This is a genomic window from Paraburkholderia sp. J63, from assembly GCF_905220245.1.
GTDB lineage: Bacteria > Pseudomonadota > Gammaproteobacteria > Burkholderiales > Burkholderiaceae > Paraburkholderia.
In genome coordinates this window covers 1-113,641 of the sequence record NZ_CAJMZF010000001.1, presented here as the reverse complement: position 1 = coordinate 113,641, position 113,641 = coordinate 1, and the positions used below count along the sequence as shown (strand labels likewise).

Annotated in this window: 103 protein-coding genes and 1 pseudogene (1 of these 104 cut by a window edge); 61 read left to right on the top strand and 43 right to left on the bottom strand. The window is 65.3% G+C overall.

Annotation, left to right across the window (positions count from 1 at the left end; translation table 11 throughout):
- Window positions 1–385, bottom strand: partial view of an aromatic ring-hydroxylating dioxygenase subunit alpha gene (locus U5775_RS00515; protein ID WP_322056161.1) — the 5' end (the start) only. It extends 875 nt beyond the left edge of the window; only the first 385 of its 1,260 coding nucleotides appear in the window; its start codon is at window positions 383–385; its stop codon lies beyond the left edge, outside the window.
- A 234-nt stretch (window positions 386–619) separates the two neighbouring features.
- On the opposite strand from U5775_RS00515, the gene U5775_RS00510 reads away from it, so the two are divergent.
- Together U5775_RS00510 and U5775_RS00505 are read left to right on the top strand one after the other, a co-directional pair.
- Window positions 620–1,579, top strand: a complete 960-nt coding sequence (locus tag U5775_RS00510) for a PDR/VanB family oxidoreductase (RefSeq protein ID WP_322056160.1) — start codon at window positions 620–622, stop codon at window positions 1,577–1,579.
- 175 nt (window positions 1,580–1,754) lie between these two features.
- Window positions 1,755–2,501, top strand: coding sequence for a FadR/GntR family transcriptional regulator (locus U5775_RS00505; RefSeq protein ID WP_322056159.1), 747 nt, complete (start codon window positions 1,755–1,757; stop codon window positions 2,499–2,501).
- 49 nt (window positions 2,502–2,550) lie between these two features.
- Here U5775_RS00505 and U5775_RS00500 read toward each other — a convergent pair whose 3' ends face one another.
- The 5 genes from U5775_RS00500 to U5775_RS00480 are packed head-to-tail and all read right to left on the bottom strand — an operon-like array spanning window position 2,551 to window position 7,079.
- The gene (locus tag U5775_RS00500; protein WP_322056158.1) at window positions 2,551–3,243 is read right to left on the bottom strand and encodes a DUF2848 domain-containing protein; all 693 of its coding nucleotides are present in this window, start codon (window positions 3,241–3,243) and stop codon (window positions 2,551–2,553) included.
- Window positions 3,244–3,258: 15 nt separating this feature from the next.
- Entirely contained in the window at window positions 3,259–4,605 is a 1,347-nt protein-coding gene (locus U5775_RS00495) for an amidase (RefSeq protein ID WP_322056157.1), read from the bottom strand.
- A gap of 2 nt (window positions 4,606–4,607) precedes the next feature.
- Entirely contained in the window at window positions 4,608–4,994 is a 387-nt protein-coding gene (locus tag U5775_RS00490; protein ID WP_322056156.1) for a cupin, read from the bottom strand.
- Between the two features lie 41 nt (window positions 4,995–5,035).
- The gene (locus tag U5775_RS00485) at window positions 5,036–6,517 is read right to left on the bottom strand and encodes a 4-hydroxyphenylacetate 3-hydroxylase family protein (protein WP_322056155.1); all 1,482 of its coding nucleotides are present in this window, start codon (window positions 6,515–6,517) and stop codon (window positions 5,036–5,038) included.
- 31 nt (window positions 6,518–6,548) lie between these two features.
- The gene (locus tag U5775_RS00480; protein ID WP_322056154.1) at window positions 6,549–7,079 is read right to left on the bottom strand and encodes a flavin reductase family protein; all 531 of its coding nucleotides are present in this window, start codon (window positions 7,077–7,079) and stop codon (window positions 6,549–6,551) included.
- A 259-nt stretch (window positions 7,080–7,338) separates the two neighbouring features.
- Here U5775_RS00480 and U5775_RS00475 point away from each other — a divergent pair, with 259 nt between their 5' ends.
- On the top strand, window positions 7,339–8,562 hold the full coding sequence (locus tag U5775_RS00475; RefSeq protein ID WP_322056153.1) for an IscS subfamily cysteine desulfurase: 1,224 nt from the start codon (window positions 7,339–7,341) through the stop codon (window positions 8,560–8,562).
- A gap of 71 nt (window positions 8,563–8,633) precedes the next feature.
- On the opposite strand, the gene U5775_RS00470 is transcribed toward U5775_RS00475, so the two are convergent.
- Window positions 8,634–9,173: a MarR family winged helix-turn-helix transcriptional regulator gene (locus U5775_RS00470; RefSeq protein ID WP_322056152.1), complete on the bottom strand. Its 540-nt coding sequence runs from the start codon at window positions 9,171–9,173 to the stop codon at window positions 8,634–8,636.
- Window positions 9,174–9,289: 116 nt separating this feature from the next.
- On the opposite strand from U5775_RS00470, the gene U5775_RS00465 reads away from it, so the two are divergent.
- Window positions 9,290–9,886: a hypothetical protein gene (locus tag U5775_RS00465; RefSeq protein WP_322056151.1), complete on the top strand. Its 597-nt coding sequence runs from the start codon at window positions 9,290–9,292 to the stop codon at window positions 9,884–9,886.
- A 22-nt stretch (window positions 9,887–9,908) separates the two neighbouring features.
- Here U5775_RS00465 and U5775_RS00460 read toward each other — a convergent pair whose 3' ends face one another.
- Together U5775_RS00460 and U5775_RS00455 are read right to left on the bottom strand one after the other, a co-directional pair.
- Window positions 9,909–11,084, bottom strand: a complete 1,176-nt coding sequence (locus tag U5775_RS00460; RefSeq protein WP_322056150.1) for an MFS transporter — start codon at window positions 11,082–11,084, stop codon at window positions 9,909–9,911.
- Between the two features lie 67 nt (window positions 11,085–11,151).
- On the bottom strand, window positions 11,152–12,867 hold the full coding sequence (locus U5775_RS00455) for an amidohydrolase (protein ID WP_322056149.1): 1,716 nt from the start codon (window positions 12,865–12,867) through the stop codon (window positions 11,152–11,154).
- A 201-nt stretch (window positions 12,868–13,068) separates the two neighbouring features.
- Between U5775_RS00455 and U5775_RS00450 the strand changes: the two genes are divergently transcribed.
- The 6 genes from U5775_RS00450 to U5775_RS00425 all read left to right on the top strand — a co-directional run bounded on the left by U5775_RS00450 (window position 13,069) and on the right by U5775_RS00425 (window position 19,645).
- Entirely contained in the window at window positions 13,069–13,902 is an 834-nt protein-coding gene (locus tag U5775_RS00450) for a helix-turn-helix transcriptional regulator (protein ID WP_322056148.1), read from the top strand.
- A 71-nt stretch (window positions 13,903–13,973) separates the two neighbouring features.
- Entirely contained in the window at window positions 13,974–14,270 is a 297-nt protein-coding gene (locus tag U5775_RS00445) for a YciI family protein (protein ID WP_322056147.1), read from the top strand.
- A gap of 48 nt (window positions 14,271–14,318) precedes the next feature.
- On the top strand, window positions 14,319–15,215 hold the full coding sequence (locus tag U5775_RS00440) for a LysR family transcriptional regulator (protein WP_322056146.1): 897 nt from the start codon (window positions 14,319–14,321) through the stop codon (window positions 15,213–15,215).
- A gap of 173 nt (window positions 15,216–15,388) precedes the next feature.
- A complete protein-coding gene (locus tag U5775_RS00435) occupies window positions 15,389–16,897 on the top strand; it encodes a D-aminoacylase (protein ID WP_322056145.1) in 1,509 nt (502 codons plus the stop codon).
- A gap of 31 nt (window positions 16,898–16,928) precedes the next feature.
- Window positions 16,929–18,269 (top strand): MFS transporter, encoded by a 1,341-nt coding sequence (locus U5775_RS00430; RefSeq protein ID WP_415913483.1) that lies wholly within the window; start codon window positions 16,929–16,931, stop codon window positions 18,267–18,269.
- Entirely contained in the window at window positions 18,266–19,645 is a 1,380-nt protein-coding gene (locus tag U5775_RS00425; protein ID WP_322056144.1) for an amidase family protein, read from the top strand. Before U5775_RS00430 ends, U5775_RS00425 begins: the two co-directional genes overlap by 4 nt.
- A 41-nt stretch (window positions 19,646–19,686) precedes the next feature.
- Here the strand turns inward: U5775_RS00425 and U5775_RS00420 are convergent, their stop codons facing one another.
- Both U5775_RS00420 and U5775_RS00415 read right to left on the bottom strand, forming a co-directional pair.
- Window positions 19,687–20,475: an FRG domain-containing protein gene (locus U5775_RS00420; RefSeq protein WP_322056143.1), complete on the bottom strand. Its 789-nt coding sequence runs from the start codon at window positions 20,473–20,475 to the stop codon at window positions 19,687–19,689.
- Between the two features lie 191 nt (window positions 20,476–20,666).
- Complete coding sequence (locus tag U5775_RS00415; protein ID WP_322056142.1) at window positions 20,667–21,635, bottom strand: response regulator; 969 nt, start codon at window positions 21,633–21,635, stop codon at window positions 20,667–20,669.
- Window positions 21,636–22,015: 380 nt separating this feature from the next.
- Between U5775_RS00415 and U5775_RS00410 the strand changes: the two genes are divergently transcribed.
- Window positions 22,016–22,513 (top strand): acyl-CoA thioesterase, encoded by a 498-nt coding sequence (locus tag U5775_RS00410; RefSeq protein ID WP_322056141.1) that lies wholly within the window; start codon window positions 22,016–22,018, stop codon window positions 22,511–22,513.
- Window positions 22,514–22,576: 63 nt separating this feature from the next.
- Here the strand turns inward: U5775_RS00410 and U5775_RS00405 are convergent, their stop codons facing one another.
- Both U5775_RS00405 and U5775_RS00400 read right to left on the bottom strand, forming a co-directional pair.
- Window positions 22,577–24,034: an ATP-binding protein gene (locus U5775_RS00405; RefSeq protein WP_322056140.1), complete on the bottom strand. Its 1,458-nt coding sequence runs from the start codon at window positions 24,032–24,034 to the stop codon at window positions 22,577–22,579.
- 399 nt (window positions 24,035–24,433) lie between these two features.
- A complete protein-coding gene (locus U5775_RS00400) occupies window positions 24,434–25,426 on the bottom strand; it encodes a GlxA family transcriptional regulator (RefSeq protein WP_322056139.1) in 993 nt (330 codons plus the stop codon).
- Between the two features lie 174 nt (window positions 25,427–25,600).
- Between U5775_RS00400 and U5775_RS00395 the strand changes: the two genes are divergently transcribed.
- The 3 genes from U5775_RS00395 to U5775_RS00385 all read left to right on the top strand — a co-directional run bounded on the left by U5775_RS00395 (window position 25,601) and on the right by U5775_RS00385 (window position 29,863).
- Window positions 25,601–26,242 carry an HD domain-containing protein gene (locus U5775_RS00395; RefSeq protein WP_322056138.1) on the top strand — a complete coding sequence of 214 codons (642 nt, stop codon included), beginning with the start codon at window positions 25,601–25,603 and terminating at the stop codon, window positions 26,240–26,242.
- A gap of 142 nt (window positions 26,243–26,384) precedes the next feature.
- Window positions 26,385–28,151: a diguanylate cyclase gene (locus tag U5775_RS00390; RefSeq protein ID WP_322056137.1), complete on the top strand. Its 1,767-nt coding sequence runs from the start codon at window positions 26,385–26,387 to the stop codon at window positions 28,149–28,151.
- Between the two features lie 137 nt (window positions 28,152–28,288).
- Window positions 28,289–29,863: an EAL domain-containing protein gene (locus U5775_RS00385; RefSeq protein ID WP_322056136.1), complete on the top strand. Its 1,575-nt coding sequence runs from the start codon at window positions 28,289–28,291 to the stop codon at window positions 29,861–29,863.
- Between the two features lie 32 nt (window positions 29,864–29,895).
- On the opposite strand, the gene U5775_RS00380 is transcribed toward U5775_RS00385, so the two are convergent.
- Complete coding sequence (locus tag U5775_RS00380) at window positions 29,896–30,330, bottom strand: GNAT family N-acetyltransferase (RefSeq protein ID WP_415913482.1); 435 nt, start codon at window positions 30,328–30,330, stop codon at window positions 29,896–29,898.
- On the opposite strand from U5775_RS00380, the gene U5775_RS00375 reads away from it, so the two are divergent.
- Complete coding sequence (locus U5775_RS00375) at window positions 30,329–30,496, top strand: hypothetical protein (protein ID WP_322056135.1); 168 nt, start codon at window positions 30,329–30,331, stop codon at window positions 30,494–30,496. The two genes, U5775_RS00380 and U5775_RS00375, sit on opposite strands and share 2 nt — an antisense overlap.
- Before the next feature lie 31 nt (window positions 30,497–30,527).
- The gene (locus tag U5775_RS00370; protein ID WP_322056134.1) at window positions 30,528–31,010 is read left to right on the top strand and encodes an OsmC family protein; all 483 of its coding nucleotides are present in this window, start codon (window positions 30,528–30,530) and stop codon (window positions 31,008–31,010) included.
- Between the two features lie 67 nt (window positions 31,011–31,077).
- On the opposite strand, the gene U5775_RS00365 is transcribed toward U5775_RS00370, so the two are convergent.
- The 9 genes from U5775_RS00365 to U5775_RS00325 form a co-directional block, all read right to left on the bottom strand.
- A complete protein-coding gene (locus tag U5775_RS00365) occupies window positions 31,078–32,334 on the bottom strand; it encodes an aromatic ring-hydroxylating dioxygenase subunit alpha (RefSeq protein ID WP_322056133.1) in 1,257 nt (418 codons plus the stop codon).
- A gap of 108 nt (window positions 32,335–32,442) precedes the next feature.
- A complete protein-coding gene (locus U5775_RS00360) occupies window positions 32,443–33,426 on the bottom strand; it encodes a LysR substrate-binding domain-containing protein (RefSeq protein WP_322056132.1) in 984 nt (327 codons plus the stop codon).
- A gap of 63 nt (window positions 33,427–33,489) precedes the next feature.
- Window positions 33,490–34,491, bottom strand: coding sequence for a glycine betaine ABC transporter substrate-binding protein (locus tag U5775_RS00355; protein ID WP_322056131.1), 1,002 nt, complete (start codon window positions 34,489–34,491; stop codon window positions 33,490–33,492).
- 140 nt (window positions 34,492–34,631) lie between these two features.
- Entirely contained in the window at window positions 34,632–35,750 is a 1,119-nt protein-coding gene (locus U5775_RS00350; RefSeq protein WP_322056130.1) for a glycine betaine/L-proline ABC transporter ATP-binding protein, read from the bottom strand.
- The gene (locus tag U5775_RS00345) at window positions 35,707–36,594 is read right to left on the bottom strand and encodes a proline/glycine betaine ABC transporter permease (RefSeq protein WP_322056129.1); all 888 of its coding nucleotides are present in this window, start codon (window positions 36,592–36,594) and stop codon (window positions 35,707–35,709) included. The genes U5775_RS00350 and U5775_RS00345 overlap by 44 nt, the downstream gene beginning before the upstream one ends.
- A gap of 67 nt (window positions 36,595–36,661) precedes the next feature.
- The gene (locus tag U5775_RS00340) at window positions 36,662–37,987 is read right to left on the bottom strand and encodes an FAD-binding oxidoreductase (RefSeq protein WP_322056128.1); all 1,326 of its coding nucleotides are present in this window, start codon (window positions 37,985–37,987) and stop codon (window positions 36,662–36,664) included.
- Between the two features lie 21 nt (window positions 37,988–38,008).
- The gene (locus tag U5775_RS00335) at window positions 38,009–38,902 is read right to left on the bottom strand and encodes a dihydrodipicolinate synthase family protein (RefSeq protein ID WP_322056127.1); all 894 of its coding nucleotides are present in this window, start codon (window positions 38,900–38,902) and stop codon (window positions 38,009–38,011) included.
- Window positions 38,903–38,932: 30 nt separating this feature from the next.
- Window positions 38,933–39,061 carry a hypothetical protein gene (locus U5775_RS00330; RefSeq protein ID WP_322056126.1) on the bottom strand — a complete coding sequence of 43 codons (129 nt, stop codon included), beginning with the start codon at window positions 39,059–39,061 and terminating at the stop codon, window positions 38,933–38,935.
- Between the two features lie 63 nt (window positions 39,062–39,124).
- Complete coding sequence (locus tag U5775_RS00325; protein WP_322056125.1) at window positions 39,125–39,850, bottom strand: GntR family transcriptional regulator; 726 nt, start codon at window positions 39,848–39,850, stop codon at window positions 39,125–39,127.
- A gap of 435 nt (window positions 39,851–40,285) precedes the next feature.
- Here U5775_RS00325 and U5775_RS00320 point away from each other — a divergent pair, with 435 nt between their 5' ends.
- From U5775_RS00320 to U5775_RS00310, 3 genes are all read left to right on the top strand, one after another.
- Window positions 40,286–41,416 carry a hybrid-cluster NAD(P)-dependent oxidoreductase gene (locus tag U5775_RS00320; RefSeq protein ID WP_322056124.1) on the top strand — a complete coding sequence of 377 codons (1,131 nt, stop codon included), beginning with the start codon at window positions 40,286–40,288 and terminating at the stop codon, window positions 41,414–41,416.
- 31 nt (window positions 41,417–41,447) lie between these two features.
- Entirely contained in the window at window positions 41,448–42,674 is a 1,227-nt protein-coding gene (locus U5775_RS00315; protein ID WP_322056123.1) for a Xaa-Pro peptidase family protein, read from the top strand.
- 105 nt (window positions 42,675–42,779) lie between these two features.
- The gene (locus U5775_RS00310) at window positions 42,780–43,925 is read left to right on the top strand and encodes a porin (RefSeq protein WP_322056122.1); all 1,146 of its coding nucleotides are present in this window, start codon (window positions 42,780–42,782) and stop codon (window positions 43,923–43,925) included.
- Window positions 43,926–43,952: 27 nt separating this feature from the next.
- On the opposite strand, the gene U5775_RS00305 is transcribed toward U5775_RS00310, so the two are convergent.
- Complete coding sequence (locus U5775_RS00305; protein WP_322056121.1) at window positions 43,953–44,882, bottom strand: LysR family transcriptional regulator; 930 nt, start codon at window positions 44,880–44,882, stop codon at window positions 43,953–43,955.
- Window positions 44,883–44,992: 110 nt separating this feature from the next.
- Here U5775_RS00305 and U5775_RS00300 point away from each other — a divergent pair, with 110 nt between their 5' ends.
- Window positions 44,993–46,036, top strand: a complete 1,044-nt coding sequence (locus tag U5775_RS00300) for an NAD-dependent epimerase/dehydratase family protein (protein ID WP_322056120.1) — start codon at window positions 44,993–44,995, stop codon at window positions 46,034–46,036.
- A gap of 148 nt (window positions 46,037–46,184) precedes the next feature.
- Window positions 46,185–47,381 carry an enoyl-ACP reductase FabV gene (gene fabV, locus U5775_RS00295; RefSeq protein WP_322056119.1) on the top strand — a complete coding sequence of 399 codons (1,197 nt, stop codon included), beginning with the start codon at window positions 46,185–46,187 and terminating at the stop codon, window positions 47,379–47,381.
- An 80-nt stretch (window positions 47,382–47,461) separates the two neighbouring features.
- Here the strand turns inward: fabV and U5775_RS00290 are convergent, their stop codons facing one another.
- Both U5775_RS00290 and U5775_RS00285 read right to left on the bottom strand, forming a co-directional pair.
- The gene (locus U5775_RS00290) at window positions 47,462–48,202 is read right to left on the bottom strand and encodes a class I SAM-dependent methyltransferase (RefSeq protein WP_322056118.1); all 741 of its coding nucleotides are present in this window, start codon (window positions 48,200–48,202) and stop codon (window positions 47,462–47,464) included.
- A 44-nt stretch (window positions 48,203–48,246) separates the two neighbouring features.
- Window positions 48,247–49,989: an IlvD/Edd family dehydratase gene (locus tag U5775_RS00285; protein ID WP_322056117.1), complete on the bottom strand. Its 1,743-nt coding sequence runs from the start codon at window positions 49,987–49,989 to the stop codon at window positions 48,247–48,249.
- 496 nt (window positions 49,990–50,485) lie between these two features.
- On the opposite strand from U5775_RS00285, the gene U5775_RS00280 reads away from it, so the two are divergent.
- The 4 genes from U5775_RS00280 to U5775_RS00265 all read left to right on the top strand — a co-directional run bounded on the left by U5775_RS00280 (window position 50,486) and on the right by U5775_RS00265 (window position 54,257).
- Window positions 50,486–51,595: a sugar ABC transporter substrate-binding protein gene (locus U5775_RS00280; RefSeq protein ID WP_322056116.1), complete on the top strand. Its 1,110-nt coding sequence runs from the start codon at window positions 50,486–50,488 to the stop codon at window positions 51,593–51,595.
- Window positions 51,595–52,620 (top strand): ABC transporter permease, encoded by a 1,026-nt coding sequence (locus U5775_RS00275; protein WP_322056115.1) that lies wholly within the window; start codon window positions 51,595–51,597, stop codon window positions 52,618–52,620. The genes U5775_RS00280 and U5775_RS00275 overlap by 1 nt, the downstream gene beginning before the upstream one ends.
- The gene (locus U5775_RS00270; RefSeq protein WP_322056114.1) at window positions 52,620–53,450 is read left to right on the top strand and encodes an ATP-binding cassette domain-containing protein; all 831 of its coding nucleotides are present in this window, start codon (window positions 52,620–52,622) and stop codon (window positions 53,448–53,450) included. Before U5775_RS00275 ends, U5775_RS00270 begins: the two co-directional genes overlap by 1 nt.
- Window positions 53,451–53,531: 81 nt before the next feature.
- On the top strand, window positions 53,532–54,257 hold the full coding sequence (locus tag U5775_RS00265; protein WP_322056113.1) for a FadR/GntR family transcriptional regulator: 726 nt from the start codon (window positions 53,532–53,534) through the stop codon (window positions 54,255–54,257).
- Window positions 54,258–54,314: 57 nt separating this feature from the next.
- Here U5775_RS00265 and U5775_RS00260 read toward each other — a convergent pair whose 3' ends face one another.
- Both U5775_RS00260 and U5775_RS00255 read right to left on the bottom strand, forming a co-directional pair.
- Complete coding sequence (locus tag U5775_RS00260; RefSeq protein WP_322056112.1) at window positions 54,315–55,253, bottom strand: Gfo/Idh/MocA family oxidoreductase; 939 nt, start codon at window positions 55,251–55,253, stop codon at window positions 54,315–54,317.
- A 66-nt stretch (window positions 55,254–55,319) separates the two neighbouring features.
- Window positions 55,320–56,273, bottom strand: coding sequence for a dihydrodipicolinate synthase family protein (locus tag U5775_RS00255; protein WP_415913481.1), 954 nt, complete (start codon window positions 56,271–56,273; stop codon window positions 55,320–55,322).
- Window positions 56,274–56,515: 242 nt separating this feature from the next.
- Between U5775_RS00255 and U5775_RS00250 the strand changes: the two genes are divergently transcribed.
- The 4 genes from U5775_RS00250 to U5775_RS00235 all read left to right on the top strand — a co-directional run bounded on the left by U5775_RS00250 (window position 56,516) and on the right by U5775_RS00235 (window position 59,113).
- On the top strand, window positions 56,516–57,373 hold the full coding sequence (locus U5775_RS00250; RefSeq protein WP_322056111.1) for a class I SAM-dependent methyltransferase: 858 nt from the start codon (window positions 56,516–56,518) through the stop codon (window positions 57,371–57,373).
- Between the two features lie 107 nt (window positions 57,374–57,480).
- Entirely contained in the window at window positions 57,481–58,062 is a 582-nt protein-coding gene (locus U5775_RS00245; protein WP_322056110.1) for an RNA polymerase sigma factor, read from the top strand.
- 12 nt (window positions 58,063–58,074) lie between these two features.
- Entirely contained in the window at window positions 58,075–58,383 is a 309-nt protein-coding gene (locus U5775_RS00240; protein WP_322056109.1) for a hypothetical protein, read from the top strand.
- Window positions 58,384–58,396: 13 nt separating this feature from the next.
- Entirely contained in the window at window positions 58,397–59,113 is a 717-nt protein-coding gene (locus U5775_RS00235; RefSeq protein WP_322056108.1) for an O-methyltransferase, read from the top strand.
- 23 nt (window positions 59,114–59,136) lie between these two features.
- Here the strand turns inward: U5775_RS00235 and U5775_RS00230 are convergent, their stop codons facing one another.
- Window positions 59,137–59,496: a glyoxalase superfamily protein gene (locus tag U5775_RS00230; protein WP_322056107.1), complete on the bottom strand. Its 360-nt coding sequence runs from the start codon at window positions 59,494–59,496 to the stop codon at window positions 59,137–59,139.
- Between the two features lie 180 nt (window positions 59,497–59,676).
- Between U5775_RS00230 and U5775_RS00225 the strand changes: the two genes are divergently transcribed.
- Window positions 59,677–60,921 carry a tyrosine-type recombinase/integrase gene (locus U5775_RS00225; protein ID WP_322056106.1) on the top strand — a complete coding sequence of 415 codons (1,245 nt, stop codon included), beginning with the start codon at window positions 59,677–59,679 and terminating at the stop codon, window positions 60,919–60,921.
- A gap of 34 nt (window positions 60,922–60,955) precedes the next feature.
- Here the strand turns inward: U5775_RS00225 and U5775_RS00220 are convergent, their stop codons facing one another.
- Window positions 60,956–61,828, bottom strand: a complete 873-nt coding sequence (locus U5775_RS00220) for a LysR family transcriptional regulator (RefSeq protein ID WP_322056501.1) — start codon at window positions 61,826–61,828, stop codon at window positions 60,956–60,958.
- A gap of 157 nt (window positions 61,829–61,985) precedes the next feature.
- Here U5775_RS00220 and U5775_RS00215 point away from each other — a divergent pair, with 157 nt between their 5' ends.
- The 4 genes from U5775_RS00215 (at window position 61,986) to U5775_RS00200 (ending at window position 65,355) form a co-directional block, all read left to right on the top strand.
- Complete coding sequence (locus U5775_RS00215; RefSeq protein ID WP_322056105.1) at window positions 61,986–63,521, top strand: MFS transporter; 1,536 nt, start codon at window positions 61,986–61,988, stop codon at window positions 63,519–63,521.
- A 286-nt stretch (window positions 63,522–63,807) separates the two neighbouring features.
- Window positions 63,808–64,281 (top strand): type VI secretion system tube protein Hcp, encoded by a 474-nt coding sequence (locus tag U5775_RS00210; protein WP_322056104.1) that lies wholly within the window; start codon window positions 63,808–63,810, stop codon window positions 64,279–64,281.
- Window positions 64,271–64,666: a DUF3592 domain-containing protein gene (locus U5775_RS00205; RefSeq protein ID WP_322056103.1), complete on the top strand. Its 396-nt coding sequence runs from the start codon at window positions 64,271–64,273 to the stop codon at window positions 64,664–64,666. Before U5775_RS00210 ends, U5775_RS00205 begins: the two co-directional genes overlap by 11 nt.
- A gap of 2 nt (window positions 64,667–64,668) precedes the next feature.
- Complete coding sequence (locus tag U5775_RS00200; RefSeq protein WP_322056102.1) at window positions 64,669–65,355, top strand: hypothetical protein; 687 nt, start codon at window positions 64,669–64,671, stop codon at window positions 65,353–65,355.
- A 49-nt stretch (window positions 65,356–65,404) separates the two neighbouring features.
- On the opposite strand, the gene U5775_RS00195 is transcribed toward U5775_RS00200, so the two are convergent.
- On the bottom strand, window positions 65,405–66,241 hold the full coding sequence (locus tag U5775_RS00195; RefSeq protein ID WP_322056101.1) for a helix-turn-helix transcriptional regulator: 837 nt from the start codon (window positions 66,239–66,241) through the stop codon (window positions 65,405–65,407).
- A 95-nt stretch (window positions 66,242–66,336) separates the two neighbouring features.
- Here U5775_RS00195 and U5775_RS00190 point away from each other — a divergent pair, with 95 nt between their 5' ends.
- Together U5775_RS00190 and U5775_RS00185 are read left to right on the top strand one after the other, a co-directional pair.
- Window positions 66,337–67,236: an SDR family oxidoreductase gene (locus tag U5775_RS00190; RefSeq protein ID WP_322056100.1), complete on the top strand. Its 900-nt coding sequence runs from the start codon at window positions 66,337–66,339 to the stop codon at window positions 67,234–67,236.
- A gap of 73 nt (window positions 67,237–67,309) precedes the next feature.
- Window positions 67,310–68,035 (top strand): SDR family oxidoreductase, encoded by a 726-nt coding sequence (locus tag U5775_RS00185; RefSeq protein WP_322056099.1) that lies wholly within the window; start codon window positions 67,310–67,312, stop codon window positions 68,033–68,035.
- Between the two features lie 311 nt (window positions 68,036–68,346).
- Here the strand turns inward: U5775_RS00185 and U5775_RS00180 are convergent, their stop codons facing one another.
- The 3 genes from U5775_RS00180 to U5775_RS00170 all read right to left on the bottom strand — a co-directional run bounded on the left by U5775_RS00180 (window position 68,347) and on the right by U5775_RS00170 (window position 71,557).
- Complete coding sequence (locus U5775_RS00180) at window positions 68,347–68,601, bottom strand: hypothetical protein (RefSeq protein ID WP_322056098.1); 255 nt, start codon at window positions 68,599–68,601, stop codon at window positions 68,347–68,349.
- A 99-nt stretch (window positions 68,602–68,700) separates the two neighbouring features.
- Window positions 68,701–70,686 carry an AI-2E family transporter gene (locus U5775_RS00175; RefSeq protein ID WP_322056097.1) on the bottom strand — a complete coding sequence of 662 codons (1,986 nt, stop codon included), beginning with the start codon at window positions 70,684–70,686 and terminating at the stop codon, window positions 68,701–68,703.
- A 232-nt stretch (window positions 70,687–70,918) separates the two neighbouring features.
- Window positions 70,919–71,557 (bottom strand): ABC transporter substrate-binding protein, encoded by a 639-nt coding sequence (locus tag U5775_RS00170; protein WP_322056096.1) that lies wholly within the window; start codon window positions 71,555–71,557, stop codon window positions 70,919–70,921.
- 296 nt (window positions 71,558–71,853) lie between these two features.
- Here U5775_RS00170 and U5775_RS00165 point away from each other — a divergent pair, with 296 nt between their 5' ends.
- From U5775_RS00165 to U5775_RS00140, 6 genes are all read left to right on the top strand, one after another.
- Complete coding sequence (locus U5775_RS00165; RefSeq protein WP_322056095.1) at window positions 71,854–72,312, top strand: GNAT family N-acetyltransferase; 459 nt, start codon at window positions 71,854–71,856, stop codon at window positions 72,310–72,312.
- Window positions 72,313–72,543: 231 nt separating this feature from the next.
- Window positions 72,544–73,701 carry an HPP family protein gene (locus U5775_RS00160; RefSeq protein ID WP_322056094.1) on the top strand — a complete coding sequence of 386 codons (1,158 nt, stop codon included), beginning with the start codon at window positions 72,544–72,546 and terminating at the stop codon, window positions 73,699–73,701.
- 114 nt (window positions 73,702–73,815) lie between these two features.
- The gene (locus U5775_RS00155) at window positions 73,816–74,229 is read left to right on the top strand and encodes a MarR family winged helix-turn-helix transcriptional regulator (protein WP_322056093.1); all 414 of its coding nucleotides are present in this window, start codon (window positions 73,816–73,818) and stop codon (window positions 74,227–74,229) included.
- A 5-nt stretch (window positions 74,230–74,234) separates the two neighbouring features.
- Window positions 74,235–76,037, top strand: a complete 1,803-nt coding sequence (locus tag U5775_RS00150; RefSeq protein WP_322056092.1) for a chloride channel protein — start codon at window positions 74,235–74,237, stop codon at window positions 76,035–76,037.
- A gap of 463 nt (window positions 76,038–76,500) precedes the next feature.
- Window positions 76,501–77,085, top strand: coding sequence for an ANTAR domain-containing response regulator (locus tag U5775_RS00145; RefSeq protein ID WP_322056091.1), 585 nt, complete (start codon window positions 76,501–76,503; stop codon window positions 77,083–77,085).
- Between the two features lie 108 nt (window positions 77,086–77,193).
- On the top strand, window positions 77,194–78,321 hold the full coding sequence (locus tag U5775_RS00140; protein WP_322056090.1) for a CmpA/NrtA family ABC transporter substrate-binding protein: 1,128 nt from the start codon (window positions 77,194–77,196) through the stop codon (window positions 78,319–78,321).
- A gap of 25 nt (window positions 78,322–78,346) precedes the next feature.
- Here U5775_RS00140 and U5775_RS00135 read toward each other — a convergent pair whose 3' ends face one another.
- The 6 genes from U5775_RS00135 to U5775_RS00110 all read right to left on the bottom strand — a co-directional run bounded on the left by U5775_RS00135 (window position 78,347) and on the right by U5775_RS00110 (window position 82,554).
- On the bottom strand, window positions 78,347–78,748 hold the full coding sequence (locus U5775_RS00135; RefSeq protein WP_322056089.1) for a type II toxin-antitoxin system VapC family toxin: 402 nt from the start codon (window positions 78,746–78,748) through the stop codon (window positions 78,347–78,349).
- Window positions 78,748–78,984, bottom strand: coding sequence for a type II toxin-antitoxin system VapB family antitoxin (gene vapB / locus U5775_RS00130; RefSeq protein WP_322056500.1), 237 nt, complete (start codon window positions 78,982–78,984; stop codon window positions 78,748–78,750). Before vapB ends, U5775_RS00135 begins: the two co-directional genes overlap by 1 nt.
- Before the next feature lie 112 nt (window positions 78,985–79,096).
- Complete coding sequence (locus tag U5775_RS00125) at window positions 79,097–79,390, bottom strand: antibiotic biosynthesis monooxygenase (RefSeq protein ID WP_322056499.1); 294 nt, start codon at window positions 79,388–79,390, stop codon at window positions 79,097–79,099.
- A 68-nt stretch (window positions 79,391–79,458) separates the two neighbouring features.
- Window positions 79,459–80,574, bottom strand: coding sequence for an NAD(P)/FAD-dependent oxidoreductase (locus tag U5775_RS00120; RefSeq protein WP_322056088.1), 1,116 nt, complete (start codon window positions 80,572–80,574; stop codon window positions 79,459–79,461).
- A gap of 56 nt (window positions 80,575–80,630) precedes the next feature.
- Window positions 80,631–81,653, bottom strand: coding sequence for a lysozyme inhibitor LprI family protein (locus tag U5775_RS00115; protein ID WP_322056087.1), 1,023 nt, complete (start codon window positions 81,651–81,653; stop codon window positions 80,631–80,633).
- Window positions 81,654–81,732: 79 nt separating this feature from the next.
- On the bottom strand, window positions 81,733–82,554 hold the full coding sequence (locus U5775_RS00110; RefSeq protein WP_322056498.1) for a multidrug ABC transporter ATPase: 822 nt from the start codon (window positions 82,552–82,554) through the stop codon (window positions 81,733–81,735).
- Between the two features lie 515 nt (window positions 82,555–83,069).
- On the opposite strand from U5775_RS00110, the gene U5775_RS00105 reads away from it, so the two are divergent.
- From U5775_RS00105 to bcsR, 10 genes are all read left to right on the top strand, one after another.
- Window positions 83,070–84,341, top strand: a complete 1,272-nt coding sequence (locus U5775_RS00105) for a LysR family transcriptional regulator (protein WP_322056086.1) — start codon at window positions 83,070–83,072, stop codon at window positions 84,339–84,341.
- A gap of 289 nt (window positions 84,342–84,630) precedes the next feature.
- The gene (gene bcsB / locus U5775_RS00100) at window positions 84,631–87,084 is read left to right on the top strand and encodes a cellulose biosynthesis cyclic di-GMP-binding regulatory protein BcsB (protein WP_415913480.1); all 2,454 of its coding nucleotides are present in this window, start codon (window positions 84,631–84,633) and stop codon (window positions 87,082–87,084) included.
- Window positions 87,085–87,197: 113 nt separating this feature from the next.
- Window positions 87,198–88,439, top strand: coding sequence for a cellulose synthase complex periplasmic endoglucanase BcsZ (gene bcsZ / locus U5775_RS00095; protein WP_322056496.1), 1,242 nt, complete (start codon window positions 87,198–87,200; stop codon window positions 88,437–88,439).
- Window positions 88,409–92,458: a cellulose synthase subunit BcsC-related outer membrane protein gene (locus U5775_RS00090; protein ID WP_322056085.1), complete on the top strand. Its 4,050-nt coding sequence runs from the start codon at window positions 88,409–88,411 to the stop codon at window positions 92,456–92,458. Before bcsZ ends, U5775_RS00090 begins: the two co-directional genes overlap by 31 nt.
- Window positions 92,459–92,507: 49 nt before the next feature.
- Entirely contained in the window at window positions 92,508–94,505 is a 1,998-nt protein-coding gene (gene bcsE, locus U5775_RS00085) for a cellulose biosynthesis protein BcsE (RefSeq protein ID WP_322056084.1), read from the top strand.
- Window position 94,506: 1 nt separating this feature from the next.
- Window positions 94,507–94,773, top strand: a complete 267-nt coding sequence (locus tag U5775_RS00080) for a hypothetical protein (RefSeq protein WP_322056083.1) — start codon at window positions 94,507–94,509, stop codon at window positions 94,771–94,773.
- A complete protein-coding gene (gene bcsQ / locus U5775_RS00075) occupies window positions 94,770–95,594 on the top strand; it encodes a cellulose biosynthesis protein BcsQ (RefSeq protein WP_322056082.1) in 825 nt (274 codons plus the stop codon). Before U5775_RS00080 ends, bcsQ begins: the two co-directional genes overlap by 4 nt.
- A complete protein-coding gene (bcsA, locus tag U5775_RS00070) occupies window positions 95,591–98,194 on the top strand; it encodes a UDP-forming cellulose synthase catalytic subunit (protein ID WP_322056081.1) in 2,604 nt (867 codons plus the stop codon). Before bcsQ ends, bcsA begins: the two co-directional genes overlap by 4 nt.
- A 112-nt stretch (window positions 98,195–98,306) precedes the next feature.
- Window positions 98,307–99,905, top strand: coding sequence for a cellulose biosynthesis protein BcsG (gene bcsG, locus U5775_RS00065; protein ID WP_322056080.1), 1,599 nt, complete (start codon window positions 98,307–98,309; stop codon window positions 99,903–99,905).
- Window positions 99,906–100,112 (top strand): BcsR/BcsP family cellulose biosynthesis protein, encoded by a 207-nt coding sequence (bcsR, locus tag U5775_RS00060; RefSeq protein ID WP_322056079.1) that lies wholly within the window; start codon window positions 99,906–99,908, stop codon window positions 100,110–100,112.
- 42 nt (window positions 100,113–100,154) lie between these two features.
- Here the strand turns inward: bcsR and U5775_RS00055 are convergent, their stop codons facing one another.
- From U5775_RS00055 to U5775_RS00045, 3 genes and pseudogenes are all read right to left on the bottom strand, one after another.
- A complete protein-coding gene (locus U5775_RS00055) occupies window positions 100,155–101,021 on the bottom strand; it encodes an SAM-dependent methyltransferase (RefSeq protein WP_322056078.1) in 867 nt (288 codons plus the stop codon).
- A 57-nt stretch (window positions 101,022–101,078) separates the two neighbouring features.
- Window positions 101,079–101,363, bottom strand: a complete 285-nt coding sequence (locus tag U5775_RS00050) for a hypothetical protein (RefSeq protein WP_322056077.1) — start codon at window positions 101,361–101,363, stop codon at window positions 101,079–101,081.
- Between the two features lie 148 nt (window positions 101,364–101,511).
- Window positions 101,512–102,441 (bottom strand): annotated as a pseudogene (locus tag U5775_RS00045) (hypothetical protein); the annotation flags it as partial.
- A gap of 79 nt (window positions 102,442–102,520) precedes the next feature.
- Here U5775_RS00045 and U5775_RS00040 point away from each other — a divergent pair.
- The 9 genes from U5775_RS00040 to U5775_RS39395 all read left to right on the top strand — a co-directional run bounded on the left by U5775_RS00040 (window position 102,521) and on the right by U5775_RS39395 (window position 113,566).
- Window positions 102,521–102,856, top strand: a complete 336-nt coding sequence (locus U5775_RS00040; RefSeq protein WP_322056076.1) for an XRE family transcriptional regulator — start codon at window positions 102,521–102,523, stop codon at window positions 102,854–102,856.
- A 317-nt stretch (window positions 102,857–103,173) separates the two neighbouring features.
- Entirely contained in the window at window positions 103,174–103,602 is a 429-nt protein-coding gene (locus U5775_RS00035) for a GFA family protein (RefSeq protein ID WP_322056075.1), read from the top strand.
- 482 nt (window positions 103,603–104,084) lie between these two features.
- Window positions 104,085–106,061 (top strand): RNA polymerase sigma factor RpoD, encoded by a 1,977-nt coding sequence (gene rpoD, locus U5775_RS00030; protein WP_322056074.1) that lies wholly within the window; start codon window positions 104,085–104,087, stop codon window positions 106,059–106,061.
- A 146-nt stretch (window positions 106,062–106,207) separates the two neighbouring features.
- Window positions 106,208–106,639 (top strand): YtcA family lipoprotein, encoded by a 432-nt coding sequence (locus U5775_RS00025; protein ID WP_322056073.1) that lies wholly within the window; start codon window positions 106,208–106,210, stop codon window positions 106,637–106,639.
- A 29-nt stretch (window positions 106,640–106,668) separates the two neighbouring features.
- Entirely contained in the window at window positions 106,669–107,733 is a 1,065-nt protein-coding gene (gene mdtN, locus U5775_RS00020; protein WP_322056072.1) for a multidrug transporter subunit MdtN, read from the top strand.
- An 8-nt stretch (window positions 107,734–107,741) separates the two neighbouring features.
- Entirely contained in the window at window positions 107,742–109,841 is a 2,100-nt protein-coding gene (locus U5775_RS00015) for an FUSC family protein (protein ID WP_322056071.1), read from the top strand.
- Window positions 109,807–111,348: an MdtP family multidrug efflux transporter outer membrane subunit gene (locus U5775_RS00010; RefSeq protein WP_322056070.1), complete on the top strand. Its 1,542-nt coding sequence runs from the start codon at window positions 109,807–109,809 to the stop codon at window positions 111,346–111,348. Before U5775_RS00015 ends, U5775_RS00010 begins: the two co-directional genes overlap by 35 nt.
- Window positions 111,349–111,439: 91 nt before the next feature.
- A complete protein-coding gene (locus U5775_RS00005; protein WP_322056069.1) occupies window positions 111,440–112,927 on the top strand; it encodes a DUF1254 domain-containing protein in 1,488 nt (495 codons plus the stop codon).
- A gap of 501 nt (window positions 112,928–113,428) precedes the next feature.
- Entirely contained in the window at window positions 113,429–113,566 is a 138-nt protein-coding gene (locus tag U5775_RS39395; protein WP_415913494.1) for an integrase core domain-containing protein, read from the top strand.
- The last annotated feature ends 75 nt before the right edge of the window (window positions 113,567–113,641 follow it).

Sequence of the window (113,641 nt, the reverse complement as noted above, 5' to 3'; positions counted from 1 at the left end):
TCTCGGCCACCGGATACGCCTTGAGCTTCACGCGCTCCTTGAGCTTCACCTGCGGATTGGCGACGTCTTCATACGGTTGCTCGGTGCATTTGCCCGCCTGGTCGTAGAGCCAGCCGTGATAGTTGCAGCGCAGGCCGCATTTTTCGACGAAGCCATAGGCGAGATCCGCGCGCCGGTGCGGGCACTGGCGGTCGACGAGACCGTAGTTGCCGCTCAGGTCCTTGTACAGCACGAGGTCTTCGCCGAGCAGACGCACCGGCTTCACGGCGACTTCGTCGAACTCGCTCACCCCGGCGATCGGCATCCAGTAGCGGCGCAGCAGTTCGCCCATGGGCTCGCCGGGACCGACCTTCGTCAACAGCTCGTTCTTCTCTTGGGACAGCATGATTTCAAGTCTCCATTGTTTCGGGCGCGGCCGAGGGCGTATGTCGAAGGCCTGGCTCCTGCCTTTCTGATCGACCTAATGATAATACATATTGAACATTAGAGAAGGATCTTTCTCGCTGGAACGATCCCCCGCGTGCTTGCCGATGTCGTTTTAGTTAATATATATTATAGTTATACCGAAACGCAACAAGAACTCGCGTCGGCGACGGCGGACATTCCAGGGAACAGCACGATGAAGCAGGTCAGGCAAACGCTAGCGGTACGGCTTCGGACCATCCGTCACGAGGCGGCGGCCACCAATACGTACGAATTCGAGGCGGTCGATGGCGCGGCGCTGCCGCCCTTCACGGCGGGCTCGCACATCGACCTGCATCTGCCCAACGGGCTCGTGCGCAGCTACTCGCTCTGCAACGACGCGAGCGAGACGCAGCGCTATGTCGTGGGCGTGAATCGCGACCCCGCCAGCCGCGGCGGATCGAGTTGCGTGCACGACGCGCTGCGGGTGGGCATGACGCTGACGATCGGCGCGCCGCAGAACAACTTCCCGCTCTTCGAGGCGGCGCCGCATACCATCTTCATCGCGGGCGGGATCGGCATCACGCCGATCATGAGCATGATCCGGCGGCTCGAGGCGCTCGGGCGTTCGTGGGAACTGCACTACTGCACGCGCGCGCCCGACGTCACGGCGTTTGCGGGCACGTTGTGCGAATACGGCGCGCGCGTGCAGTTTCATCACGACGGCGTGCCCGGCGGCGAGCGCCTCGACCTGGCGGCGCTGCTGCGCCGGCACGACGCCGCCACGCACTTCTATTGCTGCGGGCCCGGCGTCATGCTGGACGCGTTCGAAGCCGCCGCCGCGCCGCTCGACAATCCCGAGCGCTTTCACGTCGAATACTTCGCGGCGAAAGAAACGCCGGCCGCGAGCGGCGGCTTCACGGTGCGCCTCGCGCGCACCGATCGCACCATCGCCGTGGAGGCGGGCAAGACCATTCTGGATGCGCTGCTCGCAGCGGGCGTGGACGTGACCTACTCGTGCTCGCAAGGCGTCTGCGGCGCGTGCGAAACGCGCGTCCTGGAGGGCGTGCCCGAACATCGCGACATGGTGCTCACGAAAGCCGAACGCGAGGCCAACCGCTCGATGATGGTCTGCTGCTCGGGCAGCAAAAGCGCCTGCCTCGTGCTCGATTTATGACCCGCCGCCACGCGCCGCTCGCCGGCGGCCACGGCATCGGCAATGCAAACTGTATAAACGTATGATCGTTTAAAGCTTGTGCTAACATCGCGCTTGCTATTCCGGCCCCGTGCGCGCTCATCGGCGCTGGCGGCGTCCGGTCATCGTCATAACGTAGAGGCCGTGGAGATTCGAATTGAAAAAAGGCAACGTCGAGGGGGCGCCGCTGTGGGAGCCGGTGCAGACGGAAACCTTGTCATGGCGCATCGTCTCGCAGGTGCGGGCGGCCGTGTTTTCCGGCCAGCTCAAGGCCGGCGATTTTCTCGGTAGCGAGACGTCGCTGTCCACGCAATTCAATGTGAGCCGCATGGCCGCGCGCGACGCGCTGCGCACGCTCGAAGCGGTGGGCATCGTGCAGATCCGCATGGGTGCGAAGGGCGGCGCGTGGATCGCGCAGGGCAATCCCGAGCGCTTTGCCGATGCCCTCGCGATCCAGCTCCATCTGATCGGCGTGAGCGGGGAAGAGATCTTCGATGCGCAAATGGCCATCGAGGTGACGTCCGCCGAGCTGGCGGCGCAAAACGCCACCGATGAAGATTTCGCCAAGCTGCGCGGCATCCTGGCCGAGCTCGACAAGCTGCGCGACGACCCGCAGGGTTTCACGAATGCCTCGCTGCGCTTTCACGAGGCCATTGTCGAGGCCTCGCACAACCGCGTGCTGCTCGCGCAGTTCCGCGCGCTGCGTTTCGTGCTGCAGCCGCTGCTCGCGCCGAACACGACCAACACCATCGCCACACGCGTGATCCGCTCGCACAAGCAGGTGCTGAACGCGGTCGAGGCGCGCGACGGCGAAAAGGCGCGCGAGATCATGCAGCAACGCGTCAAGGTGATTCGCACCCGCGTGCTTTCGGGCACCGCGCAGCAGACTGAAGACGAGGAGTGAGGGGGGAAAGCGCGGCGGAGCTTTTAAAACGCCGCCGCCGCGCCGTTCTTCAGCCGACTACCGGCAGCGTCTCGACCGAATACGCATGCCGCAGCGTTCTCCCCAGCACGGGGTCTTCGAGCACGATTTCAAACGCCTGCGCCGCGCGTATTCCACCAATCGCCGCCAGCGTGCCGCACAGCATCGCCGTGCCATTGCCTAATTGCCCGCCGTGGCTTGCGAACTGTGCGAGCAGATCTTCAGGACTGCGCATCGCCGTGACGTTGCCTTCCTGGTAGAGCACGCGCTCGCCGTCTATCGTCGCGTACGAGCGCAGCAGCAGCGCGTCCCAGTGGCCGGCCACGTCGCTCAAGCGCCAGAGCGTATCCGCGCAGGGCTTTTCGCACATCTGCTTGGAGACCGTGATCCCGTAGGTCTCCACCTGGCGATCGGTGTGATCGGAGGCAATGCCCACGAAGGTCTCGCCGCCGTCCTTCACCAGCAAGAACTCCGCCTCGCCGCTGCTTTCCTCGCCGCTCACCTGAATGGACGGCGCCGTGCCGATGCGATCCGCCGCCACGCGGTAGAAGACCGGCGTATAAGCGGGCCGCTTCACGCCAAGCGCTTCGAGTTCGCGAATGTGCTTCTCCATGGCGACAGTATCGCGCCCTGTCCATCCGGCGATGACGAGCGTCTTGACGGCTATCGTGCGCTCGGTGTATTGGGCCGCGCGATCTTCAATCCTGAACTGGATGACTTTCATTCTGTACTCCTCCCTCTAATGGGTTTGACTCACGACCTGCTCGACGCCCATGCCGATCGCGAGCAAGCGTCGGTCGCTCATGTGCCGGCCCATCAGCATGAGGCCGACCGGCGCGTCGCCCTGCGCGTGACAAGGGATCGACACGGCGCACAGGTCCAGCATGTTGGCGATAGCGGGGTTGCGCAGCAGAAGGCGGTTCGTCGACGTGTACGCGGACTCCTCTTCGAGATCGGCGATGCGCGGCGCGACGATGGGCACCGTGGGGCACACGATGGCGTCGTAGGGCTGGAGCTCGTCGTCGGCGCGCAAGCAGAGCTCCGAGCGCAGCGCCCTCATGCGCAGATATTCCGCGGTGCTGTTCTGGCTGCCCAGGCGAATGCGTGCCAGCACACGCGGGTCATACCCGGCCGCATGGTCCTTGATCAATCCGACGTGCCACGACCACGCCTCCATCGCAACGAGACCGCCGTGCTCGCCGAGCGATCCAAGACCTTGCCAGCTCCCGAACGCCACTTCCTTGACGACGGCGCCCGCTGCCGTCAGCCGCGCAATGGCCCGCTCGAACGCGGCCGCAACTTGAGCATCGAGACCGTCCATCACGATGCTCGATGGCACGGCGAGGCGCAGGCCCGCGAGCGAGCGCTCCTCGCAGCGCTGAAGCTCCGGCTCGCCCGCCATGATCGAATCGAGCGCCGCGCAGCAAGCGACGCTCGGCGCGATCGAGCCAACCGAGTCGTAGCTCGTAGATAGCGGCACCGCGCCCTGTAGCGGTATACGTGCCGCCGTTGGCTTGAAGCCCGCCAGGCCGCACAACGCGGCGGGAATCCGGCACGACCCGCCGGTGTCCGAGCCGATCCCCGCGGCGGCCATGCCGTCCGTCACCGAAACGGCGGCCCCGGAAGACGAGCCGCCCGGAATGCGTCCCGCCGCCCGGTCGAACGGATTGGCCGGCGTGCCGAAATGCGGATTGATGCCGAGCCCCGAATAGGCGAACTCGGTCATGTTCGTTCTGCCAACCCATACCGCACCGGCGGCGCGCAGCCGGCCGATCGCAATGGCGTCGCGGCTGGCCGGCGCCCCCGATAGAATCCGGCTGCCGGCCCGCGTGGTTTCTCCCTGAACGTCGAACAGGTCCTTCACCGAAACCGGAATCCCCGCGAGCGGACCCGCGACGCCGAACCGGCGCATCGCGTCGCTGGCTTCGGCCTGCGCCCTTGCGGCGGGGCTTGCGCCATGCGGAAAAACACGCGCCCCCTCGCCGCCGCGGTCCTCGATCCGCGCGAGACACGACGCGAGAAGCTCCCCCGCATCGGTGCGGCGATCCGCGAGCCGGGCTCGCAATGTGTCGAGCGTAGGCAACATGATCAGGCCGGGTCGTAGTAGTGGATTTCCAGCAGCACGCAGCCGTCGTTCGACTTGAAGGGGCCGTGCCAGGCGCCGGGCGGACGCACCGCATAGGTGTAGCCCTCAAACGGCTTGCCGCCGTGGCCGTGCTCGTCGTTGCCGACGGTCAGGTCGCCCTCGACGAGGAACACCTCCTCCCAGTAATCGTGCACGAACGGCTTCTTCGTAAAGAGCCCCGCGGGCAGGCGCAACAGACGCGTGCGGCTGCCGCGCTTGTTGGCCATGTCGAGCTCGCCCGAAAGAATCAGTTCCTGCGCACCCGATTCCGGATCGTAGCCTTCGGGCAGCCGCCAGCCCTTTGCCATGTCCAGGCCATGAAACTCGTCATGGAGTTTATTGATTGCCATGTTTCTCTCCTTGGGGAAATGTGAATTGCGTTGAACGGCGCTCAGGCTGCACGCGGCGCCCTCGCGAGCTCCTGGTCGAGCGAATAGCTCGACAGCAGGTTGTCGACGAGGCCCGTGGCCCGGTGCCAGTCGTAGGTGCGATAGGCGTGGCCCTTGGTCACGAACGACGCACCGGCGTAGAACAGCTCGTACTGGTTGTGGCGCGAGGCGAATTCCGAGCCGACCGCGTCCCATGCGAGCTTGAAGAACTTGACGCGTTCCTCGGAGCTGCATACGGGCGACTTCTGGGTCTTCTCGATGATTCGCAGCAGATCGGGATTTTCGAAGTCCTGAATACTGGACGGCAGCATGATCATCCCGCCGCCCGCAAGCTCGCGCAGCGTATTGAGAATTTTTGAGTACAGTTGCTGTGTCAAGACCTGCGAGCTATAGAGCATGTTGCGATCGGGCACGTAGTAGCCGTTGACCACGGTTCCCTTCGCTTCCATTCCGTAGACGTAGGCCTCGACCATGGACGCTTCCGCCGAGAGCTGCCCCAGCGCCTCACGAACCTGCGGGAAAGTGTTCGTCCCGTTCACTTCGGAAATCTTGAGTCCGAGCCCGACCAGGAAGCGCAGCTTCGTCATCAGACGCACCTGGCACTGGTAGTTTTGATAGACGTGCGCGGGCGTGGCATGGAACTGCTTCGCGCACATCGACACGTCGCCGGCAACGAAAATGCGCTCCCAGGGCACCTTGACGTCGTCGAAGTACAGCACCGCGTCGTTTTCGTCGTAACGGCTCGAGAGCGGGTTGTCGAATACCGACGACGCGTGCTCCTCGTAGGACTTGCGTGACATCACCTTCATGCCCTTCGCGTTCATCGGCACCACGAACGAGAGCGCATACATCTCGTCACCCTGGCGCAGCGGCTGGATGCAGCTGCAGAACACCTCGTTCGCCATGATGCCGCTCGTCGCCAGCATCTTCGCGCCGCGCACGGTGATCCCTTCCGCGTCCTGATCCACGATACCGACAGCCAGGTATTTATCCTCCTGCTCGTGCGCCGACTTCGCCTGGTTCGCCTGCGGATTGACGATCACGTAGGTCAGGAACAGATCATTGTCGCGTGCATATTTGTAGTAGTCGCGCAGGGCGCCGGCGCGCGCGGGATCGTATTGCTCGAACACGTCGATGCCCATGTACATGCCGGCGATGCAGGACGCGACATGGTCGGGCGAGCGCCCCATGAAGCCGAAATGCAGTTCCGTCCAGGCTTCGAGCGCTTCGCGCCGCTCGACCAGTTGCTCATAGGACGTCGGCAATTCCCAGAGCCGGCTCACGCGCCTGCCGGAGTCGGGAGACGCGAAAGTCATCTTCGCGGCGTTTTCCGGGCGCGCCTGGAAATCGTAGAGATTCGCATAGCTGCGAATGGAGTTGCGGAACGCGGGATGCGAGGTCACGTCGCCAACCGGCTTGCCGTTCAGGAACACCTCGCGCCCGTCGCGCAGCGATGCAATATGTTGAGTTCCGTTCTTGATCACGATCTTCTCCAAAGTGAGTTCGTCTGCGGTGTCACGCCGATGCGGTCTGGACGGCGTCGAGGGAGCGGTAGCAGCCGCCAAAGAAAATCAGGGGGCGGCCATGCGGGCGCGCCTGGTGACGCGTGACACGGCCCACGAAAATCACGTGGTCGCCACCGTCGTATTGCGCATAGGGCTCGCATTCGAAGGTCGCGAGCGCGTCGGGCAGGAGAACGGCGGCATCGTGCGTGCTCGGCACGCTTTCTCGCCAGCCCCATTTGTCGCCGTTGGCCTTTGCGAAACGGTTCGACATGTCCTGCTGCGTTTCTTCGAGCACGTTGACGGCATAGGCGGGTGCGCTGCACAAGTCGGCGAGGCTCATGCTGCGTCTGTCGACCGAGAACAGGATCAATGGCGGCTCCAGCGAAACCGCATTGAACGAGGCCACGGTGATCCCGATCGGGTGCCCTTCCTGACGCGGTGCGGTAATGACCGCCACGCCCGTGGCGAACATCGACAAGGCCGTCCGGAATTGCCGCTGAACCTCCACGCTTCCATCCGGCGGTGCTGTTGTGCTGCCCATTTCGCTCTCCTTGCTCTGCCGCCTCGCCCCACGGTTTCCCGCGCCACGATGCGAATTAATTTAGCTTTGTTACATAGCTATTATTAAATGCAAAACCGGAGAGCCGTTCAAGCTATGGTTTACCACTAATAGAAAGCTTTGTTTGAAAGACAACCCTACTCGCCGAATGGTGTTCGGGGAACCGGGGGAAAGTGCGCGCTACACTTCGTCCCGCGAGCTGGCGCTCGCCGAGCACGACACCGCCCAGGGAGCACGATTCATGCAATCCAAGACAGACGCACGCCCCATCTATATGGACTACAGCGCGACCACGCCGGTCGACCGGCGCGTGGTCGAAAAGATGGTGCCCTTCCTTCACGAGGATTTCGGCAACCCAGCCTCGCGCAGCCACAGCTACGGGTGGACGGCGGAGGAAGCCGTGGAGACGGCGCGCCGCCACGTTGCCGAATTGCTCCATGCCGATTCGCGCGAGATCGTCTGGACCTCAGGCGCTACGGAGGGCAACAATCTCGCGATCAAGGGCGCCGCGAACTTCTACAAGGGCAAGGGCCGCCATATCGTCACGGTAAAGACCGAGCACAAGGCGGTTCTGGATACGTGCCGCGAACTGGAGCGGCAGGGCTTTGATGTGACCTGGCTCGACGTGGCTGCGGATGGGCTGCTCGATCTCGGGACACTGCGCGCCGCACTGCGCGACGACACGATCCTCGTGTCGGTCATGATGGTGAACAACGAAACCGGCGTCGTGCAGCCGATTGCCGAAATCGGTGCGCTGTGCCGTGCCAAAGGCATCGTCTTCCATTGCGACGCGGTGCAGGCCGCAGGCAAGATCGCCATCGACGTCAACGCGCTCGGCGTCGATCTGCTGACCGTGACGGCGCACAAACTCTATGGCCCGAAGGGCATCGGCGCGCTCTACGTTCGCCGCAAGCCGCGCGTGCGCATCGAGGCCCAGATGCATGGCGGCGGCCACGAGCGCGGCATGCGCTCGGGAACGCTGCCCACGCATCAGATCGTCGGCATGGGCGAAGCGTTCCGGCTGGCGAAGGAAGAAATGGAGACGGAAAGCGAAAGAGTGGGCGCACTGCGCGACCGGCTGCTCGCCGGCCTGATGCAACTGGACGAAGTCTACGTCAACGGGCACCTCACGCTCCGCATTCCTCACAATCTGAACGTGAGCTTCAACTTCGTGGAAGGCGAATCCCTGATCATGGGGATCAAGGGCGTGGCGGTATCGTCGGGGTCGGCGTGCACCTCCGCGTCGCTGGAGCCCTCATACGTGCTGCGCGCGCTCGGGCGCAGCGACGAGCTCGCTCACAGCTCGATACGCTTTACGCTGGGCCGCTTCACGACCGAGGCGGAAGTGGACGAAGTCATCCGGCAGGTTAGCGAAACCGTGGTGAAGCTTCGCGCGCTGAGCCCGCTGTGGGACATGCACCTCGAAGGCGTCGATCTCGACACCATTCAGTGGGCCGCGCATTGAGCCTGCATTGAACCGGCCATAGCGGCGAAACGCGCTTGCGCGCCGCTATGGCTTGCTGCGGGGAACCGCGCTCAGCGTATGTCCTGACGCGCGATCATATGCGAGAGGTCGAGCGTCGCGCGGTCGCCGTTGCCCACGAGCCGGTCCACGACCGAGCAAAGCGCCTTGAATTCCGTCTTCGTCACGCCTTCGAAGAGGACGTTGTTGATGCTCTGCTGATTCTCCGCGAGTTCGCGCAGCAATTTCCAGCCGGCCGTCGTGACCGTCAGGCGCATCTTGCGCTTGTCGTCGGGGTCCGAGCGCTTGTCGATCAGGCCGAGCTTCTTGAGCTTGCCGGTTTCGAGCGTAACGAATGCCCCGCTCAGATGCAGATGGTCGGCGAGCCGATTGACTGTCACGATCTCGTCGTCCGCCAGATGCGAGATCGAGACGAGCAAGGAATACTGGATGCCGGTGAGACCGACCAGCGCGCCGAATCCATCGCGGATCGACAGCAGCCGCGCCGCGAACGGCAGCAGCCCGTTGATCAGATGCCGGAACTCCCGGTCGCTGCCATCGATCAGACAGGCAGGGTTGGTAATCGTCAATACAGACTGGTCCTGCTTGGCCATGCCGTTCACACTCCCTGACCGCTAACGTGGTTACCTTTGCGACCTAATTATAGCGCAAAGCCCTCCCGCACCACGCTGGTGCACATCAATGGGCGTCCGAGCCCAGGATTCATGACATGACCTCCCTGCCCACTTCATCCGTGCAGTCTTTGCTGGAATGCTATCTGCGTGCGAAGGACCGGAACCGGCCGGAACTGATCCCGGAATGCTTCGCAGCGGAAGCCACGTTGACTTTTTCGATCGCCACCGACGAGATCGATTTTCCGCGCAGCGTGACGGGCGCGGCTGGAATCGCCAAAACCCTCGTGTCCGATTTCGGCGAGCGCTTCGATCGATGCCGCACGTATTATGTGTGCGCCGAACCCGAGCTCGATGCGCACGACGTCTGCGTCATGCCCTGGCTCGTGGCGATGCGGGAGAAGGAGACCGAGGCGCTTCGGCTCGGCAAGGGCGCATATCGCTGGCGGATCGGCCGTACGTCTGGGGAGGTGGACAGGATCGTCGCGCTGCATATCCATATCGAACGCATGGATACGATCGCGGACACGGGGTCGGTCAAGCTGGGCGCATTGCAGGCCGCGCTGACTTACCCGTGGCTGTCTCCCGCGATGCTGATGCGTGGCGTCCGGACGTTTGCCGACGCCTTTGACGATGCGGCCTTTGCCGTGCCATTCGAGCGGCCGGCAGAGACCGCTTCGCTGCACAACGGCTGACCGCTCGCCGCGCGTGCCCCGTTCAGTCGCAATGGGGCACAACGAGCGCAGCCTCATCCCCCAAGGGCCGCAGCCGCGCATAGAACACGAGCGCGAGCATGCAGAGCGCGATGGCCGCTTCCAGCGCGGCACGCGTGCCCGATGCCTCCATCAGTTCGCCGCCCGCGATGGAGCCCACGCCAAAGCCGAGCGCGAGAAAGCCCGGCGACAGCGCCGCGAAACGGCCGACGAGATCGTACTGCGGTATCGTCGCGAAGATCAGCAGCGCGCCCCCGGTCCAGCAGACGATGAACACCACCGAGCCCAGCGCGAACGACAGCGGCGAGGGCGGCAGCGCGAGCGACGCCGCGGCCAGGACACAGCCCGCGAGATTGAACAAGGTCCAGCGCCGCAAGCCACCGCCCACGCCGAGCTTCGGCATGAGCACGCAGGCGGCGAGGCTCACGAGATTGGCGAGCGCGAGCACGATGGAGATCGATGAGCCGCTCAAGCCGGCGTCGGCGCCGATCTTTTCCAGAAAGGTCCACACCACGCCAACGCCGCCGTACAGCGCAAACAGCGCAACGAGCGAGAGCAGCGCGCCGCGCTTGTCGACGCGTCCGCCTGCCGCCTGTTGCGGCGTCGACAAGGTCTCGCCGCGCTCGAACAGCCATGCGGCGCAGGCGAACGGCACGGACAGCGCCGCCACGAACGTGAACACGCCCGGCGCGCCCCACGCGGCGCCCAGCGACGGAATCGCGAACGCGAGCAGCACCATGCCCCAAAGCACCTGCCCCATCACCAGCATGCCGAGGTGACGTTCAGGAGTCCTCGTATACGAGAGGTAGCGCATGGCGATGCCGTTCAGCGCGCCCGCCCCGATGCCCGCCGCGCAACGCAATAGCGCGAACGCGGCGAACCCATGCACGGCGAGCGTCGCGAGATTCGCGGCTGCCGCCAGCACCGCCGCGCCGAGCAGCACGAGCCGCACCGGCTGGCGTCCCAGCACGAACGCCACGAGCAGCGCGCCGCACGACATGCCGAACACTTCGGCAAACACCGCGACGCCGAGTGTCGCCGCGCCGAAGGCCCAATCCCGCGCGACCTGCCCGACCACGGCGGGCAGACCCATGAACACGGTCGGCGAGAACACGCCGAGCGCCACCATTGCCGCGACGAACACTGGCTGCGATCGTCGTGTGCTGTTTTCTTTATTCATTGCACCCTCCTGTCTCCGGCCCGGACTTCGTCATCCGGGCCATCTCCTTCAATCCGCGCGCGGTGCGTCAACCATGCAGCGCCTCGCGCGCGAAATCGCCCTGCGCATGCGTGAGCTCGCCGTTCATCATCGTGAGGCCCACTTCGACCTTGCCGATCTCGTACTTGCCCACCTCGAACAGATCGCGTTCGAGCACGACGAGGTCCGCGCGCTTGCCCACGGTGAGCGAGCCGATCTCGTGTTCCATGCCAAGCTGATACGCGCCGTGGATCGTGTACGCGGCAATCAGCTGAGGAATGCTCAAGCGCTCGTTGATGTCCGGGAACACCTCGGCATCGGGCTCGCCGGCAAGCTGGCGCGTATGGCCCGACTCGATATGCTCGACGGGATGGTGCTGGCATCGGCACTGGCAGGCGAGGCCATCCATGCCGATGGACACCGTCACGCCCTCCTCGATGAAGGTGCGGAACTTGTACATGCTGCTCCAGCGCTGCTCGCCGTAAAACGCGCGAATTGCCTTCGTATAGGTGTCGACCACGCCCCATTGCAGTTGCGTATTCGCGAGCACGCCGAGCCGCCGGAAACGCGGAATGTCGGCCGGGTGCGTGAGAAACGCGTGCGTGATGACGTGGCGGCGATCACGCGGCGGATTGAGCGTATTGGCGCGCTCGATCGCGTCGAGCGCGCCGCGCACGGCCGCGTCGCCCACGCAGTGCACCATGACGTCGACGCCATTGCGGTCGGCTTCCAGCACGAAGCGATTGAAGTCCTCGATCGGCGTATTCGGCTCGCCGCAGTAGTGCGGCCGGTCCGCATAGGGTTCCAGCAGATACGCGGTGTGGTTCATCTCGGTGCCGTCGAGAAACAGCTTGAGCGTGCGCGCCTTCACGAGCGGCGACTGATAGCGCGAGCGATACGCGAGAATCGTCTCGACCGGGTCGCGCGTCGCCTCGATGGCCGCATAGCTACCCACGACGCGCAGCTTGAGCGCGCGATCGCGCTCCATGCGCATCAGCGTCTCGTAGAGCCAGGTCTGATCGCCGCTCGGGTCGATGAAGCCCGCGTCGAAGACGGTCGTGATACCGGCCGCCACGAGCTTCTTTTGCCACTTCACGAACGAGTCGTAATAGAGCTCGCCCCACGGCGGCAGATAGCCGGCCGCGGAGAGACGGCGCATGAGCAGCGAGTAGGCCGCGCCGTCGACGATCACCCCGGTGGGCTCGCCCGAGACCGGGTCTTTTTCGAACCAGCTCGCGCCCTCCTCGACGGCCGGCGTGGACGCGTCGATGCCACCCACTTCGAGCGCCTTCGAATTCACCCACATGGTATGAAAATCGGTCGACAGCAGGCAGATGGGGCGCTCGGCGCAGATCGCGTCGAGCGTCTCGCGATTGAGCAATGCGGCAGGCATGGCCGCCTGCACCCAGCCCATGCCAATGATGCTTTTCTCGTGCGGATGCGCCGCCACATAGGTGCGCAGCGCATCGAGAACCTGCTGCGGATCTTCGAAGTTGATAAACGCTTGCGCGGCAAATGCCGTGGTGGAGAAATGCCAGTGCGATTCGACGAAGCCCGGCAGCATCAGCCGGCCGCCCGCATCGATCGTGCGTGTATATGCACCGGCAAAGCGCTGCACGCCCAGCGTGTCGCCGACAAAGACGATCCTGCCGTCGCGCACCGCCACCGCGCTGGCCCAGGGACAATGCGGATCGACGGTATAGGCCCGTGCATTCGTGAAAATGACGTCGGCCGGCGTCTCCTTGTGTTCGTTCTGTAGATTCATGGCGGGATTCGAGGTGGATATTCAAGGTGCCGTTCATCGAAGGCAGGCGACAAAGGTATCGGGTCGTTTCGCCGAGGTATGCCCTACTTCAAGGAGGGCAAGACGCAATTTCCGGCCGCGCGAATTCACGGATTCTGGCCGGTCGCGCTTTCTGATAAGGTTCCGCGCACCACTGACAAGAGGACTGACCGGGGTGACCCCATGCAACTCAACGTCGACCCATTCAATCAAAACGCCCGAACCCTCAATGTGTCGATCAGGACGATGGGCGAGGTCGTCGAAGCCGTGGGCCTGCCGCATTTCGTGCACCGGCTCACGCTGTTCCTGAACGATCTCGTGCCGCTCGACTTCGTGCACGTCGAGCGTTCGCGGCTCGACAGCCGCTCGCCGCTCGGCTATCGCTGCGAGTGGCTCGGCAGCGGCGCCGTGAACGAGGCGCAATCCGTGGTCGACGACGTGATGACGCTCTACTACGAGCGGTTTCAGGCCGTCGATCCGCTATTCGCCGGCATCCGCACCACGGTGGGCACGCATCTCGTGGTGCGCGACATGAGCCAGGTGCCCGCGGGCGAGTTTCGCGAGCGGATTTTCGAAAGCCGCGAAATCGCCCATGAGTGCGTGCTGACGAAGAGCGATCCGCGCACGCAGTGCTCGCTCGCGATCGTGCGCCGCGATCGTCTTCCGCCGTTTTCGCTAGCAGACCTGAATTATTTGCGGCACCTCGGCGACCTGCTTTTTCCGTTGCTGGAGTTGCACGCCTCCACCGCTGCGATCAAGCGGACCGCCAACGCGGTGGTCGATACCGATCCGCTCGTGCTGTTCGACGCGCGCATCGTGAGCGACGGCATCCGGCTTTCGAAGCGCGAATACGAAACGTGCCGTCATTTGATCCGGGGACACACGGGGCCGGAGATCGCGACGATATTGGGCGTGTCGCAAACGACCGCGAAGTCGTATGTGCAGCGCGCGTTCGCGAAGCTCGGGGTGAGGACGCGGCGCGAGCTCGCGCAATGGGCCAAGGAGGGGCGAGGTTGAGCAGCGCAATATTTCGGATTTCATCCGCCCGCTACAATGCCCGTCAAGTTTCCACTCGGGATATCGCCTCCATGTACATCGTCTCGCTGACCTATACCGCCGCGCTCGAACGCATCGACGACGCCCTGCCCGCCCATCGCGACTGGCTCGACGCGCAATTCGCCGCCGGCAATTTCGTGGCGGCCGGCCCGAAGGTGCCGCGCGACGGCGGCGTGATCCTCGCGTCGAACATGGAGCGCGCGCGGCTCGACACCCTCCTCGCGACCGATCCGTTCGCCCTGCAGGACCTCATCACTTACGCCGTCACCGAATTCAGGGCCACGCGACTCGCTGCGGGCCTGAACCTGCCGCGCCCCGAGGCATCGTGAGCGATCGATGACCGGCCGCGTCGTGCCTGAAAGGGATGCCCAAGCGTCATGAAAGTCGAAAACTCGGAACTCGAAGCCTTCGTCGCTGTGGCGGAGCTCGGCACGTTTCATCGCGCCGCCGAAAAGCTGCACCTCACGCAGCCGGGGCTTTCGCGCCGCATCCAGAAGCTCGAGCAGGCGCTCGGCGTCGAGCTCTTTCACCGCACCACGCGCAGCGTCACGCTCACGGGCGTGGGCCGCCAGTTCCTGCCGATGGCGCGCGAGCAGATCGCGCAGCTCGGCATGATGCTCACGTCGATTCAGGAGATCGCCGAAAAGCGCTACGGCAAGGTGCGCGTTTCGAGCATTCCCACCGTGGTGGCGCGGCTCCTGCCCGACGTGCTGCGCCAGTACGCGCGCAAGTATCCGCATATCGGCGTGCAGATCCTCGACGGCAATCACGACTTCGTGCTCTCGCAGGTGCGCGCCGGTCTCGCCGAATTCGGCGTGAGCCTGCATCCCGGCGACGACGAAGACCTCGTGTTCGAGCCGCTGTTCGAAGACCGCTACGTGCTCGCCGTGCATCGCGACGACCCGCTCGCGCAGGCCGAATCGCTCACGCTCGGCGACCTGCGCCACGCGAAGCTCGTGATCGGCGGGCGCGACAGCGGCAATCGCCTGCTGCTCGAAATGCTGATGAGCCAGGAGTCCGTGCGGCTGCGCTGGTTCTATGAAGTCGAGCACATCTCCTGCGTGGCCGCGCTGGTCGCTTCGGGCGTCGGCTGCGCGATCCTGCCCGAAAGCGCCGTGGGCGAGGCGGGCGCACTGGCCTCGCCCGCCGTGCGCGCCGTGCCGCTCGCAAGCCCCGCGATCGCCCGCACGGTGGGCGTCGTGCGCCATCGCACCGTCTCCATGTCGAGCGTGGCCGCCGACCTGTGCGCGCTCGTGAAGGCTGCCGCGGCCTGAATCGCGCGTCCGATTAGCGCCTGAATCGCATCCGCGAGCGCCACCTGACACCGCCCGCGCGGCGCGCCGTTTGATAGCGTTTGCGCATGAATCGCGAGCAGACTCGCATTGGACGCCCGCAATTTGGCCACCGACGATATGGCAATGGACAGCAGTAAAAGCAAGGAGACTCCATGCATTTCGACGTCATTGTGCGCCGCGGCGAACTCATCGACGGCACGGGCGCGCCCCGCTATAGCGCCGATCTCGGCATCAACGGCGAGCGTATCGCCGCCATCGGCGATCTGAGCGCGGCGACGGCCACGCGCGAGATCGACGCCGCGGGCCATATCGTCGCCCCCGGCTTCATCGACAGCCATACCCACGACGACGCCTTCGTCCTCAGCGACCCCGGCGTGGAGCCCAAGGTCTGCCAGGGCGTGACCACCGTGATCGCCGGCAATTGCGGCATCAGCCTCGCGCCCCTGCGCGCCGAGCAGGACGTCCCGCAGCCGCTCGATCTGCTCGGTGCGTGGCAGACATTCCGCTTTGCTTCGTTCGCCGACTATCTCGCCGCGCTCGACGCCGCGCCCGCCGCCGTGAACACGGTCGCGCTGGTCGGCCATTCGACGCTGCGCGTGCGCCATATGCGCGATCTCCAGCGCGCGGCCAGCGCCGCGGAGATCGCCGCCATGGCCGCCGACGTGCGCGAGGCGATGGACGCGGGCGCGTTCGGCGTGTCCTCGGGCACGTTCTACCCGCCCGCCGCCGCCGCGACGCAGCAAGAGCTGATCGATGTCTGCGCGCCGCTGCGCGAAACGGGCGGCGTGTTCGCCACCCATCTGCGCGACGAAACCGCCGAAATCATGGCCTCGCTCGAAGAAGCATTCGCCATCGGCCGGGCGCTCGACGTGCGCGTGGTGCTCTCGCATCACAAGGTGGCCGGCAAGGAAAATCACGGCCGCTCAGTACAAACGCTCGCGCGCATCGACGCCCAGCGCGCATTGCAGCCGCTCTGCCTCGACTGCCACCCCTATCCCGCCACCTCGACAATGCTGCGCGCGGACCGCATCCGCCAGTCTTCGCGCGTGATGCTCGCCTGGTCGAAGCCGCATCCCGAGCTTGCGGGGCAGGACTTCCACGCGTTGCTGCCGCGCTTCGGCGGCTCCGTCGAAGCCGCGATCGAGGCGCTGCGCCCCGCGGGCGCCATCTACTTCGTGATGGACGAGCGCGACGTCGAACGCATCTTCCAGCACGAGATGACGATGGTGGGCTCGGACGGCCTGCCCAACGACGCGCGGCCGCATCCGCGCCTCTGGGGCACGTTCCCGCGCGTGCTGGGCGAGTTCTCGCGCACGCGTGGCCTGTTCCCGCTCGAAGCGGCCGTGCGCAAGATGACGGGCCTCACCGCCGAGCAGTTCGGCATCGAAGCGCGCGGGCACCTCAAGGTGGGCCACTACGCCGACCTCGTGGTGTTCGACCCCGCGCGCGTGATCGACCGCGCGACCTTCGCCGAGCCCACGCTGCGCCCCGAAGGCATCGAGCATGTCTTCGTCAATGGCGAGGCCGTGCTCGCGCATGCCGAGCCGACCGGCGCCCGCCCTGGCCGCGCGCTGCGCCGTCCGCACGCGCGCGCCGCTGCGCCCGCCGCGAATCCGGACGCGAACCCAAACACGAACCCCAACGCAGCCGCGCACGCCTGACGCGCGCCCACCCCATCCCCAGGGAGAGATCATGGCCAGTACCGACGGGGCGGCGCGTCCGCCCGGCATGCAGTCCGGCGCACAGGCTCATGCGAGCCTCGCAGCGCCCGACATCGAAACGCTCTACGCCAAGCTCACGCGGCGCATCATTCCGCTGATACTCGTCTGCTATTTCTTCGGCTACCTCGACCGCGTGAACGTGGGCTTCGCGAAGCTGCAGATGGTCAACGATCTTCAGTTATCCGAAGCAGCCTATGGCGTGGGCGCGGGCCTGTTCTTCGTCGGCTACCTGCTGTTGCAGATTCCGGCGGGCTGGCTCGTCAGGCGCATCGGCGTGAAGAAGTGCATTGCGGGGTCGATGCTCGCATGGGGCGTCGTCTCCATCGCGACGCTCGGCACGCGCGACCAGACCAGCTTCTACGCGCTGCGCTTCCTGCTCGGCGTGACCGAGGCGAGCTTCTTTCCGGCCGTGATCGCGTATTTCAGCGTGTGGTTTCCGTCGCGCCGGCTCTCGAAGGTGATGGCGCTGCTGTTTCTCGCGATGCCGCTGGGCGTGGTGATCGGCGGTCCGCTCTCGGGCTGGATCATGGACGCCGCGCACGGCGGCCTCGGCCTGCGCGGCTGGCAATGGATGTTCCTCATCGAAGGCCTGCCGGCCGTGCTGCTCGGCTTCTATCTGCTCGCCACGGTCACGGAGCGCATCGAGGACGCCCACTGGCTCACCGACGCAGAAAAGCGCATGGTCCACGCCGAGATGGCCACCGAAGCCGAAGGCAAGCGCGCGCAGCTTGGCGCCGCGCTGCGCGAGCCCACGCTGTGGCTGCTCTTTTGCACCTCGTTCCTCTACAACGTGGGCAACTACGGGCTGATCTTCTGGATGCCCACCATGATCAAGGCGCTCGGCACGCTCAGCAACTTCGCGATCGGCCTGATCAGCGCGGTGCCCTATCTCGTCGCGTCCGTGGCGATGGTGGCGAACGCGCAGCACTCGGTGCGCACCGGCGAGCGCCGCTGGCACACCGCGGCGCCCGTGATCGTGGGCGGCATGGCGCTGCTCGCGAGCGTGGGCATGCGTGCGCATCCGGTGCTGGCCGTCGCCTGCCTGACCGTCGGCGTGGCCGGCATCATGAGCACGCTCGCGATGTTCTGGAGTCTGCCCTCGCGCATCCTCGCCGGCGACGCGGCCGCGAGCGGCGCGGGCCTCGTGAACATCGGCGCCGCCGTCGCGGGATTCGTGGGACCGTCGATCATGGGCTACCTCAAGGGCCTTACGGGCAGCACGGAAATGGGCGTCGCGCTGCTCGCGCTCACGCTGTTCAGCGCGGCGGCGCTCATCCTCGCGATTCCGCGCCGCTTCATGGGACGCGCATGAGCGCAGCGCCGCTTGCTCGCGACGCGCGCGCGCTGGCCCGCGAGGTTCGTGCGGGCCGTGCGAGCGCCGAAGCGCTCGTGCGCACGGTGCTCGCCGATGTCGCCGCACGCGACGCGCGGTACCACGCCGTTTCGATGACCTTCGAGGCACGCGCGCTGAGCGACGCGCGCCGCGTGGATGCAGCCGTGCGCGCGGGCCGCGATCCGGGGCCGCTCGCGGGCGTGCCGTTTCTGGTGAAGAGCAATTTCGACGTGGCCGGCTACACGACCGTGGCCGGCTCGCCCGCGCGGCTCGCGCTGCCGACCGCGCACACCGACGCCACGCTGGTTGCGCGGTTATGCGCGGCGGGTGCGGTGCCCGTGGGCGCCACGCACATGGACGAACTCGCCTGCGGCGCCACTGGCGAGAATCCGCACTTCGGCGCGGTGCGCCTGCCCGCCGATCCCGCGCGCATGACAGGCGGATCGTCGAGCGGGTCGGCGGCCGCCATCGCAGCGGGCTACGTGCCGCTCGCGCTCGGCAGCGATACCAATGGATCGATTCGCGCGCCGGCCGCGTTGTGCGGCCTATGGGGCGTGAAGCCCGACAACGGCCGGCTCGCGATGCAAGGCTGCCTGCCCTATGCCGCATCGCTCGACGTGGCGGGAGGCTTCGCGCGTAGCTTCAGCGATCTGCTCCCGCTTTATGAGGCGCTGCTCGGCGAGCAAGACGCTGCGGAGGCCGCTCGCGTGCGCGCCGCGATACGCGCCGGGACAGCGCTGCGCGTGGCCGTGCTCACCGGAGGCTTCGAGCAATTCGCCGATGCACAGGCGCGCCGCTCGGTGCAACGCGCCGCGGCGTGCTTCGAGCACGTCGAGCAGGAGCCCATCGACGAAGCCTTGCTGGCCGAAGTACGCGCCGCGGCGCTCACGGTTTCCAATTACGAACTGGCGCGCGCTCATCGCGCGCTGCTCGACGCTGATGATCCATCGTGCGTGTCCGAGCGCCTGCGCTCGCGCATCGTCACGGGTCTTTCGACGAGCGATGCCGCCTATGCACAAGCCCTGGCGCAACGCGAAGCGTGGTGCGCTCGCATGCGCACGTTCTTCGCGCGCTACGACGTGCTGATCGCGCCCGCGACGCCGTTTGCGGCCCCGCGTTTCGCCGATGCGAGCATCGACGTGAACGGCACGCTGCTCGAACCCGCGAAGTCGCTGGGCAGGCTCACGCAACCGGTCTCGTTCGCGGCCTTGCCTGTGGTGAGCGCGCCCTGCCACGCACCGGACGAACTGCCCACGGGCGTGCAGTTGATCGGCGCACAAGGCACGCTGGCCGCGTGCTTCGCCGCTGCGCGAAGCATTGCCGTGCAGCGCGGCGAAGATGTGGACGCCTCGTAAGGCAGAGATTAAAGAGCGCGTCCAGGAACCCCCAGGCGCCCTCACGGCGCCTGCATCATCCCCGACCAGACGATCTCCAGCTCCACGCCGATCGAACGTGCAAGGCCGTCCAGCCCCGGAAACAGCGACGCATTCGTGATGTTCATGCGGTAGAGCCACTTCATCGCGTCCATGCGGATGCGCGCGGGCAGCACGATCTGATGCAGCAGTTCCTCGTTGCTCTCATAGCCGTCGAGAATGGTCTGCAACGGCTTGTCGATCACGCCCGGCACGACGAAGGTGCCCGACTGCGCCACGAGCCGGTCGTCCATTTCGGTGGGCTCGCCCGACCACAAAATTTCATTGGTATTGCAGAAGAAATAGCGCTCGAAGTGGCCGGGCACGCGTGGGTCGATCACGTCGCGCGTGAGCACCGGATCGGCTTTCGGGCGCGCGCGATTGTTCCAGAGCGCGGGGGTGTTCAGCGCGTAGACGGCGGCGTCGCCGGTCGCGCGCTCGAGCGCGAAAAAGGCCGCCACGAATGGGCTCTTCGTGAAGTCCAGCAGCCGGGTGGGCGCGCCGTGGTGCTGCATGAGCGCGAGACAGCGCAGGTCGTCGGCGAGAATGCCGGGATGCGCGAGGAAGTTGTGCGCCTTGCGGCGGAACACGCGAATCGCGCGCTCCTCGCGCGCGCGCCACTGGTTGCGGTCGTCCACGAAATCGTGCATGTAGCGCGAAAGCGAGCTCTCCAGCCGCCACTGGGCGTTCTGCTGCCCGCGAAACGCCCAGCCGTCGAGCTGGGTCGTCAGCTCCATGAACTGGTTCCAGTTGGCGAGTTCGGTGGTCTGCATGAATGTGTCCTCTGGCGGTGCGACGCCGGAGGACCATGATCCGGCGTGCCGCGCGCGCGTGCCCGACACGCTATCACACCGACGATTACATCGCGAAGTCAATATGCCGCCAGCTCGCGGCGGGCGGCGCAGCCGGGTGCCCGTGGTACGCGCCGATGTCGCGAGACCGGACATCCGCGTGATCATGCGCTTCAGCCTTGCGTATTCCGTTGCGCACGCAACCACTGTGCATAGGTGACGAGCCCCGACGCAAGCTCGGGGTCATCGATGCGGGTCCAGCTCACATGCATGTCCTGCGTGCCCGGCACCGGCTGCGGCGCCGCGAACTCCACGCGGGCCATGCCCGGCCGGTACGCTTCGTTGGGCCAGAACACCGGCATGACGCGGCGCCCTTCCATCTCTTCGCGCAAGGCCGCCGGGCCGCCCTCGTCGCTCACGACATCGCATTGCGCGGCCCAGTCGTGCGCGTCCCACGCGAGAAACACACCGGCATGGCCCGCCGCGTCGAACGTGAGCACCGCGTTCTGCTCGGGCCGCCAATAGTATTCGACGATGCGCTCGCGCTGCACGAGCGCCTGCAACTCCTCCGCCGTGCGCGGGTCCGCATAGGCCGCGCCCGTGCCGTGCACGCCGATATGTCCGCGCCCCGCGCAGAACTTGCGCTGCGCATTGGCGAGCGCCTGAGCGAGCTTGCGCGTCATGCCCGGGTCCGACTTCTTCACGTAGAAGTGAATGAGCCCCGCGTTGAACGCGTCCACGGCATGCGATTCGTCGGCGGTGCCGGTGAGCAGGATGCGCGTGCAATTCGCGTCCTTCACCGAGGCCAGAAATTCGAGCCCGTCCTGGCCCGGCATGTCGTAGTCGACCACGATGGCCGCGACTTCCGCGAAGCGGTTGGCGTCGGCCATCGCGTCGTGGCCGAGCGCGTTGCCGCCGCGCTTCTCGAACTCCGACCACGCGGCGCCCGACATCGGGCTATGGCCCGAGGCGCGCGCGCCGTGGGTCTCGACGAACGCGCGCGCCTCGGGCTGCGAGGTGAAGCAATGATGCGTGTGCGTATTGGGGAAGAAGCCGCGCAGGGCGTGCAGAAAATCCTCGCTGTCGTCGAGGAAAACCACGGATACGGGGTAGAAAACCGGCTGTCTGACGATGGAACTCATGTAATGGCCTCAGTGCTCGCGACAGGCCTGCGGCGGGACTTGATGCACGACTCGCGCCGCCATCCGGCACGCGATTCATTGCGCATGGTCCGCCAAAACCCGTAGCTGCCAAATTATGCGGCCTCGCGGGCGCGCCCCGCAACCGCCGCTCGCGCCCCGGACGACGCGCATCGCGTTTTCAGGCGCGCGGAATCGTTTGCGCGGGCAACCGGAAGCGCGTTTGCCTGCGATCCGGCGCGCGGGCCGCGCAAGGATCGTCTCGACTATGTGCTGAAGACGGTATTGGCGGCCGGGGAACGCGAAGAGAATTGGCGCATGTCTTCAAACATCGAAGGCATGCGCGGCCGCCGCCAGCGGCCATTTCTATCTGGAGTATTTCAATGAATGCCCGTGAATCGATCCCCGCCGTGCTCTCCCGTGGCGCCAACGGCTTTTCCGACGAAATCATGGAAGCCACGCCGAGCAAGACCTTCCATCATGTCATCGACATTTATCTCAAGGACTCGAATGCCTTCATGAATACCTATTTCGCCCGCTATTTCGAATGGCAGGGCATTTGCCGCGAGCGCTGGTTCCACGAATGCATCCATAATAATCTGCTCGCGGCGGGCGGTGTCTTCGTTACGAAGCGCGCGCACCAGGAATATGTGCAAGAGACGTTTCCGTTTCAGCGCGTCGATTGCTATATGAACACGTTCCAGGTGCGCCAATGCTCCGCCTATCTGGTGTTTCGCTTTTGTGTGGACGGGCGTCCCGTTTCGCTCGGTTACCAGCAGATTCTTTTTGCCGGCACCGACAAGCGGATTCGCCGTTTTCCGCCGGGGATTATTGAGCGCGTCAAGGAATATGAGCTGATCCTGCCCGCAGGGGCGAATTAAGGCGCAAGCCAGCCCATATTCAGACCTTATATTCAGGTTTTATATGCAAAGCCGTAAATTGACTTAACCCGCGTAGTCCTGCCCCGCCGGCCATCGGCGGGGCTTGCCCGCCGTGTCGTGAAGCGCGCGGTCGGCTGGCGACCCCGGCTCGGGCAGATGGAGCGTCAACGTGGTCGCCACGTTGGGCTCGGACTCGCAGGTGATCGTGCCGCCCAGCGCCTGGGCCACGCGCCGGCAAAACGCGAGCCCCATGCCCGTGCCCTTGCCATGCGATTTGGTGGAATAGAACGGCTCGAAAACGTGCGGAAGCACGTCGGGGGGAATGCCGGGGCCGTCATCGGCAAAGCGCAGCACGCAATAGCCGTCCTCGCTCGTCGCCGCAATTTCCACGCTGCCGCTGCCAACCGAGTGAATCGCAAACAGCGCGTTCTTGAGCAGGTTGAAGAGCACGAACACGATCAGCGAATCGGAGCCCGAAAACTTCAGTTGCGGATCGATCGGCAGCACGTTGACCATCTCGCGCTCGCCGGCGCGAAACGGAAAGCGTTCGAGCGCCGCGTTCACGCACGAGCGGATGGAGTAGTCCTCGAAGCTGCGGCGGTCGAGCCGGTCGAGCGTGAACGACGCGAGCGACATCTCCACGACGGTGCTCGTGCTGTCCACCTGCCGCTGTATCGAGGTGGCCAGCGACGAAAGACGTTCCGACTGCCCCGGATAGAGACCATCGACGCATAGCTGGTGCTGCACCGCGAGCTGGTAGCCGCGCATGAGCTCGGGCAGCACGTTGCCGATTTCCTCGGCGTGCATGCCGATGGCCGCGAGCGGCGTGGCCACTTCGTGCGCCACGGTCGCGGCGAGCAGATACGGCCGCATGAGCCCGTAACGCACGATGGTCACGGCGAGAATGCCGAGGCTCACCGCGATGAAGACGGCGCCCACCGGATAGAACGCAATGCCGTAATTGACCGCGTAATCGGACGCGGCCAGTCCGTAGAGACACAGGCTCAGCAGGCAAAGATCGAGCAGCTTGCGGCGGTCGTGCGCGTGGGTCTGGCGCCGCGCGGCCAGCAACAGCCAGGCGCTACGCAGCGCGAGCAGCACGGTCTGCGCGACGTGCACCGGATGCAGCAGCCCCGCGCGCGGGTACTTCCCGAAGAAGAAGCTGCCGTAGCCCGCGACCACGTGGTCGCTCACCGCGAGCACCATGGCGAGCACGACGCACAGGCCGTATGACGCGAAAAGCAATGGACGCTCGCTGCGCCGCGTGGCGACTTCGATCACGAAGTGATAGAAGGTCGTGGGCAGAAACAGGATGAAGAGATAGCCAAACTTGACGAGCGCACCCGACAGTTCGGGGTCCGATGTCTGAAACAGGAATGCCCAGGTGCCCTGCCAGACAAAGGTGGTCCCGCACATCGCCGCAAAAGGCAGCGAAAGGCGTGACACGCCTTCCGTGAGCAGCACGTACACACCGAACCCGAGAAACAAGGCGGATACGAACGCGGGCAAGATCGAATACATAATTTGTCGCGTGAATTCTTGTTTTCGTCGAACGGCGCGTGGCGTAGGCGCGCCGGGCAAAGCTCCTGTCATGGCATTCGCACGCCGCCAGTCAACGGCGTCGATGCCCCGGCCGCCTGCTCCCCCTTGCCGCTCATGTCGGCTTTGGGAGCGTCCCCGTGCGACCTTCCAGTCTCTTCCTGCCGCCGCCTGCAATATTCAGCACTGCGCATTGCATGCCGTGGCGGCAAACATGCATCGCGCATTAAAACCCGAAATCGAACCCGATCGGGCGGCGCGTTCATCGCTGCGATTATCGCCGGGATCGACGACTCTTGCCTGAAATTCCGCCTGGCTTCCCGCAAAGATGCGTAACGAATCATCTCAGCGGACCGTGCGGCGCGTGCCCACCCTGCGCGGTCAGTCTCGTGCGCGCGCCGCGCCGGCTGCCTGCGCCCCGCCGCCGAACCGCCGCCGGTATTCCGCGGGCGTCACGCCCATATGCTTGATGAATGCACGCCGCAACGTATCGGCGTTCGCGAAGCCGCAGCGCGCCGCCACGCGCTTGGGCGCGTCGCCCTGCGTTGCGAGCAGTTCGCGTGCCGCGTCCACGCGCACGGCCTCAACCCACGCAGCGGGCGTAATGCCGACCTCGGCCTGGAACAGGCGCGCGAAATGGCGCGGGCTCAGCCCCACGCGCGCCGCGAGGTCGGGCACGCGGTGCGCGAGCGCCGGATTGGCCGCCACCCAGCGCTGCACCTCCTGGAGTGCCGAGCGCCCCGCCGGACGCGTCTCGCCCTTGCGGCTGAACTGCAACTGGCCGCCGGGCCGCTTGAAGAACATCACGAGCTGGCTCGCCACGCGCATCGCGATCTCGCGTCCCAGGTCTTCCTCCACGAGCGCGAGCGCCAGATCGAGACCCGCCGTCACGCCTGCCGCCGTGCGCAGCCGGCCGTCGCGCACGTAGAGCGAATCGGCTTCGATGGAGACCGTGGGGCATGCCTGCGCGAGCGCCTCCACGGCGGCCCAGTGCGTGGTCAGCCGGCGCTTGTCCAGCAGGCCGCTGGCCGCCAGCGCGAACGCACCCGTGCACACCGAGCCATAGCGCCGCGCGCGCGCCGCCGTCGCGCGCAGCCACTCGAGCACGCGCGGCGCGAGCTGGAGCGTGGCGGCGTCGGGCGCGCCGGCCACGAGCAGGGTGTCGATGCGCTCGCGCGTCTGCCCCGCCACCTCGTCGGGCAGGAGGCGCACGCCCGACGAGCTGCGAATGGGCCCCGCGCGGCACGCGATCACGCGCAGGTCGTACACCGTGCGTCCCGTTTCCGTATTGGCTTGCGCGAACACGTCGAGCGGACCGCTCACGTCGAGCAGCTGCACGCCCGGCAGCGCAAGAATGGCGACGATTTTAGGCATAAGGGGTCGGCCTCCGGCCTGTGCCCCGCGCTGGCCGGAGGCAGCGTGGGCACGTGCCTCACATGCGTCCGGATCGCGCGCGAAATGGCAGAAAACGACGTTCTACATCGATAAGAGACGATGCTATCACAGACCACAATAGATCCCATCTTCCCCCCTCGATGGAGCCCCACCATGAGCCCCGACCTTGCCGGCGTCGCCGTTCCCGACAGTCAGCTCGCGCGCGAAATCACCGAATTCGTGCGCGACACCGAATCGCCGCTGCTGTTCCACCATTCGAGCCGCGTCTATTATTTCGGCGCGCTGGCCGGCCAGCGACGCGGGCTGAAGTTCGACCGCGAGCTGCTCTACGCAGGCGCCATGTTTCATGACGTCGGGCTCATGCACTCGCACAGCAGCGAGCACGAGCGCTTCGAAGTGGATGGCGCGAACGCCGCGCGCGAGTTCCTGCGCACGCGCGGCATCGCGCAGCACGATCTCGATCTCGTGTGGACCGCCATCGCGCTTCACACCACGCCTGGCATTCCTCAGCATATGCACCCGGTGATCGCGCTCGTCACGGCAGGCGTGGAGATGGATGTGCTCGGCCTCACTTACCACCAATATAGCGACGCGGAACGCGAAGCGGTCGTGTGCGCGCATCCGCGCACGGAGCACTTCAAGGAGGACATTATCCACGCGTTCTACGACGGCATTCGCCACAAGCCCGAGACCACCTTCGGCAACGTGAAGGCCGACGTGCTCGCCGACAAGGACCCGCATTTCCACGCGGGCAACTTCTGCAGCGTGATCCGCTGCTCGGCGTGGCGCGGCTAGAACGACGGTCGCGCGTGCCTGGAGTCCGCACGCGCCGCGCCAGCCGCCACGGCGCACAGCCGCCGGCCGCGATGCTATGCTTGGCGCGCGACCCGGCCGAGGCGCCGGCGCGACCAGACACCTTCGAAAGGTCGGGGACTCCATGCAGCGCAGCGCGAAGCGCACGGCAGGCCGCACGCGGCCCGACCGTTTCTCCAGCATCGTCATGAAGCGGCCGCGTCTCGTGGTGACGCTGTGCTTCATCGGCGCCATGACGCTCGTGACCGTCGTGGGCCTGCGCCAGCTCTACAACCTCACGCGCGACGACCTGCAAAGCCGCCAGCGCGACCTCGAAGTACGCGCCGTGGGCGTGGACGCGCTCATCGATTCCGAGCGCCGCCGCCTCATGTTCCTGCGCAACTACGCCGAGCAGGTGCTCGCCTCCGGCACGCAGCAACGCCTCGGTATTCAAAACCCGGCCGTGCAGGCGGTGCTCGGCGAAACCTCGCGGCCGATCTGGCGCGCCCCCGGCTCGCTGGGCGGCCCGGCCGTGTTCGGCACGAATGCGGCGGCGCTTGCGGGCCTCGACGGCTTTCATCGCGACGAAGCCTTGCTGCCCGGCGACATTGCGCTCGCACGCGCGCTGAGCCCGCTCGTGGAAATCAGCCAGCACGCCGATGCCGTGCAAAGCACGGTGGCATTCATCTCGCCGAACGGGGTGTTCGTGATCGCGCCCGAGCATCAGGACCTGAGCGTGCCCGAGCTGCTGCACCGCTTCAACACCATGAACTACTACCGCGGCCAGCTACCCGAGCGCAATCCGCGCCGCGACGTGCTCTGGACACCCGTCTACGCCGGGCTGCAAAAGGGCGAGGCCATTTCCACACTGAGCGCGCCCGTCTATCTCGGCGACCAGTTTCGCGGCGCGGTGGTGATGGACATCACGCAATCGCGTCTGCTCTCGCTGCAGCTCTCCACGGGCGGCGCGATCGACGACGACGACCATCCCGTTGAGTTCGGGCTCCTGAATACCAACGGGAGCATCGTGTACTTCCGCAACGGCGCGATGATCGAGCAGCGCCCGGTGCGCTTCAGTCCCAGCCTGCTGCAAACGGCCCAGGCATCGGTCGATACGTGGATGCAGCGCGGCTCGGGTTATATCGAACGCAACGGCCAGTATCTGCTCTACCGGCGCATCGGCCAGTCGCACTGGATGCTGATGGCCTCCACCAACAACACCGAGCTCACGCTCGCCGCGGCGCGCCGCGCGCTGAGCAGCCCGCTGATTGCCGCGTGGATCATGCTCGGCGTGCTGCTGATGGGCACGCTGCGCATCGTGACCAGCATATTCGGCCATTACGTGGTGGCCAGCGAACGGCTCGTGACGCTCGCCCGCAGCGACCCGCTCACGGGCCTCGCGAACCGTCGCCGCTTTCAGGAAGCCTTCGCGGAAGCACTCGAACGCGCGAGCCGCGCGTCGCAGCAACCGGTTGCGTTGGCGGTGCTCATGCTCGACATCGATTTTTTCAAGCGCGTGAACGACCGCTTCGGCCACGCCGCCGGCGACCGCGTGCTCACGATCCTGGCCAGCATCCTGCGCGCGAACCTGCGCAGCGTGGACCTGGCCGCGCGCATGGGCGGCGAGGAATTTGCCGCGCTGCTGCCCGACGCCGATCTCGCGACGGCCAGCGCCGTGGCCGAACGCGTGCGCCTCGCGATCGAAGCCCATGCGCGCGACGATGCATCGGCGCGCGCCGGCGCCGCGCATCCCGAGGCCATCGCGTTCACGGTGTCCATTGGCGTGGCCGCCAGTCCCGCGGACTGCCCCGCCGATTACGAGGCGCTCATGCACGTGGCCGACCAGCGGCTCTATGTGGCGAAAGAAAGTGGGCGAAATCGCGTCGTAAGCCAGAGCACGCAAACGCAGTGAGTCTCGCGCTCATGCGCAACGAGTCGCCGCCCTGGCGTTCGAGCCCCACCCTGCGCACCGCCGGCACGGCGCCGCGTGAAAGGCGTTAACATCGGCAGGCCTTTTCCCTTCGCGCACGACGCTCGCGTTCATCCGCCATGCAAAGCCGCCTGTCCGCGCTGGTCATGTTCTGCTTTATCGCCCTCGGCGTCTGCGCAACGCTCGCGGCGTCCATCTACGTCGCGAACGCCGTGCACGAGCGCAGCGAGCGCGAGCAGGTCGACGACTATGCGCAGCGCGCCTTGCTGCGCGCGGAGCTCGTGACCGCCGAGGCCGAATCCGCGCTGCATGCGCTCACCCCCTACGACGGCACGCCCTGCACGCCCGAGCATCTGCAGGCGATGCGTCTTGTCGAGGCGCGGCATCGCTATGTCCGCAACGTCGCCTGGACCGACGGCGAGCAAATCCGCTGCTCCTCGCTGCGCGGCGTGGCCGACGGCACCTTGCCGCCCGCGCAATGGTCGTATCGCTCGGGCTTCACGGTGTGGCACACCGAGATCGGCAAGCGCGGCAACGAACAGCGCATGCTGAACATCCGGCTCGGACAGCATATCGTCGTGATCGATCCGCGCTTCTACGTCGACATCGTGCCGCTCGACGACACCATCGAGCTCGCGCTGCTCGAATCGATCGACGGCACGGTCATCGCGCGCTGGCCGCTCGCGGACCTGGCGCTCGTGAAGGCCGCGCTCTTTCGCGACCCGTCCACGCGTTACTTCGAAGACCGCTATTACGTGATCGATCGCTCGCAGCGCTATCCGCTCGCCGTGGTCGCGTACGAGCCCAAGGGGCGCATTCGCCCCGATTTCGCGGCGCAGATCAAGACCCTTGTTGCGCCGGCGCTGCTCGCGAGCGCGCTCGCCACGTGGCTCCTGCTGCACTGGCGTCGCAAGCTCCATACGCCGCGCCATACGCTGCTCGAAGCGCTTCGCCAGCGGCAATTCTCGGCGTGGTTCCAGCCTCTCATCGAACTGCGGACCGGGCGCTGCGTGGGCGCGGAGGCGCTGGTGCGCTGGACGCTCCCCGACGGCACCGTCATCACGCCCGACTCGTTCATTCCGATGGCGGAATCGCTCGGCCTCGTCCAGCGCATTACCGACCTCATGATCGATTCGGTATCCGAAGGCATTGGCGCGCTGCTCACGCAGCGCCGCGACCTGCACGTATCGATCAACGTCACGCGCGACGACCTGATCTCGCCGCGCGTGCTGCAAACCCTGCGTACCTGCTTCGCACGGCACGACGTGCTGCCGGGCCAGATCTGGTTCGAGTGCATCGAGCGCGCGTTCATCGACGCGGGACAATGCGCGCCGGTTCTGCAAAGCTATCGCGACGCGGGCCACAAGGTCTTCATCGACGACTTCGGCACCGGCTATTCGAGCCTCGCCTATCTGCAGGAGCTCCCCGTGGACGGCATCAAGATCGACAAGTCGTTCGTCAACGCCCTGGCGACGGGCGCGGAAGTCAACGCGATCGTGCCGCACATCATCGGCATGGCTCACGAACTGGGGCTCGCGGTGGTGGCCGAAGGCGTGGAGTTCGAGGCGCAGGCCGATTATCTGCGCGAGCACGGCGTGCAATTCGCGCAGGGCTGGCTCTATGCGAAGGCCATGCCGGCCGCCGAGTTCATACGCTGGCTCGAACGCGCGGGCGCGGGCAAACAGGACACCTAGCCTGGACACCGCGATGCGCGAGCGCTGCACGCTCAACGTGCGAAGCGAGCGTCCGCTTCGCGCGGCAACGCGAAGGCGAGCAGCGCACGGCCGATGCCACGGCCCTGCCAGGTCGGCTCGATACCGAACTGGTGCAGCGTGGCCACGCCGTGCTGGCGATAGTGCTCGCAAGGCGAGGCGCCGTCGCGCCCTTCGATCGTCATCGTGCCAACGATGCGGCCATTGCACACGGCGACGAAGCAGTCGCCCGCCAACGCACGCGCTCGCGTGGCGCTGGCTGCCTGGTCCGCGCTCGCGCAGTGCAGGCCGAGCGACGCGAGCCGCGTGAACGCGCGATGCAGCAGTTGCGTGAGCCGCTCCCACGAGTCGCGCTGCGGATCGAAACGCCGCAGCACCAGCCGGCCGATGCCGGGTCGATTGCAGGTGCTGCGCTCGTCTTGCGGTTGCGTTGCATGGTGTGTCGACATGGCCTCCCCCGTCGTTTCCATGCCGCCAAGTCCAGGTTTGCGCGCGAGGGGTCACAAGAAAAAATCCCGTAAAAAAGCGGGCGAAATGTGCAAGCAAAGCGATGCGCGCGAGAGCCGCAATGGCAACGAATCGCGGCCCGCGCGCGATGAAGAATCGATGGGATAATGCGCGCAGACCTATCGCATGGAGAGCGGAAATGGCGCACAAGGAACACCACTACACGGTAACGGTGCAATGGACCGGCAATCGTGGCACCGGCACCTCGGGCTATCGCGACTACGGCCGCGACCATACGATCGAAGCGGCGGGCAAGGCCGCCATCGCCGGTTCGTCGGACCCCGCGTTTCGCGGCGACCGCGAGCGCTGGAACCCCGAGGAACTGCTCGTGGCCTCGGTCAGCGCGTGCCACAAGCTCTGGTATCTGCACCTGTGCGCCGACGCGGGTATCGCCGTGCTCGCCTATGTCGACGAGGCGCAGGGCACGATGATCGACGGCGCCGACGAAGCGGGCCGTTTCAGCGAGATCGTGCTGCGGCCGCGCGTGACCATCCGCGCCGCCGACGATCCCGGCCTTGCCGTGCAGCTCCATCATGCGGCACACGAGAAGTGCTATATCGCGAACTCGGTTAATTTCCCGATCCGCTGCGAACCGGTCATCGAGGCGGAAAGCGCGGCGTGATTCACCTACGAAAACGAAAGACGGCCGAACCGTCTTCCGTTCATCGGCGACCCGATCGGCTTCGGCGTCAAACGCCGTGCGCTTTCAAACGCGCGCCATACCAGTCGACAAACTGGTCGACATAGGTTTCCGTGATCGGCGAGTACGGACCCGGGATGTAACCCGGGTCCTGTGCGCCACGGTGATTGATGGCGACGAGGCTCGCGTCCTGCGCGTTCGTGGCGACCCAGACTTCGGTGAGCTTCTTCACGTCGTAGTCCACGCCTTCCACCGCGTCCGCATGCACGAGCCACTTCGTACGGACCAGGGTCTTCTCGGGCGTCAGCGGGATGATCCACGAAATCATCGCGTGGTCGCTCATCACGTGCGTCCACGAGTTGTGCGTCCACATGTGCGTATCGCCGAGGTCGCGGCGCGTGGAGTCGCCCAGCAACTTCTGGCACGCGACCTTGGTGTCCATCGTCTGCGACTCGCCATGGCCCGCGATGACCAGCCGCTGGGTACGGAAATGCGTGGCGACGTCGCCACTGAGCGCCTCAACCGCCGTGCACAACAATCCCTGGCTCTCCCAATCTTTCTGGCAGTCGGCGTTGAGCTTGTTATAGGCGTCGAGCGCCTGCGACGACTCCTCGTCCATGTCGTCGGCGCTGGAGCCGGTGGACTCCGCCACGAACGACATCGTGAGCTCCGGATGCCCCGCTTCGCAGTGGTAGCACTCGCGGTTGTTCTCCATCACGAGCTTCCAGTTGCCGTCTTCGACAATCTCGGACTCGAACGCAATCCGGGTGTTCTGCAGTCCGTAAGGTGCGAAGCGCGGCGCCATCGTTTCTTCGAGCGTCGCAATGTCGGCCGGCGGCTCGTCGGCGAAGCACACGAACACATGGGTGCCGACCACCTTCAGATGCACGGGCAGCAGATTGCGGCAGGTCGCGTCGAAGTCCTTGCCCATATACTTCGTGTGGCGCAAGGCGCCGTCGAGGTCGTAGGTCCATTGGTGGTAGGGACATACCAGCATGCCCACCGTCGACTTGCCCGCTTCTTTCAAGCGGGCTCCGCGATGACGGCACACGTTGCGGTAGGCGCGAATACCTTCGTCGTCGTCGCGAACAATGATCACCGAAGCCTTGCCAATATCGACGACCGACACGTCGCCCGGTTCGGGCACGTCGGCAGTCACGCCAACCACGATCCAGTGCTTCTGGAAAAAGATATCGACATCGGTGTCGAAAACATCCTGCCGGCTAAAAACCTCTCCCGGTAATCCACATCCGGGCTCGCGGCTGCGAACCAGTTCTCCAAGAGGCTTCAACTGGGCTTCAGACATCGTCTTTCTCCAACGTTTTTGGGGGTATCGGGACTTCATGTCCTCGTGTTGGCGCCAGTATTGAACTCCCCAAAAACGCCGTCAATGCGCTTTATTTTCTTCCATCCATTACTTTAGATTATGGTTTTCGGCGCGCGGCACGTCGGCCGGATCGAGCGTGGGGTAAGCCACGCCGGCGGCGCGGCGCAACAGCTCGATAAGCGCCTGGATCGTCGGCGTGATGCTTTTCCCGTGCGGCACGACGACGTAGTAGGCATCGCTCAGCGCCAAGGAAGCATTGGTCACACGAACGAGCTCCCCGGACTCCAGGTGCTCGTTAATTAACCTGGCCCAGCCGAGCACCACGCCCTGTCCATCGCGCGCGGCCTGTATCGCGTCCGGATAAAGGCAGGTCCGTAACCCGTACTTCAGCTTGCTCGGGCGCGCACCGAGCGATTTGAACCATTGCTCCCAGGTCAACCAGCCCTCGGAAGTCGGATCGTCCGCAATCAGGCTGCAGGCGGTCAGCTCTTCGAGCGTCTGGGGCGTGCCGTTCTCCTCGAGCCATCGCGGAGAGCAAACGGCGCACACCTGCTCTTCGAACAACAGATAAGACGTGCCGTCGCTCCAGGTTCCGTTCCCGAAGCGTACGAGCGCATCGACTTCGTTGTGGCGAAGGTCGGCCGTAAACATCGTCGTGGTGAGACGCACCCTGAGATTGGGGTGCAGCCGTTTCAATACGCCCACGCTCGACATCAAACGAAAATGCGAGAACGCGGCCGTACTCCCCAGCACGAGTTCTTCATCGTCGATACCCGTGGACAAGCGGTCGAAGACGCCAGCAATTTTCCCCATCGCTTCCGACACGACCGCATACAGCGCCTCGCCCTCTTTCGTCAGCGCCAGATTGCGGTGCAGCCGATCTAGCAGCCGTACGTTCAGCAGTTCCTCGAGGAGCCGGATCTGCCGGCTCACGGCGGCCTGGGTGACGCCGAGCTCGGCCGCTGCGTTGGTAAAGCTTCGTAGCCTCGCGACGGCCTCGAATTCGACGAGCGCCGTGAGCGAGGGAATCAGGCGACGATAACCTTTCGCGCCATCAGTAGCTGCTTTCATCGTGAGGGTATTAGCAGATCGGGCAGATTGGGCCAAGCATGCCCAGGCCGCTTGCGGGGTGGCTTACAACGACGCCTTGATTTTCTCGGCGGCAGCCGGCGTGACCCATTTGGTCCAGACGTCCGGCTGCTCCTTCAGGAAATGCTTCGCGGCGTCTTCTCCCGTTGCCTGGTTGTCAGTCATCCAGGCCATGATTTTCTGAACCTCACTGGTCGTGAAGCTGCGCGTGTTCAGATATTTCATGACATCGGGATTGGCTTTATCGGCAAACGGCTTGGCGACCAGCGTGAGGAGCCGGCTTCCCGGCCAGCCAGTGGGCTTCGGGTCGGGGCAGCTCGCGACCGTCGTGCACCGCTTCCATTCTGCCTGGTCGATGGGAACCCCTTCCGAAAGTTTGACCATCTTGTACTTGCCGAGCAGCGAAGTGGGCGACCAGTACACACCGAGCCAGCCCTGCTTGTGCTCATAGGCCTTGATCAGCGACCCGTCCAGCCCCGCGGCGGAGCCCGTGTCGACGAGGCGGAAGCCGGCCTGCTGGGCCTTGAACGCCTTGTAGAGCTGTGCGGTATTCACCGTAATGCCCCAGCCCTGAGGGCCGTTGTAAATCGCGCCTTTACCTGGATTCTCCGGATCGGGAAACAGCTCCGGATGCTTCAGCGCATCGGAAATCGTCTTGATGTCGGGGTGCGCGTCCGCCACGTACTTCGGAATGAACCAGCCGTAGACCGCCCCTTCCTTGATCACGTTGGCCGCCAGAACGATTTTCTTCGAATCGATGCCCTGCTTCGCAACGGCGGGCAGCAGATCGATGGCGCCCTCCGAGACGATATCGGGTTTCCCTTTTTCGACCATCGACGTAATCGTCGGGACCGTGTCGCCGATCACCGAGTTCACCTGGCAGCCGTAGCCCTCGCTGAGGATGACGTTGTCCACCGCCGCTTCGAGTTCGGCGCTCTGCCAGTTCATGCTGGCGATCGTCACGTTGCCGCACGGCGCGGCATAAGCCTGCGAAGCGACACAGAGCATCGCTGCCATCAAGAATGCGCCTGGAAATTTCAGTCTCATTGTCGTTCCTTTAATGTACCCGGATCTTCTCCGGAATGCGTGGTTTTACTTTGGATTACTGAATTACTAAAAATCGATGCGGTCATTCGTGGGCCGGAAATTACTGCGTCAAATCGGCGGCTTGAACTGGCACGCGTTCATCAGACCCGCTCATCGGCAAAAACGGGAGCCGCATCGGAGACTTCTTCGGGGGTAACCAGCGCGCTTGCCAGTTGACGAAGGTTCACCGTTCCCACCGGCTGATTGCCCTGGCCCATCACGATCAACTGATCGACACCGTGTTCGCGGGTCAGCGCAGAAATCGCCTCCTCGATGCTCATGTCCGCCGCGACGGGCTTCCCCACCACGGCGGCACCGGGGCGCAGCGGCGACATCACACCATCGACGGAAACGACACGTCCGCGGTTCACCTGCCTGACGAAGTTCGTCACATATTCATCGGCAGGCCGCAGCACGATGTCCTGCTTCGTGCCCTGCTGGACCATGCAGCCGTCGCGGAGAATCGCAATCTGATCGCCAAGCCGCAGGGCTTCGTCCAGATCGTGCGTGATGAAGACGATCGTCTTGCGAATTTCCTTCTGGAGATCGAGCAGCACGGTCTGCATATCCATGCGGATCAGCGGATCGAGCGCCGAGTACGCTTCGTCCATCAGCAGCACGGGCGCATCCATCGCCAGCGCGCGAGCGAGGCCCACGCGCTGCTGCATGCCGCCGGACAGTTGATTCGGATAGCGCTGCTCGAAACCCTTGAGGCCGACGCGCTCGACCCATCGCATCGCCGTGCCGATCGACTCCTTGCGCGACACGCCGCACACTTCGAGACCATAGATCACGTTGTCCAGCACGTTGCGATGCGGGAGCAGCGCGAACTTCTGGAACACCATCGCGGTCTGCCGCCGGCGGAACTCGCGCAGGTGCCGGAACTTCATCTTGCACACATCGACGCCGCCAATCAGCACCTCGCCGGCGGTTGGGTCGATAAGCCGGTTGATATGCCTTATGAGCGTCGACTTTCCCGAGCCGGAGAGCCCCATGATGACCTGGATGGAACCGGCGGGAATGTCGAGGTTGATGTCTCTCAGGCCGAGCACGTGGCCGGTCTGCTGCAGCAAGTCGGCTTTCGACAGGCCATTCTTGACGGCCGCGACATGGGATGCGGCTTTGGGTCCGAAGATTTTGTAGAGATTCTGGATCTTGATGCCGCCGTCGTTGATGTTAGCCATGGACCACCTCCTGATGCTTTTGGAGCCGCTTGCCATAAGCCTGACTGATGCGGTCGAAGATGACCGCGATGCCCACAATGGCGAGACCGTTGAAGATGCCGAGCGTGAAATACTGGTTGGCGATGGCTTTCAGGACCGGCTGGCCCAGGCCCTGAACACCGATCATCGCCGCGACCACCACCATCGCGAGCGCCATCATGATGGTCTGGTTGACCCCGGCCATGATCGTTGGCAGTGCCAAAGGCAACTGGACCTTCAGCAGCCGCTGCCATTGCGACGAGCCGAAAGCGTCGGCGGCTTCGAGAATGTCGCGATCGACGAGGCGGATGCCGAGATTGGTGAGGCGAATCATCGGCGGAATCGCATAGATGACGACCGCGATAAGACCGGGCACGCGGCCGATACCGAGCAGCATCACGACAGGGATCAGATAGACGAAGCTCGGCATCGTCTGCATGACGTCGAGGATCGGATCGATGACGCGACGCACGCGGTCCGACTTCGACATCGCAATGCCGATCGGCAAGCCGATGACGATCGACAGGACCGTGCACACGAAAATCATCGAGACGGTGCGCATCGTGTCCTGCCACATGTCGAAGTAGCCGATCAAGCCGAGCGTCACGAGGCATCCGAGCACGACCTTCCAGCTTCGGCTCGCGCCCCATGCCACGGCAAGGATCAGCAGCATGATGATCGGCCAGGGCGTCTGGGTGAGAAAACGCTCCGCCGCCATCAGGAAGTGCTGCAGCGGTTGAAAAAAATTGTCGACCGAGTCGCCGTATGCCGCCGTGAAATCGCGAAAGCCATCATCGATCGAACGCTTCAGATGCAGAAGCGACTCGTCCGGCATATGCGGGAATTTGTTTATCCAGTCCATGTGTTCCTCCGTCATTCAACTGCGCGCCGGTACTTCGTATCGGCTGCGAACGTGCAAGTGTGATTCCTCACTCCAACCCGGCCGACCACTCCTTCATGCTCAGGTTGGCCGTCGCGCCTATCGTCAGGAATGGCTGAGGCGGCAACTGCTTCGGTGCCGCAAAACTCCGGAACACCTGAACCAGCCATGAGTCCAGGCCCACCGCCGCCTCGGCGGCGGCAATGCCCGACGCCGTGGCCTTGGTCGCGCCGACGCCGTTGCACGCGATAGCAGCAAAAACGCCGGGCTCGATTTCGCCAAAAGCCGGCACGCCGTTCCAGGTCAACGCCATCGCGCCCGCCCACCGGTACTGCATCGGCACGCCCTTCAGCATGGGAAAGCGCGCATCGAACTTGCGGTCGTGAACGCGGCCGGCGCGAGCGATCGCCCCTTCGCTGACCTGCATGCCCGGGTTGTAGGTGTAGCGCGAACGAACCAGAATGCGGTCGCCTTTTTCGCCCTGCACCCGCCGCACCGTGGTGCCCATGGGAAACGCGGGAGTCGCCGCCCACGAGCGTTGGCCGCCCAGCCGCCTCGGGTCGAATTCCGCGGTCATCGAGGCGTAGGTGTAGACATGCAGGAGTTGCCCGCGAAACAAACCAAAGCTCTGCGCCTGGCCGTTGTTCGCGAGAATGATCTTTCCTGCGTTGACGACACCATTCGGTGTCCTGATTTTCCACGACGCGCCTTCACGATCGAACGACAAAGCAGGGGTTTTTTCGTAAAGCGTTACGGGATGGTGGAAAGAATCCGCCAATCCTCTAACGTACGCCGCAGGCTGAATGATGACCGTGCCGGGCGTAAAAATGGCCGACGTGAACGAGTTCGTTCCAGTGACGGAGGCGATCTCCTTTGCATCGAGCAGCTTGTAGGGCTCCCGCACCTTGTCCAGCTGCTGGGCATAAGAGACCACGTGCTTGTCGCCCCGCGCACCCAAAGCGACGTTGTACTTGCCGCACGGGTCGAAAATGTCCTTGCCCCAGCCCTTTTCTTCCGCCAGATCGCGGGCAAGCGCGATGGCCATCCGGTGCACCTGGATATCGTGCTTGCGGGCATCGTTGTCCGAGCCGCCGTAGTCTTCGGAAGAGACCTCGTGCGGCAGATCGATGACGAAACCCGAGTTGCGTCCGGTCGCACCCTCCGCGATCTCCCCCGCTTCGAGGACGACCACGCGAAGGTTCGGGTCGAGTTGAGACAGACGCCGGGCGGCAGAGAGCCCGGCAAAGCCGCCGCCGATGACGGCGATATCGGCACTCACCGTCCCGTTCAGAGACGGGCGCGGCGTCCGGCGGGGCAGCATGGCCACCCATCCCGACTGCCCAAGTTGCTGCGGAAATTTGCTCGCTACGAACATGATGTTTCGCCCAGTTCTTCCTTAGATGGCGAGCTTTTCGCGCTCGACGAGATCGCCAAGCGCGCGGCGCAAGACGTCGATCTGCTTCGCCGGCAAACGGCTCAGCGGGCGGCGCGGGTTGCCCGCGCCATAGCCCGTCATTTCCGCTGCCGCATACACGGCTTGCACATAGTTGCCTTCCCAGATCAGCGACATGGCGGGTTCCAGCAGACGCCAGATTTCGCGGGCGTCGTCCCAGCGGTGCTCCTGCGCTGCCGTTACGAGTTGCACGCACGTCTTCGGCGTGAAGTTCGCCCCGCCCCAGATCAATCCCTTGACCCCGGCATACAACGCGTAGGGCACGAGCGCATCGGCCCCATTCATCACCGGAAGACCCGTGCGTACCAATGCCGCCTGCTTTGCCAGATCGCCGCTACTGTCTTTCACGGCCAGAAACTCGGGAATCTCGCACAAGCGGCGCAAGAGCGACGCGGTGATTTCCACGCCAATGGCCTGCGGTACGTTGTACCCGATGATGGGCAAGCCGCCGCGCGCGACCGCGGCGTAAAACTCGAAGACGCCGTCGTCATCGGTCGGACCTTCGAAGAACGGCGGCAGCACCATCACGCCATCGGCGCCGCAATCAGCCGCGTGACGCGTGCGCTCGACCACGTCATCGGCCAGCAAGGCGGAGGTCTGGACGATGATTCTGGCGCGTCCGTTGATGACCTTCGCGCCGAACGCGACGAGATCCTTTGACTCCTGCTGCGAGAGGTAGACGTGCATGCCAGTGCCCGAGCTAAGCACAAAGCCACGAATACCGGCGGCGAGGTACTTTTCGATCAATTGCTCCAGACGGCCGTGGTCGGGCTTTCCGTCCGAATCAAAAGGAGTGCTAATTGCAAGGTTGATGCCAGTGAATGAAAAGTCTTTCATGTTTTTAAGCTTCGTCCATTTCGTTGTCGTTCAGTTGCCGTTCAAATCCAGCGAGAATCGGCCCGAAGCACCGCAAGCCCTGCCGTCGACGACAGCGGCCGGCAGTTTCAGATCGCGAGCGATTTTCTGATACTCGCTCCTGGACAGCAAATCACTCATCTATTCGTCTCTCAATGATGCGGGTTGTCATGAGGAACCGGACGCGCCGCCCGGTTTGCGAAGCTAGAACTCAATCGGCACGGCTACACCGTCGGGCGCCACGTACGAAGCCATGTTTCGCCGCGCGAGGTACACGTGGGCTCGCACGATCTCGCCGGCGGCCTCGGCATCGCGCCGCTCGATGGCGGCAATGATCTCTTCGTGATGCTGCACGGCTTGCGCGAGCTCTTCGTCCATGCGTTCGTCGCGCGGCTGATAGAAGGTCTTGCCCAGCCTCGCGTGGTCGATCAGCAAACGCGACAAGCTCGGCATCAGATAGGGGTTGTGCGCCATCTTGCCGATTGCATGATGAAACTGGTCGTTCGCCAACACCCGCTCATCGACGTCGCTGCCATCCACCGCCGCGCGGAATCGCTCCTGGATTCGCTTGAGCCCATCGATTTCCGCGGGGGTCGCGTTGGTCGCGGCCAGCTTGGTCGTCGCGACGTAAATCAGCGGCGCGGCCAGGAAGTAGTTGCGCAGGGCGTCGTAATTCATCGAGGCCACGCGCGCGGCGCGATTGGCCTCCAGCTCGATGTAGCCCTCTGCCGCCATCTGCCTCATCAACTCGCGCACGGGCGGACGCGACAGCCCGAACTCCTCGGCGAGCGCGACCTCGTCCAGGCTCACGCCGGGAGCCAGTTCCATGCTCAGAATGCGGTGCCGTAAAGCTTGTGCCAGCACGGCTTTGCGGTCTTGCGAGGGAGCCTGTCCATCGTCCCGTTCGATTTCAACGATGTTCGTCTTCATGCCTTCTCCTGTTGCGAGAATCCTGTGTCTTCAAATTGTATTCGTCAAGACGTCAATAGGTCTAATAAGGGAAGTTCCTGGGGGAAACCCGTCTGACGATGGAGTTTGACCGAAGGAGCCCCCGTTATCCGGAATGCCCGGTCATGGTTAGTACCAGGGGACGCGGTGCGGCGTTCCGGTGCGCCGGTTGCCGATCCGCGTCCGCCCTGCCGCCCCGGCACGCATAACCTAAAGTAATGCGAGCGCGAAATTAAAGCGCATTGACGACGTTTTTCCTCAAACCAATACTCGGCCCTCAGCAAAGGCGAGTGAGGTCTGCAAGACCATCGAAGCAGATGAAATCCAGCGACTCGCCTTTTCCGGGAACGTGCGTCGAGCAGTTCATTTGCTGGCATGAAGCGAGTGGGCGCCAGGCGCATCAACAGGCTCATCGTTATGAACTCGGTAGAAAGAATGTTCGCCCCTGCTCAAGATCCCGAAGTCCGATTCTCGAATCCTCATACCTGGGAAAGCGGCGCCCGACTCTGGGCAAGCGGTGAACAGCAGACGCTGACATGCTGTCGAGTGGTTGAAGAAACCCATGACGTAAAGAGCTTCGAATTTCGCGTTGGTGATGGAACGCCGGTTCGTTTCGAACCCGGTCAATTCATGACGGTATCGGCGAACGTGAAGGGTCAGGCCGTCGAGCGCTGCTACACGATTTCGTCGCCGCCCACGCGGCCGTATCTGCTCTCTATTACCGTGAAGCAGGTGCCCGGCGGCGTCATGTCGAACTGGCTCCACGAGAATATGAGGCCGGGTAGCACCTTGCGCGCTTATGGCCCGTCCGGCACGTTCACCGCCACAGCGGCCGCGTCCGCGAAGTCCCTGTATTTGTCCGCGGGTTCCGGCGTGACGCCGCTGATGTCGATGACGCGCGCCAGCATCGACCTCGGGCTGAACCGTGACGTGGTCTTCGTGCATAGCGCGCGAACGCCAGCCGACATCGTCTTTCGTAGCGAACTGAAACGCCTGGCCGAGCTTTCCCCGCGTTTTCGCACCTTTTTCGTCTGCGAAGGCGTTGGCGACGAACTCGATTGGGCGGGCCCGATTGGCCGGCTCAGCCTCGAACTTCTGTCCGAATGGGTCCCTGATTACGCCGAGCGCGAAGTGTTCACCTGCGGCCCGGCGGGCTATATGAGCGCAGTGCGGGCCTTGCTCCGGGAAGGCGGCCACGACCCGGCGCGCTATCACCAGGAAAGCTTCGACATCAGCGCCGACGTCGCGCCCGAACCCGTTCGCGAAGAACAAGCGGCAACGCAGCAAACATTCACCGTCAAGCTTTCGCGCTCCTCGAGGTCGTTCACCATGAGCGCGTCGGAGACGGTACTGTCCGCCGCGCGAAAAGCAGGCGTCGCGATTCCCTCCTCGTGCAGCCAGGGCGTGTGCGGAACCTGCAAAACCAGGCTGCTTGAAGGAACCGTCGACATGAAGCATAACGGCGGCATTCGTGAACGCGAGGTGCAAAAAGGACTCCGGCTGCTGTGCTGCAGCCGGCCCACGTCCGACCTGACGCTGGATCTTTAGCCTCCCCTATACAAACCCCGGAGCAGAAAAAATGACGGACCACGTAATGGCCGCGAGCCGCACAACCGAAGCAGGCGGCAAGGAGAAAGTCCTGCAAGAAGTCAGAGCGTATCGGCTGGCCCGTGTTCAGGAGCAACTGCGCAAGCATAATTGCCCCGCGATCTTGCTCTACGACCCGGTGAACATCCGGTATGCAACCGACACGTCCAACATGCAGGTCTGGGCAGGACGCAATCCTGCTCGTTACGTCATGGTCTTTGCAGATGGCCGGATCGTCGCGTGGGAGTTCCACAGCAGCGAACATGTCTGGGACGGACTGGACCTCGATGTCGAACTGCGCGGCGCGCTGAGCTGGACGTTCTTCAACGCCGGTCACGAAGCCGAGCGCCGCGCCGAAACCTGGGGCTCCGAAATTATCGATGTGTTTCGTCAGCACGCGCCGGGCGAGCACGTGCTGGCCGTCGATCGTCTCGATCCGTTTGGATCCGCCTACCTGGAAAAGCATGGCCTGACCCTGCTGGACGGCCAGGCGCTGATGGAGACGGCCCGGCTAATCAAGTCGGCGGGCGAGTTCGTCCTGATCGGCGAATCTCTGCGCACTGCCGAGAAGGGCATCGAACGCATGCGCCGCGAGCTTCGTCCGGGCATCACCGAGAACGACCTCTGGGCCAACCTTCACTTCGAGAACATTCGAAACGGCGGCGAGTGGATTGAGACCCGGCTCCTCGCCTCGGGAGACCGGACCAATCCCTGGATGCACGAATGCTCTTCGCGGGTTTTGCAGAACGGGGACCTGCTTGCGTTCGATACCGATATGGTCGGGCCCAATGGCTACTGCTCCGATATTTCCCGAACCTGGCTCGTGGGCGACGGTCGTCCGTCCGACGAGCAGCGCAAGCTCTATGAACTGGCCTATTCACAGGTCCATTACAACATGGACCTCCTTCGGCCCGGCATGACGTTCAAGGAATTCGCCGACAAGGCGTGGAAGATCCCGGAGCCGTTCATCAAGAACCGCTACTGCTGCCTCGCTCACGGCATCGGCATGGTGGACGAGTATCCGTCGATTTCGCACCAGGTCGATTGGGAGGCCGCGGGCTATGACGGCTTGTTTGAAGTCGGCATGACGGTTTGTGTCGAGAGCTACATTGGAGCGGAAGGCGGCTCGCAGGGTGTCAAGCTCGAGCAGCAGGTCGTGCTGACGGAAAACGGCTGCGTATCGCTGACGGATTGCGCCTTCGAGAAAGACTGGCTCTGAAAGCCGTTATCAGGACCGCTCTCGACGAGGGTGTTTTAGTGCCGGTCGACAGACCGGCATTTTTTATAAGTACGACTATTCATAAAATACGGTTTGGAGAACTCGATGAATCTGAAAGTCCTGGCTTGCGCGGTGTTATCCACTATCGCCGTACCGGTGATGGCACAAAGTTCCGTGACGCTATACGGCGTAATCGACGAGGGTTTCGATTACACCAATAACGTGGCGGGGAATAAAGTCTACGAACTGCAGAGCGGTTTCGTCCAGGGTAGCCGCTGGGGCTTAAAGGGATCCGAGGACTTGGGCGGAGGCTTGAAAGCCATCTTCCAGCTCGAGAACGGTTTCGACGTGAACAGCGGCCGCCTGGGTCAGGGTGGCCTCATGTTCGGCCGCCAGGCGTATGTCGGCATTGCATCGGACCGCATCGGCACCCTCACGCTCGGGCGCCAGTACGACTCGCTGGTCGATTACCTCGCCCAGACCACGGCGAACGGAAACTGGGCCGGCTATCTGTTCTCGCACCCCTACGACAACGACAACACGGACAACACGTTCCGGGTGAACAACACCGTCAAGTATGCGAGCCCGGATATCGCCGGCCTGCAGTTCGGCGGTACGTACAGCTTCAGCAACACCACGAACTTCGCCAACAACCGGCAATTCAGCGTGGGCGCCCAATACACCGTGGGCAATCTGCTTCTCGCCGCGGCGTACCTGCAAGCCGATCACCCGTCGGCTACGGCCAGCGGCGCGATTACCAACGGCGGCGACGAAAACTTCGTTGGCGACAAGCTGCGGATCTTCGGAGCCGGTGCGAGCTACACGTATGGGTCGGCGAATATTGGCTTCGCCTACACCAACACCTACGTGACCAACCCGCTCAGCTCGGCATACGTCGGGGCAATCACCTCGCCCACCGGAACGCTTTCGAATCTGCGATTCCAGAACTTTGAAATCAACGGCAAATACCAGTTCACACCAGCGTTCTTTGTGGGCGCGATGTACACGTATACGCGGGCCGATTTCAATGCGACGTCCGGGAAGCAGAACCCGGACTATCAGACCGTGGGCCTGATGGCGGACTATTTCCTGTCCAAACGGACGGACGTCTACGTGCAGGGCGCCTATCAGCACGTCGGCGGTGACCGGACAGGCTCCGTTCTCGACTTTGCCTACGTGCCTGGTGCGGACGGCGTATCGTCCAGCCAGAATCAGATTGTGGCGAGAGTGGCGCTGCGCCACAAGTTCTGATCGGCGCCGATGAAGTGGAGCGGGCGGTCATTTGACGCCCGCTCCCTTTGAATGATCCGGCGATGCGCCGCGTATATAGGCATTTAACCCCGACGCAAGCGCTGCAAAGGTCACCGCGCAGCGCGCGCTTGCGCGCAAATCTTCGTGCATGGCGACCCACGTATCCAGCGTCAACGAGAACTCTTTGCGCAAAACGCGAACCAGCCTCGGGTCCCTCGCCGCCAACGGCGACTGGCACGCGCCGATGCCGAACCCCGCGCGTATCGCGCTCAACTGGGCAAGATCGCTGTCGGCTCGAAAGGCAAAGCTATCGCGCGTGAAAGTTTTAAACCGGTCCTGGAACGATCGGATAAATTCGGTTTCCTGATCAAATCCGATGGTCGTATGGCGTGACAACTCTTTTATCGATTTAGGCACGCCATGCTGCGCCAGATACCGCTCGTGAGCGTGCAGCCCGACGTCGATCGCGCCGATGCGCCTGGCCACCAGCGCCTCCTGCACGGGCCTGAACATGCGTACCGCAATGTCTGCTTCACGACGGAGCAAATCGTCCGCCCTGTTTGACAGCGCGAGTTCTATCGTCAGTTCCGGGTATTCGCTGCGCAGGGCCGCCAGTATCGGTGGCAAAACCTCGACGCCGATGACCTCGCTCGTCGTCAGCCGAACCGTACCGCGTACGCCCGAGCCATGACTGCTCGCCGCCCGGCGCAACGCCGCCGTGGTCATCGCAAGTCCGGCGGCGTAGGGCCGCAGTTCATTGGCCGCGTCGGTTGGCGAGAACCCGTCGAACGAACGGGTAAAAAGCTTGAGTCCCAGCGCCGCCTCCAGACTTTCGATATGGCGGCCAACGGTCGGCTGCGTTATGCCTAGCGAGCGTGCGGCCGCCGATAACGAGCCAGTCTCCAGGACTTGAAGAAAGCTCCGGTACCACTCCCAGTTCGGTTCCCTTTCGGCCATATCGGTCTCCATACATAAATGTATAGCCGATAGACAGATTTCGCCAATTTTTTATGACCCGCGAAACGCGCAGAATCACGCCATCGACACCTTTCAAGCGGAGAACGGACATGGCGACGAGACCTCTCGAAACGGGCCGCACGGCGCTCGTGCTGGGCGTGGGCGGCGGCATCGGTAGCGAAGTCGCGCGGCAACTGGCCGGTGCAGGCTGGCGCGTGCGTGCACTCCAGCGCGCCACCAGCGTGACGGGCGCGGCAGGCACGAGCGCCGCGACAGAGGCCACGACCAACGCCCTCGACATCGAACGCATACAGGGCGACGCGATGGACCGCGACGCCGTGCTGCGCGCCGCGCAGGGTTGCGACGTGATCGTGCACGCGGTCAACCCGCCGGGCTACCGGCGCTGGGCCGAACTCGTGCTGCCGATGATCGACAACACCGTCGCCGCCGCGCAGGCCGTGGGCGCGACCGTGGTGCTGCCGGGCACCGTCTACAACTTCGGCCCCGAAGCGCTGCCGCTCGTCGGCGAGGATGCGCCGCAACACCCGCGCACGCGCAAGGGCGCGATCCGCGTCGCGCTCGAGCAGCGGCTGGAAGCGGCCTCGGCGCAAGGCGTGCGCTCGATCATCGTGCGAGCCGGCGACTTCTTCGGCCCGCGCGTGGGTAATAGCTGGCTCGCGCAGGGGTTCCTCAAGGCCGGGCAGCCCTTGCGCACGGTGCGCGAGCCGGGCAGGCGCGGCGTGGGTCACGCGTGGGCCTATGTGCCCGACGTCGCTCGCACGATGCGCGAGCTGATCGAGCAGCGCGCGACGCTCGCGCCCTTCGCGCGCTTTCACGTGGCCGGCCATTGGGACGCCGACGGCACGCAGATGGCCGCCGCCATCTGCCGCGTCGCGCAGCGGCACGGCTTGCAAGTGCAGCGCAAGCCGTTCCCGTGGCCGCTGATCTATGCGCTGGCGCCATTCGCCACGACGCCGCGCGAGATGCTGGAAATGCGCTATCTGTGGCGCGAAACGCTCGAACTCGACAACGCGAAACTCGTGGCGACGCTCGGCCGCGAGCCGCATACGCCGCTCGACACGGCCCTTGAGGCAACGCTGGCCGGGCTCGGGTATCTCGGCGAAAGCGTACACGCGCTGGCCCTCGCGCAATGAGGGCCGAGGCGTAAGCCGTCACGCTCCGCACTCTCCGCACTCGCAGCCACGCAAACGGCCCGCAAACCGGCCGGCGTGGCCCGGATTATTGGCTCGCGCTAAAATGCCGGCCGTTCCTGCATGCATCTGCGAAATACGGAGAAGTCTGATGATTATCGAACCGCGCGTTCGCGGCTTCATTTGCGTGACGGCCCATCCCGTGGGATGTGAGGCCAACGTCGCGCAGCAAATCGAATACGTCAACGCGCACGGCGCCATCCCCAACGGCCCGCAGCGCGTGCTCGTGCTGGGCGCGTCGACGGGCTACGGGCTCGCCGCGCGCATTTCGGCCGCGTTCGGCTCGGGCGCGGCCACGCTCGGCGTCGCGTTCGAGCGCGCCGGCACCGACACCCGCCCCGCCACTGCGGGCTGGTACAACACCGCCGCGTTCGAGAAGTTCGCCACGCAACAAGGGCTCTACGCGAAGACCATCAACGGCGACGCGTTCTCCGGCGCCCTCAAGCGCGAGACCATCGACACCATCAAGCGCGATCTCGGTCAGGTCGACCTCGTGGTCTACAGCCTGGCCGCACCGCGCCGCACGCATCCGGTGACGGGCGCGGTGCACACGTCCACGCTCAAGCCCGTGGGCAAGACGCTGCGTATGCGCGGCATCGACACCGACAAGGAAGTCATCAAGGAAACGGTGCTCGAAGCCGCGACGCAAGACGAGATCGACGGCACCGTGGCCGTGATGGGCGGCGAAGACTGGCAGATGTGGATCGACGCGCTGCTCGAAGCGGGCGTGCTGGCCGATGGCGCGAAGACCACGGCGTTCACCTATCTGGGCGCGGAAATCACGCACGACATCTACTGGAACGGCTCCATCGGCGCGGCCAAGAAAGACCTCGACCAGAAGGTGCTGGGCATTCGCGCGAAACTCGCGGCACGCGGCGGCGACGCGCGCGTTTCGGTGCTCAAGGCCGTGGTCACGCAGGCGAGCTCGGCCATTCCGATCATGCCGCTCTATCTCGCGCTGCTCTTCAAGGCGATGAAGGAAAACGGCACGCACGAGGGCTGCATCGAGCAGGTCTACGGCCTCTACCGCGACTCGCTCTATGGCGCCGCGCCGGTGCTCGACGAGGAAGGCCGCCTGCGCGCCGACTACAAGGAGCTCGCCCCCGAGATCCAGGCGCGCGTGAAGGCGGCATGGGACCAGGTCAGCGACGAAAACCTCTACGCAACGACCGATTTCGCGGGCTACAAGGCGGAATTCCTGCGTCTTTTCGGCTTCGGCATCGAAGACGTGGATTATGGCGCTGACGTCGATCCGAACGTTGTGATTCCCGGCATCGTCGAGAAGTAAGTTTCAAATCGCGCAGCGCGGCGTGTTGGTTGCGTGAGCAACCAACACAAAAGCGCTCACGAATCGAGAAGCACGGCGCGCTAACAGTGCGCGCCGATCAGCAGCATCATGGGCCGCTCGCGCTCCTGGGCCAGCTCCGGCATCGCATCGACTTGCGCCTGCGTCGGGCCCCATTCGATCAGGCGGCTCAGCGTGAAGCCGCAGTCGATGAGCGTGTTCACGAGCGTGCCCAGCGTGCGGTACTGCTTGATAACGCCATCGGCGAGCCAGTTCGTCACGCGCGGGCCTTCCATCTGATAGCTGTCGAGCAGCCAGCTCTCGTTGTTATCGTCGTCGAGGATAAAGTCCGGATCGCGCGGCGCCATGTAAATCGGGTGCTCGATGGAGAACACGAGCCGGCCGCCCGGCACGAGTGTGCGATGGATCGCGCGCAGCAACTCCGCGAGATGCTCGACGTAGTGAAACGCGAGCGAACTGAAGACCACGTCGAAGGCGGCCTCGGGTGGTTCGAACACTTCCAGACTGGCGCGGCGCCACGTGATGACCGCGTTGTGAGGGGACCGTTGCGTCATCGCCTGCGCGCGCTCGAGCATGCGTACCGAGACGTCGACGCCTTCCACCGCCGCCGCGCCCTGTTTCGCCGCCCAGCGGCAAAACCATCCGTATCCGCAGCCGAGATCGAGCACCCGCAGGCCATGCAGGTCGGGGAGCAATGCGCGCAGCGCGGGCCACTCGGGCGCGCCGTCGAGCCCCAGCACCGAGCGGTTCAGGCGGCTGTAGGCTTCGAAGAACTCGGGGTCGTCGTAGATGTTCTGGGTCATGCGCGGCAGTGTCTCACGGTATGTGATTGCGTTATCGGTCTCCCTCAATGCGAATGCCTCGGCACCTCCGCGCCCCGGCAGCCGACCAGGAAATCGAAATCGCATCCCTCGTCGGCCTGCAGCACGTGATCGACGTAGAGCTTGCGATAGCCGCTGCCATCGGCGGGTTCGGGCCTTTGCGCGGCGGCCCATGCGTCGAGCCGCGCGCGGATCTCCGCGTCGCTGATATCCACGCGTAGCGTGCCCTTCTCGCAATCGAGCTCGATCCAGTCGCCGTCGCGCACGATCGCCAGCGGCCCGCCCGCGCGCGCCTCGGGCGCCACGTGCAGCACCACGGTGCCGTAGGCCGTCCCGCTCATGCGCGCATCCGAAACGCGCACCATGTCCGTCACGCCTTGCGCGAGCAGCTTCGGCGGCAGGCCCATGTTGCCCACCTCGGCCATGCCGGGATAGCCCTTCGGCCCGCAGTTCTTCATCACGAGCACCGAGTCGGGCGTGACGTCGAGCGCGGGGTCGCCGATGCGCGCCTTATAGTCGTCGAAGTCCTCGAACACCACGGCGGGACCGCGATGCTTGAGCAGCGCCTGCGTGGCCGCCGAGGGCTTGAGCACGGCGCCGTTCGGCGCGAGATTGCCGCGCAGCACGCACAAGCCGCCATCGTGCACGAGCGGATTGCCGAGCGGACGAATCACTTCGTCGTTATAGTTGGGCGCCTCGCGCACGTTCTCCCATAGCGTGCGCCCGTTTGCGGTGAGCGCATCGGGATGCGGCAGCAGCTTCGCTTCGCCGAGGCGCCGCAGCACCGCCGGCAAGCCGCCCGCGTAATAGAACTCCTCCATCAGGAAGCGGCCCGATGGCTGCAGATCGACGATGGTCGGCGTGTCGCGCCCGATGCGCGTCCAGTCGTCGAGCTCCAGCTTCACGCCGATGCGCCCCGCGATCGCCTTCAGGTGTATCGCCGCGTTGGTCGACCCGCCAATGGCGGCATTCGTGCGGATGGCGTTCTCGAACGCCGCGCGTGTGAGCAGCTTCGAGAGGCGCAAGTCTTCGAGCGCCATCTCGACGATTCGCATTCCCGACAAATGGGCGATGACGTAGCGGCGTGCGTCCACGGCGGGAATCGCCGCGTTGTGGGGCAGCGTCACGCCCAGCGCTTCGGCCATGCACGCCATCGTGGAGGCCGTGCCCATGGTGTTGCAGGTGCCCGCCGAGCGCGACATGCCCGCCTCCGCGGCCATGAACTCGTGCATCGAGATCTTGCCCGCCTTCACCTGCTCGCTCAGTTGCCACACCGCCGTGCCCGAGCCGATGTCGCGCCCTTCGTGCTTGCCGTTGAGCATCGGGCCGCCGCTCACGACGATGGCGGGCACGTCGCAGCTCGCCGCGCCCATCAGCAGCGCGGGCGTGGTCTTGTCGCAACCCACGAGCAGCACGACCGCATCCACGGGATTGCCGCGTATAGCCTCCTCCACGTCCATCGAGGCGAGATTGCGCGTGAACATCGCCGTGGGCCGCAGGTTCGACTCGCCGTTGGAGAACACGGGAAATTCGACGGGAAAGCCGCCCGCCTCGTACACGCCGCGCTTCACGTGCTCGGCGAGCTTGCGAAAGTGCGCGTTGCAGGGCGTGAGCTCCGACCACGTGTTGCAGATGCCGATGATCGGCTTGCCCGCGAACTCGTGATCGGGAATGCCCTGATTCTTCATCCAGCTCCGGTACATGAAGCCGTTCTTGTCCGTGGTGCCGAACCACGCGGCCGAGCGGAGCCTGATTTTGCGAGTGTTCATGGCTTTGCCCACTTAGTGAGAAAAACCCATAAATAGCATGACTATATGTGGGTGAATGATCGGGAAAACGCCAATAAAAACGGCAAACAGTCTTGAATATAGTTTGCCTATTCAAACTTGCAAAGCGGGTAAACAGCGGGTTTTAACCCTGGCGGATAAACGCTAGCCACGAGGGCCGCGGACAGGGCGAGCGCCGCGAATTAAATAAAGCGTAGCAGGCGGCATCGTAAGCACTTTGTTATCTCCGCCCTGAACACGCCAGCAATAGTCGGACTAGTTAGGGGTATACATGGATTAGGAGGCGCAACCGCGCTGCACTACCATTTTTGCGGTACCGCACGGCGCGTATCGAGCGCTCCCGGATCGGGGTTGCACGTCGCCGCGCCCTGGCCCCACGCTGCGCCGCCCGGCGCACTCCCGGTGCCGTCCTGCATCTGCACGCGATCGACTCAACGTCGACCACATCGACCAACGAAGAAGAGAGCCGGAGGAAGACATGGCACAGCAACGGGATGACGACAAGGATGGCAGCAGCAACGGTTTCAGCGCCGCGCGGCGCGGATTGATGCAGGGCGCCGGGCTAGGCGCGGCGCTCTCGGTCATGGGCGCGCTCGGTGGCGCGGGCGGGCTGATTTCGCAGGCCCAGGCGGCCGAGGCGGCGTTCCCCTCGCACAAGAAGTGGAAGATCGTGTTCGTCAATCACGTCACCACGAATCCGTTCTTCGTGCCCACGCAGTACGGTATTCAGGACGCCTGTGCATTGCTCGGCATGGACTATCAGTGGACCGGCTCGGCCACCTCGGACGCCGGCGAAATGGTGCGCGCCGTGAATTCGGCCGTGGCCGCGAAGGCCGACGCCATCGCCGTGCCCATCGTCGATCCAACGGCCTTCGACAAGCCCATTCAGGCCGCGCTCGACGCCGGCATTCCCGTGTTCGCCTATAACGCCGATGCGCCGCGCGGCAAGCACAATCCGCGCCTCGCCTATATCGGCCAGGACCTCTATCTCTCGGGCTACCAGATGGGCGAGCGCATTGCGAGCCTCATCGACAGCGGCCTGGTCGGGCTCTTCATCGCGACGCCGGGGCAGCTCAATATCCAGCCGCGTCTCGACGGCGCGAGCGACGCCATCAAGAAGTCCGGCAAGAAGATCGACATCCAGACCGTGGCCACGGGCGCGACCGTCAACGAGGAGCTTTCAAAGATCAAGTCGTTCTATCTGGGCCACCAGGACCTGAAGGGCATGTTCGCCGTCGATGCGGGCAGCACGCAGGGCGTGGCGCAGGTGATGAAGGAATCGAACCTGCCTTCGAAGGGCGTGCACGGCGGCGGCTTCGATCTGCTGCCCACCACGATCCAGCTCATTCACGAAGGCTTTCTCGACTTCACCATCGACCAGCAGCCCTATGTGCAGGGCTTTTATACGGTGATGGAGGCGTTCGTGTTCCTCGCCTCGGGCGGCCTCGTCGGTCCTGCCGACATCAACACGGGCCTCAAATTCGTGACGAAGGCGACGGTCGAGCCCTACCTCAACACCTCGACGCGCTATGAAGGCAAGACCACCAAGCCGCAAATCGTCCCGATGAGCGGCGCAATCAAGTCGTGATGGACACAGTGAACGAATCCGGCAAGATCGAAGCGGTCCGCGCGCCCCGGCGCGCGGGCGTTTCATTCGCATCTCAGTGGGCGCCCGAGTTGCGCATCCTGCTCGTGGCCGTGCTGCTGGCCGCCTACTTCGAATTCGCGAACCACGATTTCCTGCTCACCAACGCGAGTCTCGTCAATCTCTCGCAGTTCATCGCGCCGGTGGCGATCATCGCCTTCGGCGAAATCATGCTGATGATCGGCGGCGACATCGATCTATCGGCGGGCATGGTGTTCGCATTCGCGCCGTTCATGATGGTGTTCGCGAACGACGCGGGCGCGCCCATGTGGCTCGCCGTGATCGCGGGGCTCGTGGCCGCCGCGATCATCGGCTTCGTGAACGGCGCCGTGACCGTGTGGCTGCGGCTGCCCTCGTTCGTCACCACGCTCGGCACGCTCTTTCTCATCAACGGCATCACGCTCACGGTCTCGCGCGGCACGCCCGCCGCCACCCCGGGCTCGCCCACGTTCTCCGGCTTCATGGGCGCGTGGGGCTATAGCGAGATCATCTGGACCGTGGCGCTCGCCTTCGCGATGCACGTGCTGCTACGGCACACGCGCTGGGGCCTGCATACGCAGGCAGCGGGCGCGAACCCGCTCGGCGCGAGCGAGGCCGGCATCCACGTGAACCGGCTGCGCCTCGGCAATTTCATTCTCGCCGCGGTGCTCGCGGGCTTCACGGGCATGCTCGAAGCCTTTCGCATCACCTCCATCGACCCGCAGGCGGGCGGCAACCAGATCATGTTCCTCGCCGTGGCCGCCGCCGTGATCGGCGGCACGCCGCTCACGGGCGGCTCGGGCACCATCGTGGGCGGGCTCATCGGCGCGGCGGTGCTCGGCATTCTCAACGACGGCTTCACGCTCATCGGCATCAACGCGTTCACCTTCAACATCATCCTGGGCGCCGCGATCCTGGCCGCCATGGTCTTTAACATCCACGTCGGACGTATCCACGCCGGCCGCATCCGCCGCAAGGGAGGACGCTGATGGACGAATCGCAAGCCTCCTCTGCCGGCGCGAGCGCCACGCCCGCAGCGAGCGGCGCGCCCGATGCACCGCTCGCGCTGCGCGGCGACAATCTCGTCAAGCGCTTTGGCGCGGTGACGGCGCTCGACGGCGTCTCGCTCACGCTCGGCAAGGGCGAGATACTCGGCATACTCGGCGACAACGGCGCGGGCAAGTCCACGCTCGTGAAGATTCTCACGGGCTTTCATCAGCAGACGGGCGGCACGCTTTACATCGACGGTCAGGAGACGCTGCTGCGCTCGGTCGATCACGCGCGCTCGCTCGGCATCGAATGCGTCTATCAGGATCTCGCGCTCGCGAATTCGCTGAGCATTTACCACAACATGTTCCTGAACCGCGAGATCGTGCGGCGCGGGCCGTTTAAATTGCTCGACCACAGGCAGATGCGCGAGCGCGCCGCGCAATGCCTCGACGATATCGGCGTGCACGTGCCTTCGGTCGATCTGCCTGTCGAACGCCTTTCGGGTGGTCAGCGCCAGGCCATTGCCGTGGCGCGCGCCGTGCATTCGAACGCGAAGATCCTGTTGCTCGACGAGCCGCTTGCCGCCATGGGTGCGCGCGAGGCAGGGCTCATCATCGACCTCGTGATGCGCCTGAAGGAAAAAGGCGGCCTCTCCATCATCATGATCATGCACAATTACGCGCAGACACTCGATATCGCGGATCGCATCATGTTGATGCAGCGAGGCCGCGTGACCTACGAACAGAAAAGCGCGCTTACGTCGGTGGCGGAGCTCATGGACATCGTGCGGCGGGAATATCGCGCCATGCGCGCGAGCAGTACACACTGAGCGCAGCTCGCACGCAGCGGGCATTGACAACAGGGAGTGTCCGAACGGGCCGCCCGCGCCGGGCGCTTCGGCAGGACAAACATGGATTACCGCAACCTACAGAAACGCAAGAGCATGCACGGGCGCATCGTGCAGGAGCTCGGCATGCAGATCGTGGGCGGCAAGCTCGCGCCGGGCCAGCGCCTGCCCGCCGAGCCCTCGCTGTGCGAGACCTATGGCGTGAGCCGTCCCGTGCTGCGCGAGGCCACGCGCGTGCTGGTGGCCAAGGGGCTCGTGGTGTCCAAGCCGCGTGTGGGCAGCGTGGTGCGGCCGCGCGAAGAGTGGCACATGCTCGATCCCGACGTGCTGTTCTGGACCGTGAACAGCCTTCCCGAAGGCGAATTCTTCCGCTCGCTCATGACGGTGCGGCAGATCATCGAACCCGCGGCTGCCGCGCTGGCCGCCATTTCCGCGAGCGACGAAGACCGCGAGCGCATTGCCGCCGCCTATGCGCGCATGGAGCAGGCCAGGACGGCGGCCGATCTGCTCGAGCCCGACCTGGAGTTTCATCGCGCGATCATGGCGGCCACGCACAACGACATGCTCGCGTATATCGGCAACATGCTTTCGCTTGCGCTCACCGAGTCGATCAAGCTCACGAGCCGCCATCCGAATACGCATGCGCTTTCGCTTCCGCGGCACAAGGCCATTCTCACAGCGATCGAGAACCGCGACGCGCTCGCGGCCAGGCAGGCGAGCGTCGTGCAGCTCGATAATGCGCGCGCCGATGCGAATATCATCCTGGGCGGGGCGGCGCTGGAGACCTGACCGCGCCGCGGGTCGATGGCGGCCAGCGCCTGCCGCCGCCCTCATGCCCTCCTGCCCTCAATGACCGAAGGCCTCGACTTCGACGTGCCGGCCAAGCAGAAACGCATCGGCCACGAGGCGCAGCGGGCGCACGTCCACGTCTTCGGCCCCATGCGCGATGAGCCAGCGAAAGCGTTCGTAGAGCGCCGCGTATTCGCGCTCCGCATCGAGCTCGACCGGCTCGCCGCGAATCGCGAGGCGCTTGCCACCCTCGGCGATCGAGAGCAACCCGTCCGTGGTGTCCACGTCGATTTCCCATTGCTCGACGGGGCCGTGCCGCCAGTCGAATTCGGCGCGTATTGGCACGCCTGCGGTGTCGATGCAATCGAGCTCGGCGGCGATGGGCGTCGCGCAATCGCTGGGCACGTGCAGCGTCGCGCCGCGCAGCAGCACTTCGCGCGGCAGGATGCGCGTGACGATGGACAACGCGTTGATGCCCGGATCGAACACGCCAAGGCCCCCCGGCTCCCAGATCCATTGCTGGCCAGGATGCCAGCGCCGCACGTCTTCTTTCCAGCGTACGTGCACGGCGCGGATCGTGCGGTTCGTGCCCCCGGCAAGCCACGCGCGCGCCGGTTCGACGGCGCTCGCGCGGCGCGAATGCCAGGTGGCGAACAACGTGCGGTTGTGCTGGCGCGCCAGCTCGCGCAGCGCCTCCACTTCGCTCACGCTCGCGCCGGGCGGCTTTTCGAGCATCACATGCTTGCCCGCTTCGAGCGCGGCACGCGCCTGCTCGTAGCGCACCTGCGGGGGCGCGCAAAGCGACACGGCATCGAGCCCGGATTCGGCGGCGAGCAGCGCACCGATATCGGTGTAGTTGCGCACGTTCTCGACCTGCGCATGGCGGCTCGCGCTTGCCACGAGCTCGAAGCCGGGGTTGCCCGCAATGGCGGGCAAATGCTGGTCGCGCGCGATCTTGCCGACGCCGACGATGGCCAACGTATACGAGGTCTTCATGACGATCTCCGCCTTTTCATCGAAACCTGCCCTCCGGTTAATTAATCTGGATACCGAATCAATTGATCATTTTCCCCAGCGCAGCACGAGCGGATCGAGCCGGCGCGCAATGGCGATCAATTCGGCACGCGTTTCGGGATGCATCGCGGGCAGCGGATGACGCGGCAGCTCGCAGGCGATCACGCCGCCCTCCTTCATGAGCGCCTTGCAGGCGAGCAGCCCCGCCTGGCGGTTCTCGTGATTGATGAGCGGCAGCCACTGCTGATAGCGCGCGAAGGCTTCATCAATACGGCCCGCGCGATGCGCCTCGATGATCGGACGGATGCCGTCCGGGAAGCCGCCGCCCGTCATCGACCCAGTCGCGCCCGCGTTGAGATCCGCGAGCAGCGTGATGCCCTCCTCGCCATCCCACGGACCTTCGGCGGCCTCGCCCGCGAGGCGGATCAGCTCGCGCAGCTTGTTCGCGGCGCCCGGCGTCTCGATCTTGAAGTACGCCACCTGCTCGATCTCGCGCGCCATGCGCGCGAGAAACGCCGCGGAGAGCACCGTGCCGCTCGCGGGCGCATCCTGGATCATGATGGGGATGTCGATGGCGTCCGACACGCGCGCGTAGAACTCGTAGATCTGCTGCTCGGGCACACGAAACGTCGCGCCGTGATAGGGCGGCATCAGCATGACCATCGCCGCGCCCTGCTGCTGGGCGCGCTTGCTGCGCGCCGCGCTCACCGTCGTGCCGTAATGCGTGGTGGTGACGATCACCGGCACGCGGCCCGCCACATGATCGAGCACCGTGCGCGTGAGGGTTTCGCGTTCGTCGTCGGAGAGCGAGAACTGCTCGGAGAAGTTTGCGAGGATGCACAGGCCGTCCGAGCCAGCGTCGATCATGAAATCGACGGCGCGCTTCTGGCTCTCCAGATCCAGCTCGCCGGTCTCGGTGAAGGTGGTGGGCACCACCGGGAAGATGCCGCGATAGCGCGGCCCGTTGTGCGTATTCAGGTTCGTGCTCGGGCTCGTGTTCATGTCACCAGTCTTGCCATAGGAAGGGAATGATGCCGTTCGTTCACCGCGTGCTCACAACGCACTCACGCCGAACGCCCTGATAATGATAGGCAACCCTGTAGATCAGCGCGAGCGTCAATCGAATGCAGTGGCGCGGTCGCGCCGGATAAACTGTCCGACGTTGCGTAAAGCGGCGCTGATTGTGGCCAACATCGTGACCAACAGCGCGCGCGATATCGCCCCGCACAGACAGGAGAACGCTCATGCAAGACCCGAAAACGGCCACGCCCGACTCCAGCGCCATCCGCGTCGCGCTCTGGCGCGCGCTGCACCTCGAAGTCGATGCCGAGCCACACGTGCTCGACGATGCAATCGGCATGCAGCTGGCCGCGCCGGACGCGAACTGGCGCAATCGCTCCGACATGCACCCCGAAGGCACGCGCGGCTATCGCGCGTCGATCGTCGGCCGGGCGCGGTTTATCGACGATCTCGTCGCAGCCCAAGCCGATGCGGGCGTCACGCAGTACGTGATCCTCGGCGCAGGCCTCGACACGTTCGCGCAGCGCCGGCCCGAGATTGCGGCGCGGCTCCACGTGTACGAAGTGGATCAGCCCGGCACGCAGGCATGGAAGCGCCAGCGGCTCGCCGAACTCGGCTTCCCCGGGCAGGCGTGGCTGCGCTTCGTGCCCGTCGACTTCGAGGCGGGCGAGTCATGGTGGACCCTGCTGGCGCGCGCGGGATTCGATACGAAAGCGCCCGCGGTGGTGGCCTCCACGGGCGTGTCGATGTATCTCACGCGCGAGGCCAATCTCGCCACGCTGCGCCAGATCGCCCAGCTCGCGCCGGGGTCGACGTTCGCCATGACGTTCACGCTGCCGCTCGATCTCGTCGATCCCGCGGAACGCGCGCAGCATGAAGCCGTTTATGAACGTGCGCGCGCCGCGGGGACGCCGTTTCTCAGCTTCTTTCGTCCCGAGGACATGCTCGCGCTCGCGAAGGAGGCCGGGTTTTCGCAGGCCGAGCATGTGAGCACCGCCGATATCGTTGATCGGTATTTTGCGGGGAGAAGCGATGGGCTGCGGCCTTCTACGGGGGAATCGTTTTTGGTGGCGAGGGTCTAGATCCCACTATGTAGTTACGCGCTGCCACGAGCGAACCGGCGGTCGCTCGAAGAAAGATTTTTTCTCGCTTGCCACAATATTCGCGCTCCTGAAACGTCTTCAGGGGCATGAAACCGCCACCCACCTCGCACCCGATGACCGACCGAGACAGCGACATCACCGAGACCGTGGTGCGTGAGCGCACGAGGCTCGTCAATTTTATCCGGCGTCGAATACGCGACCCGGACGACGCCGAGGACATCCTGCAGGATGTATTCCACGAATTTGTGCACGCCTACCGGCTTCCCGCTCCGATCGAACAGGCGAGCGCATGGCTTTTTCGCGCCGCGCGCAACCGCATCATCGATCGCTTTCGCAAGAAGAAAGAGCAGCCGTTGACAGACCTGCCGGAGGCCGAGGACGACGCCAGCAGTGAATATCGACTCGACCTCGCCCTGCCGGCGCACGATGCGGGTCCCGAAGCGCTCTACGCTCGCACGCTATTGCTCAAGGCTCTGCAGGACGCGCTCGATGAGTTGCCGCCGAATCAACGCGAAGTATTTATCGCGCACGAACTGGAGGGGCGTTCCTTCAAGGACATGGCGGCAGAAAGCGGTGTCGCGCTCAATACGCTGCTCGCGCGCAAACGCTACGCGGTCTTGCATCTGCGCGCCCGGCTGCAGTCCATTTACGACGAACTGGATATTTAGAGGAGCTGAAGGATGAATTTTCGAATCAGATGTGCCGGTAAAGCGCTGCTTGTGGTGGTCGCCATCGGCGTGCTCGGGTGGGTAGTCATGATGCTATGGAACTGGGTGATTCCGGCGCTATTCGTTGGCGCGCGTGCGATCGACTTCGCACATGCACTGGGCTTGCTGGTGTTGAGCCGCATCCTGTTTGGCGGATTCCGCGGCCATGGCGGCTGGCGCGAACGGCGTCGCTGGCGCAAATGGGATGCGATGACGCCTGAAGAACGCGAGCATTTTCAGAAGGCATGGCGCTCGGGCCACGGCCGGCGCGCGGAAAATTGAGCAAGGAGCGCACATGACTCCCGCAACCACAGTTCTTCTGCAGCGGCTTCACGAACAGAGCCAGACGGAAGTGATAGCCCGCGCACGCGCGCAGTTCCACGGATCGAATGAAGAGTTTCTGACTCTCGCGGATGAATATGAAACGCTCGCACCTCGGCTGCGTGGACGGTTTCTCGAAACGCTCGGGCTATCCAGCGAAGATTTCGAATCCTCGCAAGGCACGCCTCTGTCGTTAGCCGTGTCAGCGGAAACGGGAAGGTTTTTAGGCAACCTGGTGCTGTCGCACAAACCGGCACGAATCCTCGAACTCGGCAGTTCCTGCGGCGTGTCCACGCTGTATTTCGCCGAGGCCCTGCGCACGTTAGGCAGTGGCAGGGTGGTGGCGACTGAAGTCGATGCGGTGAAGTGCGCGCAGCTTCGGTCCCACATCAGAACGGCGGGCGTCGACGCTTATGTCGACTTGCGCGAGGGCGATGTGTTCCAGACCGTTTCCGCACTGGACGGTACATTCGACCTGGTGTTCATCGACGTATGGGCCAACACCTATCTGAATCTGTTCAAGCAAATCGAGAGGCTGCTACGCCCGGGATCGATCGTGCTCGCCGACAACATGTACACCGCCGAGGACGCCGTTCAGCCATACAAGCACTACCTCGACGACCATCCGCGCTTTTCGACCACGACGCTGGACTTCGAATCCGGGATCGAATTTACCGTCGTCGTTTCTTGAGCCGATTGCGGCGACCGCGCCCTCTAACTCAACTCGCAAAACCGCAACATATTCCCGAACGGATCGGCGATCTGCACCTGGCGGCCCCAAGGCATCTCCTCGATGCCGGGCCGCGCGTAGCCGTAGCGCTTCGCGGCCAGCTCGCGATGAAATTCGCCGATATCCTCCATCGGCAAAAAGAGCGCCGTGCCCGGCGTGCCGTCGCCGTGATGCTCGCTCAGATGCAGGACCAGCGCGTCGCGATGCACCTGCACGTAAAGCGGCAAATCGGGCTCGAAGCGATGCTCCCAATCGGCCTTGAAGCCGAGATAGTCGATATAGAACGCGTACGCTTTCTCCACCGAGAACATGCGCAGGATCGGAATGGGGGCGAGCAGTTTCATCGCGAAGGGCCGGTTCGTGAGTCGGAGGGCGCGCCGCAAGGCGCGGGTTTGCGCGATTATCGCCGTTGACGGCATTTCGCGGCGCGCCGGTGCCGCGCTATAGTCCCTACCTGAAGTTCATCTGCACCGCTCCATCGACACACCCACGCCGGACCGCATCGCCGCAACATCGCACCGCCCATGCAAACCGCTCTCCTCGCTCCGCGCCCGCTCGACGCGCTCGACCTCCCCGCCGATCTCGACGGCCGTGACGGCGCGAACCGCGCGCAAGGACGCATGCAGATCGCGGCGGCAAACGATCTCGACGCGATTCGCGCGTGGCTCGCGCGCGTCGCCGACTCGAAGGCGACCTTCGAGACCTATCGCAAGGAGGCGGAGCGGCTTCTGCTCTGGTCGATCGTGCAACTGGCCAAGCCGCTTTCGTCGCTCACGCACGAGGACCTGATTGCGTATCAACACTTTCTCGCCGATCCCCAGCCCGCCGCGCGCTGGGTCGCGGGCGGCGGGCGCAAGCATGCGCGCGACGATCCGCGCTGGCGGCCCTTCTACGGCCCGCTCTCCGCGGCGAGTCAGCGCCAGGCCATGGTGATCCTCAACGCACTGTTCTCGTGGCTCGTGAGCGCCGGTTATCTGGCGGGCAATCCGCTGTCGCTCTCGCGTCAACGTTCGCGCCGCGCGCCGCCGCGCATCACGCGCTATCTCGAACGCGAGCTCTGGGAGGACGTGAAGGCCTACGTCGAGAGCCTGCCGCGCGAAAGCGAGCGGCAACGCGAGCGCCACTCGCGCGCACGCTGGCTCCTCACGCTGCTTTATCTGGGCGGCCTGCGCATCTCCGAAGTGGGCACGAACACGATGGGCGACTTCTTCGCGCGCCGCGACGGCGCGGGCACGGAGCGCTGGTGGCTCGACGTGCTCGGCAAGGGCGAGAAGCGGCGGCTCGTGCCCGCCACGGCCGAGATGATGGCGGAGCTCGCGCGCTATCGACGCGAACGCGGGCTGTCCGCGCTGCCCGCGCCGCAGGAGACCACGCCGCTCGTGCTGCCGCTCGGCAAGTCGATGAAGCCGCTCACGCGCGCGGCGCTGCATACCATCGTCAAGGAGATTTTCGCGGGAGCGGCGCAGCGTTTGCGCGAGGCCGCTGCACGCGAATCAGACGGCGATGGCGTAGGCGGTGCGGAAGATGTACTGCAAGCGTCAGCCCAGGCGGCCGCCGCAAACGCGGCGCGGGCGGCGCGGCTCGAAAGCGCGTCGGCGCACTGGCTGCGGCACAGCGCGGGTTCGCACATGGCGGACGGCGAGGTCGATCTACGGCTCGTGCGCGACAACCTCGGTCACGCCTCGCTCAGCACGACGAGCCTTTATCTGCATAGCGACGACGACCATCGTCATCGGGAAACCGAAGAGAAGCACCGCATCGACTGGTGAAGGTTGGTGAGTACGGTCGAGCGCGCCGCGCGCTTCAGACCAGCAACTGCCGCGAGAGCACCTCGCGCGCCTGCGTCACCGTCTCGCGCTCGCCCGGCAGCGGCGGCGTGAGCGAGAACACCGCTTCGGGCAGCGCCGGCAGACGGTGCCGCCCGCCCAGCTTGACGAGCCCTTCCGTGACCGCCGACGTGCACAGGCACCCCACGCCCAGCCCCGCCGCCAGCATCGACTGGAGGCCCGCCACGCCCGAGGCGCTGTGCACCATCACGTAGGCGCGGCCCTGCTCTTCGAGCGAGCGCACCGCCACCTGATGCAGCATGCAGTCGCCCGGCAACAGCACGAGCGGCAGCGGATCGGGTAGCGTCTCGGCCAGCGCCGGCGACGCGACCCAATGGAGCGGCTCGCGGCGCAGGACCCAGCGCGCCTCGCCTTGCACGGGCCGCACCGGCCCGAGCGACATGTTCATCACCACGCCCAGATCGATCTGACACTTCGCGTGCGCGAGCTCGATCTCGGTGCTCTTCATCGTGCTCACGTGCAGGCTCAGTTGCGGATAGCACTCGCGCAGGCGCGCGAGCATGCCGGCCACCTCGTGGGTGCGGAAGTAATCGGTGATGGCCACGCGCAGCTCGCCCTTGATCGCCTGGCCGCGCGCCTCGTCGAAGGCCGCCTCGTTGAGCGCCACGATGCGCCGCGCGTGCTCCAGCAGCCGCGCGCCCGCAGGCGTGGGCTCGACGCCGCGCTTGCTGCGCACGAACAGCGGCACGCCTGCGCGCGCTTCGAGCTTGCGCATCTGCTCGCTGACGGTGGACTGCGAGAGATGCAGCGACGGCGCGGCCGCCGTGAGGCTGCCCGCCTCGGCCACCACCGTGAAAGTCCGCAACTGGTCCAGTTCGAAGCCGCGCATGATACTCACCTATCCATCGAGTAATTCGATGGATAGTACCACCAATTCCCGCTTTTCCGGTTGACACACCGGGCAGACAATGACGCTTCGAATGGTGCGGTGCGTCACCCGCACTCTGCTCCATGCAGGACGCTGCCCTCTTTCCGACAGGTTCCCCATGACTGACGATACTCTCGCCGCCGAACCGCGCGTTGTGTCTCCCGCGCCTGCTGCGTCCGAGGCGCCGCTCCCGGCCCGGAGCGGACCCACGGCACCTTCCGTGCCGCCTTCCCCGCCGCTGCCCGCCGCCGCGCAGCGGCACGGCGGCTGGGCACTCGCGGTCCTGCTGGTCGGCGCGATTCTGCCGCCGCTCGACTACTTCATCGTCAACCTCGCGCTGCCTGCGATCCACGATGGCCTCGCGGCCAGTTCCTCCCAGCTCGAACTGGTGGTCTCCGCCTACGCGTGCGCGAACGCCGTGGCGCAGATCACGGGCGGACGCCTCGGCGATCTCTATGGCCGCAAGCGCATGTTCATGATCGGCATGGCCGGCTTCGTGCTCGCCTCCACGCTCTGCGGGCTCGCGTCGAGCGGCACGGTACTGGTCGCGGGGCGCATCCTCCAGGGGCTGTTCGCGGCGGTGCTGGCGCCCCAGGTTCTGGCGACGATCCGCAGCGTCTACACGCCCCATGAACAGGTGCGCGTGATGGGTCTCTACGGCTTCGTGTTCGGTATCGCGGCGGTGATCGGCCAGCTCGGTGGCGGCGCGCTCATCAGCCTGCATCCGTTCGGCCTCGGCTGGCGCGCGATCTTTCTCGTCAATTTGCCGATCGGCGTGCTCGCGCTGATCGGCACATGGCGCTTCATTCCCGAGAGCCGCCCGCCGCGCGGCGCGCGCATCGACGTGCCGGGCACGCTGCTGCTCTCGCTGTTTCTGCTGATGCTGGTCTATCCGCTCACGCGCGGACGCGAAGCGGGCTGGCCCGCGTGGATGCTGTTCTGTCTCGCGGCCGCGCTGCCCATGCTCGGCCTGCTGCTGCGCGTGGAAAAACGCAGCCTCGCGGCCGGGCGCGACCCGCTGCTCGACGTGCGGCTGCTGCACAATCCGGTCGTGGCGCTCGGCCTCGCGCTCGCGTTCCTGTTCTACCTGTTGAGCGCGTTCTTCCTGACTTACGGCATCTATTTGCAAAGCGGTCTGCACTGGTCGCCGCTGGCTTCGGGATTCGCGATCCTGCCGTTCGGGATCGGCTTCTTGTCGAGTCCGCTCATCATGCCGCGTCTCGTCTTTCGTCTGGGCGGCTATCGCGTGCTGACGCTCGGCTTCGCGCTCATCACGCTCGGGCTCGGGACGGCGGCCGCGCTTGCGAACGCCGCGGCACCGGGCGCGGGCTTCTATGTCGGCCTCGCGGTAATGGGCATCGGCCAGGGGCTCGTGCTGCCGTCCGTGGTGCGCATCGTTCTAGCGGAGGTCGAGCCCGCGCATGCGGGCGTGGCCTCCGGCATGGTCACGGCGACGCTGCAGATCGGCGCGGCCGTGGGCGCGGCGACGCTCGGCGGCGTGTTTTTTGCGCGGGTTGGTGGGCATCCTGGCGCGGCTGAATATGTCGCGGGGTTCAGGGTCGCGATGTTCGCGCTCGTTGCGATTCTGGGTGCTTGCGTGGTGATGTCGATGGCGCTCGGGCCGATGCATCGGCGTTTGCATGGGTGGGGGTAGGGGGTGCGGCTCGCCCGACTTGTAGCCGATTGTCTCCAGGACGAGGTGAACGGGGCGCGACCGCATCGCGAAATTCGGGCGAGGATATCCAGCCCACCGCTGACTCATCAACCACAAGTCAACAAATACCGCGATTTCGGAGCTGTCCGATTAAGGTCCTGCCAGCCACGCGCGAGAAATAGCGTTGGGCTTAAGGTAGCGCCCCCGCATCGCGCGGCCTTCCTGATTCCAGTAGTCCTGATGTACGGGCCGCACTCCTATGAAACAATCAAGGATGGCTAGTTCTATGGCAGACATGTTTTTGAAAATAATCGGCATTGCCGGTGAATCGCAGGACGAAGTACATCGTGGCGAAATCGACGTAGATAGCTGGCGCTGGAAGATGGCGCAGCAATCCTCAATGATGTCGGGTTCGGGTAGCGACGCAGGCACAGCTACGGTCAATGATCTCGAATTCGTCCATCAGATCGACCGGGCCAGCCCCAATCTCATGCGCTACTGCCTGACTGGCCGGCACATTCCCGAGGCCATTCTCACCGCCCGCAAGGCGGGTGGCGCGCCGATGGATTTCCTCAAAATCACGATGGGCGACATGGTGATAACAGGCGTCGAGCCAAGTAGCGCGGCCGATCAATTCCTGGAACATGTGACGCTCTCTTTTGCTCGGGTGAAACAGGAATACACGGTGCAGGGCAAACTCGGAACGAGTAACGGGACCGTTACAGCATCGTTTGACATAAAGGAAAACCGTGACCAATGAGGCGCACACGCGCAACTACATCGCCTTGCTTATCGGCTTGATCCTGCTGGTATGCGCTGTATTTGCATTCTCCAGCAGACTCGATTTTGTGCGCTCATCTGTTGTCACTGAAGGCAAGGTTATCCGCTTGAACCACGGCTTGCATCATCCCGAGATTGCCTTCGTGATCCAGACCGGCGAACGCACATCGTTTCCGGCGAACTTTATCACTGTGGATGTAGGCGATACGGTTCCGGTCCGTTACGACCCGGCTATGCCACGGGAAACGGCAGAAATTGACAATTTCATGAACATCTGGTTTGAGCCAGTTCTGTTAGGAGTCTTTGCTGCCGCATTCCTTTTCGCGGGCTGGACGGGGCAAAAATTCAGGGGAAGGTATAGCTAACCATGTGGATTAAAGCACTGCGCAGGAGCCGATGGCAGTACGACACAGGAGCGGGCGGTGGTACGGGTGTCGAACTTCTTCTGGCGTCAGGCGGCGTTATTGTTCTCGATCCGCCTCGCGGGCGACCTCAACAGTTTGTCTATGCGGGAACGGGGCTCGGTGCGTCACTTCCCTTTCTCAAATGGCTGAAATTACAGAAGCTCGAACTACCCAAACTCACTATTCGAGGTCACGGCATCGGGGGAAGCGGTTCAACGAAGGGTTTCGATAGCGGTGGCACCGTCTACATGACCGAATCATTCCACGGCGACGAACTGCAAACGAAGAACTTTGAGGGCGGCGTGATCTATCTGGATTGGTCGATTGGCTATCTTGCGGGCTGGGCCGGCTCATACATGCTCGCGGGCATCAATCTGGAGTTGATGAAGGCCGCAATGATGCCGTGGGCGGGAGGGGTATTCCTGCATCGAGCGATCATGAGCGCGCCGGTATTCATCAAGACACACGGACGGATGGAGGGGCTTGCGGACTCCATTGGCGGTGGCCTGATGTTTGGCCAGATGGCTTATCAAGACGCTGAGCCGCTACCGCAGGACAATTCATCTAGCGCCTTTCCTGCTGGAAACTATCGTGCTGCCGCTTGCAAGTCGGCTTTTTCTTCCCGGCTTGTCTTGCCTTCCGGCAATTGATATCGGTCGCGCAATGAACTGATGTTCGGGTGATGCCGCCATTGTTTCCTCACTTATGATCGCCCTCCAGCGCCGCGCAAATCTTCTCCCGATCCTCAGCCGTCGCAGGGTTGTAAACCACCATGCTCAAATCCGGCCGCCCATCCACCGCAAACGCCGAATATTCAAACGACAGCGGCCCAAGCACAGGATGCCGGATGCGTTTGACGCCTTCGCCATGGGCCTGGACATTGTTGTCGCGCCACATCGCCTCGAACTCGGGGCTCAGGCGGCTCAGCTCGTCGACGAGATCGCTCACCGCCGTCGTCGCGCCCGCGCGGGCCACGTCGACACGGAAGGCGCCCACGATGAAGCGCGCCACGCTCTCCCAGTCGTATTGGATGGCGCGCGCGAGCGGGTCGAGAAAAATGAAGCGCAAGACGTTGCGCTGTGCCGGAGGAACCGCGCCGTAATCGACGAGCATCACCGTGGCCGCCCGGTTCCAGGCCACCACGTCCCAGGTCGCCGTGCGGATGAGCGCGGGGCTCGGGTTCAACGCGTCGAGCACGCGCTGGAGCCGCGGCGTGATGCCTTCGCTCTTGCGGTAGCGCACTTCGGGCGGCCTGCCGAGGCCGAGCAGAAAAAGATGCTCGCGCTCGATTTCCGTCAGCATCAACGCGCCTGCGATGCGTTCGAGCACATCGGCCGAGGGCGCGCCGCCGCGTCCTTGTTCGAGCCACGTGTACCAGGCCGTGCTGATATTCGCGCGCTGCGCAACTTCCTCGCGGCGCAGGCCCGACGTGCGGCGGCGCTTCACCGAAAAGCCGAAGGCCGCCGGATCGAGCCTCGTCCGGCGGTCCTTCAACCAGGCGCCCAGCAGATCGCTGCTTTCGGCATCATCGCTCATCACGGTACTTTTTTATAACACGATAACGTCACGACTTTACTACGATAACGCGCGGGTCGATATTCGTCGCAGGCAAAAACCTGGAGATCGAAATCATGCGTGTATTCGTGACTGGTGCAACGGGTTGGGTGGGCTCGGCGGTCGTCAAGGATCTGCTGGCGCAGGGCCATCAGGTGCTGGGCCTCGCGCGTTCGGACAAGGGCGCACAGAATCTGGCCGCAACGGGCGCGCAGGTCCTGCGCGGCTCGCTCGAAGACCTGGCAAGCCTGCGGCAAGGCGCGGCGCAGGCCGACGGCGTGATCCATACCGCGTTCAACCACGACTTTTCGAAGTTCGCGGAAAACTGCGAGCAGGAACGGCTCGCCATCGAGGCGATCGGCGCTGAGCTGGAGGGCTCGGGCCGGCCGTTCATCGTCTCGTCCGGCGTGGCGCTCCTGACGCCTGGCCGCGTCTCGACCGAGGACGAGCAGCCCCATGCGCCCATCGCCGCGTTCCCCCGCGCCCCCGAAACCACAGCCGCAACCTTCGCGGCACGCGGCGTGCGCGTGACGGCCATCCGCCTCGCGCCGACGGTTCACGGGCTCGGCGATCACGGCTTCGTGCCGCGCCTGATCGGCATTGCGCGCGAGAAAGGGGTGTCCGCCTATGTGGGCGCCGGAAGCAATCGCTGGCCGGCGGTGCATCGGCTCGACGCCGCCCGCGTCTACCGGCTGGCGTTCGAGCACGGCGCCGAGGGCGGTCCCTTTCACGCCGTTGCCGAAGAAGGCGTACCGTTCAGGCAGATCGCCGAGGTCATCGGCCGGCGGCTGAATCTTCCCGTGGTCGCCCTCGCGCCCGAGGACGCCGCCGGGCATTTTGGCTGGTTCGCCCGTTTCGCGGAAATCGATTGTCCGAGCTCCAGCGCGCGCACCCGCTCGTCTCTCGGCTGGCAGCCGCAGCAGCCCACGCTCCTTGCGGACCTCGACCAGCCCGGGTATTTCGCGCCGGCACCTTAAGCTTGATGAGAAGCGGCCTCGCGCCGGATCCAGGCATCACGGGCATGACCAGCATCCTTGAAGGAGGCATGCAATGAATGAAGCAGCGATGTCGCTCGACGGGAAACGCGTCGTGGTGATTGGCGGGACTTCCGGCATCGGTTTTGCCGTCGCCGCACTGGCGCGGCAACTAGGCGCCGAGGTGACGATCGCGTCGAGCCGCGCGGCCAATGTCGACGCCGCGCTCGAACGGCTGCCCGGCGCAACGGGCGGCACGATCGATCTGCGCGACGAACAGAGCGTCGCGCGCTTTTTCGAGCCGCTCGGCGCCTTCGACCATCTCGCGCTCACTGCGGGCGATTGGGACGTGCCGATGTTCGACGCCGCGCGCAATCTCGATCTCACGGCTGCGCGCGAGGGCTTCGCGGTCCGGTTCTGGGGCGCGCTGGCCGCCGTGAAGCACGGCAGCCGCTCGATCGATCCTGACGGGTCGATCACGCTCACGAGCGGCATGCTCGCCCATCGTCCCGCCAAGGGCGCGCCACTGGCCGCCGCGCTGGGCGGCGCGATCGAGCATCTGGCGCGCGGCCTCGCCGTCGATCTCGCTCCGGTGCGCGTCAATGTGGTGTGTCCCGGCATCATCCTCACGGAGCACACGAGCCAGATGCCGCCGGAGCGTTTGCAGTCCTATCTCGCGCGGCTGCCGTTGCCGCGTGGAGCGGAGCCTGCGGAAGCGGCCATCACCTACGTCTATGCGATGCTGAACGGCTATGTGACCGGCCAGGTTCTGCCCGTGGATGGCGGCGGCGGATTGGTGTGAATACGGCATGGAGCGCGGGATGGCGGCTTGATCCGCTCTCGTCGGCGGAGTCGAAAGGCTTGCGGCAATGCCGTTTTTTAAGGGCAACGCGTGCATCCAGGGTTGCCGAGAAACGGGTTTGTCCGCATTCAAGCTGGCGCGGCAATAACCGTTAACGAGGTCATGGAGCAACGCAGCGGATCAGATGACTTGCCGGTCCGCATGCCGAGCGCCATACCCTGTCCCCGTTCATTCCGGGACCATGCAGAGTCGAAGTTATGCGCGCCGGCGGGCAACTGTCGGCGCATTTTTTTTGCGCCTTCGCGTACACCTCAATGCGCGTCGAAGCTGCTCATGTCCTCGTGTGCAAAATCGTGCGCGAAATGCACGGGCTCGACGCGGCCGAGCGCGTCGAGCAGCGAGCGGCCCGCCGTCGTGAGCGACGGCAGGCGGCGGCCTTCGTCGCGCTGTTCGAGCGCGACGAGCTGGCGTTCAAGCAAGATGTCGAGTTCGTGGCGGTTCATGTCGATCTGCTCCGGCGCGTGGCGGATCAGCATCAGCGTTGCAAACTCGTGAGGGCTCAGCACGTCATGTCTCCTGGCAATGCCGCAACCAGAGGGGCATAGGGCCGCATATCTTCGTGCCTCAATGTGACGTGAGCATGACTGTCACATTTCCGCGTTCGCTTACTTGTGCGCGAGCGCCTCCGGCCGGGCCGCCAGCGCCGCGCCGCATTCCTCCACGAGATCGCGCAGCGTGGCTGCGAAGTGCGTGCCGGCGTCGTCGGCGATGCTCAGGCCTTCTTCGCGCCGCGCCGCCCGCACGCCCACGATGATCGGCATGGCGGGCGCGCGCTCGCGCAAGCGCCGCACGAGATTGCGCAGGTACGGCGGCGACTCCGCGGCGTCGAGCGACACCACGCAGATCGCGTGGATGGCCTGCGCGTCCACCATCCCGGCGCGCGTGGCGCGCACTTCCTCGTAGGTCGTGGCCACGCAGGGAATGTTGGCGCGCGCGAGCAACTGGCAGACGATCGCCACCACCACATCGTCGAAGGTGCCGCGCCCCGGCACGCAGAGCACCGCGCGGCCGTCCTGGGGAACCGCGTGCGGCGCCTCGTCGTCGCCCGTGGAGGCCTTGCGCCCGCTCGCCTCTTCGCGGGCGGCGTGGCGCGAGTCGTCCACCGATTCGAGGTCTTCGATGATGTCGTGCAGCGCCTGATTGATGCGCGCGAGCTGCTCGGCGGGCAGCACGCCGCGCAGCACGTCGTTGCGCGCGAAGCGCAGGCCCTCGAATACCACTTGCTCGTAATAGTCGATGAGCGGCAACTCGGTGAGCAGGCGGTCGGCCTGCAGCAAGGCCTCGTGCGGGTCGTCGGCGAGCAGGCGCTGGTAGCAGGTCTGGGCGGGCGTGAGCGCCGGCTGGTCGCCGAGCAGGATGGTCAGGAAGTTCAGGCGATCCACGTAACGGCCGAGCGTGACGATGCACAGCGTGAGCGGCGTGGACAGCACCAGCCCGACTGGCCCCCAGAGCCAGGCCCAGAAGATCGCCGCCACCACCACCGCGAGCGGGGAAAGCCCGGCGCGGCGGCCATAGAGCATCGGCTCGGCGAATTGCCCCGCCACCACATCGACGACGATGAAGAAAATCAGCGTCGACACCGCCATGGTCCACTGCGGCTGAATGGCGGCACCCAGCAGCGTCGCCAGGACTGCGGCAATCCAGATGCCGATGTAGGGCACGAAGCGCAGGAGCGCCGCGAGCGCCCCGAACAGCAGCGCCCCCGGCACGCCGATGCCCGCGAGCCCGATGGCGATCACGCCGCCCACCGAGACGTTCACGCCCAGTTGCGCGACGAAGTAGCGCGAAAGCCGCTCGGAGGCGTCGTTGATGGCCGTGGTGGTGCGGTGCAGGTCGTCGGAGCCGAATACGCTGATGAGCCGGTCGCGCAGGTCCTCGCGCTGAAACAGGATGAAGATGGTCACCACGAGCACGATGAAGCCGGTCTCGAGCGGCGCGATGGCCGGCGCGAATGCCCGGCGCGCGAGCTGCATCGGCGTGGGCGCGGGCGTGTGAACCTCAACCTGCATCGGCGGCTGCGGCTGGTTGCGCGCGGCGCGCCCGCGCGGCTGCGGCGGCGCGGGCGGCGGCGTGGGCGTGATGCGCTGGAGCGCGGTGGCCGCGCGCGTCATCAGCGAGTCGGCGCGGCCCACGGTCTTTTCCTGCACCGTTTCCGCCTTTTCCATGATCGCTTCCTGATACTGCGGCAGATCGGCCGCAAGCTGCACGACCTGCGCGGCGATCAGCGCGCCCACGCCCGCCAGCGCGAGCACGGTAGCGAGAACCGCGATCAGGATCGAGAGGGACTGCGGTATGTGCATCCGGCGCAGCGCGTTCACGAGCGGCGCGAGCAGGAAGCTCAGCAGCACCGAAAGCGTGATCGGGATGAGCATGGCGCGCCCGAAATAGAGGCCCGACACCACCACTACCCCGGTGACGACGGCCGCGAGCGTGTGCAGCGTGGGCGTGCTCGACGCGAAGACACGGTTGCGGCGGTTCGACGACAGTCCCGGCGGGACCGACGGTCCCGATGGTCCGGGAAGTCCCGACGGTCCCGACGGTCCATTAGGCGGTTCGGAGTATGGCCTCTCGGGCGGGCTAGGGAAATTCATGGGGAAGCGTTGGCTGGTCGGGCGATCGTGAAAAGCGCGCATAGGGCGCGCCTGAGTTCAGGGTAGTGCGTGCGGCGCCGGTCCGGCGCGGAATCGGCAACTGCGAAGTAACTGCGAGACAACCCAGGGGCAATTGCCAAGCAACAGCGGGAACAGCAAACGGCGGCCAAAAAACCGGCGAGTAGCGTAGCGCACGCGCGCGCCCGGCGAAAGCGCGCGCGAGCGGGCGTACTCAAGGCTTGCCCGCCTCCAGCTCCTGATTGTGCGAGGCGAGGAACTGGATCAGCCCATCCACGCCGGATTCCTGAATCTTTTCGTTGAACTGCGCGCGATAGGTCTGGATCAGCCACGCGCCCAGCACGTTCAGGTCGTAGAGCCGCCAGCCCTGGGGCGTCTTGTACAGACGGTAGTCGATCTCGACGGGCTTGCCGCTCGTCTGCGCGAGCGTGCGCACGACCACGTCGGTGTCGCCGGGCGCGTTGCGCATGGGCGCGTATTCGATCTGCTGATCGGGCTTGAGCTGCGCGAGCGCGCCCGAATACAGATGGATCAGCAGCAACTGGAACTGCTCGATGATCTGTTGCTGCTGGGCGGGCGTGGCGGTGCGCCAGTGCCGGCCCATCGCGAGCTGCGTGGTGCGGTGAAAATCGACGTAAGGCAGGATGTCCCGGTCGACGATGCCGCGAATGCGCGCGATATCGTCCGGCGCGATGGATTTCGTGCGCACTTCGTCGAGCACCTGCTGCGTGGCCGTCTTGATGAGCGCCTGCGGATCCGACTGGTCGACGCCCTGCGCGAACGCGCTCGTAGCGAACGCGAACCCGGCGGTGAACCACGCGAGCAGCGCGCCCAGGAAAAAGAGCTTCTTCATGCGATTTCTCGTCCGTGTCGATCGTTGGAATGCTGGGCGGGCGCGCGAGGCGGAAGCGAGTCCGATCGCCGCGCGGGCGCCATGCCGGTCGACACCCAGTCTACTGGGTTGGCGCGCACAAGGTGGCGAGGCCGGGAATACGGCGCGCGCGGCGCCTGCCAGCGTAACCCAACGCGGCGCCATGCGGCGCCGTGCGGGCGCGGAGTTACATATGCAGCGGTTTTGTTACACGGAGGGGGTTTCGGCCCCAGCGCAGTAGAATGCGGCGACTTCCCGCGCCCTCCAGGGGACATCGAATGCACGTGCGCGCCATCGATACGAACGACCTCGACCTGATCTGCCGCCACCGCGAAGCCATATTTCGCGAAGCCGGCCGCGACGCCCAGACGCTCGCGACCATGACCGCGCACTTTCGCACCTGGCTCGCGCCGCGTCTCGCCGATGGCACCTATTTCGGTTTCGTCACGTGCGAGCGCGACGTTCCCGTGGCCGGTATCGGCCTCATGGAGATCGACTGGCCGCCCCATCCGGCCCACCCGGAGCAGGACAAGCGCGGTTACGTGCTCAACGTCTACGTGGAACCGGACGCGCGGCGGCGCGGCCTCGCCCGCCAGCTGATGCAGCTTGCCGACGATGAATTCGTCCGGCGCGGCATCCGCTACGTCATCCTGCACGCGACCGCGCAGGGCCGCGATCTTTACCGCCAGCTCGGCTGGAGCGGTACGACGGAGATGGCGAGGACGTTGAGCCGCTGAGGCCGACCAGGCCGTCGATACCAGGCAGCTCACGCAAACACGTCATTTCATCGCCGGCGCCCACCCTTGGCGCGCCGCGCTTCGCGTCGCGCCCCAACCCCGCCCCAAATTGCCAGTATCAGCGACAACGCGTCGCAATATATATCACGTTGCGATACAATCGCCATCTCAAAAAATCCCGGGCGCCCCCGCCGGGGACGCAAATCCGCACCCTTTTTCGTCATTTCCACCGTGTCACGCTTCAGAATTCTTCGCTGGCTCACACGTTTCGCCCCCTCCCCCGTGACCCTGCGCTGGCGCGAGCGCCTGCGCTCGAGCCTCGGCGCACTGGTCGGCATTGCGGTCACTGGCGCCGTCTCGCACTACCTGCTCGGCAACTCCTCGACCATTCCGTGGCTGATCGCGCCGATGGGCGCCTCGGCCGTGCTGCTGTTCGGCGTGCCCGCGAGTCCGCTCGCGCAGCCGTGGTCGATCATCGGCGGCAATCTCGTCTCGGCCACCGTGGGCGTGACCAGTGCGATGTTCATTCACGATCCGGTCGAGGCGGCCGCCGTCGCGATCGGCGTGGCCGTCTGCGCGATGTTCACGCTGCGCTGCGTGCACCCGCCTTCGGGCGCCGTCGCCCTCACCGCCGTGCTCGGCGGTCCCGCGGTGCGTGCGCTCGGCTACGAGTTCGTGTTCGAGCCGGTCGCGCTGCAATCCTTCACGCTGCTGGTTTCGGCGCTCGTCTATCACACGGCCACGGGCCACCGCTATCCACACGCGGCGAGACCGCCCAAGGCCGCACCGCCCGCGACCGCGCCGGGCGGCTTCTCGCGCGCCGATCTCGAAGCCGTGCTGCGCGAGCGCGACGAACTGCTCGACATCGACACCGACGATCTCGAAGCGCTGCTGCGCGAAACGGAAATTCGCAGCTATGCGCGCAGCTTCGGCGAGCTCGATTGCGCCGCGGTCATGACGCGCGACGTGGTCAGCATCACGCCCGCGACCACGGTGGGCCAGGCGCGAGCGCTACTCAAGCGGCACGACATCAAGGCGCTGCCGGTCGTGGATGCCCAGGACCACGTGAAAGGCATCGTCACGCGCGCGGACCTTGCGGAAGAAGGCCTCGGCCGCCACCCGCTGCGCGCGCTGCTGCATTCGCTCAGAAGCGGCATCGCCGCGCATCCCGCCGATGGCGTGCAGGTAGGCACGATCATGAGCACGCACGTTCGCACCATTTCCGGCGCCACGCCCATCGTCGAGCTGCTCGGCATTTTTGCGGGGCGCGGCCACCATCACGTGCCCGTGGTGGACGGCGAGCGGCGCCTCATGGGCATCGTCACGCAGGCGGACCTGATCTCGGGCCTGTACCGGCAGGCCCAGCCGCTACAGCGCCAGAGCGCCTGAACCGCGCGCAATCCGTAACGGGCGGCGTGCGGCGCAACTGTTCAGGCCGGGCTCGCCCATAAATATCACGTTGTGATATATTCGCATTTCGAATCGTATCAATTTGAATTCCCAATGAAGAACACTCCGCGCGGTCTGACGAAGGCCGATTTCGAGCAGCTCTCCGAGTTCCGCTATCAGATGCGCCGTTTCGAGCGCTTCTCCGAACAGGCCGCCCAGGGCGAGGGCATCACGCCGCTGCAGTATCTGCTGCTGCTGCACGTGAAGGGCTATCCCGGCCGCACGTGGGCGACCATCGGCGAGATTGCCGAGCGCCTGCAGGCGCAGCACCACGGCGTGGTGGCGCTCGTCTCGCGCTGCGAGGCGCTCGAGCTGGTCGAGCGGCGCGTGAGCGAGCGCGATCGCCGCCAGGTGGAAGTGCATCTGCTCGATGCCGGCGAAAAACTGCTTGCGCGCCTCGCCGAACTCCATCGCGCGGAGCTGCAATCGCTCGACGGCACCTTCACCGTTCCGCAAATCGATCTTTGACGACCATGCATCTCGACGATTCCCACAAGCGCGACTTTTCGGCCAACGCGCGCCTGCCTGGCATCAGCGCGCTCGCCGCCGTCATCGGCGCGCTGGCCACACTGGCCGCATTCGTGCTCCTGAGCCTCATCCACTGGTTCACGAATCTGTTCTTCTACGGCCGCTTTTCGTTCGCCGATCACTCGCCCGCGCTGAACACGCTCGGGCCCTGGGTCATCGCCGTGCCCGCGGTGGGCGGGCTGATCGTCGGGATGATGGCGCGTTTCGGCTCCGACAAGATCCGCGGCCACGGCATTCCCGAAGCCATCGAGGCCATCCTGTTCGGCAAGAGCAAAATGTCGCCGAAAGTGGCCGTGCTCAAGCCGCTCTCGTCGGGCATCGTGATCGGCAGCGGCGGCCCGTTCGGCGCGGAAGGCCCGATCATCATGACCGGCGGCGCGATCGGCTCGCTGCTCGCGCAGTGCGTGCGGCTCACCTCGGCCGAGCGCAAGACGCTGCTCGTCGCGGGCGCCGCCGCGGGCATGACGGCCGTGTTCGGCACGCCGGTGGCCGCCGTGCTGCTCGCGGTCGAACTGCTGCTGTTCGAATGGCGCCCGCGCAGCTTCCTGCCGGTCGCGCTCGCCTGTGCCGTGGCGGGCTTCGCGCGCGCCGCGTTCTTCGGCACCGAGCCGCTGTTCGCGATGCAGACCGCGACGCCGCACGCGCTCGCGCTGTTCTCGTGCGTGATCGCGGGGCTGCTCTCGGGCGCGCTCGCCTCGGGGCTTTCCGCGGCGCTCTACAAGGTCGAGGACCTGTTCGCGCATCTGCCGCTGCACTGGTCCTGGTGGCCCGCGCTCGGCGGCATCGTGGTGGGCATCGGCGGCTTCATCGAACCGCGCGCGCTGGGCGTGGGCTACGACGTAATCGGCGATTTGCTTCATCAGCACATCATCCTGCAGGTGGCCGTCGCCATCCTCGTGGTGAAGGCCGTGATCTGGGTCGTGGCGCTTGGCTCGGGCACCTCGGGCGGCGTGCTCGCGCCGCTGCTCATGCTGGGCGCGGGACTCGGCTGCGTGCTGAGCCCCGTGCTGCCCGGCAGCGACCCCGCGCTCTGGCCGCTCGTGTGCATGGCGGCGACGCTCGGCGCCACGCTCGGCGCACCGCTCACGGCCATCGTGTTCGCCTTCGGCCTCACGCACGATGCCAACGCGCTGCTGCCGCTGCTCACGGCCACGCTGGTCGCACATGGCTTCGCCACGGTCGTCATGAAGCGCTCGATCATGACCGAGAAAATCGCACGGCGCGGCTATCACATCTATCGCGAGTACGGCGTCGATCCGCTCGAGCGTCATTACGTCGACGAAGTGATGACGCGCAACGTCGACACGATCGACGCCGCCGTGAGCGTGCGCGCCGCGCTGGAGCAGTATTTCGGCGCCACGCAGACGCGCCGCGCCTGGCCCGTGGTCCGTGACGGCGCGGTGCTCGGCGTGGTGGATCGCGCGATGCTCGAAGCAGTGCGCGCGAGCGACGCCAGCGACGCGCTCGATCAGCCGCTCGGCGCGCTGCTCGCGTTGCGCACGCCCGACGTGGCCGTGCCCGAGGAAACCTGCCGCCAGATCGCCACGCGCCTCGCGGTGCATGGCCTCGAGCGGCTGCCCGTGGTGAGCGGGCGCGACACGATGCGGCTCGTGGGCATCGTGTCGCGCAGCGACCTCGTGAAGCTTTCGCTTTCGCACTTCGAGGAAGAGACCAAGAAGGAACGCTTCCGGCGCATCAGCATCGGCAATAGCAAGCGGCGTTTTCCGCCGGTTCGTAAAGTGGGTTGAGTGAGTAGTAAGTAGAGGAAGTGGGGATTTTGATGCGCGCCGATTATGGCGCGCTTTTTTTTGCCTTCGTGGTGGTGGATTTGGAAGGCTTTTTGTGGGAATGCGTGGCTTTTTCCGTTGGCCGTTCTGTTGGTGGTTGGCACACGGACTTGGCTGTTAGTTGCAAATTTAACGGCGGCGGTCATCGATCACGCGCCGCTCTCGCCTATGGTGCTGCGCCAGTTGAGTGCGATAGAGACCGCGCAACGCACTGCTGCGGTGCACCACATCGCCGCGCTTGCCCGCTCGTCAGATAGCCAAGTGGACAGCTCGCGCCATTCGAGTGCGCGATCAAAACTGGCACATACCTTGCTGAAAAGCTGCACGTTCCGCAACGGCGCGCCCTCCGCCCATCGGCGGCTTCCTCCCTCAACAACCAACTGGTCATCCGTCGAAGTCTTATGCCGCCGAGCACCGAACCCCCATGCTGCGCGTCCTGCTCGTAACCGACACCGACAAGCCCATCGGCGATCTGCGCGACGCGCTCGCGCGGCTCGGCTACGAGATGCTCGCCAACCCCGCGACGCCGCAGGCGCTCCATCGCGCCGTCGAGCGCGAGCGGCCTGACGTGATCATCATCGACACCGAGTCGCCTTCGCGCGACACACTCGAACAACTCGCCGTGATGAACGCCACGGCGCCGCGTCCCGTGCTGATGTTCAGCAACGACGCGAACCAGCAACTCATCCGCTCGGCCGTGCACGCGGGCGTGACCGCGTATCTCGTGGAAGGGCTCGCGGGCGAGCGTATCGCGCCCATCCTCGAAGTCGCGCTCGCCCGCTTCGCCCAGGAGGCGCAACTGCGCGAGCGGCTCACGCTGGCCGAGAACGAGCTGGCCGAGCGCAAGCTGATCGACCGCGCGAAACGCATGCTGATGGAGCAGCAGAAGATGTCCGAGCCCGCCGCCTACGCGACGCTGCGCAAGCACGCGATGAACCAGGGCTTGAAGCTCGCCGAAGTGGCCCGGCAGATCGTCGCGGCTGACGAGTCGCTGGAACGACGCAAATGATCGACGCCAGCAGCCGAAGCAAAGCACCGACGCAAATGAATGCGCCGGTCCGCGACCGGTCAGATTCAGATCGATTGAGCCGCAATGAGCACGCATGAAGCGCCTACCATGAACGCCACCTCCACTCCGCAGGCCGCGCCGGAAAAGACGCACCTGAAAATAGGCTTCGTACCGCTCGCCGATGCGGCGCCGCTCGTGGCCGCGAAGCTGCTCGAATTCGGCCACGCACACGGTCTCACGCTGGAGCTCTCGCGCCAGCCCTCGTGGGCCGCGCTGCGCGACAAGCTGCTGGCGGGCGAGCTCGATGCCGCGCATACGCTCTACGGTCTCGTGTACGGTGTGCAGCTCGGCATTGGCGGGCCGCAGCAGGACATGGCCGTGCTGATGGTGCTCAACCGCAATGGCCAGGCGATCACGCTGTCGAACCGCCTCGCCGATGCACTAGCCGAACATGGCACGCTGCCTCGCGCGCTCGCGACGCTCGACCGCAAGCCCGTGTTCGCGCAGACCTTTCCAACCGGCACGCACGCGATGTGGCTCAATTACTGGCTCGCTGCGCAAGGCGTGCATCCGTTGCGCGATATCGAGAGCGTGGTGATTCCGCCGCCGCAAATGGTGGCGGCGCTCACCGAGGAAAGGCTCGACGGCTTTTGCGCAGGCGAGCCGTGGCCCGCGCTGGCGCAGCGGCGCGGCGTGGGGCGCACGGCGATACGCAGCGGCGAAATCTGGGCCGATCATCCGGAGAAAGTGCTGGCGTGCCGGCGCGATTTCGTCACGCGATATCCGAATACGGCGAGAGCGCTTGTGCAGACCATGCTCGAAGCGTGCCGATGGCTCGACGGCGTGGGGCATCGCGGGGAGATCGCGCAATGGCTCGGGCGGCCTGAGATGCTGGGCGTGGATACGGCGGTGATTGCGGAAGAGCTTGAAGGCGCTGGGGCTGCGGATGGGCAGCGCATGAAGTTCTTTGAGAGCGGTGCCGTGAATTATCCGTTGGAGTCCGAAGGAATCTGGTTCCTCACTCAGTTCGAGCGCTGGGGGATGGTGGCGCGGCGTAGCGACTATCGGGAGATCGCGCGCGGGGTGAATCAGACTGCGCTCTATCGCGCGGCGGCGCTTGAGGTTGGGGTTGAAATGCCGACGGCGTTCGACAAACCCGTGTTCGTCGATGGACGGATATGGGATGGGATCGACGCCGCGGCTTATGTGGAGGGGTTTGAGGTGAGAGGGGGTTGAGCGGTTGCCGCGCACATAGGGCAACCTACTCCTTAAGCCAGTTCTCTATGTTCACACCAGGATAGTGGGCAAAATCGCGCTCGTTATTCGTTACAAGCGAAACTTCAAGCGCAACCGCATGTGCGGCGATCAGCTTGTCCAGGTGATCCTTTTTGCGCTCGCGCGTCGCCTCCCGAATGGGTCCATATGCAACCGCGGCAGCGGCGTCAAACGGCGCAACCGGTATGTCTTCTACGAGCGCGGCAAGATTGCGCTTCTCGCGTGCACGATTAGCAGAAACGGCGACGCCATATTCCAGTTCGGCGTAAGTGATTGCCGACATGACGACATCGCCGACATAGCACTGCGCAAACCGGTGCGCCACCTGTTCTGGCTGGTTTTTCATCAGATAGATGCACATATTCGTGTCAAGCATGAAACGTGGCATCACAAATCCTCGCGTTCGGTCTGGCCGTGCGCGCCACGTCCCTCCGCCATGAAATCGGGCCCGAATTTCGCAAATTTCTTGAGCACCCCATCTAACGATCGGCGTGCAGGGCGGATACGGATTTCGTCGCCCACACGCTCAATTTCGACCTCGATGTCATTACGCTCATAGGCAAGGTCCGCAGGGATGCGGACCGCCTGGGAATTACCGTTCTTGAACACCCGGGTTGTGTGCATTTCCAGTTGCATGGACAAGATCTAGGTTGGTTGAACTATAGACAGTATCCACGGCAATGTAAATCCATGTATGTACATGGATCAAACCAAGGCGACTCCTCAGGCTCGACGCCTACTTCACCACCACCTGCGTATGCCCAACAACGGGCGGCTTTTCAAAATACGGCCCCACGAGCCCGCGCCATGCCTGGAAGTCGGCCGACTCGCGAAAATGGACCATATGATCTTCCACCGTGTCCCATTGCACGACGAGCACGTACTGATTCGGCTCCTCCACGCTGCGCTGCAATTCGACGCCGCTGCAGCCGCGCGCACGGTGGAATAGCGGCAGGGCCTCTGCCACCGCTGCTTCGAATTCGGCGTTCTTGCCGGCCTGCACGGAGATGTGCGCCATTTCGTAGACCACGTTCTGCTCCTTTCTCTTCGTTCTTTGCATCATGAATGCGCGCGCGCAGTTGCGGCGCGCGCCTAACGTTACCACGCCTCGCCGTTCAGTCGCGCGACCACTTCGTCCGCAGTCGCGAGCGACGCCGTCAAGCCCGGCGATTCGATGCCGTAAAGATTCACGAGCCCGCGCACGCCATGCGCGCTCGCATCCTGAATCAGGAAGTCGCCGTCGTTCATTCCGCTCGCCAGCTTCGGGCGGATGCCCGCATAACCGGGCTGCAGTGCGCCATCGGGCAAGGCGGGCCAATAGCTGCGGATCGCCTCGTAGAATTTCGCCGATCGGCCCGGGTCGACGGTGTAGTCGATCGTGTCGATCCACTCGACGTCGGGGCCGAAGCGCGCCTGGTGGCCGAGATCGATCGTCAGGTGCACGCCCAGGCCGCCCTCTTCGGGAATCGGATAGATGAGTCGCGAGAACGGTGAGGCGCCCGCCAGCGAGTAGTAATTGCCCTTGGCGTAGCGCCCCGCCGGAATCGAGCCGGCCGCGATGCCGTCGATCGATGCCGCCACCGGTTGCGCGTAGAGTCCCGCGCTGTTGATCACGCGCTTCGCGCGCAGCTCCATCGGTTCTGCGCCACCCACTTTCAGCAAGATCGGCTGCCCGGCTTGCGCGACGCCGCCCATGACCGGCGAGCAGAACGCGAGCATGCCGCCCGCCGCTTCGAAATCGCCTTGCAGTGCGAGCATGAAGCCGTGGCTGTCCACGATGCCTGTTGAGGGCGATTCGAGCGCCGCCACGCAATGGAGCGCGCGCTCGCGCGCCTGCGCTTCGTCGCGATCGAGCCAGCGCAGGTCGTCCACGCCGTTGGCCGCGGCGGCGGCGCGAATCGCGCGCAGCGCGTCGAGTTGCCCTTCGTGTGTCGCGACGATGAACTTGCCGCAACGCTCGTACGCCACGCCCTTCTCGTCGCAATACGCGTAGAGGCGCTGCTTGCCTTGCACGCATAGCCTCGCCTTGAGCGAGCCCTGCGGATAATAGATGCCCGCGTGAATCACCTCGCTGTTGCGAGAACTGGTGCCCGTGCCGATGGCGTTCTCCGCCTCGACGAGCACGGTTTCCCAGCCTTGCTGCGCGCACGCGCGCGCGACCGCGAGGCCGACCACCCCCGCCCCGATCACGACGCAATCGACCGTGTCAGTCATCAAAATTCACTCCTCTTCACGCGGACGCTTTTTACGGTGGCGTTATTGTGCCTGCTTTACGGCATCATCCGCACGACCTCCCGCTCCGAGGGGCACACCTGGTTGCGTTGCGCGGCGATCGGCCGGGGCAGCGTCTTCTTGTCGGCGGCCACGTTGGTGTAGTACCTGAGCTCCGTGATGCTCGTGCCGTCCTTGCCCGATTGCGGCTGCGGCGACCATAGCGCAATCCAGTAGTGACCGTTCTCGTCGTACATGATCACCGCTTTCGTATCGCACGCGATGCCGTGCACGAAGGTGCTGATTACCGTCACACCCGGCATGCCGGCGCTGGCGCTGTCGTCGATCACGGCGTTGGCGGTTGCGAGCAGCGCATCGTAGTCGCGGCCCAGCAGCTTGCGGATGGCGTCGTCCTGCGCGGACGTCTTCACGATGCCCAGCGTGAGCAGATCCGCCTTCGCGTTCGGGTCTTTTGCGGCTGCCACGTACGTGCCGGCGAAGAGCACGCCCGCACCCGCGCCGCAGTCGGCCGAATCGCCCTTCTGCGCGACCTCGATGCGGTTGACCTGGCGCCTGAAAGTCAGCGTGCAGTTTTGCGTAAAGTCCTGCGCATTGCCCGTGTAATGCGCGGCCTGGTCCTTGCCGAACGCCGCGTTGCTGTCGAGCGTGCCCGAGTTGGCGCCCGCGTTGGTGTCGAAGCCGAACTGCAGGCCGCGCGCCGACACATCCTTGATGACGAGTGCGGAGCCATATTGGCCGCTGGCATCCACGCGCCACCACTTGCCCTGCCAGTGGAACGGACCCGCGCCGTTCGAGAGCACGACGAGGCGCTCGCTGTACACGCGTGCGAGGCAGGCCGTGTCGCCGCACTGATCGCGCTCGCGCAGCCACGCGCGCTGATCGTCACGCCATGCCGCGGCGTCCGCGCCCACCGCGAGCTTCTGATAGAGCGTGGTGAGCTGCGTATCCATGCTGCTGAGGCGCGCTGAAGCGCAGATGCGCTTTTCGGTGGCCGACGCGGCTTTGCTGCAATCGAAGCTGGCCGCCGCCGCGAGTCCGGGTGCGAGTAGCGCGGCGGTCAAGGCAAGCGCCTTAAATTCGGCATGCGAAATAAATCGATTCATGGCGTTTCGGCTCGAAGAAGGGTTCTGGATGGTCCGCTCATTTGCCATGCTTTGCCCATGTGCCTTCGTTCGGATACCAAAAATCCCGGAACATATCGATGCCGTATGACTTGCCGTCGTATTTGAGCACAACGCGCTTCGTGCGTTTGCCTATATCGGCCCAATCCCGGTTCTCAAGCCGGCTCCTGACGATGTGCGCGGTCAGTGCGAGATCGGCGAATCCATGACTGGACGTTTTCGCCACGGCAATGGTCATGTTCGCGTCCTCGGTCAGCGCCCCGTCCGTTCCGCTGCCGCAAGCGCCTTGATTGATATCGACCCAGCCACGCAGGTTCGTGCCGAACACGGGGCGCAACGCATGCGCGTCGCGCACAAAGAGCGTCAGTTCGTGCTCGGCTACCGCATCGGGGCAACTCGGCCCGCGCGCGCTGCTGTCGAATACCACGCCAAACGCACGCACGTCCGGCGAGAGCTGATACGGTGCCGTGTCGATGCGAAAGCTGCCGACCTGCGTGGTCGCATCCTGCTCGATGACCGAGCGGTTCGCCGCCATGACTTTGCCGCCCTCGACCAACGCCACGACCTGAGCCAGTTTGCCGTCGTCGCTATTCGGGCCTACGTGGCCGGTGTCGAAAGCGAGCGCGGCAATCGTGGTGTCCGGCGCGTTGGGCATGATCTTGCAGGCCGCCGCCGCAACGAGGCCGTCCTTATCGCCCCACGGAGCGAGGTTGCCCTTGATACCGGCCCACTGCGAAACGGCTGCAACGATGCCGTCGTCGCATGGCTGATCGTCGTCGGCAAAAGCGGGCGTCGAGACAGCGAACGCGAGCGGCACGGCTGCCCATATGAACCTGCGCATGAAACTGGATCCTCCACGAGTGCGATTCTGAAGGCCGGCACGGCGTGTGTGCGTGCAACCGTCCGGCGAAGCGCGATGGAGGATACCGCAAGGCCGGGCAAGACCCCTGATGCAAGGCCAAATAGCGCCGATAAAGAAACTGCTGACGCGATCGTTGTAGCGCATCGCAGATGCATCGGGCATGCACCCCGCCAGCCACTCGGCCGCCACGCGTTCGTACCCTTTGAAGCGCGGCACCGACGCGGCGCGCCACAGCGGCTTTTGATATCCTGAAATCCATCGCGAACGGGTTCACCCGAAGCGTGCTGCGGCGCAGCCATAAACGAAACAGATACCGGAAGAACGAGCTCGCAAGGCCCTGCGTGCCCTGCGAGGCAGGTTCAGACCATGAACGAGACAGCCCGGCAAACCATCGTGCATGCGCATTCTTTCGGCCGGGCTCGCGCCGCGCGAGCGGCTCATCGAAGCGCAGTTCGCCAAACGGCCGGGCGTCTGCATCCGCTTGCGAGGGCCGCATGAATCCCGCGGATCTGCTCAATCTCGCGCATCTACGCGCGTTTCGTCTCGTCGCCGATACCGGCAGCGCCACACGCGCCGCCGCCTCGCTCGATCGCGCGCAATCGGCCATCACGCGCTCGGTGCAGGAGCTCGAAACGGCGCTCGGCGAGCCGCTCTTCGAGCGCAAGTCCTCCGGCATGCTGCCCACCACGGCGGGACGCGTCGCGCTAGATCGTTGCGCGCGCATCTTTATCGAGCTCGAAGCGCTTGCGCAATGGTGCATGGCGCGTCAGATGCGCCGCCGCGCCCTGCCCGAAGGCGCCCTGCCCGCGTGGCTGCTCAATACGCGGCGCCTTCAGCTCTTCGTCGCGCTCGCGCACGACCAGCACATGCCGAGCACCGCCAGCGCGTTCGGCATCAGCCAGCCCGCCGTGAGCAGCGCCATGCGCGTGCTCGAAGGCGGTTCGGGCATCACGCTGTTTCATCGCAGCGCGCGTGGCCTGCAGCTCACGCCCGAGGGCGAGATGTTTCTTCTCCACGTGCGGCGCGCGCTCAACGAACTGCGCCACGTCCCCGACGATATCGCCGCGTTGCACGGCACCATTCAGGGCGCGGTGACGGTGGGCGCGCTGCCGCTCGGCCGAACGCTGATCCTTCCCGCGGCCATCGCGCATATGAGCGCGCTCCATCCCGGCGTGCGCGTGATCACGGACGAAAGCGCTTATGAATTGCTGACAAGCAGTTTGCGTGCGGGTGACGTCGATTTCATTCTCGGCGCGCTGCGCGAGAGCGATGGGGCAAGCGATCTCGCCCACGAGCGCCTGATGGTCGAGGACATGGTCGTGCTCGCGCGCAACAGTCATCCGCTCGCGCAGCAAAAAGGCCTGAGCGTGAGCGACCTGCGTCACGCGCAATGGATCGTCCCATGCACCCATTCGCCGGCGCGCGGGCTCTTCGAGGCGCAGTTCCGGCGCCTGAAGCTCAAGCCGCCGATGCCGAGCGTCGAGACCGACGACCTCGCCGTGATTCGCGGTCTGCTGATAGGCACGGAGATGATCGCCGCCGTCTGCGCACAGCAGTTGCATTACGAGATCGCTTCGGGCCAGCTTGCGGTGCTCGACGTGCCGCTGTCGAGCACGCGGAGCGAAATCGGTCTCATCTTGCGCGCGGACGGTGCGCCTTCGCCTGCGGCGCGCGCGTTGATCGATGCGATCCGGCTGACCGTGGCCAACGCGGCGACCGCCCCGCGCGCAGTGGAAGGCCGCGTCGGCAAACTGACAGCGCACTGAAAAGTGCGACGCCCATTCGCAACGCATGGCCACGCCGATTCTCTGACAGAAAAAACGCCCGGCCCGCCAATTCCCCCTGTCAACTAACAATGCTTAACGATTAACCAGCGATAAACGGTGAGCAATCATCTGCCGCTTTTGATGATAGTCAGATAAACTCCGACGAATTTCGAGATATCGATGTGTCAGCGCAGTGCCCGGCGGGCGACGCGAGACCGCCACTATCACCAGACGGCTGACGATGTGTAACGGACGTGGCCGTCGCGAACAAAACAAGGGGCCGTTTGCGATGCGAGTTTCCGTACCTGTCCGCCTTGGCGCGCTGACGGCTGGATTGCTGGTGGCGTCCAGCCTTCTCGCCGCCGACAAGCCGGCTGTCAAAGCGACTCCCGGCGCAGCAGCGTCCAGCGCGGCGCCCGCCGCGCCGGCAACGGCAGCCTCGGGCGCTGCGGGCGATTCCGCCGACGCCTCGCTGGGCGGCGTGCCCGGCACCCTCGTGAACACCGCGGGCGGCAGCGGCCCCGCCGTCATCCAGACGGCGCCCGGCACGATCGCCATGCCCGTCGGCGCGGCCAATGGCGCGCCCGCGCCGATGGGCCCGCCGCGCACGCACGTCTTCACGCTGCGCCAGTTGGGCAGCTACGGCCCGCTGCAATTGCGCGGGCTCGATCCCACGGGCTATCTCAATGTCGGCGTGCGTACCGACGAGGTCGTCACCAGCGCGAAGCTGCGGCTCGTCTATACCTACTCGCCGTCGCTCATCTATCCGCTCTCGCATCTGCGGGTGCTCGTGAACGGCGAAGTGGTCGCCACCATTCCGCTCGTGAAGGAAACCGCCGGGCAACTGGTGACGAGCGAGATCAACCTCGATCCGCGTCTCTTTACCGACTTCAACAACATCAGCGTGCAGATGATCGCGCACTACACGCTCGATCACTGCGAAGACCCGTATCACTCGACGCTGTGGACTGACGTGGCGCCCGAAAGCACGCTCACGCTCAACACGGTGGGCATCGATCTGCCCAACAGTCTCGGGCTGCTGCCGGCGCCGTTCTTCGACAAGCACGACAGCAGCCTCCTGCGCGTGCCGTTCGTGCTCGCCGCCAACGCGGGCATGCCCACGCTGCGCGCGGCCGGCGTGGTCTCGTCGTGGCTCGGCGCGCTCGCGAGCTATCGCGGCGCGCGCTTCCCGGTCACGCGCACAGCGCCCGCCGACGCCAACGCCATCGCGCTCGCGTTGCCGGGCCAGGTGCCCGAAGGCATCACGCTGCCCGAGATCAAGGGCCCGACGATCACGGTGATGAACAATCCCGCCGCCGATCCGCAAGCGGGCCGCAAGCTGCTCGTGCTCGCGGGCCGCACGCCCGAGGAGCTGGAGAAGGCCGCCGACGCGCTCGTGCTCGGCCAGGCCGGCATGGCGGGCAGCAGCGTCGTGGTGCAGTCGGTGGATCTGGGCCCGGCGCGCCAGCCCTACGACGCGCCCAACTGGGTGCCCACCGACCGCCCCGTGATGCTACGCGAGCTCGTGAGCGATCCTCAGCAGTTGCAGGTCTCGGGCTACAACCCGCCCGCGATCCGCGTGAACATGCGCGTGCCGGCCGACCTCTATGCGTGGGCGCACAGCAACGTGCCGCTCGACATCCGCTATCGCTACACGGCGCCGTCGACGTGGAACGACTCGATCCTCAACGTGAGCATCAACGACCAGCTCGTGCGCTCGCAGCGCCTGAAGCCGGTCACGCGCGCCTCCGACGAAACGCGCATCGCCGTGCCGCTGCTCTCGGGCACCGATGCGCGCGCGTCGAGCAACCTCGAGATTCCGGCGTTCCGCGTGGGCTCGAACAACCAGTTCCAGTTCCAGTTCCATATCGATTCGCAGAAGACGGGCCTGTGCTCGTCGACGGCCGCCGACGTCGCGCGCGCCGCCGTCGACCCCGACTCGGTGATCGACTTCAGCGGCTTCGCGCACTACACGGCGCTGCCGAATCTCGCCTACTTCGCCAATAGCGGCTATCCGTTCACGCGCATGGCCGACCTCTCGGAAACGGCCGTCGTGATCCCCGACGCACCCGACGCGAAGGATCAGGAAGCCGTGCTCACGATGCTCGGCCACATGGGCCAGTGGACCGGCCTGCCCGCGCTGCGCGTGAAGCTCGTGCCCGCGAGCCAGATCGACAGCGTGAGCGGCGACGACCTGCTCGTGATCGGCTCGGGCTCCGCCGCGAATCTGCTCGCCAAGTGGGGCAAGGACCTGCCTCTGCTCATCGAGCGCGGCAAGACCGAGGTGGCGACGCGCGACCAGAAGGCCGGCTGGCCGGACTGGCTCGGCGGCACCGAGGACGACGACGAAGCCACGCCCAAGGGCCGCTCGATCGTCTCGCTCGGCGGCCCGATGGCGGCGCTGATCGGCTTCGAGTCGCCGCTCACCTCGGATCGCAGCGTGGTGGCGCTCACCAGCACGTCCTCGGCGCAGCTCGGCGACGTGCTCGACGCCTTGCAGGACAGCAGCGAGGTCGCGCAGATGCACGGCGACCTGAGCGTCGTGCGGCACGGCGACGTGGAAGGCCTGCGCGTGGGCGAGCGCTATTTCGTCGGCGACCTGCCGTGGTATGCGCGCCTGTGGGTGCACATCTCGCGCTATCCGTCGCTGATGGCGCTCGCGGGCATACTCGCGGGTCTCATCGTCGCGTTCACGGTGTTCTGGGCGCTCGGCCGCATGGCTTCGCGCCGCACCGGAGACTGACCGTGCGTGGCGCATCGTCCAGCCTCGCGCGCTGGCTCGCGGCCGGCGCCTGCGTGCTCGCGCCGCTTTTGCCGCTCGATGCGGCCTGGGCGGCCGGCACGGCCGGAGCCGGTATGCCCACGACGGCGGCCGCAGGTGGCGCGGCGAAGGCATCGGCAACGCAGCCGGCCGCCTGCGCGTGGCCCGACTGGGAGACCTTCAAGCACGATCTGCTGAGCGCCGACGGCCGCGTGATCGATGCGAGCACGCCGCGCCAGGTCACCGTGTCCGAGGGCCAGTCCTACGCGCTGTTCTTCGCGCTCGTCGCGAACGATCGCGCGAGCTTCGACAAGGTCCTCACGTGGACCGAGAACAATCTCGCCCAGGGCGATCTCGCCACGCATCTGCCCGCGTGGATCTGGGGGCGCACCGATATCGGCGAGGACGGCGCGGCGCTGCCCGCTTCGGGAGCGTCCAGCGCTTCCGCAAACGCCACGGCGAGCGGCGCGAGCGGCACGCAGACGCAAAAGCCCGCCTGGGGCGTGATCGACACGAACTCCGCCAGCGACGCCGACCTCTGGATCGCCTATACGCTGCTCGAAGCGGGACGCCTCTGGAACGTGCGCCGCTACACCGCGCTCGGCATGTTGATGGCGCGCAACGTCGTGCGCCAGGAAACCGCCGAGTTGCCGGGCCTCGGCCGCACGGTGCTGCCCGGCCCGATGGGCTTCAAGCTCGACAAAAATTCGTGGCGGCTCAATCCGAGCTACGTGCCGCTGCAACTGATGCGGCGCTTCGCGCTCGCGCTGCAGAGCGCTCCGGAAGCGCCCGAATGGAAGGCGATGCTCGCGAGTTCGACGAAGCTCGTCAACGACACGGCGCCGCATGGCTACTCTCCGGACTGGGTGGTCTATCGCGCGCAGAGCGGCAGCAAGGGCGCCTTCGCCCCCGACGAGCCGACCCATGCCGAAAGCGCCTATAACGCCATCCGCGTCTACCTGTGGGCGGGCATGCTCGCTTACGACGACCCGCTGCGCAGCGCCACGCTCGCCACCTTCGCGCCGCTCTCGGCGTTCGTGGCGGCACACGGCTTCCCGCCCGAGCGCGTGAACACGCAGACCGGCGCGGCCGGTCCGAACGAAGGCAACGGCGGATTCTCGGCCGCGGTCGCCCCGTATCTTTCGGCGCTGGGCCGCACCGACCTCGCCGACGCGCAGGTCGCACGCAGCCGCACGCTCGCGCAGAAGTCGCCGCCCGGCTATTACAGCAGCGTGCTGATGCTGTTCGGCCTCGGCTATCTGCAAGGCCTCTACCGTTTCGACGCGCAAGGCCGCGTCGCGCCCGCATGGACGACCCGATGCCCGGCACCGCGCTGACCTTCCGCGCGAACGCGCCGCGCCGCGCGCCCTCGCTCACGCCGCTGCGCACGCCGCTGCGCACGCCGCTGCTCGCGCTGCTGATTGCGGCGCTCCCGTGCGTCGCGCGCGCGCAAAATGCGCCAGGCGCGCCAGGCGCGCCGGGTGCACCCGGTGCCGCGAATGCGCAGAACGCCCCGCAACCCGCCGCGAACGCCGCCGCGCCCACGGCGCAGGCCGCGCAACTGCTTTCGGCGGCGCGCATGTGGATGGCGAAGAACCGCCCCGACGTCGCGCGCGGCCTCGTGCAAAAGGCTCTGCTGTTCGATCCGCAGCAGGCCGACGCGCTCGCGCTCATGGGCCAGATCGAGCTGCGCTCGAACCATACGGCGCAAGCGGCGAAGATCCTCGCGCAACTGAAAAAAGTCGCGCCGAACGCGAGCGCGACCCAGGCATTCGCCGACGCGTACCGCGTCGCCACCGTCGACAAGAACGAGCTCGCGCAGATCCGCCTGCTCTCGAGCGCGGGCAAGAGCGACGAAGCCGCGGCGCGCATGAAAAAGCTGTTCCCGAACGGGCCGCCGCAAGGCGACCTGGCCAGCGACTACTACCGCATCATCGCGGGCACAACCGATGGCCGCGTGCAGGTCATCAACGAGCTGCGCGCGCGCGTCAGGCAGAACCCGGGCGACACCGGCGCCGCGCTGATGCTCGGCGATTTGCTCACCGACCGCGCCAGCACGCGCATGGAAGGCCTGAACCTGATCTATCGCGTCTATCAGCGTCAGGACAGCAACCGTGCCCAAGCGCTCGAATACTGGCGCCGCGCGCTCAACGGCGCGGGCCGCGACGATCCGGCCTACTACGTCTGGTATCAGCGCTACCTGCAGGAAGTACCCGACGACACCGACACCCAGCAGACCGTCGCCGATCTCGCGAAAAAGCTCGGGCCGAAGGGCGTGGCGCAGGCCAATGCGGCGGCGGCCAGCGGCAGGAATTACGTGCCGCCGGCGAGTCTCGCCTCGGGCAAGACTTCGGACGGCGGTTCAAGCTCGGCGCGCGCGCGTCCGGCGGGTCCAGGCGCAGCCGCGCGCGAGCGCGGCCTCGCGCAACTGCAGCGCGGCGACCTCAAGGACGCCGAAGCGTCGCTGCAAACGGCCCAGCGCGCGAATCCGAACGACGGCGCGACGCTCGGCGCGCTCGGCCTCGTGCGGCTGCGCGAAGGCCGCCAGGACGAGGCGCGCGAGCTCTTCGCCCGCGCGCTTCAGCTCGACCCCGACAACGCGGGCAAGTGGCGCAGCCTCGAAAAGACGGCCACGATCTGGGGCACCATTGCGAAGGCGCGCGCGGCCAATTCCCAGGGCAAGCCCGAAGAGGGGGAAGCGCTCGCCCGCGAGGCGCTCCGGCTCGATCCGGGCAACGCCGACGCCTCGAGCATCCTCGCCGACTCGCTCATCGCCCAGAAGAAGTGGACCGAGGCCGAAGGCGTGCTGCGTCCGCTCGTCGAGGCGAAAACGCCTGACATGGATGCGTTGCGCAGCCTCGTGACGGTGCTGCGCGCAACCCATCGCGATAACGAAATCGGCCCGCTCATCACCGCGACGGCGCCGCGCCTCACGGGCTCCACGGCCGAGCTCAAGCGCCTGCACGCCGAGCTGCTTTCGATCCAGGCCGACCAGTTGCTGGCCGAGAACCGCAAGAGCCCGGCCATCGCGAAGCTCGAAGACGCCGTGCGCCTCACGCCCGACGACGCCTGGACGCGCTTCACGCTCGCGCGCCAGTACCGCGATCTCGGGCTGCCCGCGCTCGGCCGCGAGGTGATGGAGGACGGCCTCAAGGTCTCGTCCTCGCCCGACATGCACTACGCCACGGCGCTCTATCTGAATTCGGTGGACGACGTGGACGGCGCCACCGCCCAGCTCGACGCCGTACCAGCCGCCGAGCGCAGCGACAGCATGCGCAACCTGATGAGCAACCTCGCGGCGCAGAAGCAGATCGCGCAAGCGCGCCAGCTGATCGCGCAAGGCAAGGAAGGCGAGGCGCGCGCGCTGCTCGATTCGGCCGCCGCCGAGGCCAACGCGGCCAACGACCCGCAAATGCTGGCCTCGGTAGGGCGCGAATGGATCGCCATCGGCGAAACGGACAGGGGCCTCGCGCTCGTGCAGGACTGGCTCGCGGCGCACCCCGACGACCCGGCGGCCAACGGCGCGCGCGTGCGCTACGGCGAGCTGCTCGCCGCCGCCAACCGCGACGACGACTGGGCCAAATGGATCGACGCCACGCGCGCGCGGCCCGGCCTCACCGACGAGCAGCGCGCCAATCTCGACGATCAGGAGCTGCGCCTCGCCGTGCGCGCGACCGACCGGCAGATCGAAAGCGGCGACCTCACGAGCGCGCAGCACACGCTCGACGCCGTGCCCGCGCGGCTCAAGTCGAGCAAGCGCTGGCTGCTGGAGCAGGCCGACCTGCTCGAAGCGAAGGGCGACTACAAGGGCGCGATGGCGTCCGCGCAACAGGTGCTCGCGCAGCAGCCCGGCGATGCCGACGCACGTCTGACGGTTGCGCGTATGCTGGAGCGCATGGGCCGCGACCGGGAGGCTGCCGAGATGGTGCGCGACGTATTGGCCGACACCCCCGCTGACGACGTGGACACGCGCCTGTCCATCGCGCGGCGCTTCACGGCGCAGGGGCTCGACCAGGAGGCACAGGACGTGGTCGACCCGCTGCGCGCGCGCTACCCCGACCGCTCCGACGTCACCACCCAGGCGGGCCGTGTGGCCCAGTCGCGCGGCGACTACGACGAGGCCGCGAGCCTCTACCGCAGTTCGCTCACGCAGGAGCAGGCCGAAGGCGAGCAGCCCGGCACCGACGGCCTCACTTCGGCGGGCCGCGCGCTGCAAGGGCTCCAGGATCGCCGCCAGGGGCAGGTCGCGACCGAGTGGTATCAGTCGAACCTCTCGGGCGACTCCGGCATCTCGGAGCTGCACGCCACGGAAATTCCGCTCTATGTGCGCATTCCGGACGGCTACACGGGCCACTATTTCTTCCACGCCGACACGGTTTATCTGAACGCGGGGACGCTGCCGGCCGGCAGCGAAGGCATCTACGACTACGGCAAGGCCCCGGCGCTCGGCAACGCGAACATTCCCGCGATCAACGAGACCGCCACGGGCGTCGCGCTCGCGGCGGGCTACCAGTACGACCGTGCGAACACGAGCTGGCGCGCCGACATCGGCTCCACGCCGCTCGGCTTCCCGATCACGAGCGTGCTGGGCGGGTTCCTGTATCGCTACGACTTCCCGCATGCGTCGGTGTCGTTCGATGTCTCGCGCCGTGCCATGACGAGCAGCCTCGTGTCGTACGCGGGCGGACGCGATCCCGTTACCGGCGAAACGTGGGGCGGCGTGGTGCGCAACGGCGCCACCGTGCGCGGCGCACACGACTTCGGTCCCGGCACGGTTTTCACGAGCCTCGGCTTCGGCCTCCTGACCGGCTCCAACGTGCCGACCAACCAGGAGTTCAAAGTCCGCAGCGGCTACGACTGGACGGTCTGGAAGCGGCCCGACCAGGACGTGTCGAGTGGCCTCACGATCAATTACTGGCAATACTCGAAGAACGAGCACTTCTACACGTTCGGCAACGGCGGCTATTACAGCCCGCAGAGCTACTTCTCGGTTGGCATCCCGCTCGACTGGAAAGGCCGCTATCACAAGCTCTCGTGGGAGATCGACGGCAGTGTCGGCATGTCGTTCACGAACGAGGACCGCTCGCCGTACTTCCCCACGCGGCCGGACTTGCAGGCGCTGGCCGGCAACCCGTACTTCGGCGGCGGCTCGGGCGGCGGCTTCAGTTATGCGGTCGAGGCGGCGCTCGAGTACCGCATCACGCCGCATTTCGTGGCGGGCGGGCGCTTCCGGCTCGACCGCTCGCGCGACTACGCGCCGAACGTGGGCCTCGTGTATCTGCGCTACTTCTTCTCGCCGCAGCATGGCCCGGTCCCTTACCCGCCGACGCCAGTGAGGCCATACTCGGATTATTGAGAGATCGTATGAAGATTTCGACGCCAACCGCGCTGCCCGAGACACGACGATGAACGAGCCCGCACGCGACCCCGCCTCCGAGCCGGCACAGCCCACGCAACCCGCGCGGGCGCCGGCTGGCGCCCGCGCGGCTGCCTCGGGCGCCGTTACGTCCGGCGCGGCGGCGCCCGGCGTAGCGACGCCCGGCACGGCCATCGGCCGCGAGTCGCAGCCGTCGCTGCTCGCGCGCCTCTCGCAGCGCGCGCCGCTCGCCATCGAGGGCCTGCCGCCCGCGCTCGCCGCGCTGGGCGCGGGCCAGGTGCACGTCGTCTACGCCGGCGCGTCGCCCGCGCGCGACGCGCTCTTCTGGCAGACCGCCGCAGCCGCGCTCGAAGGCCCCGCGACGGTGCTCTCCACGCGCGACGGCGCGAGCATCGCGGCCACGCTGCGCGATCACGGCATCGACATCGACCGGCCCGGCGCGACCCATCACTGGGCCAACGTCTGCTCGCTCGTCCCGCTGCCGGACCGCGACGGCACGCAGGTACTGATCGAGGCGCTCGACGCCCTCGCCAACCAGTGCGCGGCGCCCGCAAGCCAGTTCTACATCGAAGGCGCCGAGGCCTTCTTCACCTGGCACGACCCCGCCACGCTCGCGCGCCAGGGTGCGCAGCTCGCGAACTGGTGCGCCCAGCACCGCCACGGCGTGCTGCTCGTGGCCGAGCCGCCGGGGCTCATCGAGGATCAGACCGGACTCGCCGCCTTCCAGGCGCGCTTCTCGGGTGCCGCGCAACTATTGCAGACGCAAGGCCAGTTCCATTGGGAAGTGGCGTTCTGGCGCGCCGGCGAAACGGTGCTCGGCAGCCAGTCGCTGCCGCTGCGCTTTGCGGCAATCGATCATCGGCTCATGATCACGAGCCCGGACGGCACCTTCGAGCGCTCGACGGGCGTTGTGGGCCTGCTCGCGCCCGACGAAGGCCGCGTGATCGTCTCGCGCGACGCCGTGCTCAACGTGCGCGTGCTGCCGCCCGCCTGGCAGGTGGTCGACGACAACGAAGCGGCGCTCGTCGCCGCGCGCACCGCCGTCGCCGCCACGGTGATCCTCGATTTTGGCGCGAGCCGCCAGCTCGAATCGCTCGCCGAGCAGGTCCATACGCTGCGGCTGCAATGCGGCAACGCGCTCAAGATCATCGTGCGCGAGGAAGCCGTGGCGATGCGCTACGAATCGCTCATGCTCAATCTGGGCGCGAACCGCGTGGTGCCGCGCCATACGACGCTTTCCCAGGTGGAAGCGATCGTCGAGAGCCTGCAGGGCCAGGTGTATTCGCGTCCCGTGCCCGCCGATTACCGCCAGGCGCTCGCCGGCGTGATGCACGGCGAGGAGACCGGCTATGTGGGCGCCGCGCGCTTCGTCGAGCTCGTGGGCGCGGCCGTGGAGCGCAGCCGCGTGATCCAGTTGCCGAGCGTGCTGATCCGCCTCGCGCTGATGCCCGAAGTGGCCCACGTGGACGCGCTCAAGGCCTGCGTGCTGCGGCGCGCGGGCGACATCGTGACCGCGGCGGGCGACAGCCTCTATGTGTTCTTCTTCGCGTGCCGCCTCGGCGACGCCGACGCGGTGCTCCAGCGCGTGTTCAAGCGGGCGCTCGCCGAGCTCTTTCAGGGCGAGCAGCGCTGCGGCGATCCGAAGTCGATCGGGGCGCTGCTAGAGACACTGACCGACGAGATCGAGGCGCAGACGCCGCCCGACTATTCGGGCTGGCTCGCGCTGAATGCGCCGGATGGGTCGAACGGGCCGCAGACGTCCGCGAATGGAGAAACGGCGGTGCCGCAAACGCCGAGTGGCAGCGCCACGAGTGCCAGCGCCAGCGCGGACGCCGCGAGATCCACCACTACGCCCGCGAGCAACGGCGCCACACCAGATGCGCCTCAAAGCGGCGTCCTGCTGCCGACGCTGCCCGCGCTCGCGCCCACCGCATGGCAATCGTTGCAAGCCGACGGCAGCGAAGAAGCGCCACGCGCCGAGCCGCGCCCGGTTTCGCTGCCGCTCAAAGCCCAGGGACGCCGTTGATATGGAAACCTTTCTCGGTTACTTCGTCTGGGGCCTGATTCTCGCCGCGCCGCTCTGGTGGCTCGCGTGGCGGCTGCGCCTCGGCCAGTTCGTGCCCAACTGGGCCAGGCCCGCCCGCCAGCGGCCGCTCGAATTGCCGCCGCAGCTCAGCGCCCTCGTGATTCGCGGCAAGCGCCGCACCGATGTCGTGATGCACCGGCCCTCGACTGTTCCCCCCGCGCCGTCCGCCCCAGCCGCCGCGGCCAACCTTGCGGAGCCCCGCTCATGAAAACCGTCGCGATCGTCTCCGCCGTCGGTGGCGCGGGCCGCACGACGCTCACCGCCGCGCTCGCGAGCCTGCTAGCCGCGCGCTCGCACGCGGCGCTCGCCGTCGAATGCGATCCCCGCAACGTGCTGGCGCTGCATTTCGGCCTGCGCGAAAGCGCGCGCGAGGGCCTCGTCACGAATCTGCGCGCAACGAATCCGTCCGACACGAACCCCGGCGGCGACGGCTGGGCCCGCGCCGCGCTGCAAAGCGACGACGGCGTGCTCGTGCTCCCCTGGGGCAGCGCGCCGCAAGATGACGACGACGACGGCGCCGCCCACCTCGACGCCCACCGCTCCTGGCTGCGCGAGCGGCTCGCGCGCGTGGACCTGCCGGCGAACGGCATCGCGCTCATCGACGCCGCGCCCTGGCCTTCGCCGCACGCGCGCCAGGCGATCGATGCCGCCGATCTCGTGCTCGGCGTGCTCACGCCCGACGCCACCGCCTGCGCGACGCTGCCGCGCTTCGCCGCGGCGCTCGCGCGCGCGGGCAAGCGCGCAGCGTTCGTCGCGAATGCCATCGTGCCCGCGCGCGCGCTGCACACCGATCTCGTCGCGCTGCTGCGCGCGCGCCTGGGCCCGGCCATGCTGCCGTATCTCGTGCATGCCGACACGGGCGTGCCCGCCGCGCTCGCGGGCGGCGCCAACTTCTGCCGCAGCGCGCCCGCCTCGCAGGCCGCGCACGATCTGAACGGCATCGCCTCGTGGATCTCGCACTGGGCGACGAACACGCGCGCCGAATCGCCGAACAGCGTGTCCGCCAGCACAACGGGAGCGGGCCGATGACGCGCGTGCAGGCGATCGGGCTATGGACAGCGTTCTGGGCGCGCGTGCGCCGGGTGGGCGCGCGCGAACTGAGCGTCGCCGCCGACGCCGCGTTCGGCCAATGGCTGCTGCGCCTGTTCTTCCGGCCGCCGCGCCCCGGCAAGCGCGACTGGCCGGCGCTCGCATTCGCGGCGCTGGGCCGCGAAGTCGCCACGCAACTCGACATGGGCAACGACCGCAGCCGCAGCGCGTGGCTCCTGCGCCTGTTCCTGCGCCCGCGCCGCGCGCGCCAGCGCCTCGCCGCCGATCTGCGCAAGCTGCACAAATCCCCGCATCCGCACCGCATCGCGCTGCGCGTGTGGCTCGACAAGCATCTCGAACCCGTCTACCTGCGCGTTGCCAAAGCCCATGCGACGGTCACGGCGCGCCTGCCCGCCATCGACTGGGACGGCGTGCGCACGCGCCTCGAACAGGTCTCCGCCGCGCTCGACCACGTGCCCTTCCTGCGCCAGTGCCTGCTGTGGCTCGCCTTCGTCGCGGCGGTCGCGATCTGCACGACGCCGCTGCCCCTCGGCAGCCAGGTGCTGCTGTTCTTCCTCGTGTGGCTCATGGTGATGGTCGCGCGCCGCATTCCGGGCCATCTCGCCACCATGCTGATGGTGATGCTCTCGATCCTCATGACGGGCCGCTACGTCTGGTGGCGCAGCACCCAGACGCTGCATCTGTCGAGCCCCGCCGAAGCCTTCGTGGGCTATGTGCTGTTCGCGGCCGAGCTCTATACGTGGGTCGTGCTCGTGTTCGGCTATGTGCAGACGGCGTGGCCGCTGCGCCGCAAGCCGAGCGCATTGCCCGACGATCCCGCCGACTGGCCGACCGTCGACATCTACATTCCGACCTACAACGAGCCGCTTTCGGTCGTGCGCCCGACCGTATTCGCGGCGAGCACGATCGACTGGCCGCGCGACAAGCTGCGCGTCTATCTGCTCGACGACGGCGACCGCGACGAATTCCGCGACTTCGCCGCCGAAGTGGGCGTGGGCTATATCCGCCGCGAGGAGCACACGCACGCCAAGGCCGGCAACATCAATCACGCGCTGCCGCTCACCGATGGTGAGCTGATCGCGATCTTCGACTGCGACCACATCCCCACGCGCTCGTTTTTGCAGACCACGGTGGGCACCTTCCTCGCCGATCAAAAATGCGCGATGGTGCAGACGCCGCACCACTTCTTCTCGCCCGATCCGTTCGAGCGCAACTTCGACACGTTCCATCGCGTGCCCAACGAAGGCAGCCTGTTCTACGGCCTGATCCAGGACGGCAATGACTTCTGGGACGCCACCTTCTTCTGCGGCTCGTGCGCGATCATCAAGCGCAAGCCGCTCGAATCGATCGGCGGGATCGCGGTGGAGACCGTCACCGAAGACGCGCACACCTCACTGCGCCTGCATCGCGCCGGCTATACCTCGGCCTATCTGCGCACCGTGCAGGCCGCGGGCCTCGCGACCGAGAGTCTCGCGGGCCATATCGGCCAGCGCATCCGCTGGGCGCGCGGCATGACGCAGATCTTCCGCGTCGACAACCCGTGGTTCGGCAAGGGGCTCTCGTTCTTCCAGCGCCTGTGCTACAGCAACGCGATGCTGCACTTCTTCTACGGCATCCCGCGCCTGATCTTTCTCGTGATGCCGTGCGCGTTCCTGTTCTTCGGGCTGCACGTGATCAATACGCCCGCACCGGTGATCCTCGCCTACGTGCTGCCGTATCTCGTGATCGCCGCCATCGCCAACTCGCGCATCCAGGGCCGCTACCGCCATTCGTTCTGGGCCGAAGCCTATGAAAGCGTGCTCGCCTGGTACATCGTGCTGCCGACCACGATGGCGTTCATCAACCCGAAGCTCGGCAAGTTCAACGTGACATCCAAGGGCGGCCACATCGAGCACGACTATCTCGACTGGACCATCTCCACGCCCTATCTCGTGCTGCTCGGCATCAATCTGATCGCCGTGCTGGCCGGCATCGGGCGGCTCACGCTCTGGCAGAGCGACGAGCCCGCCACCGTGTTCATGAACCTGTTCTGGGCCTTCGTGAACCTCACGGTGCTCGGCCTCGCCGTGGGCGTGGCGAAGGAAGCGCGCCAGGTGCGCGTCGCGCACCGCATTCCGCTGCGCGTGCCCGCCATGCTGACGCTGCCCGATGGCCGCACGCTCGCCTGCAAGACCGAGAACTATTCGATGGGCGGCCTCGGCCTCGTGCTGCCGCCCGAAGCCGGCGCGGAGCAGCTCGCGGCCGGCGAGCGCGTGAGCGTGTGCCTCTCGCGCGGCACGCTCGAGCACGACTTCCCGGCCGTGGTCGCGCGCCTGGCCGACGGACACCTGGGCGTGCGCTTCGAGGACCTGACCGTGGAGCGCGAGCGGCGGCTCGTCGAATGCACCTTCGGCCGCGCCGACGCCTGGCTCGAATGGGAAGACGTACCGCGCGAGGACGCGCCGCTCTACGGGCTCGTCGAACTGATCACGCTGAGCTGGCAGGGTTATCTGCGGCTCGCCGATGCGTTCTTCGACGCGCTGGAGAATCTCTTCACGCGGCGCCGGCCCGAACGGGGCAACCCGGCGCGCCAGCCGTGAGCGACGCTATACCGATACAACGCTGATACAACGCAGACACGACGCAAGGCGCACCGCACATCATGCGCACACGCCATAACGACACGGAATTCACGCTGGAACGCGACTGAACATGGGCCTCTGGAATCTCTACTTCTTAGCCAAGCTGTACCTCTTCTCGCTCGGCAAGCTCAAGGCGGACTGGCTGCTGAACATCGTGTTCGCGTTTGCGCTGCTCGTGCCGGTCAAGCCGCGCTGGCTGCGCATCGTGCGCAACGTGCTCGCCGCGATCGTGGGCATCGGGCTCGTCTATCACGAGTCGGGCATGCCACCCATCGACCGCGCGATCTCACAGATCCCCGTGCTGTTCACCTTCACGCCGTCGTACATGCTGGAGCTGCTCGGACGCATCGTCTCGCTCTCGATGATCGTGAGCGCCGTGCTGGCCGTGCTGCTCTACTTCCTCGTCAACCGCTGGATCCGCGTGACGACGCTCGTGCTGATCGCGCTCATCGCCGTGCCGCTGTGGCAAGGCGCGGGCACGCTGGTCGCGAACGCCACGAGCGCGCTCGCCCAGAACGGCGACGCAGGCGAGAACGCCAACAACCGCAACGGCGACGAGCCGCGCAACGACCAGGTGGGCAGCTACGACCAGCAGCTCGCCGCGTTCCGCGCCAACGAGGAAGGCCGCCACGTGAACTTCACACCGCTCACGACCGACGCCAGCGCGCAGTTCGACATCATCGTGGTGCATATCTGCTCGCTCTCGTGGGACGACATGGACGTCGTGAAAATGCGCAACAACGCGCTGTTTGCGCGCTTCGACTATATCTTCACGAACTTCAGCTCCGCCGCGAGCTATAGCGGCCCGGCGGCGATCCGCGTGCTGCGCGCGACCTGCGGGCAGGAGCCGCACAAGGCGCTCTACGACCCGGCGCCGCCCGAATGCCACCTGTTCGCGCAGCTCGCGCAGGCGGGCTACACGCCGAACGCGCTGCTCAACCACAACGGCCGCTTCGACGACTTCCGCGGCACCGTGCTCAAGGAAATCGGCGTCCCCGGCGTGACGATTCCCTCGAACGACGGCCTGCCCGTGGTCATGAAGGAGTTCGACGGCTCGCCGCTCGTGGGCGACTACGACGTGCTCGCGCGCTGGTACAAGCAGCGCGTCGCCGCAGGCGGCGGTCCGGTCGCGCTCTACTACAACACCGTGACGATGCACGACGGCAACCGCCTGCCCGGCGCCAACGGCAACCTCACGAGCCTGCAATCGTTTCCGATCCGGCTGCAGTCGCTGCTCGGCGACGTCGACAAGCTGATCGACCTCGTCGCGCAATCGGGCCGCAAGGCCGTGATCGTGTTCGTGCCCGAGCACGGCGCGGCGCTGCGCGGCGAAGACAACCAGATCGCGGGCATGCGCGAGATCCCCACGCCGAACATCGTGCACGTGCCGGTGGGCGTGAAGGTGGTGGGCCTGCGCGCGGGCACGGAGCACGCGGGCGGCCCGGTCACGATCGACACGCCCACGAGCTTCCTCGCTCTCGCGCAACTGCTCTCGAATCTCGTCGCGAGCAGCCCGTTCCTGCCGGGCGCCCAGCCGCTCGCGCAGTACGCGACGAACCTGCCGCAAACACGCATGGTGGGCGAGAACGAAGGCACCGTGACGATGACCACGCCCACGGGCTATGTGATCCATACGCCGGACGGCGTCTGGGTCCAGGGAGGCAAGTAAATGCCGCTGGGACGCTGGCTGAACGGACGGCGCGCGCGCAACGTTGTGCGCCTGCCCGGCGATATCGACGCGCTCGCGCGACTCGTCGAGGGTGTGGACGCCGAGCGCTATTTCGACGTGCAGGCCGAAGACGCCTGGCAGGAAGCCGCCGGGCGCTGGCCGCTCGTCGCGCAACTGCTCGAACTCAAGACGGAGCCGCGGAAATAGCGGCGCGGCCGCGGCGGCGTGTTGTGAACCCCGCTCGGGCCGCTAGACGCGCTCGGCGTAGACCGTGCGCTCGATCGACATGCAGGTGAGCGGGCGGCCGGTGGGCGCGATGTACCGGTGCGCGAGCGCCTCGGGCTCGGGCTGTTCGATCGCGCGCCAGCCGTAAGGCGCGAGAAACGCGCGCACCGCATCGGGATCGAGGCCGAAGCGCCAGATCGCCTTTGGCGCAACGAAGCGCCGGTACAGCGCCTCCTGACCCGGCGGCACCCGCCCTTCGAGAAAATCCTTGCGCACATACGTGAAAGCGAGACGGCTGCCCGGCGCGGCGCGCGCCAGCATTTCGAGCGTGGCGCGCACGGTCGCCTCGTCGAGATATTGCGTGACGCCCTCCCAGACGAAGAAGGTGCGCCGGTTGCGCGTATAGCCCTGCGCGGCAAGCACGGCATCGAGCGCGAGATGCTCGAAGTCGACCGCCACGAGCGTCGCGAACGACGGTATCGCGCCGAAGCGCTTCGCGAGGCGCTGGCGTTTGGCCGCGATATTGACCGGCTGATCGAGCTCCCACGCATGCACGGGGCTGTCGCGCAGCAAGCGGTACGCACGCGTGTCGAAACCCGCACCGAGGTTCACGAACGCTTCCATTTGCGGGAGCGCTTCGAGCAGCTTTTCGTCGATATAGCGCTTGCGGCAGAGCATGCCGCCCCAGAGGCCCGGATATTTGCGCTCGGCCATCGCCGTCATGTGCGCCGCCGTGCGCTGGCCCATCAACGCGATGAGCCAGCGGGCGAGCGCGGGCAGCAGCGCGGCGGCGAGATCGTCCTCGACGATACGCCGGTTGGGCGCAAGCCGCTGCTCGACGGCCACCAGCGCCATGGGCCCCACGCCGGTTCGCGCGGCTTCTCGCGTCATGGGGGCGTTCCGTGAATCCGGCGCGCTTTGCCCGGTTGGGTTGCCTTGGTTGGTTGTTCAGGCATCCATCCCGCCCCGGACGCGCCGCCGCCCTTGCACGCGCGCGACCGAATCGAACAGCGCCTGTGCGCGGGCCAACTCGTCCAGCGCGAGGTCGAGACGCGACTGGGCTGCGCCGCAAGCGAATGTCTGGTCCGAGTCGTCTGCTGCGTCGTGCACTGCGTCTCCGAACAGGGTTTGCTGCGCCACGCGCATCGCGCGAAATGCCTGATCGACGTTGCGGCTGGCCTCAAGAAAGCGTCGGGCGGCCTCGGCCTCGGTTGAACGGATGTTGATCGCCATGCATGAGTTCCATCGTTAATTGCGTCCAGTCGGCGCCGCGCAGCAGGTCCTCTTGCGAGAGACCGCAAAGCAGATCCCCCTGCACCGCGCAGGCGTTCCCCCTCGGGGACGCGCCACTGGCGCGGGCACCGCCGCCTCGCCTCACGGGCGCCGTGCATTCCGCCGGCGCCATATCGAAGAGATCGCGCGCAAAGAGTTCGCGCGTAACGCCGCGCGTCAGCCACGCCGGGGATTCGCCGCAGCGGCTGCGCGCCGCCTCGGCACGAGAATCGAAATGGGGGTCGTGCGAGATCGAGCGCACGGCGGCAAGGTCGCGCGCCTTCGCCAGCAAATCGAAGAGATCGCTGGTCACGCCGCGCGCATGCTGCGCCGGCGCTTCGCTGCGCAGACGCTTCGTGAGTTCGAGCCAGGCATCGAAGTCGCCATTGCGCACCGCTTCGTGGAGCGCCGCCATATCGCGCGCCTTCACGCGCGTGGGCTGCGCAAGACGCACGAAATACGGCGCCTCGAGTTCCACGCCGAACGAGACCGGATAACCCGCAGCGCCGAATTCCGCGCCCGCCCGCGGTGCCGCGCGCTCGACGCGGTCGACCACCACCGTACCCTGCGAAGCGCACGGCGCCTTCCCCGTGCTCACGCTGCGCAGACGCTCGGGCTGCACGCGCAGGCTGCTGCCGATGCTGAGCTCCGTGGGCGACGCGCATACGAGCGCGTAGTGATGATCGCGCAGCTTGCCCGACGGAAAGCGCGTGCGGCTCGTGACGAACACGTGCGGCGGCAGCGGCCGCACCTGGCCGCTCGCGTCCACCCATGCGTTCCAGACGAGCGCGTCCTCGCGCTTGACGTCCGCAACCCGTGAACGGCTTGCCGCCGGCGAAAACAGTGCGAGCAGCGAGCCCGTACGCAGCGCGGCAACCTGCGCGCTGTTGCCAAGCGACTGATTGATGCCCCACAGAAACCGCCCGCCGCCCAGGCGCCGCTCCCACTCCCTGCGAAGGACGATCGTGGGGAGATCTTCTCCCGCCTCCGATCCGATCCTGGACCAGCAAAACGTGGGCGGTAGGTGTTTCAGTGCCATCGATTTCCTCGGAATGCAGCTCACCCGCCAATCCGGCGAGTAATTCAATAAACGTTACTGTATAGGTATAATGCATGACATGGAAGCCCCAGACACTGATTTTCCCGTGCAGGAACTACTGCGCCAGCTATCGGCCGACGTGCGCTCATCCAGCGAAATAGCGCGACTTTCCGGGGTCAGTCAGCCGACGGTCTCGCGGCTCCGGCTGTCGAACGGTCGCAGGCTGCGTCGGAGCGCGTCATTCAATAAGCTATGCAATTTCTACAACGTGAAGCCCGCCTCGCGGCATGCGGCCGCCTATAACGAATTGCTGCGCAATGCCATCGTCGACGTGTGGGACGGCTCGGAGGAGCATGGCCGCGCGCTGCTCGTCGTGATCAAGGGATTGAAGGATCTGAGGGAACGGCCCGGTTAGTCACCATCGCCGCGCATGGCGATACGTGTCAGGTAACCGGATTTGGGAGAGGGCGTGATGCGAAAGGTCCCGTTTGGGGAGCATTAACGGGCTAAAAGAGGTTCCAGAGGGGTTGGAAAGGCTTCCAGAGGCCCTGCGGCACGGTCATGGTGCACAGCAAGCGCGAATAAGAGGGCAAAAATCCCATACGCGGTTACCTTTCGCCGAGCACCGGCTATTGCACAGCGACGCGCTGCTTTTAACGACGCTCGCCTATAAACAAGACGGCAATGCGCGACGCAGTGCACCGGTAACGTTTTGTTTGCTTCCAGGTTCCCATGAATGCAACGCCAACTGACAACACCCGCGCCACGCTGCGTGGCCAGTGCCTGTGCGGCGCCGTGCGCTACCACGTCGACGACGCATTCGACTACGCCTTCAATTGCCATTGCTCGCAATGCCGGCGCGCCACCGGATCGGCCTTCAAGCCGTTCGCGGGCATCGAGCGCACGCGTCTGCGCCTTGAGCAAGGCGAAAGCGATCTGCTCCTCTATGGCGACCCGGGCGCGGCACACGACGTTCATTGCCGCCATTGCGGCTCGCTGCTCTATTCAGTGGTGCGCGAAGGGGCATTCGCCCATGTGACGATGGGCACGCTCGTCGACGCGCCCTCCATTCGCCCACAGGGGCACATCTTCGTCGGTTCGCGAGCGCCGTGGCACGAGATCATCGATACGCTGCCGCAATTCGACGAATTCCCGCCATAACGCACTGGCGAGCATGCAATCGTCAACGCAGACGCGTGCCTGAACGTTCTTCTTTATATTGTTGTGCGCTGCAATCGACATAGTGGGGATCGATTGCAGAACGAGCGTTTCGCCGGGGCGATAAAAACGCGCGAACCATCGTCCGGAAATCGAGTCTAACCCGGCGCGTGGAAAGCCGCGAAGCGTCCAAAACACCATTTTGACGACCTTTCAAATTCGTTCCGACCCCGGACAAGCCCGTCTGGTGCCTCGACACGACGATTACGGTTGCCTCACGTGGCGTAACGCACTACCATACGCGATCTTTCTGCATTGCACGAAAATCCAGGCCGCCACGCCATTGTGCGTTTGGCGCTCGCTCGGCGGGATCGGCACGTGCCCCCGCCCACTCCCCTGCAATTTTTCGTCATCGCCAGGACGCCACGCCGCTGGCGCGTGACCCTTTTTGCCCTCGCTGGGCAATTCCTTTCGAGGAGATTGTATTGACAAGCCATGACCGGGAAGACGCGTTGGCCCCGTCTGCCCGCCCCGCCCGCCGCGCAGCCAAGGACAAGACCGGCGATACGATTCAGATGGACGGCGGCTCGCAACTCGAAAAGCGCCAGCATCAAATGCGCGCGCTCATCAAGCTCGGCCGCGAACGCGGTTACCTGACGCACGCCGACATCAACGACCACCTGCCCGACAACTTCGCGCAGACGGCCGCGCTGGAAACCATCGTCGCCACGTTCAACGACATGGGCGTGCAGGTCTACGAGCAGGCGCCGGACGCCGACACGCTGCTGCTCAACGAAGACACGCGTGCAGACTCGCAGGCCGACGACGAAGCCGACGAGGAAGTCGAAGTCGCGCTCTCGACGGTCGACTCGGAATTCGGCCGCACGACCGATCCCGTGCGCATGTACATGCGCGAAATGGGTTCGAGCGAGCTGCTCACGCGCGCCGGCGAAATCGAAGTCGCCAAGCGCATCGAAGACGGCCTCCAGGAAATGATCCAGGCGATCGCGGCTTGCCCGTCGATCGTCGCGACGATTCTTGCCGACGCGGATCGCGTTGCCGCGGAAGAGATGCGCATCGACGAACTCGTCGACGGCATCGGCAGCGACGAAGCCGCGCAGGAACCCGCAGCGGCCGACGCCGACGCGGACGAAGAAGTCGAAGCACAAGCATCGGACGAAGAAGAGTCGGACGACTCGGACAGCGACGACGAAGAGGCCGACAACGCCAAGGCCAACGAAGCCCTGCTTCAGCAGTTGAAGGCCGACAGCCTGGCGATCTTCGCACGCGTGCGCACGCTCTTCGAACAGATGGCTTGCACATCGGATGCCAACGCACGCGCGTCGGCCGCCGAAATGCAGATCTGCGCGGACATCCAGAGCGAGCTCGCACCGATCCGCTTCACGGCCCGCACCATCGACCGTCTGTGCACACTGCTGCACGAACAGGTTGCGCAGATCCGCGCGATCGAGCGCAATGTGCTGGCAATCGTCGTGGACCGCTGCGGCATGCCGCGCGAAGCCTTCGTCGAGCAGTTCCCGGGTCACGAAACCGACCTCGAATGGGGCGTGCGTGCTGCCGCTGCATCGAGCAAGTACGGCCCCGCCATCGAGCGTAGCCTGCCGGCCATCCAGGCTGAGCAGCGCAAGCTCGCTGAGATCGAAGCAGCCGCGTCGCTGTCGCTCCAGCAGATCAAGGGCATCAACCGCCGCATGACCGCCGCCGAGGCCAAGATGCGTCAGGCGAAGGGCGAGATGGTCAAGGCCAACCTGCGTCTCGTGATCTCGATCGCGAAGAAGTACGTGAACCGCGGCATGCAGTTCCTCGATCTGATTCAGGAAGGCAACATCGGCCTGATGAAGGCGGTGGACAAGTTCGAATACCGTCGCGGCTGGAAGTTCTCGACGTACGCCACGTGGTGGGTGCGTCAGGCCGTGACGCGCGCGCTCGCCGACCAGGCGCGCACGATCCGCGTGCCGGTGCACATGATCGAAACGATCAACAAGCTGAACCGCATCTCGCGCGAAATCCTGCAGCAGACGGGCATGGAAGCGCATCCGGCCGATCTGGCCGCGCGCATGGGCATGACCGAAGAGAAGGTTCGCGGCATCCTCAAGATCGCCAAGCAACCGGTCTCGCTCGAAAGCCCGGTGGGCGACGACGGCGATGCCACGCTCGGCGACATGATCGAGGACGCAGGTTCGGCTTCGCCGGCCGATGCGGCAATCCACGCGAACATGCGCGCTGCGATCGACGAGGCGCTCAAGGCGCTCTCGCCGCGCGAAGCGAAGGTGCTGCGCATGCGCTACGGCATCGACACCACGTCCGATCACACGCTCGAAGAAGTGGGCAAGCAGTTCGACGTCACGCGTGAGCGTATCCGCCAGATCGAAAGCAAGGCGATGCGCAAGCTGATGCACCCGAGCCGTGCGGACAAGCTGCGTCCGTTCCTGGAGCGGTAAGCGGTTTTATCATCGCGGTTGTTTGGCGATGAAATGAAAAAGCCCGTCACGCGAGTGACGGGCTTTTTGTTTGGGCGGGCGGGAAATGCCGAGGTGATGATTGTCGCTGACATACATTCGTCTCCGGACTCGAGCTTGGAGTAAGCGTGCCCCAGCACCGTCTGTTCATGAAGGCCCATATATCAAATGTCGCGCGTGCCGGTCCTGCTGACATACCGCAAAGATCCATTTGGGTTGCGTTGATAGCCACTTCCGCCGCTGATATAAATAATTCTCTTTGGATATCGCTAATTTTCCTTGCAAATTCGGCGGTGAAAGCTTTGCCCATGACACGCTCGTTGCTTCCGATTCTGCTCAGTTCGCTCGTGACGGGCTGTTCGATGCCTCAATCCATCTCGGTGCTCGGCTCGTTTTTTCCCGACTGGATGTTCTGCGCCATCGCTGGACTTTTCATGACGTCGATCACGCGCAGTCTGCTCATCCGGTGCGGACAGGAACGCACGCTGGCCCCAGCCGCTCTCGCACTGCCGATGCTGATGTTGCTCTTTTCGCTGCTGGTCTGGCTGATCTTCTTTTAACGTCGCAACTTCGTCGGATATAGCCTCTTATGGCCGCTAGCCCCAGCCCCTCGAAAATTCACAAGTGGCCCGCGCTGCTACTGGCCGTCGTCACGTTGGCGTTACTCATTTACGTCGTCTGGCTCGTGGACACTTCGCCCGCCACGGACGATGCCTATGCCTCGGCGGATACCGTCAACGTCGTGCCCGAAGTCAGTGGCCGGATCGTTGAGCTGGCTGTTAAGGATAACGAACTGGTCAGGCAGGGACAGCTGCTATTCCGTATCGATCCCCGACCGTTCGAGCAGGAACTGAGTCGAGCAAAAGCATCGCTCGTCGCGCTGGACAAGCAGATCGAGCTCACCCAGCGAACCGTGACGGCGCAGAAGTTCGGTGCCGATTCCGTGCATGCGATCGTCGAACGAGCCCGCGTTGCGTCCGCGCAGACGACGGCGACTTTGCGCCGAACCGAACCGTTGCTTGCGCCGGGCTATGTCTCCGCCGAGGACGTCGACCGCGCGCGCGCCGCGCAACGCGCGGCTCAGGCCGACCTGATCGCGGCGCAACTTCAGGCACAGCAGGCGACGTCCGCGGTGACGGGCGTGGACGCGCTGGTTGCACAGCGCGACGTGGCGCTCGCCGATATCGCCCTGATGCAACTGCGTCTCGAAATGGCCACGGTGCGCGCGCCATTCGACGGCCGCGTGGTATCGCTGAAAACGAACGTCGGCCAGTTCGCGTCGGCGCTCAAGCCAATCTTTACGCTGATCGACACGCGTCACTGGTACGTCATCGCCAATTTCCGCGAAACCGAACTGAAGCATATCCGTGCCGGCCTGCCCGCGACCGTGCATTTGATGAGCGACACCAGCAAATCATTCGCAGGCACGGTCGATTCGGTCGGCTACGGCGTGCTGCCGGACGATGGCGGTCTGGTGCTGGAAGGCCTGCCGCGCGTGCAGCGGACCATCAACTGGGTCAGGGTGGCGCAACGTTTCCCGGTCAAGATCAGGATCGACAAGCCCGACGCAGACCTGTTCAGAGTCGGCGCGTCAGCGGTGGTCAGACTCGAGCGTGACACTGCCACGGCTGCGCACGGCCGTTCCTCGGGTTGAGCAACAGAATGAAAGAGGCTGATCGCATGCCGCAACGCCTGCGCGAGTTCTGGCTTTTTCTTCAGAACGAACTGGCTGAGGAGCAACCAGGGCGTGTCGCGCGGACCGTTCAGCTCGGGTCGCTCTGTCTGGTCGTTGTCCTCTTGTCCATGACGCTCAGGGTGCCATTCATTGCGATATCGCTGATCGTCCTGTTCTACGGCATCCAGTCCAACTCCACTTTCACGAAGCTCGCCACGGCCCTGTTCCTCGCAGTGGCCGTCGCCGAAATCGGCATCGTGATCCCGATGATCAAATATACGTACGACTATCCGCTCCTGCGCATCGGCGCCGCGAGCGTGCTCCTGTTCGTCAGCGTATATCTGATGCGCGCCTGCAAGCTGGGGATCATGTTCTTCTCCGTTGCGATCGCAGTGAGCTACAGCCAGACCATTCCGGACTCGGTCGATTTCCCCGAGCTTGCGATGCGCGGCCTGTTGTGGTCGATCGCGGCGGCGCTCTACCCCGTCGCCCTCATGTTCTTCGTCTGCGGCTATCTGTTTCCCTCGCGCCCATTCGGGCAGCTTCAGCGAGCCTTGACGCGGCAGCTAGGCGATGTTTCGGCATGCCTGGAAAGGCTGGTGGCCGCTGAGCCAACCACCGGCGTCGCGGCGGTCGCATCTGAAGCGCGCATCGAGAAGGACGCGCTCATGCTTCTGCCGCTGGATGGTTTCGCCGGGATGGACGATCCCGGCTATCGGGCGATCCGGCCATATTGGCGAGCCTGCGTTGCCGTGGTCGCCCATCTGCGCAACGCGGCAAACACGCTCGCCATCCAGGGCGGCGCCTTGACTGAAGCTGGGCGCGCCGTGCTGGGCCACGTGCGGGCGGAGGTCGATGCGTTGAGCACATCCGTGAGCGGCGGTCGCCGATACCGTCGATGCTGGACGCCGACCGACGCCGAACGCACCACGGCCAATGAGCACGGACTAGGCGGCATCGTGCGCGCATTGGAGGATCTGGCGCGCGTCGACGTCAAGCAGACGATGCCCGAAGCCGCCAAAGGCGGTTTGATGGTTCCGGACGCGCTGACTAACCCTGCCTACCCGCGCTTCGCGCTCAAGGTCACGCTGGCCATGCTGTTCTGTTACGTGCTGTATCACGGCATGCAGTGGGATGGCATCCACACCAGCATGCTGACCTGCGTCATCGTGGCAAATCCCAGCAACGGCGCCTCGTTCCAGAAGATGATCTTGCGCTTTTGCGGCGCGTTGATTGGTGTGGTGCTGGCTCTTTTCGCCACGATCGTGGTGGTTCCGCAACTCGACAGTATCGGCGGCTTCCTGTTACTGCTTGCGCCCATATTCTTTGCCGGCGCATGGGTGGCCGCCGGTTCCGAGCGTTCGGCCTATATCGGCACCCAGTTCGTGTTCACATTCTCGTTGGCTTTGCTCGAAGACGGTTTTGGTCCCGTCAACGATCTCACGGAAATTCGCGACCGTGCAATCGGGATACTGATCGGCCTTGCCGTTGCAACAGTCACTTGCACCTTGATCTGGCCGGAGAGCGAGGCGCAGACGCTGCGCAGGACACTTTCCGATGCGCTCGACGAAATCAAAAAACTCGTCCTGACTGCTCAGGGTGAGCCGGGCGACTCCCGGCAGGCGGATCATTACCAGCAACGCCTCGCCTGCTGGAAAGCCTTCGAACTGGCCGACGGAATATGCAATCGCGTGTCAATGGAGTTCGATCTCCAGAGCGATGAGCGAGCAAGCAGTGTCGAGCGTGCGCGCGGGGTACTCGCCCAGTGCAGGCTGATCGTCGAAGACTGGTGCACGCTGCGCGACGGATTGATCGCCCTGGACAGGGATTGGGCCCGCCATCCCGGCCTGAAGGCATGGCGTGGGCAGATCGCCAACGCGCTCGATCGCTACGCGAGGTCGCTATCCGGCGAGCCGTCCGGAACCGCCGCACAAGGCCCGCTGGCCCTTCCCTCTCCCACCGGATTTCCGTCACCGCTCGCGGAGCAGGAACGGCAATTGGCCCATCACATCCTGAATCTGCCGGACTGGACGACACCGGATTTGTGCGTGGGTGGCACCAGCGTGCAAAAGAAACAGAGTTCGTAATATGGCAAATTATTTTCGAGGCGCCAGGTTGAGCGCCGCCCTCTGCGGCTGTGTCGCGCTTCTGTCGGGATGCGCGCTCATGCATCACGACACCGCGCCTCACGCCCAGATTGCCCCCGAACAGATCCGGCTCGCCGACGACATCCATCTCGCCCGCGATGGCTGGCCCGATGCGCAATGGTGGAAACAGTACGACGACCCGCAACTCGATGCGTTGATCGAGCGCGCGTTGAAAGACTCGCCCACCGTTGCGATGGCGCGCACGCGCGTCGCCCAGGCCAGGTCGCAGGCCGATCTGCTCAGCGCCGGGATGGGCCTCCAGCTCGCTGCGTTTTCGCTGCTCAACGAGCAGCGGACGTCGGCCAATGGATTCCTGGGGCCCTACGCGCAAAACCTGCCTCGCCTCGGAGTCACGGGTCCGTGGTACACGGAAGCTGCATTCGGCCTCGTCGCCGACCTCAATATCGATCTATGGGGCATGCATCGCTCAGCGGTTGAAGCCGCTCTAGGGGTCCGCAACGCTCGCGTGGCCGAAACCGCCGCAGTCGAACTCGATATCGCGTCGGGCATCGCGCAGCTCTATTTCAGCATGCAGAACACCTACCGCACGCTGGATTTGCTGCAGCAAACGAAGGCCGCGCTCGAATTCACCGCCGAGTCGCACCAGAGCAAGGTCGCGCGCGGGCTGGAGTCACGCGTGCCGTTCCACGCAACCCGCGCCCAGACGCTTGCCGTAGACCGGCGGATTGCCTCCGCACGCGGTCTGATCAAGGAAACGCGCGAGTCGATTCGCGCACTGGCCGGCGCTGGCGCCAACGAGCTGCCCGAGATTGAGCCGGTAGCGCTGCCGCAAGTGGCGGCAAGCCTGCCACACAGCCTCTCGTACGAACTGCTGGCGCGGCGTCCCGACCTGCAGGCCATGCGCTGGTACGTACAGTCGTCGTTCAGTCAGATCGACGCGGCAAAAGCGGCCTTCTATCCCAGTCTCGACATCAAGGCGCTGATCGGGCTCGATTCGCTGCACCTGAACAAGCTGTTTCGGAGTTCCAGCCAGCAGATCAACATCGTCCCGGGGCTCTATCTGCCGATTTTCGACGGCGGACGCCTGAATGCCAATCTTCACGGCACGCGCGCCGCGAGCGACATGCTGATCGACCAGTACAACCAGGCTGTGCTCAATGCGGTACGCGACGTGGCCATCAACGCGAGCCGCCTGCAGGCGCTCGACGACGAGCGCGCGGTACAGGTAACCAAAGTCGAGGAGACCCGCTACGCTCAGGAGGCCGCCGAAGCCACCTATCGACAGGGGCTGAGCAGTCGCCAGCTCGCCACCGAAGCACGTCTTCCCGTGCTGGCTGAAGAATTGGCGCTTGCGCTGCTGGACGGCCAACGCGTTGCACAGGATGTCGCCCTCATCAAAGCGCTCGGCGGCGGCTACACAGGGAAGGATATGCCGCAGAACGGCGGGATTGCGTCGATGACCGTGAAAGTCGAAAGCGGTCCGTAACGGCGCCCCGCTTCTGCAACGGAAACGCCAAGAATTTTCACGAGCCTCCTGGATGGTTCGACAGCTTCGCCTTTTCCCTTCCCTTTAACCCATGATCAAGAAGACCAATATGAGATATAGGACTGACTTCCTGAGCACCGATGGCCGGCTGGCTCCGCAACCGTTCAGGCCGCTGCGAAGCAGATGGACAGCGATCGCGGCGGGCTTCGCGCTGGTAACAGCATTCGCAACCGCTCATGCCGTGCAGGCAGCCACCTTGACGACGAGCGAAGTACGCGCCATCGCCAAAGAAGCCACGATTTATGGCTTTCCGCTCGTCGATAATTACCGGGTCCAGTACACCTACTTCGTCGACAAGGGCAATCCGGAATACAGATCGACGTGGAATACGCTGAACGCGTCGGCGCAGGTCATGACACCCGCTGACAAGACCGTCCAGACTCCGAATTCCGACACGCCGTATGCAGTGCTGGGTGCCGACCTGCGTGCCGAACCACTGGTTTTGACCGTGCCCGAAATGGACAACGGACGTTACTACTCGATCCAGTTTGTCGACATGTACACGTTCAATTTCGCGTACGTGGGAAGCCGGGCAACGGGCAACGAAGCAGGTCGTTTCCTGCTTGCCGGACCAGACTGGAAAGGAACCCCGCCTAAAGGTATCAAGTCGGTGATTCGCGCCGAGACGAACTATGCATTCGCCCTGTATCGCACGCAACTGCGCGGTCCGAATGACATCGACAACGTCAAGCGAATCCAGAGCGAATATCGCGTCGAACCGCTCTCCCAATATCTCGGCAAGGCCGCTCCGCCGTCGCTGCCTGTCGACTTCATGAAGCCGCTCACCGTCGCGGAAGAACGCACGTCGATCCGCTTTTTCGATGTGCTCAACTTCGTGTTGCAGTTTTGTCCGACCGCCCCTTCGGAAACGGCATTGCGAGCCAGGCTCGCACAGATCGGCATTGGTGCCGGCAAATCTTTCGATACGAACACGCTTGCGCCTGACATGAAGAAGGCTCTGGCGGATGGTTTCGCGGACGGCTGGGCGGCGTTCAATCAGTACAAGACCAGCATGATCGATACCGGCAAGGCACAGGCCTCCGGGGACTTCGGCACGCGTGCCTATCTGAAGAACGATTACATGGCACGCATGGCCGGCGCCGTGATGGGCATTTACGGCAACTCGAAGGAAGAGGCGATGTACCCTCTCTACCTGACCGATGGCGCCGGCACCCACCTGAATGGCTCCAATCGGTACGTTCTGCACTTCGCGCCCGGCCAGTTGCCTCCCGTCCATTCGTTCTGGTCGTTGACGATGTACGCACTGCCGTCGAGCCTGTTGTATGCCAACTCGCTCAACCGTTACCTGATCAATTCCCCAATGCTCCCGACGCTCAAACGCGATGCGGACGGCGGCCTCACTCTGTACGTCCAGCACGAATCGCCGGGCCCCAAGCATGAATCGAACTGGTTGCCGGCGCCTGCTGGCCCGTTCTTCATAGCGATGCGCCTGTATTGGCCGAAGCAGGCCGCCATTGACGGCGAGTGGAAGGCGCCGCCCATGCAAGTGGCCCAGTAGACGTCGGTTAGGGCCAATTCGGGCACACCGTGGCAACGAAGTGGACGGTGTCCATGACGATACTCCTATCAACGGGAACGCCAGCAGTTACGACACGCCTGCCGGAGCAGTCCATACCATTAACTGGCGTAGCCGCTACGGTGGCAAGGATATGTCGGAAGCGTGACGTTTGCGGCAGTTGGAAGAGGAAAACCAGCGACTCAAGCGGCTGGTGGTCGACCAGGCGCTGGACATCCAGGTTTTGAAGGACGTTCTCGGAAAAAAGTGAGTTCGCCTGCGCAGCGTCGGGAGGTCGTGCAGCAGGTGAGATTGAACAGCACGACTATTCGGAGCGCCGGGCGTGTGCGCTCATTGGCCTGAATCACCGGACGTTTCGGCGGCCGGTGTCGCCTGACGTCGACCGCGAAGTCCGGCAACGGATGCGCGAGCTGGCACAGGAGCGGCCTCGGTTTCGCGTAGCGCGCGTGCTGGAGCAACTGCGTCAGCGCCCCGGAGTTCGTTATCGAAGCGTGGCGCACCGACTACAACTCGGTGCGCCCGCATAGCGCCTTGGGGCAACTGGCGCCGGAGCAATTCAGACAACTGCATCAGCACGAGACACCGACCACTGTCAGATTTAGTCTAGTCTATTGCAACTAACTTACGAATGGTGTACTCGACGGGGTAAGGTTATGTCGAGTGCGCGCTGGATTTTTTATGATGCGTAAACGCCAG

Excerpts from the sequence above, each read along its gene's own strand:
- U5775_RS00320 (WP_322056124.1), top strand. The coding sequence starts at position 40,286 with ATGAACTCGGTAGAAAGAATGTTCGCCCCTGCTCAAGATCCCGAAGTC.
- U5775_RS00355 (WP_322056131.1), bottom strand. The coding sequence starts at position 34,491 with ATGAGACTGAAATTTCCAGGCGCATTCTTGATGGCAGCGATGCTCTGT.
- U5775_RS00365 (WP_322056133.1), bottom strand. The coding sequence starts at position 32,334 with ATGTCTGAAGCCCAGTTGAAGCCTCTTGGAGAACTGGTTCGCAGCCGC.
- fabV (WP_322056119.1), top strand. The coding sequence starts at position 46,185 with ATGATTATCGAACCGCGCGTTCGCGGCTTCATTTGCGTGACGGCCCAT.
- U5775_RS00360 (WP_322056132.1), bottom strand. The coding sequence starts at position 33,426 with ATGAAAGCAGCTACTGATGGCGCGAAAGGTTATCGTCGCCTGATTCCC.
- U5775_RS00165 (WP_322056095.1), top strand. The coding sequence starts at position 71,854 with ATGCACGTGCGCGCCATCGATACGAACGACCTCGACCTGATCTGCCGC.
- U5775_RS00275 (WP_322056115.1), top strand. The coding sequence starts at position 51,595 with ATGGACACAGTGAACGAATCCGGCAAGATCGAAGCGGTCCGCGCGCCC.
- bcsE (WP_322056084.1), top strand. The coding sequence starts at position 92,508 with ATGAACGAGCCCGCACGCGACCCCGCCTCCGAGCCGGCACAGCCCACG.
- U5775_RS00240 (WP_322056109.1), top strand. The coding sequence starts at position 58,075 with ATGAATTTTCGAATCAGATGTGCCGGTAAAGCGCTGCTTGTGGTGGTC.
- U5775_RS00220 (WP_322056501.1), bottom strand. The coding sequence starts at position 61,828 with ATGCGCGGCTTCGAACTGGACCAGTTGCGGACTTTCACGGTGGTGGCC.
- U5775_RS00210 (WP_322056104.1), top strand. The coding sequence starts at position 63,808 with ATGGCAGACATGTTTTTGAAAATAATCGGCATTGCCGGTGAATCGCAG.
- bcsA (WP_322056081.1), top strand. The coding sequence starts at position 95,591 with ATGACGCGCGTGCAGGCGATCGGGCTATGGACAGCGTTCTGGGCGCGC.
- U5775_RS00435 (WP_322056145.1), top strand. The coding sequence starts at position 15,389 with ATGCATTTCGACGTCATTGTGCGCCGCGGCGAACTCATCGACGGCACG.
- U5775_RS00310 (WP_322056122.1), top strand. The coding sequence starts at position 42,780 with ATGAATCTGAAAGTCCTGGCTTGCGCGGTGTTATCCACTATCGCCGTA.
- U5775_RS00055 (WP_322056078.1), bottom strand. The coding sequence starts at position 101,021 with ATGACGCGAGAAGCCGCGCGAACCGGCGTGGGGCCCATGGCGCTGGTG.
- U5775_RS00490 (WP_322056156.1), bottom strand. The coding sequence starts at position 4,994 with ATGGCAATCAATAAACTCCATGACGAGTTTCATGGCCTGGACATGGCA.
- U5775_RS00500 (WP_322056158.1), bottom strand. The coding sequence starts at position 3,243 with ATGAAAGTCATCCAGTTCAGGATTGAAGATCGCGCGGCCCAATACACC.
- U5775_RS00350 (WP_322056130.1), bottom strand. The coding sequence starts at position 35,750 with ATGGCAAGCGGCTCCAAAAGCATCAGGAGGTGGTCCATGGCTAACATC.
- U5775_RS00325 (WP_322056125.1), bottom strand. The coding sequence starts at position 39,850 with ATGAAGACGAACATCGTTGAAATCGAACGGGACGATGGACAGGCTCCC.
- mdtN (WP_322056072.1), top strand. The coding sequence starts at position 106,669 with ATGGCCGCTAGCCCCAGCCCCTCGAAAATTCACAAGTGGCCCGCGCTG.
- vapB (WP_322056500.1), bottom strand. The coding sequence starts at position 78,984 with ATGCACACAACCCGGGTGTTCAAGAACGGTAATTCCCAGGCGGTCCGC.
- U5775_RS00315 (WP_322056123.1), top strand. The coding sequence starts at position 41,448 with ATGACGGACCACGTAATGGCCGCGAGCCGCACAACCGAAGCAGGCGGC.
- U5775_RS00105 (WP_322056086.1), top strand. The coding sequence starts at position 83,070 with ATGAATCCCGCGGATCTGCTCAATCTCGCGCATCTACGCGCGTTTCGT.
- U5775_RS00200 (WP_322056102.1), top strand. The coding sequence starts at position 64,669 with ATGTGGATTAAAGCACTGCGCAGGAGCCGATGGCAGTACGACACAGGA.
- U5775_RS00080 (WP_322056083.1), top strand. The coding sequence starts at position 94,507 with ATGGAAACCTTTCTCGGTTACTTCGTCTGGGGCCTGATTCTCGCCGCG.
- U5775_RS00300 (WP_322056120.1), top strand. The coding sequence starts at position 44,993 with ATGGCGACGAGACCTCTCGAAACGGGCCGCACGGCGCTCGTGCTGGGC.
- U5775_RS00265 (WP_322056113.1), top strand. The coding sequence starts at position 53,532 with ATGGATTACCGCAACCTACAGAAACGCAAGAGCATGCACGGGCGCATC.
- U5775_RS00175 (WP_322056097.1), bottom strand. The coding sequence starts at position 70,686 with ATGAATTTCCCTAGCCCGCCCGAGAGGCCATACTCCGAACCGCCTAAT.
- U5775_RS00455 (WP_322056149.1), bottom strand. The coding sequence starts at position 12,867 with ATGAATCTACAGAACGAACACAAGGAGACGCCGGCCGACGTCATTTTC.
- U5775_RS00260 (WP_322056112.1), bottom strand. The coding sequence starts at position 55,253 with ATGAAGACCTCGTATACGTTGGCCATCGTCGGCGTCGGCAAGATCGCG.
- U5775_RS00155 (WP_322056093.1), top strand. The coding sequence starts at position 73,816 with ATGAAGAACACTCCGCGCGGTCTGACGAAGGCCGATTTCGAGCAGCTC.
- U5775_RS00150 (WP_322056092.1), top strand. The coding sequence starts at position 74,235 with ATGCATCTCGACGATTCCCACAAGCGCGACTTTTCGGCCAACGCGCGC.
- U5775_RS00425 (WP_322056144.1), top strand. The coding sequence starts at position 18,266 with ATGAGCGCAGCGCCGCTTGCTCGCGACGCGCGCGCGCTGGCCCGCGAG.
- bcsG (WP_322056080.1), top strand. The coding sequence starts at position 98,307 with ATGGGCCTCTGGAATCTCTACTTCTTAGCCAAGCTGTACCTCTTCTCG.
- U5775_RS00400 (WP_322056139.1), bottom strand. The coding sequence starts at position 25,426 with ATGCCTAAAATCGTCGCCATTCTTGCGCTGCCGGGCGTGCAGCTGCTC.
- U5775_RS00305 (WP_322056121.1), bottom strand. The coding sequence starts at position 44,882 with ATGGCCGAAAGGGAACCGAACTGGGAGTGGTACCGGAGCTTTCTTCAA.
- U5775_RS00230 (WP_322056107.1), bottom strand. The coding sequence starts at position 59,496 with ATGAAACTGCTCGCCCCCATTCCGATCCTGCGCATGTTCTCGGTGGAG.
- U5775_RS00015 (WP_322056071.1), top strand. The coding sequence starts at position 107,742 with ATGAAAGAGGCTGATCGCATGCCGCAACGCCTGCGCGAGTTCTGGCTT.
- U5775_RS00450 (WP_322056148.1), top strand. The coding sequence starts at position 13,069 with ATGCAACTCAACGTCGACCCATTCAATCAAAACGCCCGAACCCTCAAT.
- U5775_RS00135 (WP_322056089.1), bottom strand. The coding sequence starts at position 78,748 with ATGCCACGTTTCATGCTTGACACGAATATGTGCATCTATCTGATGAAA.
- U5775_RS00270 (WP_322056114.1), top strand. The coding sequence starts at position 52,620 with ATGGACGAATCGCAAGCCTCCTCTGCCGGCGCGAGCGCCACGCCCGCA.
- U5775_RS00430 (WP_415913483.1), top strand. The coding sequence starts at position 16,929 with ATGGCCAGTACCGACGGGGCGGCGCGTCCGCCCGGCATGCAGTCCGGC.
- U5775_RS00440 (WP_322056146.1), top strand. The coding sequence starts at position 14,319 with ATGAAAGTCGAAAACTCGGAACTCGAAGCCTTCGTCGCTGTGGCGGAG.
- U5775_RS00380 (WP_415913482.1), bottom strand. The coding sequence starts at position 30,330 with ATGTCGACACACCATGCAACGCAACCGCAAGACGAGCGCAGCACCTGC.
- U5775_RS00335 (WP_322056127.1), bottom strand. The coding sequence starts at position 38,902 with ATGAAAGACTTTTCATTCACTGGCATCAACCTTGCAATTAGCACTCCT.
- U5775_RS00465 (WP_322056151.1), top strand. The coding sequence starts at position 9,290 with ATGACCTCCCTGCCCACTTCATCCGTGCAGTCTTTGCTGGAATGCTAT.
- U5775_RS00110 (WP_322056498.1), bottom strand. The coding sequence starts at position 82,554 with ATGCGCAGGTTCATATGGGCAGCCGTGCCGCTCGCGTTCGCTGTCTCG.
- U5775_RS00290 (WP_322056118.1), bottom strand. The coding sequence starts at position 48,202 with ATGACCCAGAACATCTACGACGACCCCGAGTTCTTCGAAGCCTACAGC.
- U5775_RS00470 (WP_322056152.1), bottom strand. The coding sequence starts at position 9,173 with ATGGCCAAGCAGGACCAGTCTGTATTGACGATTACCAACCCTGCCTGT.
- bcsZ (WP_322056496.1), top strand. The coding sequence starts at position 87,198 with ATGCCCACGACGGCGGCCGCAGGTGGCGCGGCGAAGGCATCGGCAACG.
- U5775_RS00510 (WP_322056160.1), top strand. The coding sequence starts at position 620 with ATGAAGCAGGTCAGGCAAACGCTAGCGGTACGGCTTCGGACCATCCGT.
- U5775_RS00420 (WP_322056143.1), bottom strand. The coding sequence starts at position 20,475 with ATGCAGACCACCGAACTCGCCAACTGGAACCAGTTCATGGAGCTGACG.
- U5775_RS00185 (WP_322056099.1), top strand. The coding sequence starts at position 67,310 with ATGAATGAAGCAGCGATGTCGCTCGACGGGAAACGCGTCGTGGTGATT.
- U5775_RS00040 (WP_322056076.1), top strand. The coding sequence starts at position 102,521 with ATGGAAGCCCCAGACACTGATTTTCCCGTGCAGGAACTACTGCGCCAG.
- U5775_RS00390 (WP_322056137.1), top strand. The coding sequence starts at position 26,385 with ATGCAGCGCAGCGCGAAGCGCACGGCAGGCCGCACGCGGCCCGACCGT.
- U5775_RS00375 (WP_322056135.1), top strand. The coding sequence starts at position 30,329 with ATGGCCTCCCCCGTCGTTTCCATGCCGCCAAGTCCAGGTTTGCGCGCG.
- U5775_RS00145 (WP_322056091.1), top strand. The coding sequence starts at position 76,501 with ATGCTGCGCGTCCTGCTCGTAACCGACACCGACAAGCCCATCGGCGAT.
- U5775_RS00285 (WP_322056117.1), bottom strand. The coding sequence starts at position 49,989 with ATGAACACTCGCAAAATCAGGCTCCGCTCGGCCGCGTGGTTCGGCACC.
- U5775_RS00225 (WP_322056106.1), top strand. The coding sequence starts at position 59,677 with ATGCAAACCGCTCTCCTCGCTCCGCGCCCGCTCGACGCGCTCGACCTC.
- U5775_RS00445 (WP_322056147.1), top strand. The coding sequence starts at position 13,974 with ATGTACATCGTCTCGCTGACCTATACCGCCGCGCTCGAACGCATCGAC.
- U5775_RS00120 (WP_322056088.1), bottom strand. The coding sequence starts at position 80,574 with ATGACTGACACGGTCGATTGCGTCGTGATCGGGGCGGGGGTGGTCGGC.
- U5775_RS00215 (WP_322056105.1), top strand. The coding sequence starts at position 61,986 with ATGACTGACGATACTCTCGCCGCCGAACCGCGCGTTGTGTCTCCCGCG.
- bcsR (WP_322056079.1), top strand. The coding sequence starts at position 99,906 with ATGCCGCTGGGACGCTGGCTGAACGGACGGCGCGCGCGCAACGTTGTG.
- U5775_RS00170 (WP_322056096.1), bottom strand. The coding sequence starts at position 71,557 with ATGAAGAAGCTCTTTTTCCTGGGCGCGCTGCTCGCGTGGTTCACCGCC.
- U5775_RS00405 (WP_322056140.1), bottom strand. The coding sequence starts at position 24,034 with ATGTATTCGATCTTGCCCGCGTTCGTATCCGCCTTGTTTCTCGGGTTC.
- U5775_RS00385 (WP_322056136.1), top strand. The coding sequence starts at position 28,289 with ATGCAAAGCCGCCTGTCCGCGCTGGTCATGTTCTGCTTTATCGCCCTC.
- U5775_RS00190 (WP_322056100.1), top strand. The coding sequence starts at position 66,337 with ATGCGTGTATTCGTGACTGGTGCAACGGGTTGGGTGGGCTCGGCGGTC.
- bcsQ (WP_322056082.1), top strand. The coding sequence starts at position 94,770 with ATGAAAACCGTCGCGATCGTCTCCGCCGTCGGTGGCGCGGGCCGCACG.
- U5775_RS00245 (WP_322056110.1), top strand. The coding sequence starts at position 57,481 with ATGAAACCGCCACCCACCTCGCACCCGATGACCGACCGAGACAGCGAC.
- U5775_RS00235 (WP_322056108.1), top strand. The coding sequence starts at position 58,397 with ATGACTCCCGCAACCACAGTTCTTCTGCAGCGGCTTCACGAACAGAGC.
- U5775_RS00195 (WP_322056101.1), bottom strand. The coding sequence starts at position 66,241 with ATGAGCGATGATGCCGAAAGCAGCGATCTGCTGGGCGCCTGGTTGAAG.
- U5775_RS00090 (WP_322056085.1), top strand. The coding sequence starts at position 88,409 with ATGGACGACCCGATGCCCGGCACCGCGCTGACCTTCCGCGCGAACGCG.
- U5775_RS00280 (WP_322056116.1), top strand. The coding sequence starts at position 50,486 with ATGGCACAGCAACGGGATGACGACAAGGATGGCAGCAGCAACGGTTTC.
- U5775_RS00395 (WP_322056138.1), top strand. The coding sequence starts at position 25,601 with ATGAGCCCCGACCTTGCCGGCGTCGCCGTTCCCGACAGTCAGCTCGCG.
- U5775_RS00475 (WP_322056153.1), top strand. The coding sequence starts at position 7,339 with ATGCAATCCAAGACAGACGCACGCCCCATCTATATGGACTACAGCGCG.
- U5775_RS00460 (WP_322056150.1), bottom strand. The coding sequence starts at position 11,084 with ATGAATAAAGAAAACAGCACACGACGATCGCAGCCAGTGTTCGTCGCG.
- U5775_RS00415 (WP_322056142.1), bottom strand. The coding sequence starts at position 21,635 with ATGAGTTCCATCGTCAGACAGCCGGTTTTCTACCCCGTATCCGTGGTT.
- U5775_RS00345 (WP_322056129.1), bottom strand. The coding sequence starts at position 36,594 with ATGGACTGGATAAACAAATTCCCGCATATGCCGGACGAGTCGCTTCTG.
- U5775_RS00480 (WP_322056154.1), bottom strand. The coding sequence starts at position 7,079 with ATGGGCAGCACAACAGCACCGCCGGATGGAAGCGTGGAGGTTCAGCGG.
- U5775_RS00050 (WP_322056077.1), bottom strand. The coding sequence starts at position 101,363 with ATGGCGATCAACATCCGTTCAACCGAGGCCGAGGCCGCCCGACGCTTT.
- U5775_RS00035 (WP_322056075.1), top strand. The coding sequence starts at position 103,174 with ATGAATGCAACGCCAACTGACAACACCCGCGCCACGCTGCGTGGCCAG.
- bcsB (WP_415913480.1), top strand. The coding sequence starts at position 84,631 with ATGCGAGTTTCCGTACCTGTCCGCCTTGGCGCGCTGACGGCTGGATTG.
- U5775_RS00330 (WP_322056126.1), bottom strand. The coding sequence starts at position 39,061 with ATGAGTGATTTGCTGTCCAGGAGCGAGTATCAGAAAATCGCTCGCGAT.
- U5775_RS00495 (WP_322056157.1), bottom strand. The coding sequence starts at position 4,605 with ATGTTGCCTACGCTCGACACATTGCGAGCCCGGCTCGCGGATCGCCGC.
- U5775_RS00005 (WP_322056069.1), top strand. The coding sequence starts at position 111,440 with ATGATCAAGAAGACCAATATGAGATATAGGACTGACTTCCTGAGCACC.
- U5775_RS00140 (WP_322056090.1), top strand. The coding sequence starts at position 77,194 with ATGAACGCCACCTCCACTCCGCAGGCCGCGCCGGAAAAGACGCACCTG.
- U5775_RS00340 (WP_322056128.1), bottom strand. The coding sequence starts at position 37,987 with ATGTTCGTAGCGAGCAAATTTCCGCAGCAACTTGGGCAGTCGGGATGG.
- U5775_RS00370 (WP_322056134.1), top strand. The coding sequence starts at position 30,528 with ATGGCGCACAAGGAACACCACTACACGGTAACGGTGCAATGGACCGGC.
- U5775_RS00255 (WP_415913481.1), bottom strand. The coding sequence starts at position 56,273 with ATGAACACGAGCCCGAGCACGAACCTGAATACGCACAACGGGCCGCGC.
- U5775_RS00410 (WP_322056141.1), top strand. The coding sequence starts at position 22,016 with ATGAATGCCCGTGAATCGATCCCCGCCGTGCTCTCCCGTGGCGCCAAC.
- U5775_RS00250 (WP_322056111.1), top strand. The coding sequence starts at position 56,516 with ATGCAAGACCCGAAAACGGCCACGCCCGACTCCAGCGCCATCCGCGTC.